General features: G+C 71.3%; 108 protein-coding genes and 1 pseudogene (1 of these 109 only partly in view). 72 read left to right on the top strand and 37 right to left on the bottom strand.

Annotation, left to right across the window (positions count from 1 at the left end; all coding sequences use genetic code 11):
* Positions 1–2,464: the 3' portion of an ATP-dependent Clp protease ATP-binding subunit gene (locus tag ASG91_RS19820; RefSeq protein WP_056924375.1), read on the top strand. Its footprint begins 59 nt before the window's first position; only the last 2,464 of its 2,523 coding nucleotides appear in the window; its start codon lies beyond the left edge, outside the window; it ends in the stop codon at positions 2,462–2,464.
* 86 nt (positions 2,465–2,550) lie between these two features.
* Here ASG91_RS19820 and ASG91_RS19815 read toward each other — a convergent pair whose 3' ends face one another.
* The gene (locus tag ASG91_RS19815; protein ID WP_056924374.1) at positions 2,551–3,237 is read right to left on the bottom strand and encodes a DUF305 domain-containing protein; all 687 of its coding nucleotides are present in this window, start codon (positions 3,235–3,237) and stop codon (positions 2,551–2,553) included.
* Between the two features lie 175 nt (positions 3,238–3,412).
* Between ASG91_RS19815 and ASG91_RS19810 the strand changes: the two genes are divergently transcribed.
* The 3 genes from ASG91_RS19810 to ASG91_RS19800 all read left to right on the top strand — a co-directional run bounded on the left by ASG91_RS19810 (position 3,413) and on the right by ASG91_RS19800 (position 6,674).
* The gene (locus ASG91_RS19810; RefSeq protein ID WP_056924373.1) at positions 3,413–4,777 is read left to right on the top strand and encodes an LVIVD repeat-containing protein; all 1,365 of its coding nucleotides are present in this window, start codon (positions 3,413–3,415) and stop codon (positions 4,775–4,777) included.
* Positions 4,778–4,945: 168 nt separating this feature from the next.
* Positions 4,946–6,130, top strand: a complete 1,185-nt coding sequence (locus tag ASG91_RS19805; protein ID WP_056924372.1) for an LCP family protein — start codon at positions 4,946–4,948, stop codon at positions 6,128–6,130.
* Positions 6,131–6,188: 58 nt separating this feature from the next.
* Positions 6,189–6,674: an amino-acid N-acetyltransferase gene (locus ASG91_RS19800; protein WP_056924413.1), complete on the top strand. Its 486-nt coding sequence runs from the start codon at positions 6,189–6,191 to the stop codon at positions 6,672–6,674.
* Between the two features lie 42 nt (positions 6,675–6,716).
* Here ASG91_RS19800 and ASG91_RS19795 read toward each other — a convergent pair whose 3' ends face one another.
* From ASG91_RS19795 to ASG91_RS19760, 8 genes are all read right to left on the bottom strand, one after another.
* A complete protein-coding gene (locus ASG91_RS19795; protein ID WP_235545804.1) occupies positions 6,717–8,261 on the bottom strand; it encodes an MFS transporter in 1,545 nt (514 codons plus the stop codon).
* 1 nt (position 8,262) lies between these two features.
* Positions 8,263–9,165, bottom strand: a complete 903-nt coding sequence (locus tag ASG91_RS19790) for an A/G-specific adenine glycosylase (RefSeq protein ID WP_056924371.1) — start codon at positions 9,163–9,165, stop codon at positions 8,263–8,265.
* Positions 9,162–10,238 carry a DNA integrity scanning diadenylate cyclase DisA gene (disA, locus tag ASG91_RS19785; protein WP_056924370.1) on the bottom strand — a complete coding sequence of 359 codons (1,077 nt, stop codon included), beginning with the start codon at positions 10,236–10,238 and terminating at the stop codon, positions 9,162–9,164. Before disA ends, ASG91_RS19790 begins: the two co-directional genes overlap by 4 nt.
* A 43-nt stretch (positions 10,239–10,281) precedes the next feature.
* Positions 10,282–11,667 (bottom strand): DNA repair protein RadA, encoded by a 1,386-nt coding sequence (radA, locus tag ASG91_RS19780; RefSeq protein WP_056924369.1) that lies wholly within the window; start codon positions 11,665–11,667, stop codon positions 10,282–10,284.
* A 110-nt stretch (positions 11,668–11,777) separates the two neighbouring features.
* On the bottom strand, positions 11,778–12,206 hold the full coding sequence (locus ASG91_RS19775; protein WP_056924368.1) for an SRPBCC domain-containing protein: 429 nt from the start codon (positions 12,204–12,206) through the stop codon (positions 11,778–11,780).
* Positions 12,207–12,284: 78 nt separating this feature from the next.
* Complete coding sequence (locus ASG91_RS19770; protein ID WP_056924367.1) at positions 12,285–12,992, bottom strand: class I SAM-dependent methyltransferase; 708 nt, start codon at positions 12,990–12,992, stop codon at positions 12,285–12,287.
* Positions 12,989–13,789 (bottom strand): hypothetical protein, encoded by an 801-nt coding sequence (locus ASG91_RS19765; protein WP_056924366.1) that lies wholly within the window; start codon positions 13,787–13,789, stop codon positions 12,989–12,991. The genes ASG91_RS19770 and ASG91_RS19765 overlap by 4 nt, the downstream gene beginning before the upstream one ends.
* A gap of 31 nt (positions 13,790–13,820) precedes the next feature.
* Complete coding sequence (locus ASG91_RS19760) at positions 13,821–14,360, bottom strand: hypothetical protein (protein WP_056924365.1); 540 nt, start codon at positions 14,358–14,360, stop codon at positions 13,821–13,823.
* An 87-nt stretch (positions 14,361–14,447) separates the two neighbouring features.
* On the opposite strand from ASG91_RS19760, the gene ASG91_RS19755 reads away from it, so the two are divergent.
* The 10 genes from ASG91_RS19755 (at position 14,448) to ASG91_RS19705 (ending at position 24,987) form a co-directional block, all read left to right on the top strand.
* Positions 14,448–15,374 carry a Ppx/GppA phosphatase family protein gene (locus ASG91_RS19755; RefSeq protein WP_056924364.1) on the top strand — a complete coding sequence of 309 codons (927 nt, stop codon included), beginning with the start codon at positions 14,448–14,450 and terminating at the stop codon, positions 15,372–15,374.
* A 24-nt stretch (positions 15,375–15,398) separates the two neighbouring features.
* On the top strand, positions 15,399–16,217 hold the full coding sequence (locus tag ASG91_RS19750) for a sugar phosphate isomerase/epimerase (protein WP_056924363.1): 819 nt from the start codon (positions 15,399–15,401) through the stop codon (positions 16,215–16,217).
* The gene (locus ASG91_RS19745; protein ID WP_056924362.1) at positions 16,214–16,807 is read left to right on the top strand and encodes a TetR family transcriptional regulator; all 594 of its coding nucleotides are present in this window, start codon (positions 16,214–16,216) and stop codon (positions 16,805–16,807) included. The genes ASG91_RS19750 and ASG91_RS19745 overlap by 4 nt, the downstream gene beginning before the upstream one ends.
* Before the next feature lie 146 nt (positions 16,808–16,953).
* Entirely contained in the window at positions 16,954–17,679 is a 726-nt protein-coding gene (locus ASG91_RS19740) for an ABC transporter ATP-binding protein (protein WP_056924361.1), read from the top strand.
* The gene (locus ASG91_RS19735; RefSeq protein ID WP_056924360.1) at positions 17,676–18,410 is read left to right on the top strand and encodes an ABC transporter permease; all 735 of its coding nucleotides are present in this window, start codon (positions 17,676–17,678) and stop codon (positions 18,408–18,410) included. Before ASG91_RS19740 ends, ASG91_RS19735 begins: the two co-directional genes overlap by 4 nt.
* A gap of 221 nt (positions 18,411–18,631) precedes the next feature.
* Positions 18,632–21,928, top strand: a complete 3,297-nt coding sequence (locus tag ASG91_RS19725; RefSeq protein WP_082594384.1) for a PKD domain-containing protein — start codon at positions 18,632–18,634, stop codon at positions 21,926–21,928.
* A 110-nt stretch (positions 21,929–22,038) separates the two neighbouring features.
* A complete protein-coding gene (locus ASG91_RS19720) occupies positions 22,039–22,989 on the top strand; it encodes a proline dehydrogenase family protein (RefSeq protein ID WP_082592851.1) in 951 nt (316 codons plus the stop codon).
* 56 nt (positions 22,990–23,045) lie between these two features.
* Complete coding sequence (gene proC / locus ASG91_RS19715; RefSeq protein ID WP_056924357.1) at positions 23,046–23,855, top strand: pyrroline-5-carboxylate reductase; 810 nt, start codon at positions 23,046–23,048, stop codon at positions 23,853–23,855.
* Positions 23,848–24,396 carry a GNAT family N-acetyltransferase gene (locus ASG91_RS19710; protein ID WP_056924356.1) on the top strand — a complete coding sequence of 183 codons (549 nt, stop codon included), beginning with the start codon at positions 23,848–23,850 and terminating at the stop codon, positions 24,394–24,396. Before proC ends, ASG91_RS19710 begins: the two co-directional genes overlap by 8 nt.
* A 54-nt stretch (positions 24,397–24,450) precedes the next feature.
* Positions 24,451–24,987, top strand: coding sequence for a GNAT family N-acetyltransferase (locus ASG91_RS19705; RefSeq protein WP_056924355.1), 537 nt, complete (start codon positions 24,451–24,453; stop codon positions 24,985–24,987).
* A 27-nt stretch (positions 24,988–25,014) separates the two neighbouring features.
* On the opposite strand, the gene ASG91_RS19700 is transcribed toward ASG91_RS19705, so the two are convergent.
* Entirely contained in the window at positions 25,015–25,698 is a 684-nt protein-coding gene (locus ASG91_RS19700) for a TrkA family potassium uptake protein (protein ID WP_056924354.1), read from the bottom strand.
* Positions 25,699–25,787: 89 nt separating this feature from the next.
* Here ASG91_RS19700 and ASG91_RS19695 point away from each other — a divergent pair, with 89 nt between their 5' ends.
* A complete protein-coding gene (locus ASG91_RS19695; RefSeq protein ID WP_056924353.1) occupies positions 25,788–26,984 on the top strand; it encodes an acetoin utilization protein AcuC in 1,197 nt (398 codons plus the stop codon).
* A gap of 290 nt (positions 26,985–27,274) precedes the next feature.
* Complete coding sequence (locus ASG91_RS19690) at positions 27,275–27,475, top strand: helix-turn-helix domain-containing protein (RefSeq protein WP_056915613.1); 201 nt, start codon at positions 27,275–27,277, stop codon at positions 27,473–27,475.
* Between the two features lie 86 nt (positions 27,476–27,561).
* Here ASG91_RS19690 and ASG91_RS19685 read toward each other — a convergent pair whose 3' ends face one another.
* Positions 27,562–30,798, bottom strand: a complete 3,237-nt coding sequence (locus tag ASG91_RS19685) for a M36 family metallopeptidase (protein WP_056924352.1) — start codon at positions 30,796–30,798, stop codon at positions 27,562–27,564.
* A 258-nt stretch (positions 30,799–31,056) separates the two neighbouring features.
* Here ASG91_RS19685 and ASG91_RS20440 point away from each other — a divergent pair, with 258 nt between their 5' ends.
* From ASG91_RS20440 to ASG91_RS20435, 3 genes are all read left to right on the top strand, one after another.
* Entirely contained in the window at positions 31,057–31,155 is a 99-nt protein-coding gene (locus ASG91_RS20440; protein ID WP_003792170.1) for a 30S ribosomal protein bS22, read from the top strand.
* Positions 31,156–31,257: 102 nt separating this feature from the next.
* Positions 31,258–32,307: an NAD-dependent epimerase/dehydratase family protein gene (locus ASG91_RS19680; protein WP_056924351.1), complete on the top strand. Its 1,050-nt coding sequence runs from the start codon at positions 31,258–31,260 to the stop codon at positions 32,305–32,307.
* Positions 32,307–33,728, top strand: coding sequence for a lysophospholipid acyltransferase family protein (locus tag ASG91_RS20435; RefSeq protein ID WP_082594382.1), 1,422 nt, complete (start codon positions 32,307–32,309; stop codon positions 33,726–33,728). Before ASG91_RS19680 ends, ASG91_RS20435 begins: the two co-directional genes overlap by 1 nt.
* Positions 33,729–33,758: 30 nt before the next feature.
* Here the strand turns inward: ASG91_RS20435 and ASG91_RS19670 are convergent, their stop codons facing one another.
* The 4 genes from ASG91_RS19670 to ASG91_RS19660 form a co-directional block, all read right to left on the bottom strand.
* Positions 33,759–34,925 carry a DUF5667 domain-containing protein gene (locus tag ASG91_RS19670; protein WP_056924350.1) on the bottom strand — a complete coding sequence of 389 codons (1,167 nt, stop codon included), beginning with the start codon at positions 34,923–34,925 and terminating at the stop codon, positions 33,759–33,761.
* Positions 34,913–35,050 carry a hypothetical protein gene (locus tag ASG91_RS20845; RefSeq protein WP_157606445.1) on the bottom strand — a complete coding sequence of 46 codons (138 nt, stop codon included), beginning with the start codon at positions 35,048–35,050 and terminating at the stop codon, positions 34,913–34,915. The genes ASG91_RS19670 and ASG91_RS20845 overlap by 13 nt, the downstream gene beginning before the upstream one ends.
* Before the next feature lie 61 nt (positions 35,051–35,111).
* A complete protein-coding gene (locus ASG91_RS19665) occupies positions 35,112–35,888 on the bottom strand; it encodes a sigma-70 family RNA polymerase sigma factor (RefSeq protein ID WP_235545801.1) in 777 nt (258 codons plus the stop codon).
* 175 nt (positions 35,889–36,063) lie between these two features.
* Entirely contained in the window at positions 36,064–36,873 is an 810-nt protein-coding gene (locus tag ASG91_RS19660; RefSeq protein ID WP_056924348.1) for an HAD family phosphatase, read from the bottom strand.
* Positions 36,874–37,002: 129 nt separating this feature from the next.
* Between ASG91_RS19660 and ASG91_RS19655 the strand changes: the two genes are divergently transcribed.
* The 6 genes from ASG91_RS19655 to hemB all read left to right on the top strand — a co-directional run bounded on the left by ASG91_RS19655 (position 37,003) and on the right by hemB (position 43,200).
* The gene (locus ASG91_RS19655) at positions 37,003–37,284 is read left to right on the top strand and encodes a glutaredoxin family protein (protein ID WP_056924410.1); all 282 of its coding nucleotides are present in this window, start codon (positions 37,003–37,005) and stop codon (positions 37,282–37,284) included.
* A gap of 133 nt (positions 37,285–37,417) precedes the next feature.
* Positions 37,418–38,137, top strand: a complete 720-nt coding sequence (locus ASG91_RS19650) for a redox-sensing transcriptional repressor Rex (RefSeq protein WP_056924347.1) — start codon at positions 37,418–37,420, stop codon at positions 38,135–38,137.
* Positions 38,134–39,444 carry a glutamyl-tRNA reductase gene (locus ASG91_RS19645; RefSeq protein WP_056924346.1) on the top strand — a complete coding sequence of 437 codons (1,311 nt, stop codon included), beginning with the start codon at positions 38,134–38,136 and terminating at the stop codon, positions 39,442–39,444. The genes ASG91_RS19650 and ASG91_RS19645 overlap by 4 nt, the downstream gene beginning before the upstream one ends.
* A complete protein-coding gene (gene hemC / locus ASG91_RS19640; RefSeq protein ID WP_371262072.1) occupies positions 39,441–40,544 on the top strand; it encodes a hydroxymethylbilane synthase in 1,104 nt (367 codons plus the stop codon). Before ASG91_RS19645 ends, hemC begins: the two co-directional genes overlap by 4 nt.
* Positions 40,541–42,199 carry a bifunctional uroporphyrinogen-III C-methyltransferase/uroporphyrinogen-III synthase gene (locus tag ASG91_RS19635; protein WP_082594378.1) on the top strand — a complete coding sequence of 553 codons (1,659 nt, stop codon included), beginning with the start codon at positions 40,541–40,543 and terminating at the stop codon, positions 42,197–42,199. The genes hemC and ASG91_RS19635 overlap by 4 nt, the downstream gene beginning before the upstream one ends.
* 5 nt (positions 42,200–42,204) lie before the next feature.
* Complete coding sequence (gene hemB / locus ASG91_RS19630; protein WP_200961377.1) at positions 42,205–43,200, top strand: porphobilinogen synthase; 996 nt, start codon at positions 42,205–42,207, stop codon at positions 43,198–43,200.
* A gap of 56 nt (positions 43,201–43,256) precedes the next feature.
* On the opposite strand, the gene ASG91_RS19625 is transcribed toward hemB, so the two are convergent.
* Positions 43,257–43,790 carry a YceI family protein gene (locus ASG91_RS19625; RefSeq protein WP_056924344.1) on the bottom strand — a complete coding sequence of 178 codons (534 nt, stop codon included), beginning with the start codon at positions 43,788–43,790 and terminating at the stop codon, positions 43,257–43,259.
* Between the two features lie 116 nt (positions 43,791–43,906).
* Between ASG91_RS19625 and ASG91_RS19620 the strand changes: the two genes are divergently transcribed.
* Genes ASG91_RS19620 through ASG91_RS19585 form a run of 8 tightly spaced genes read left to right on the top strand, consistent with a single transcriptional unit; the run spans position 43,907 to position 50,807 of the window.
* Positions 43,907–44,449 carry a MarR family winged helix-turn-helix transcriptional regulator gene (locus ASG91_RS19620; protein WP_056924343.1) on the top strand — a complete coding sequence of 181 codons (543 nt, stop codon included), beginning with the start codon at positions 43,907–43,909 and terminating at the stop codon, positions 44,447–44,449.
* Between the two features lie 55 nt (positions 44,450–44,504).
* Positions 44,505–45,860, top strand: a complete 1,356-nt coding sequence (gene hemL, locus ASG91_RS19615) for a glutamate-1-semialdehyde 2,1-aminomutase (RefSeq protein ID WP_056924342.1) — start codon at positions 44,505–44,507, stop codon at positions 45,858–45,860.
* Positions 45,857–46,507 (top strand): histidine phosphatase family protein, encoded by a 651-nt coding sequence (locus ASG91_RS19610; protein ID WP_371262071.1) that lies wholly within the window; start codon positions 45,857–45,859, stop codon positions 46,505–46,507. The genes hemL and ASG91_RS19610 overlap by 4 nt, the downstream gene beginning before the upstream one ends.
* Positions 46,504–47,109 carry a TlpA disulfide reductase family protein gene (locus ASG91_RS19605; RefSeq protein WP_056924341.1) on the top strand — a complete coding sequence of 202 codons (606 nt, stop codon included), beginning with the start codon at positions 46,504–46,506 and terminating at the stop codon, positions 47,107–47,109. Before ASG91_RS19610 ends, ASG91_RS19605 begins: the two co-directional genes overlap by 4 nt.
* A gap of 11 nt (positions 47,110–47,120) precedes the next feature.
* Entirely contained in the window at positions 47,121–47,876 is a 756-nt protein-coding gene (locus ASG91_RS19600; protein ID WP_056924340.1) for a cytochrome c biogenesis CcdA family protein, read from the top strand.
* 1 nt (position 47,877) lies between these two features.
* Positions 47,878–49,551 (top strand): cytochrome c biogenesis protein ResB, encoded by a 1,674-nt coding sequence (locus ASG91_RS19595; protein ID WP_371262070.1) that lies wholly within the window; start codon positions 47,878–47,880, stop codon positions 49,549–49,551.
* A complete protein-coding gene (ccsB, locus tag ASG91_RS19590) occupies positions 49,548–50,507 on the top strand; it encodes a c-type cytochrome biogenesis protein CcsB (protein ID WP_056924339.1) in 960 nt (319 codons plus the stop codon). The genes ASG91_RS19595 and ccsB overlap by 4 nt, the downstream gene beginning before the upstream one ends.
* Positions 50,508–50,807 (top strand): DUF4229 domain-containing protein, encoded by a 300-nt coding sequence (locus ASG91_RS19585; RefSeq protein ID WP_056924338.1) that lies wholly within the window; start codon positions 50,508–50,510, stop codon positions 50,805–50,807.
* A gap of 24 nt (positions 50,808–50,831) precedes the next feature.
* Here the strand turns inward: ASG91_RS19585 and ASG91_RS19580 are convergent, their stop codons facing one another.
* The 3 genes from ASG91_RS19580 to menE form a co-directional block, all read right to left on the bottom strand.
* Complete coding sequence (locus ASG91_RS19580; protein WP_056924337.1) at positions 50,832–51,707, bottom strand: 1,4-dihydroxy-2-naphthoate polyprenyltransferase; 876 nt, start codon at positions 51,705–51,707, stop codon at positions 50,832–50,834.
* 68 nt (positions 51,708–51,775) lie between these two features.
* Positions 51,776–52,060: a PLDc N-terminal domain-containing protein gene (locus ASG91_RS19575; protein ID WP_056924336.1), complete on the bottom strand. Its 285-nt coding sequence runs from the start codon at positions 52,058–52,060 to the stop codon at positions 51,776–51,778.
* 12 nt (positions 52,061–52,072) lie between these two features.
* Positions 52,073–53,281 (bottom strand): o-succinylbenzoate--CoA ligase, encoded by a 1,209-nt coding sequence (gene menE, locus ASG91_RS19570; protein ID WP_056924335.1) that lies wholly within the window; start codon positions 53,279–53,281, stop codon positions 52,073–52,075.
* Positions 53,282–53,535: 254 nt separating this feature from the next.
* Between menE and ASG91_RS19565 the strand changes: the two genes are divergently transcribed.
* The gene (locus tag ASG91_RS19565) at positions 53,536–53,988 is read left to right on the top strand and encodes a hemerythrin domain-containing protein (protein ID WP_056924334.1); all 453 of its coding nucleotides are present in this window, start codon (positions 53,536–53,538) and stop codon (positions 53,986–53,988) included.
* 156 nt (positions 53,989–54,144) lie between these two features.
* Here the strand turns inward: ASG91_RS19565 and ASG91_RS19560 are convergent, their stop codons facing one another.
* From ASG91_RS19560 to ASG91_RS19550, 3 genes are all read right to left on the bottom strand, one after another.
* On the bottom strand, positions 54,145–55,083 hold the full coding sequence (locus tag ASG91_RS19560; protein WP_056924407.1) for a 1,4-dihydroxy-2-naphthoyl-CoA synthase: 939 nt from the start codon (positions 55,081–55,083) through the stop codon (positions 54,145–54,147).
* A 76-nt stretch (positions 55,084–55,159) separates the two neighbouring features.
* Positions 55,160–55,444 carry a PIN domain-containing protein gene (locus tag ASG91_RS19555; protein ID WP_056924333.1) on the bottom strand — a complete coding sequence of 95 codons (285 nt, stop codon included), beginning with the start codon at positions 55,442–55,444 and terminating at the stop codon, positions 55,160–55,162.
* Between the two features lie 149 nt (positions 55,445–55,593).
* A complete protein-coding gene (locus ASG91_RS19550; protein WP_056924332.1) occupies positions 55,594–56,076 on the bottom strand; it encodes a glutathione peroxidase in 483 nt (160 codons plus the stop codon).
* Between the two features lie 254 nt (positions 56,077–56,330).
* Between ASG91_RS19550 and ASG91_RS19545 the strand changes: the two genes are divergently transcribed.
* The 17 genes from ASG91_RS19545 to mmsB all read left to right on the top strand — a co-directional run bounded on the left by ASG91_RS19545 (position 56,331) and on the right by mmsB (position 76,661).
* On the top strand, positions 56,331–57,335 hold the full coding sequence (locus tag ASG91_RS19545; RefSeq protein WP_056924331.1) for an o-succinylbenzoate synthase: 1,005 nt from the start codon (positions 56,331–56,333) through the stop codon (positions 57,333–57,335).
* Positions 57,336–57,398: 63 nt separating this feature from the next.
* On the top strand, positions 57,399–58,622 hold the full coding sequence (locus tag ASG91_RS19540) for an acetyl-CoA carboxylase biotin carboxylase subunit family protein (RefSeq protein ID WP_056924330.1): 1,224 nt from the start codon (positions 57,399–57,401) through the stop codon (positions 58,620–58,622).
* 12 nt (positions 58,623–58,634) lie between these two features.
* Positions 58,635–59,594 carry a Type 1 glutamine amidotransferase-like domain-containing protein gene (locus tag ASG91_RS19535; RefSeq protein WP_056924329.1) on the top strand — a complete coding sequence of 320 codons (960 nt, stop codon included), beginning with the start codon at positions 58,635–58,637 and terminating at the stop codon, positions 59,592–59,594.
* A complete protein-coding gene (locus tag ASG91_RS19530; protein WP_056924328.1) occupies positions 59,591–60,739 on the top strand; it encodes an alpha/beta hydrolase-fold protein in 1,149 nt (382 codons plus the stop codon). The genes ASG91_RS19535 and ASG91_RS19530 overlap by 4 nt, the downstream gene beginning before the upstream one ends.
* Positions 60,740–60,765: 26 nt before the next feature.
* On the top strand, positions 60,766–61,488 hold the full coding sequence (locus ASG91_RS19525) for an esterase family protein (RefSeq protein ID WP_056924327.1): 723 nt from the start codon (positions 60,766–60,768) through the stop codon (positions 61,486–61,488).
* Complete coding sequence (locus tag ASG91_RS19520) at positions 61,485–62,873, top strand: M20/M25/M40 family metallo-hydrolase (RefSeq protein WP_082594376.1); 1,389 nt, start codon at positions 61,485–61,487, stop codon at positions 62,871–62,873. Before ASG91_RS19525 ends, ASG91_RS19520 begins: the two co-directional genes overlap by 4 nt.
* A complete protein-coding gene (locus tag ASG91_RS19515; RefSeq protein ID WP_056924326.1) occupies positions 62,870–63,631 on the top strand; it encodes a VOC family protein in 762 nt (253 codons plus the stop codon). Before ASG91_RS19520 ends, ASG91_RS19515 begins: the two co-directional genes overlap by 4 nt.
* 91 nt (positions 63,632–63,722) lie before the next feature.
* Positions 63,723–64,049, top strand: coding sequence for a hypothetical protein (locus ASG91_RS19510; RefSeq protein WP_056924325.1), 327 nt, complete (start codon positions 63,723–63,725; stop codon positions 64,047–64,049).
* The gene (locus ASG91_RS19505; protein WP_157606444.1) at positions 64,046–65,527 is read left to right on the top strand and encodes a hypothetical protein; all 1,482 of its coding nucleotides are present in this window, start codon (positions 64,046–64,048) and stop codon (positions 65,525–65,527) included. Before ASG91_RS19510 ends, ASG91_RS19505 begins: the two co-directional genes overlap by 4 nt.
* A gap of 36 nt (positions 65,528–65,563) precedes the next feature.
* Complete coding sequence (gene menD, locus ASG91_RS19500; RefSeq protein WP_056924323.1) at positions 65,564–67,270, top strand: 2-succinyl-5-enolpyruvyl-6-hydroxy-3-cyclohexene-1-carboxylic-acid synthase; 1,707 nt, start codon at positions 65,564–65,566, stop codon at positions 67,268–67,270.
* 99 nt (positions 67,271–67,369) lie between these two features.
* Positions 67,370–68,383: a LacI family DNA-binding transcriptional regulator gene (locus tag ASG91_RS19495; protein ID WP_056924322.1), complete on the top strand. Its 1,014-nt coding sequence runs from the start codon at positions 67,370–67,372 to the stop codon at positions 68,381–68,383.
* 130 nt (positions 68,384–68,513) lie between these two features.
* Positions 68,514–70,184, top strand: a complete 1,671-nt coding sequence (gene araB, locus ASG91_RS19490) for a ribulokinase (protein ID WP_056924321.1) — start codon at positions 68,514–68,516, stop codon at positions 70,182–70,184.
* Entirely contained in the window at positions 70,181–70,876 is a 696-nt protein-coding gene (locus ASG91_RS19485; protein WP_056924320.1) for an L-ribulose-5-phosphate 4-epimerase, read from the top strand. The genes araB and ASG91_RS19485 overlap by 4 nt, the downstream gene beginning before the upstream one ends.
* Positions 70,873–72,381, top strand: a complete 1,509-nt coding sequence (gene araA, locus ASG91_RS19480) for an L-arabinose isomerase (RefSeq protein ID WP_056924319.1) — start codon at positions 70,873–70,875, stop codon at positions 72,379–72,381. The genes ASG91_RS19485 and araA overlap by 4 nt, the downstream gene beginning before the upstream one ends.
* A gap of 119 nt (positions 72,382–72,500) precedes the next feature.
* On the top strand, positions 72,501–73,586 hold the full coding sequence (chvE, locus tag ASG91_RS19475) for a multiple monosaccharide ABC transporter substrate-binding protein (RefSeq protein ID WP_235545799.1): 1,086 nt from the start codon (positions 72,501–72,503) through the stop codon (positions 73,584–73,586).
* 100 nt (positions 73,587–73,686) lie between these two features.
* Positions 73,687–75,219, top strand: coding sequence for a multiple monosaccharide ABC transporter ATP-binding protein (mmsA, locus tag ASG91_RS19470; RefSeq protein ID WP_157606443.1), 1,533 nt, complete (start codon positions 73,687–73,689; stop codon positions 75,217–75,219).
* An 83-nt stretch (positions 75,220–75,302) separates the two neighbouring features.
* Positions 75,303–76,661, top strand: a complete 1,359-nt coding sequence (gene mmsB / locus ASG91_RS19465; protein ID WP_235545797.1) for a multiple monosaccharide ABC transporter permease — start codon at positions 75,303–75,305, stop codon at positions 76,659–76,661.
* Here the strand turns inward: mmsB and ASG91_RS21340 are convergent.
* Positions 76,658–76,966 (bottom strand): HAD-IA family hydrolase, encoded by a 309-nt coding sequence (locus ASG91_RS21340; protein ID WP_235545812.1) that lies wholly within the window; start codon positions 76,964–76,966, stop codon positions 76,658–76,660. The two genes, mmsB and ASG91_RS21340, sit on opposite strands and share 4 nt — an antisense overlap.
* A 178-nt stretch (positions 76,967–77,144) precedes the next feature.
* Positions 77,145–78,437 (bottom strand): isochorismate synthase MenF, encoded by a 1,293-nt coding sequence (locus ASG91_RS19455; protein WP_056924315.1) that lies wholly within the window; start codon positions 78,435–78,437, stop codon positions 77,145–77,147.
* A 76-nt stretch (positions 78,438–78,513) separates the two neighbouring features.
* On the opposite strand from ASG91_RS19455, the gene ASG91_RS19450 reads away from it, so the two are divergent.
* From ASG91_RS19450 to ASG91_RS19370, 17 genes are all read left to right on the top strand, one after another.
* Positions 78,514–79,212 (top strand): demethylmenaquinone methyltransferase, encoded by a 699-nt coding sequence (locus ASG91_RS19450; RefSeq protein WP_056924314.1) that lies wholly within the window; start codon positions 78,514–78,516, stop codon positions 79,210–79,212.
* A gap of 142 nt (positions 79,213–79,354) precedes the next feature.
* Complete coding sequence (locus ASG91_RS19445) at positions 79,355–80,689, top strand: geranylgeranyl reductase family protein (protein ID WP_056924313.1); 1,335 nt, start codon at positions 79,355–79,357, stop codon at positions 80,687–80,689.
* A 109-nt stretch (positions 80,690–80,798) separates the two neighbouring features.
* Positions 80,799–81,161, top strand: coding sequence for an NADH-quinone oxidoreductase subunit A (locus ASG91_RS19440; protein ID WP_056924312.1), 363 nt, complete (start codon positions 80,799–80,801; stop codon positions 81,159–81,161).
* An 18-nt stretch (positions 81,162–81,179) separates the two neighbouring features.
* Positions 81,180–81,809, top strand: a complete 630-nt coding sequence (locus ASG91_RS19435) for an NADH-quinone oxidoreductase subunit B family protein (protein WP_235544006.1) — start codon at positions 81,180–81,182, stop codon at positions 81,807–81,809.
* Positions 81,806–82,714, top strand: a complete 909-nt coding sequence (locus ASG91_RS19430) for an NADH-quinone oxidoreductase subunit C (RefSeq protein ID WP_235545796.1) — start codon at positions 81,806–81,808, stop codon at positions 82,712–82,714. Before ASG91_RS19435 ends, ASG91_RS19430 begins: the two co-directional genes overlap by 4 nt.
* Positions 82,714–84,072 (top strand): NADH-quinone oxidoreductase subunit D, encoded by a 1,359-nt coding sequence (locus ASG91_RS19425; protein ID WP_082592837.1) that lies wholly within the window; start codon positions 82,714–82,716, stop codon positions 84,070–84,072. Before ASG91_RS19430 ends, ASG91_RS19425 begins: the two co-directional genes overlap by 1 nt.
* Entirely contained in the window at positions 84,072–84,956 is an 885-nt protein-coding gene (gene nuoE / locus ASG91_RS19420) for an NADH-quinone oxidoreductase subunit NuoE (RefSeq protein WP_056924311.1), read from the top strand. The genes ASG91_RS19425 and nuoE overlap by 1 nt, the downstream gene beginning before the upstream one ends.
* Positions 84,953–86,266 (top strand): NADH-quinone oxidoreductase subunit NuoF, encoded by a 1,314-nt coding sequence (gene nuoF, locus ASG91_RS19415; protein ID WP_056924310.1) that lies wholly within the window; start codon positions 84,953–84,955, stop codon positions 86,264–86,266. The genes nuoE and nuoF overlap by 4 nt, the downstream gene beginning before the upstream one ends.
* On the top strand, positions 86,263–88,740 hold the full coding sequence (locus tag ASG91_RS19410) for an NADH-quinone oxidoreductase subunit G (protein WP_056924309.1): 2,478 nt from the start codon (positions 86,263–86,265) through the stop codon (positions 88,738–88,740). Before nuoF ends, ASG91_RS19410 begins: the two co-directional genes overlap by 4 nt.
* Positions 88,737–90,113 carry an NADH-quinone oxidoreductase subunit NuoH gene (gene nuoH / locus ASG91_RS19405; protein ID WP_056924308.1) on the top strand — a complete coding sequence of 459 codons (1,377 nt, stop codon included), beginning with the start codon at positions 88,737–88,739 and terminating at the stop codon, positions 90,111–90,113. The genes ASG91_RS19410 and nuoH overlap by 4 nt, the downstream gene beginning before the upstream one ends.
* On the top strand, positions 90,106–90,798 hold the full coding sequence (gene nuoI, locus ASG91_RS19400; protein WP_082594372.1) for an NADH-quinone oxidoreductase subunit NuoI: 693 nt from the start codon (positions 90,106–90,108) through the stop codon (positions 90,796–90,798). Before nuoH ends, nuoI begins: the two co-directional genes overlap by 8 nt.
* Complete coding sequence (locus tag ASG91_RS19395; RefSeq protein WP_056924307.1) at positions 90,795–91,565, top strand: NADH-quinone oxidoreductase subunit J; 771 nt, start codon at positions 90,795–90,797, stop codon at positions 91,563–91,565. The genes nuoI and ASG91_RS19395 overlap by 4 nt, the downstream gene beginning before the upstream one ends.
* The gene (gene nuoK / locus ASG91_RS19390) at positions 91,562–91,861 is read left to right on the top strand and encodes an NADH-quinone oxidoreductase subunit NuoK (protein ID WP_056924306.1); all 300 of its coding nucleotides are present in this window, start codon (positions 91,562–91,564) and stop codon (positions 91,859–91,861) included. Before ASG91_RS19395 ends, nuoK begins: the two co-directional genes overlap by 4 nt.
* A 13-nt stretch (positions 91,862–91,874) precedes the next feature.
* Positions 91,875–93,827 (top strand): NADH-quinone oxidoreductase subunit L, encoded by a 1,953-nt coding sequence (gene nuoL / locus ASG91_RS19385; protein WP_056924305.1) that lies wholly within the window; start codon positions 91,875–91,877, stop codon positions 93,825–93,827.
* Positions 93,827–95,356 (top strand): NADH-quinone oxidoreductase subunit M, encoded by a 1,530-nt coding sequence (locus ASG91_RS19380; RefSeq protein WP_056924304.1) that lies wholly within the window; start codon positions 93,827–93,829, stop codon positions 95,354–95,356. Before nuoL ends, ASG91_RS19380 begins: the two co-directional genes overlap by 1 nt.
* Before the next feature lie 8 nt (positions 95,357–95,364).
* Positions 95,365–96,954 (top strand): NADH-quinone oxidoreductase subunit NuoN, encoded by a 1,590-nt coding sequence (gene nuoN / locus ASG91_RS19375; protein ID WP_369820395.1) that lies wholly within the window; start codon positions 95,365–95,367, stop codon positions 96,952–96,954.
* Positions 96,955–97,021: 67 nt separating this feature from the next.
* Positions 97,022–98,023: a polyprenyl synthetase family protein gene (locus ASG91_RS19370; RefSeq protein ID WP_056924302.1), complete on the top strand. Its 1,002-nt coding sequence runs from the start codon at positions 97,022–97,024 to the stop codon at positions 98,021–98,023.
* A 168-nt stretch (positions 98,024–98,191) separates the two neighbouring features.
* Here the strand turns inward: ASG91_RS19370 and ASG91_RS19365 are convergent, their stop codons facing one another.
* Complete coding sequence (locus ASG91_RS19365) at positions 98,192–100,216, bottom strand: PhoX family phosphatase (RefSeq protein WP_056924301.1); 2,025 nt, start codon at positions 100,214–100,216, stop codon at positions 98,192–98,194.
* A gap of 145 nt (positions 100,217–100,361) precedes the next feature.
* Between ASG91_RS19365 and ASG91_RS19360 the strand changes: the two genes are divergently transcribed.
* Genes ASG91_RS19360 through ASG91_RS19350 form a run of 3 tightly spaced genes read left to right on the top strand, consistent with a single transcriptional unit; the run spans position 100,362 to position 103,348 of the window.
* The gene (locus ASG91_RS19360) at positions 100,362–101,507 is read left to right on the top strand and encodes an alanine racemase (RefSeq protein WP_056924403.1); all 1,146 of its coding nucleotides are present in this window, start codon (positions 100,362–100,364) and stop codon (positions 101,505–101,507) included.
* Positions 101,504–102,805: a D-arabinono-1,4-lactone oxidase gene (locus ASG91_RS19355; RefSeq protein WP_056924300.1), complete on the top strand. Its 1,302-nt coding sequence runs from the start codon at positions 101,504–101,506 to the stop codon at positions 102,803–102,805. The genes ASG91_RS19360 and ASG91_RS19355 overlap by 4 nt, the downstream gene beginning before the upstream one ends.
* A 33-nt stretch (positions 102,806–102,838) precedes the next feature.
* Complete coding sequence (locus ASG91_RS19350) at positions 102,839–103,348, top strand: DinB family protein (RefSeq protein ID WP_056924299.1); 510 nt, start codon at positions 102,839–102,841, stop codon at positions 103,346–103,348.
* A gap of 6 nt (positions 103,349–103,354) precedes the next feature.
* On the opposite strand, the gene rarD is transcribed toward ASG91_RS19350, so the two are convergent.
* The 10 genes from rarD to ASG91_RS19300 form a co-directional block, all read right to left on the bottom strand.
* Positions 103,355–104,281 (bottom strand): EamA family transporter RarD, encoded by a 927-nt coding sequence (gene rarD, locus ASG91_RS19345; protein WP_056924298.1) that lies wholly within the window; start codon positions 104,279–104,281, stop codon positions 103,355–103,357.
* 24 nt (positions 104,282–104,305) lie between these two features.
* Positions 104,306–105,403, bottom strand: a complete 1,098-nt coding sequence (locus ASG91_RS19340; protein WP_056924297.1) for a 2-oxoacid:ferredoxin oxidoreductase subunit beta — start codon at positions 105,401–105,403, stop codon at positions 104,306–104,308.
* On the bottom strand, positions 105,400–107,343 hold the full coding sequence (locus ASG91_RS19335; protein ID WP_056924296.1) for a 2-oxoacid:acceptor oxidoreductase subunit alpha: 1,944 nt from the start codon (positions 107,341–107,343) through the stop codon (positions 105,400–105,402). Before ASG91_RS19335 ends, ASG91_RS19340 begins: the two co-directional genes overlap by 4 nt.
* A gap of 207 nt (positions 107,344–107,550) precedes the next feature.
* Complete coding sequence (locus ASG91_RS19330) at positions 107,551–107,799, bottom strand: SCO4226 family nickel-binding protein (RefSeq protein WP_056924295.1); 249 nt, start codon at positions 107,797–107,799, stop codon at positions 107,551–107,553.
* A 66-nt stretch (positions 107,800–107,865) separates the two neighbouring features.
* Positions 107,866–108,603, bottom strand: coding sequence for an urease accessory protein UreD (locus ASG91_RS19325; protein WP_162257559.1), 738 nt, complete (start codon positions 108,601–108,603; stop codon positions 107,866–107,868).
* Positions 108,587–109,336, bottom strand: coding sequence for an urease accessory protein UreG (ureG, locus tag ASG91_RS19320; RefSeq protein WP_056924293.1), 750 nt, complete (start codon positions 109,334–109,336; stop codon positions 108,587–108,589). The genes ASG91_RS19325 and ureG overlap by 17 nt, the downstream gene beginning before the upstream one ends.
* The gene (locus ASG91_RS19315) at positions 109,329–109,997 is read right to left on the bottom strand and encodes an urease accessory protein UreF (protein ID WP_235545795.1); all 669 of its coding nucleotides are present in this window, start codon (positions 109,995–109,997) and stop codon (positions 109,329–109,331) included. Before ASG91_RS19315 ends, ureG begins: the two co-directional genes overlap by 8 nt.
* A gap of 9 nt (positions 109,998–110,006) precedes the next feature.
* The gene (locus ASG91_RS19310; RefSeq protein ID WP_056924401.1) at positions 110,007–111,716 is read right to left on the bottom strand and encodes an urease subunit alpha; all 1,710 of its coding nucleotides are present in this window, start codon (positions 111,714–111,716) and stop codon (positions 110,007–110,009) included.
* Positions 111,709–112,062 (bottom strand): urease subunit beta, encoded by a 354-nt coding sequence (gene ureB, locus ASG91_RS19305; RefSeq protein WP_056924292.1) that lies wholly within the window; start codon positions 112,060–112,062, stop codon positions 111,709–111,711. The genes ASG91_RS19310 and ureB overlap by 8 nt, the downstream gene beginning before the upstream one ends.
* Positions 112,063–112,094: 32 nt before the next feature.
* Positions 112,095–112,397: an urease subunit gamma gene (locus ASG91_RS19300; RefSeq protein ID WP_056924291.1), complete on the bottom strand. Its 303-nt coding sequence runs from the start codon at positions 112,395–112,397 to the stop codon at positions 112,095–112,097.
* Positions 112,398–112,530: 133 nt separating this feature from the next.
* On the opposite strand from ASG91_RS19300, the gene ASG91_RS19295 reads away from it, so the two are divergent.
* A complete protein-coding gene (locus tag ASG91_RS19295) occupies positions 112,531–113,268 on the top strand; it encodes an alpha/beta fold hydrolase (protein ID WP_157606441.1) in 738 nt (245 codons plus the stop codon).
* Positions 113,269–113,301: 33 nt separating this feature from the next.
* On the opposite strand, the gene ASG91_RS19290 is transcribed toward ASG91_RS19295, so the two are convergent.
* Positions 113,302–113,811 carry a putative immunity protein gene (locus tag ASG91_RS19290; RefSeq protein ID WP_056924289.1) on the bottom strand — a complete coding sequence of 170 codons (510 nt, stop codon included), beginning with the start codon at positions 113,809–113,811 and terminating at the stop codon, positions 113,302–113,304.
* A gap of 72 nt (positions 113,812–113,883) precedes the next feature.
* Positions 113,884–114,078, bottom strand: a pseudogene (locus ASG91_RS20940) (HNH endonuclease); the annotation flags it as partial.

The following is a 114,078-nucleotide window of genomic DNA, read 5'->3' as shown; positions in this document are numbered from 1 at the left end:
GCGCATGCTCAACCACAACTACATCGGCACGGAGCACATCCTGCTCGGTCTCATCCACGAGGGTGAAGGCGTCGCCTCCAAGGCTCTGGAGAGCCTCGGCATTTCGCTGGAGTCGGTCCGCGAGCAGGTGCAGGAGATCATCGGCCAGGGGCAGCAGGCCCCGAGCGGCCACATTCCCTTCACGCCGCGGGCGAAGAAGGTCCTCGAGCTGAGCCTGCGCGAGGCGCTGCAGCTCGGCCACAACTACATCGGCACCGAGCACATCCTGCTCGGCCTGATCCGCGAGGGCGAGGGCGTCGCCGCCCAGGTCCTCGTGAAGCTGGGCGCCGACCTCAACCGCGTGCGGCAGCAGGTGATCCAGCTCATCTCCGGCTACCAGGGCAAGGAAGGCGGCTCGGGCGCCGGTCTGGCCGGCAACGTCCAGCAGGAGGGCACCCCCGCGGGCTCGCTCGTGCTCGACCAGTTCGGCCGCAACCTCACGATGGCTGCCCGCGAGGGCAAGCTCGACCCGGTGATCGGGCGTGAGAAGGAGATCGAGCGGGTCATGCAGGTGCTGTCCCGCCGCACCAAGAACAACCCGGTGCTGATCGGCGAGCCCGGCGTCGGCAAGACCGCCGTCGTCGAGGGCCTGGCCCAGGACATCGTCAAGGGCGAGGTGCCCGAGACCCTCAAGGACAAGCAGCTCTACACCCTCGACCTCGGCGCGCTCGTCGCCGGCAGCCGCTACCGCGGTGACTTCGAGGAGCGGCTGAAGAAGGTCCTCAAGGAGATCCGCACCCGCGGCGACATCATCCTGTTCATCGACGAGATCCACACCCTCGTCGGTGCGGGTGCCGCCGAGGGCGCGATCGACGCCGCCAGCATCCTCAAGCCGATGCTGGCCCGCGGTGAGCTCCAGACCATCGGTGCCACCACGCTCGACGAGTACCGCAAGCACATCGAGAAGGACTCGGCGCTCGAGCGCCGGTTCCAGCCGATCCAGGTCGCCGAGCCCACGCTCAGCCACGCGATCGAGATCCTCAAGGGCCTGCGCGACCGCTACGAGGCGCACCACCGGGTGTCCATCACCGACGGCGCCCTCGTCTCCGCGGCCAACCTCGCCGACCGCTACATCAACGACCGGTTCCTCCCCGACAAGGCGATCGACCTCATCGACGAGGCGGGCGCGCGGTTGCGCATCCGCCGGATGACCGCACCGCCGGACCTGCGCGAGTTCGACGAGAAGATCGCGGCCGTGCGGCTGGAGAAGGAGTCGGCCATCGACGGCCAGGACTTCGAGAAGGCCGCCAGCCTGCGGGACGACGAGAAGAAGCTGCTCACCGCCAAGGCGGAGCGCGAGACGCAGTGGAAGTCCGGCGACATGGACGTCGTGGCCGAGGTCGACGAGGAGCTCATCGCCGAGGTCCTGGCTGCCAGCACCGGCATCCCGGTCTTCAAGCTCACCGAGGAGGAGTCCAGCCGACTGCTCCACATGGAGGACGAGCTGCACAAGCGCGTGGTCGGCATGGACGACGCCATCAAGGCGATGTCCCAGGCGATCCGTCGCACCCGCGCCGGTCTGAAGGACCCGCGTCGTCCCGGTGGCTCGTTCATCTTCGCCGGTCCGACCGGTGTCGGTAAGACCGAGCTCGCCAAGACGCTCGCCGAGTTCCTCTTCGGTGACGAGGACAGCCTCATCCAGCTCGACATGTCGGAGTTCTCCGAGAAGCACACGGTCTCGCGGCTCTTCGGCTCGCCTCCTGGCTACGTCGGTTACGAAGAGGGTGGCCAGCTCACCGAGAAGGTCCGCCGCAAGCCGTTCTCCGTCGTGCTGTTCGACGAGGTCGAGAAGGCCCACCCCGACATCTTCAACACGCTGTTGCAGGTGCTCGAGGACGGCCGCCTCACCGACTCGCAGGGCCGGATGGTCGACTTCAAGAACACCGTCATCATCATGACGACCAACCTCGGCACCCGGGACATCACCAAGGGTTCGCTCGGCTTCTCGGCCGGCGCGGACACCCGCAGCGACTACGACCGCATGAAGAACAAGGTCACGGACGAGCTCAAGCAGCACTTCCGTCCCGAGTTCCTCAACCGCGTCGACGACATCATCGTCTTCCCCCAGCTCACGCAGGAGGAGATCGTCATGATCGTCGACCTCGAGATCGCCAAGCTCGACAAGCGGCTCAAGGACAAGGACATGGGCATCGAGCTCACCATCGAGGCCAAGAACGTCCTGGCCAAGAAGGGCTACGACCCCGTGCTCGGTGCGCGACCGCTGCGTCGCACCATCCAGCGCGAGATCGAGGACGTCCTGTCCGAGAAGATCCTCTACGGCGAGCTCAAGGCCGGCGAGCTGGTGCTCGTCGGGGCCGAGGGCGAGGGCAAGGCCGCGACCTTCACCTTCGTCGGCACCCCGCACCCGGGCAGCATCGAGCTCCCGGTCGTCGAGACGGTGGGCGACTCCGCCGACGCCGGCTGAGGCACGACTCCAAGCACGATCGAGGCGAGGTATGCCGCGTGGTCACCACGCGGCATACCTCGCCTCTCTGTCGTGAGACCGGCAGGTCAGGCGAGGCGGTCGAGCATCTCGCGCATGTAGCCGATCTGCACCGACTGGGTCACGTGGATCTCGTCGCCCAGCTGGGTCACGACGTCGTCGGTGCCGTCGCGGTGCTGCTGGACCACCATGCGCAGTGCGCCTTCGTGGTGCGCCGTCATCAGGGTGAGCCAGAGCCGGTCGGCCTCCGCGCCCCTGGCGGCCGTGAGCTGTCGCAGCTGGGCCTGGGTCGCCATGCCGGGCATGCCCGCGTGGTCGTGGGTGCCCGAGCCGAGCTCGGGGTTGCCGGCCTGTGGCGGCACCTGCTCGCCCTTGGCCTCGAGCCACTTGGCCATCGCGTCGATCTCGGGTCGCTGCTCGTCGGCGATGCGGGCGGCCAGCGACCTGACCTGGGTGTCGGCGAGCCGGTCCTGCACGAGCGAGACCATGACGATGGCCTGGGCGTGGTGCACGATCATGTCCTGCATGAACCGCACGTCGGCCTCCCTCGGGGAGCCGGTGCGCGACGGCAGCGCGGCGGTGCCGGTGAGCGAGGCGTTCGGCTCGCCCGGCCGGCCCGGCTGGAGCACGGGGGCGGTAGGTGAGGTGGCCGTCGTCGTGGGGGCCGGCGTGTCGCCGGAGCACCCGGCGAGACCAAGTCCGAGGAGGGCGGCTGCGACGAGGGCGGAGCCCCGGGCGGTGCAGTGGCTCGACACGCGAACAGTCCTCCCACGATGAATCGTCACAAACAGACCTTATAAGCAACGTTTTACCGTAAACGGGGCAGAAGACCCTTGAACGGTTCCGCGCAGCGACGAAAGGGTGGACAAATCGTCACGATCTCGACACTGAAGGGGTGCCGGGACCGGCGATTCACCCAGGGAGCCAGAGATGAGAACCCGCCATGCGGTGCTCGCCAGCCTCGCAGCGCTCGCCCTCACGATCCCCGCCACCGCGGCGTTCGCCGCTGACGGCGTGGGCAAGTCCGGTACCCAGCTGGGGCCGGACGAGATCGGGCGCAGCCAGAACGTCGAGCACCTGACCAACCTCCCCAGCAGCGGCCCACTGGCCGGCGCCACCGGGACCGACCTCGCCTTCCAGGACAACCTGGCGTTCGTCGGCAACTACAACGGGTTCGTGGTCTACGACGTGACCACGCCCGCGACCCCGCGGATGGTGACCCAGGTGAGCTGCCCCGGGTCCCAGAACGACGTGACCGTGTCGGGGACGCTGCTCTACCTGTCCACCGACTCCTCGCGGTCCGACGACTCCTGCCAGTCGGTCCCGCAGCCGGCCACGGAGAAGTCCTCGTGGGAGGGCATCAAGATCTTCGACATCTCGGACGTGGCCAACCCGAGGTACATCAAGTCGGTCGAGACGGCATGCGGTTCGCACACGCACTCGCTGATCCCGGGCTCGAAGGTGGACTACCTCTACGTCTCGAGCTACTCGCCCAACGCGACCTTCCCCGACTGCCAGCCGCCGCACGACTCGATCTCGATCGTCGAGGTGCCGAAGAAGCAGCCGACGAGTGCGAAGGTCGTGGCCACCCCGAACCTCTTCCCGGACGGTGGCTACACGAACACCTCGGGCTGCCACGACATCACCGTGAACCCGGCCCGCAAGATCGCCGCGGGCGCCTGCATGGGTGACGGGATCATCCTCGACATCAAGGACCCGGTGGCGCCGAAGGTGATCGATCGGGTGCGCGACACCACCAACTTCGCGTTCTGGCACTCTGCGACCTTCAACAACGCCGGCACCAAGGTCGTCTTCACCGACGAGCTCGGCGGCGGCGGCGCGGCCACGTGCAACGCGACGATCGGCCCCAACCGCGGCGCGAACGGGATCTACGACCTGAGCAAGGACCGCAAGCTCACCTTCCGGTCCTACTACAAGATCCCCCGGCACCAGTTCGACTCCGAGAACTGCGTCGCCCACAACGGCTCGCTGATCCCGGTCAAGGGACGCGACGTGATGGTGCAGTCCTGGTACATGGGCGGCACGTCGTTCTGGGACTTCACCGACTCGGACCATCCCCGCGAGATCGGCTACTTCGAGCGCGGACCGGCCGGTCCGGCCGGTGGCGGTGGCGGGACCTGGTCGTCGTACTACTACAACGGCCACGTCTACTCCTCCGACCTCGGCAAGGGGTTCGACGTCCTCAAGATCACCGACGCCGACCTGAGCAGGGCCGCCATGGTGAAGATGGACCAGCTGAACGTGCAGACCCAGCCGATCTACTCGGTGAAGTAGCCGGCTGGCCGCACCAGCGAGGGGACGAGGTGGCCCGGACCGGATGGTCCGGGCCACCTTGTCGTCCGCCCACCGCCACGGCGTCGCCGGTATGCCGTGTGCAAACCCGTCGCGGCGCACCGCGGACCGTTTCGCATCGTCCGCGGGCCGCGGCATACATTGGAGCGCGTGTCTGAGTCCTCCCTCCCCCGCCGCACCCTCCTCTTCGGGCTGGTCGCCGCCCCCCTGACCGTCGCCGCCTGCTCGAGTGACAAGCCGAAGCCGGCTTCCTCGAGCAGCACCACGACGCCGTCGTCGACGACGAGCAGCGCCACCGCCGCGCCGCCGAAGGTGACCGGAGCCGGTCTGCCCGCCGACCTGCTCTCGGCGATGTCCGCCTTGTACCTCGGGGGCCGGGTGTCCGTCACCACCGCCAGCGTGGGCGCGGCCCTGGGCAAGCGGAAGCCCCGCACCGGCTCCCTGAAGGTCGCCGGCTCCACCGGCACCTGGCAGGGGTCGCCGATCGCGACCGTCGTGCAGGGCAAGGACCTGACCCTGCTCGTCAAGGACGGCAAGACCTGGAAGGTGGCCGGCGGCTGGTGGCCGTCGCTCAAGGTCTACCGCCCGCCGTTCCCGACCATGCGGGTCCTCGCGATCGGCTCGGACGCGCGCAACCCGCAACCGGTGACCAAGTGCCGCGGCGACGCGCTCCACATCATCGGGGTCGACGCCAAGAAGGGCGTCGGCGGCATCGTCGGCATCCCGCGCGACTCGTGGGTGCCCTTGTCGACCGGTGGAAACGCCAAGGTCAACGCCTCCCTGGTCTTCGGTGGGGTCGGCGGCATGGTCACCACCATCGAGCGGGCCAGCGGCGTGCCGATCGACGGTTACGTCATCACTGGCTTCAAGGGCTTTCGGGCGATGGTCCGCAGCCTTGGGGGCATCGTCTTCGTCGCGGCGCGCTCCGTGCAGAGCGTCGACGGCTACCGGATCGTCAAGCCGGGGACCAACAAGCTCGACGCCAAGCACGCGCTGGCCCTGGCCCGGGAGCGCAAGCACCTGCCCAACGGCGACTTCGGCCGGTCCGCCAACCAGGGCGCGCTGATCAAGGCCGGCATCGTCATGGCCCGCAAGGCCGGGCCGGGCGCCCTGGCCGGACTGCTGTCGAAGATGGGTCCCCACCTGAGCACCGACCTCACCGTCGGCGAGGTCCTCAACCTGTGCGCCAGCCTCTACGTGAACACCGCGGCCGGGGTGCCCAACAAGGTCGTCCCGGGCGCGATCGGCACCCGCGAGGGCCAGTCCGTGGTGCTGCTCGGCTCGGGGGCGAGGTCGATCTTCTCGGACATGAAGAACGGCCGCCTCGGTGCCTGAGGCCAGCGCGCCCGAGCCCACCGCGCCGGACGGCCCTCAGCCGGCTGGGCCGGTCACGATCCGGGCGGCGCGCACGAGTGACATCCGGACGATCCGCGAGATCGTCCGGCCGCATGCCGACTCCCGGGTCCTGGTGTCCAAGGACGCCGTGACCTACTACGAGGCGCTCCAGCAGTTCCGGGTGGCCGAGCAGGACGGCGTCGTCGTGGGCTGTGGCGCCCTGCACGTCATGTGGGAGGACCTTGCCGAGATCCGCACGCTGGCGGTCCGGCCCGAGGCCAAGGGCCATGGCGTCGGGTCGCTGCTGATGGAGGCGCTCGTCGCCGACGCCCGGGCACTCGGGGTCGAGCGGCTGTTCTGCCTGACCTTCGAGGTGGACTTCTTCACCCGGCACGGCTTCGAGGTGATCGAGGGGCAGGCGGTCGAGCCCGAGGTCTATGCCGAGCTGGTCCGCTCCTACGACGAGGGTGTCGCCGAGTTCCTCGACCTCGAGCGGGTCAAGCCGAACACCCTCGGCAACACCCGCATGCTCCGCACCCTCTGACGTCCCGGTTCGATGTAAACCCGCCGGAGATCCCCGGCGGGTTTACATCGAACCGGGGGCGGGGGTCGGGTGCGGTCGGTGGTGCCGGGTCATCCTGATCCGCACCGAGGCGGCCAGCACCAGGAGCAGCAGCGCCGAGATGACCCCGAAGCCCAGGCGCGGGATCAGCGGAAGCGCGATCCCGATCCCTCCGCCGACCACCCAGGCGATCTGCAGGACCGTCTCGGACCACGCGAACACCCTCGTGCGGACGGTCTCGCCGATGTCGCGCTGGACGACGGCGTCGCTGCTCAGCTTGATCAGCTGGGCGCCGAGGCCGGCGACCAGGCCGAGCACCAGCAGCGTCGTGAGCGAGTAGAACAGCGCTGCGGCGAGCGCTGCCAGCACGTCGGCGATCAGGGCCACCGCGATGATCAGGTCGGGTCGCAGCCGGCGCAGGGCGTTGCCGACCACGGTGCCGAGCGCGTTGCCGGTGCCGGCCGCGCCGACGACGAGGGCGAGGACGAAGGTGCCGCTGTGCCCGGGCAGGGGGTGCTCGCGCATCAGGAAGGCCATGAAGAGGGCGAGGAACCCGGTCAGCAGCCGGGCCCCGATGGCGCTGCAGAGGGCGGTGAGCACCGTCACCGGGAGGGCCGCGACCCGGGCCCTCAGTCGCTGGACGAGCCCGAGCCGTCGACCGTCGCGGCGCGGGACGGGCAGCGGTCCGGTGTCCTCGATGTCCTGCTCGCCGGTGCTGGAGTCGACCCTGGACGGGAGCCGGATCGCCAGCACGGTGCCGACGACGTAGATGACGAAGGCCAGCCGCAGTGACCACTCGGGGCCGACCCCTGCGGCGGCGCCGGCCAGCCCGCCCCCGACCGCCATCCCCGCGACACCGGCGAGCGCGTTGCGGGAGTTGGCGTTGACCAGGCTGAAGCCGGGTGGCAGCAGCCGGGGCACGGCCGAGGCCCGGGTGACGCCGTAGGCCTTCGAGGCGACGAGGCAGCCGAGCGCTGCCGGGAACAGCCAGGGCGAGTCGTTGGCGACGGCTCCGGCCAGCACCCAGCACAGGAAGGCCCGGAGCGCGAGGGTCGTGCCGATGGCCCAGCGCCGCCCGTGCCGGAACCGGTCGAGCAGCGGCCCGATGAAGGGGGCGAGCAGCGCGAAGGGTGCCATCGTAAGGACGAGGAACTGGGCGACCTGTCCACGGGCCTCGTCGGTCGGGATGGCGAAGATGGTGCCGGCCAGCGACACGGTGAGCGCTGCGTCGCCCATCAGGTTGACGAAGTGCAGCTCCACGACCCGGGCGAGCCCGCTCTCGCCGGCTCCGGCCGAGTGCGTGTAGGCCCGGGCCCGGCGCGCCCCGGCCCGGCCGCCCCGCCCAGCCAGCCGCGCCCCGGCCAGGGTGCCGCGCCCGACGACCCGACCGGTGCGGGTGGCGCCGACGCGGAACGCGTGGGCCGCCCGGCGGCCGGTGGTCTTCGCGGCCGGGGTCGAAGTGGTGGGTGGCAGGTCGTGCGCCGCGGTCTCGGGCGCTGCTGGCCTCGGCGGTACGCCCTTGCCCGCGCCCCGGGCGGGGCGGGACGGGTCGCCGGGGGGCACACTCACCTCAGCTCGCCTCCCGCGAGGCCGGCAGCCGGAAGCGATCGCGAGGGAGCGGCTCGACGAGGCCATCGGCCACCAGGGAGTCGAGGCAGCGCTCGCGCTGGATCTCGTTGTCCGACAACGCTTCCAGTGCCGATCGGGGCACCGGGTCGGCGCTCTCTCGCAGGACGGCCAGGAGCGCGCCACGCAGCTGGCGGTCGGTGCCCTCCCATGCCTGGCCCCTGCGGGCCGGACCCTGGTGAGCCGGTCGGCCGGCGAGCTGCCAGGCGCACAGGTCGGCGACCGGGCAGTCCGAGCAGCGGGGCGCACGGGCGGTGCAGACGATCGCGCCCAGCTCCATGACCGCCACGCTCCAGGTGCGGGCCCGTGGTGGGTCAGCCGGCACCAACCCCGCGGCGACGGTGAGCTCGGCCCGGGTCGGCGACGGCGCGGCATACTCCTGACCGCCCACGACGCGGGCCAGCACCCGGCGCACGTTGGTGTCGACGACCGTGGTGCGCTCGCCGAAGGCGAAGGTCGCGACTGCGGCCGCGGTGTAGGTGCCGACGCCGGGCAGGGTGAGCAGCTCGGCCTCGGTCGCCGGGACCGCGCCGTCGTGGTGCTCGGCCATGGCGACGGCGGCGGCGTGCAGCCGCAGGGCGCGACGCGGGTAGCCGAGTCGACCCCACGCGCGCACCGCCTCGCCGGGGGAGTCAGCGGCCAGCGCGCTCGGGCTGGGCCACCGGGACAGCCACTCGCGCCAGACCGGCTCGACCCGGGCGACCGGGGTCTGCTGGAGCATGATCTCGGACACGAAGATGCCCCAGGCCGTGGCGTCGGGTCGTCGCCACGGCAGGTCGCGCGCGGACACGGCGTACCACTCCAGCACCTCGTGGTGCAGTCGGGCGGGAGCGGTGCCGGTGCTCACACGTAGCGTTCGAGGATGCTCGACTCGGCCAGGCGGGACAGGCCCTCACGCACGGCCCGGGCGCGGCCCTCGCCGACGCCGTCGACATCCATGAGCTCCTCGAGGTTGGCCGCCAGCAGCTTCTGCAGGCTCCCGAAGTGCTCGACCAGCCGGTCGACGATGGCGCCCGGCAGGCGGGGCACCTTGCTGAGCAGCCGGTAGCCGCAGGGGCTCACGGCCGAGTCGAGGGCGTCGCCCCCGACGGCGAAGCCCACGGCCTTGGCTCCCGCGGCGAGGTCGAGCAGCTCGGTCGAGGTGAGCTCTTCGAGCGCCGCCATCGCCTGCTCCAGCGTGAGGTCGGCCTTGGTGACGGGCAGGTAGTCGCGGATGACGAGCTCGCGGTCGTTGCCCAGCCCGCCGGTCAGCTCCTCGAGCTGGAGGGTGAGCAGGCGGCCGTCGACGCCGAGCTCGACGACGTAGCCGGAGATCTCGTCGCGGATGCGTCGCACCATCTCGAGGCGCTGGAGGACGCTGGCCACGTCGCGGACCGTGACGAGGTCCTCGATCTCGAGCGCCGACAGGGTGCCGGTGACCTCGTCGAGGCGGGACTTGTAGCGCTCCAGGGTCTGCAGGGCCTGGTTGGCCCGGGAGAGGATCGCGCTGGAGTCCTCCAGGACGTGGCGTCCGCCGTCGACGTAGATGGCGACGATGCGCATCGACTGGCTCACCGAGATGACGGGGTAGCCGGTCTGCTTGGCCACCCGCTCTGCGGTGCGGTGCCGGGTGCCGGACTCGCTGGTCTCGATCGACGGGTCGGGCACGAGCTGGGTGGCGGCCCGCAGGATCCGCGACGCCTCGCGGTCGAGCACGATGCCGCCGTCCATCTTCGCGAGCTCGCGAAGCCGGGTCGCCGAGAACTCCACGTCGAGCGGGAAACCGCCGGTGGAGAGCTGCTCCACGGTACGGTCGTGCCCGAGCACGATGAGCGCCCCCGTGCGCCCGCGGAGGATGCGTTCCAGGCCGTCGCGCAGCTCGGTACCCGGTGCCACGGCGGCGAGGGTGGCGCGCAGCGCATCGTCCTCGCGAAGATCCACTGGTCAAACCCCTTTGGTGCCGCCGGTCCGGTCTGGCGCGAGTCTAACCGTGCACCGGCTGCAGGGCGGCGCGCACCGCGCTGCGGATGTCGTCACACTCCACGACCTGCATGCCCTCGGGCGTCGGTCCGCTGCCCAGCACCCCCTGGGGGACGTAGGCCGTGCGGAACCCGAGCCGCGCCGCCTCGGCGAGCCGACGCGGCATCCCGGAGACGGGTCGGATCTCGCCGGCCAGTCCGAGCTCACCGAAGGCGATGGCGTGGTCGGGCAGCGGCTGGTCCTTCACGGCACTGGCCACGGCGAGGGCGATGGCGAGGTCGGAGGCGGGCTCGGTGAGGCGGACGCCCCCGACGGTGGAGAGGTAGACGTCGGCGTTGCCGATCGGTGCCTGGGCCCGCTTGGCGAGGACCGCGATGATCATCGAGACCCGGGCGGAGTCGAGCCCGCTCGTCGCGCGACGCGGGGTGGGGATCTCGCTCTTGGCGACCAGGGCCTGGACCTCGGTCATGAGGGGGCGGCGGCCCTCGAGCGTGACCGTGACGCAGGTGCCGGGGACGGTCAGGGTGCCCCGGGAGAGGAAGAGGCCACTGGGGTCGGGAAGGCCCACGATGCCCACGTCGGAGAGGTCGAAGCAGCCGACCTCGTCGGTCGGGCCGTAGCGGTTCTTCACGGCCCGGACGAGCCTGAGCCGCGAGTGCCGGTCGCCCTCGAACTGCACCACGACGTCGACCAGGTGCTCGAGGACGCGGGGCCCGGCGATCGAGCCGTCCTTGGTGACGTGCCCGACGAGGAGGGTGGCGATGCCGCGGGCCTTGGCCACCTGGATCAGCGAGGCGGCCACCTCGCGGACCTGGGTGACGTTGCCGGCGGAGCCCTCGACCTCACCGCTGGCGATGGTCTGCACCGAGTCGACGATGACCAGGTCGGGCTGCACCGCGTCGATCTGGCCGAGCACAGTGGCGAGGTCGGTCTCCGCGGCGAGGAACAGGGTCGCGGCCATCGCCTCGATCCGCTCGGCCCGCATCCGCACCTGGGCGGCCGACTCCTCGCCGGTGACGTAGAGGACCTTGCGCCCCTCGCCCGACCGGGCGGCGCGGGCCGCGACGTCGAGGAGCAGGGTGGACTTGCCGATGCCGGGCTCGCCGGCGACCAGCACGACGGCGCCCGGGACCAGCCCGCCACCGAGCACCCGGTCGAACTCGCCGACGCCGGTGCTCCGCGCCTCGGCCCGCCGGGCGTCGACCTGGCCGATCGGCACGGCGGGCCGCTCGACGCGGGTGGCCGCGGTCGTGCGGACGGTGACCGCGCCGATCTCGCTGACGCTGCCCCACGCCTGGCACTCGCCACAGCGGCCGACCCACTTGACGGCGGTCCAGCCGCACTCGGAGCAGCGGAAACCGCTCGACCTGGTCGACGTCTTCGCTGCCATGGGCGACAACCTACGTGGGGCCGCCGACAAGCCGGCTCAACCCCGCCGGTTCAAGGTATTCCGCCACCGGATCCGGGTAGTGGAATACCTCGAACCGGTGGAGGGCGGGGTCAGTGGCCCTCGGCGACCTTCTTGAGCCCGTCGAGCATGCCCTGCCAGTTCCGCGAGAACTCCTCGGCCTGCTTGGTGCTGTCGCAGCCGTCCTGGGTCAGCTTCACGGCGGTGCCGTCGCCGGACGGCGATAGCTCGTAGCGGACCGTGTGGTAGTTCTCGGGCACGTCGTCGGCGCCCGTCATCGGGCTGTAGTGGGTGACCTCGAGCAGCCTGCCGGGCTCGGCCTGCAGCACCTCGCCCTTGTCCTGGTATGGCTTGCCCTCCCACTCGCCGCTCCACGTGATCGGGCTGCCAGGCTGCCAGTCGCTGGCCACCTCGCTGCCCATCATGTACTGGGCGACCAGCTGGGGGTCGGTCATCGCCTGCCAGACCCGGTCGGGGTCGGCGTCGACGGTGGTGTTGGCGGTGGCGACGTGCTCGGTCATGGTGCCTCCTGTGGTCCGGGTGTCCGGTTCGTTCCACCCTGTCCCGCCTCGGGAGCGGTGTCCACCCCAGTCGTCACGTCAGAACCGGCGCCACCACAGGTTGACCGCGTAGTCGACGCCCGTCCCGCCGTGCTCGGCCAGGATCCCCTCGGCAGCGGTCTCGGAGAACTCGATGCGCACGACCGCCTCGAAGTCCTCGCGGGTGTCGAGCTCCCAGGAGATCGTCAAGCGCTCGCGCTCCCAGCCCTGCCGCGTCCAGAACCGCTCGACGGCTGCGGCGTCGTAGGACGGGTTGGCGCGGGAGAACCAGCGCCCGAACGTCGAGCGCGTCGCGTCGTTGTCGATGACGTATGCCGTACCGCCGGGCCGCACCACGCGTTCCAGCTCGCGCAGGCCGGGTTCGCAGCCGGCGCCGAAGAAGTAGGCCCACCGGGCCTGAGCGAGGTCGACCGACGCGTCGGCCAGCGGCAGCGCCTGCGCGACGCCCTCCAGGACCCGCACGGACGGCAGTCCGGCGACGCGACTCTCGGCGATCGAGCGCAGCGGTGGGTGGGGTTCGACGCCCACCACGCTCGCGCACCCGAGGGCGGCGAAGCGGGGGAGGTGGAACCCGGTGCCGCAGCCGACGTCGACCAGGTCGGCGCCGGCGAACGGGTGCAGGGCAGCCATGGCCGACTCGAGGACCCCGGCCCGGTCGACCCCGAGGTTCTCGACCTCGTAGACGTCGGGGGAGTCCCAGATGTTCGGGCTGCGCGTCGGCTCGGGCCGACCCGGCTCGGTGTTCATCGGCCCTTGCGCGCCTCTTGGGCAGCGAGCGTCGCCGGGTGGACCAGGAGTGGCAACATCTTGCGGGAGTAAGCGTTTCGTGCGGCCTTCACGCTGGCGAGGTGGGCCTCGCAGCGGATCTCCAGCTCGCCGTAGGCTTCCTCGCCCATCAGCTCGACGAGCTCGCCCCTGTTGCTGCGGAAGACCGGCTCACGGCCGACGTGCGCCTCGGGGTTGCTGGAGCAGTACCAGTCGAGGTCGTGGCCGCCCGGCCCCCAGCCGCGGCGGTCGTACTCGGTGATGCTGACCTCCTGCCAGCTCGAGCCGTCGGGGAGCTCGACCTTGCGGTAGGTGCGGCGGATCGGCAGCTGCCAGCAGACATCCGGCTTGACCGTGTGCGGCTCCTTGCCGGTGAGGACGGCGTGCTGGTGCAGGGCGCAGCCGGCCCCTGCAGGGAACCCGGGCCGGTTGAGGAAGATGCACGCGCCGTCGACCACCTTGGTCTTGAGGGCGTCGTCCTCCTTCTCGGTCCAGGCGCCGACCTTGGTGGAGCCCGGGTGCAGCTGCCACTCGTCCTCGCCCAGCTCCTTGACGACCTTCTTGACGCGCTTGACGTCGTCGTCGTCGGTGAAGTGGGCGCCGAGGGTGCAGCAGCCGTCGTCCGGCCGGTCGGCGTAGATGCCCTTGCAGCCGCTGCCGAAGATGCACGTCCAGCTCGACGTCAGCCAGGTCAGGTCGCAGCGGAACCGCTGCCCCGAGTCGGCGGGGTCGGTGAACTCCACCCAGATCCGGGCGGTGTCGAGCGGGGTCTCTGCCACGTGCCTCACCCTACGTCGTGCGTTGCCACTCCTAGGGATTGGCCCGGATGGCGGTCTGTCGGCGGCGTCGCCGCCACGCCAGCGCGGCGACCACCACGAGCAGCAGCGCCGTCGCGGCCCAGTTCAGCCGGGTGAGGTCCTGGAAGGCGTCGTCCCACCGGACCCCGCGGCCGTACCCCGACTTCGCCGGGTCGCCGCCCTCCCCGAGCATGCTCAGTCCCAGCGGGACCAGGAGCAGCCCGGGGGCCGCCAGCAGGGCCAGCCCCCACCTCGACCCCGCCAACAGCCCCAGCACGAGCAGCAGCGCCACCGGCGCCAGAGCCGTCAGCGCGACCATGCCGGACTCGACGTAGCGGTCGCGGGAGGCGGTCTCACCGAAGAACGGCGCCGTGTTGATGGCACCGGCGAAGACCGTCCAGGCCAGCAGGCACCACCCCAGCAGGACGACCAGCGCGGTGACCGGCCAGACCGGCCCTTGTCCGGCCCCCGACGGAGCTGCGGGCGTCGGTGCGCCCGGGTCGGCCGGAGTCGTCGCCGTGGTCTGGTGCGTGCGGTCGGTGCTGGACGGCATACGCCCAGTCTTTCAGGACTCGGCCGACCGCGGCCTGAGGGCGGTGATTCCCCGCGCACCGACCCGGCGGTGTCGTAGCGTGCAGCCATGCGCCTCGGAGTCATCGACGTCGGCTCCAACACGGTCCACCTGCTCGTCGTGGACGCGCACCGGGGCGCCCAGCCGCTTCCGGCCACCTCGCACAAGATCGAGCTGCGGCTCTCGGAGCACGTCACCGACTCCGGCGACATCGCCGAGACGGGGAAGGCAGCCCTCACCGGCTTCATCCACGAGTGCCTGAAGGTTGCGGAGGACCAGGGCGTCGAGGAGGTGATGGCCTTCGTCACCAGCGCCATCCGCGAGGCACCCAACGGCGAGGAGGTGCTCGCCCGCGTGCGGGCCGCCACGGGGGTCGCGCTCCAGGTGCTGTCCGGCGAGGACGAGGCGCGGCTGACCTTCCTGGCCGCCCGGCGGTGGTTCGGCTGGTCGAGCGGCACCCTGCTCGTCGTCGACATCGGCGGGGGCTCCCTCGAGCTCGCGGCCGGCATGGACGAGGAGCCGGACGCCGCGGTGTCGCTGCCGCTGGGGGCCGGCCGGCTCACCCGCGACCTCCTTCCGGGCGACCCGCCGGGTGCCGACGTGGTCCGCGAGGCGCGCCGGGTGATCCGCCAACGGCTTGCCGCCGCGATGCGCCCGCTGGCCAAGGCCGGCACCGCAGACCGCGCGGTCGGCACCTCCAAGACGATGCGCTCGCTGGCGCGCGTCACCGGCGCCGCCCCCAGCAGCGACGGCCCGTATGCCGCGCGCAGCCTCGAGCGCGCAGCGCTCGCCTCCCTGGTCACCGACCTCGGCGCGATGACCTCCCGGCAGCGCTCGGGGCTGTCCGGCGTCTCGTCCAGCCGGTCGCACCAGCTGCTCGCCGGCGCGCTCGTCGCCGAGGCCGCGATGGACCTGCTCGACCTCGACCGCCTGGAGATCTGCCCGTGGGCGCTGCGCGAGGGAGTCATCCTCAGCAGGCTCGACACGATGGGCTGAGGACCGCTCGCTAGGCTCGGGGGCATGGCTGGAGCGGTGTCGATCCCTGGGGCCACGGTGGCTCTGTCGACCGCCTCGGTCTACCCCGACACGTGCGCCGCCGCCTTCGCCACCGCAGCGCGGCTCGGCTACGACGCCCTCGAGGTCATGGTGTGGACCGATCCGGTCTCGCAGGAGGCCGGCGCGCTCGCGGCACTCTCCGAGCTGCACGGCATACCGGTGGTGTCGGTGCACGCACCCACCCTCCTGCTCACCCAGCGGATCTGGGGGCCCGACCCGTGGACCAAGGTGGACAAGTCGATCGCCCTGGCCCAGGAGGTCGGGGCGTCCACGGTGGTGCTCCACCCGCCGTTCCGCTGGCAGAAGGAGTACGCGGGCGAGTTCGTCGATGGGGTGGCGCTGCGCGAGCACGAGACCGGGGTGGCGCTGGCCGTCGAGAACATGTTCCCGTGGCGGGCCCGGCAGCGGGAGTTCGAGGCCTACCTGCCCCACTGGGACCCGGTGCCGCAGGCCTACGACAACGTCACGCTCGACCTGTCGCACACCTCCACCGCCGGCTCGGACGCGATGGCGATGGCGGCCGCCCTCGGTCCGCGCCTGCGGCACGTCCACCTCGCGGACGGCCTCGGCTCCCTCAAGGACGAGCACCTCGTGCCCGGCCGGGGCAGCCAGCCGTGTGCCGAGTTCCTCGAGATGCTGGCGCTGAAGCAGTTCTCGGGGTCGGTCGTCGTCGAGGTCGGCACCCGCAAGCTCACCCCCGAGCAGCGCGAGGTCGACCTGGCCGAGGCCCTCGCGTTCGCGCGCCTGCACCTCGCCACCGCCTCCACGGCCGAGGTCTCATGAGTCCCCGAGGGCGCCGGCCGGGCGGCGTCGACACCAGGCAGGCCATCGTCGAGGCGGCGCGGGTCGACTTCGCCGAGCAGGGCTACGACGGCACGTCCCTGCGCGGGATCGCCCGCCGGGCCGAGGTCGACCCGGCCCTCGTGCACCACTACTTCGGGGGCAAGCCGCAGCTGTTCGCGGCGGTGATGGACATCCCGGCCGACCCCGCGGCGCTGATCAGCGCGGTGGTCTCCGGCCCGCGCGACCAGGTCGGCGAGTCGCTCGTGCGCACCTTCCTCGCGGTCTGGGACTCCGAGGAAGGACGGCAGCGGTTCCAGGCGCTCGTGCGGGCGGCGGTCACCCACGAGGACGCCACCCGGATGCTGCGCGAGTTCCTCACCCGCGAGGTGTTCGGGCGGGTGGTCCGCGAGCTGTCCAACGACGGCGAGCCGTCCCACGAGCTGGAGGTGCGGGCCGGTCTCGCGGCCTCGCAGATGATCGGGCTGGCGATGATGCGCTACATCGTGGAGTTCCCGGCCGTCGTCGACGCGACGCACGACGAGCTGGCCGCGCTGGTCGGCCCCACCATCCAGCGCTACCTCGCCCCGTAGGGCGACCACGCGGCATACCCCCGCGCCATCTCCCGCACCATCTCCCCGTTCGAGGTATTCGGCTACCGGTATCGGGTAGCCGAATACCTCGAACGGCGGGGTGAAAGGGGCTTGTCGGCGCGCCGTCCACGGGCTATATTCATCGCATGATGAAAAACGCCATCGAGATCGCGAACCTCCGCGTCGTGCGGGGCGGTCGCGAGGTGCTGCCCGACCTGTCCGTGACGGTGCCGGCGGGCCAGGTCGTCGGGCTGCTCGGCCCGAGCGGGAGTGGCAAGTCCACCCTGATCCGCGCCGTCGTCGGCGTCCAGGTGGTCGAGTCCGGCGACGTCACGGTGCTCGGCGAGCCGGCCGGCTCGCCGTCGCTGCGCCACCGCATCGGCTACGTGACGCAGAGCCCGAGCGTCTACGACGACCTGTCCGTGCGGGCCAACGTCCGCTACTTCGCCAGCATCCTCGGCGTCCGGGCCGCGGCCGCCGACGAGGCGATCGAGGCGGTGGACCTCACCAGCCATGCCGACGCACTGGTCGGCAACCTCTCCGGCGGCCAGCGGTCGCGGGTCTCGCTGGCGGCCGCGCTGGTCGGCGACCCGGAGCTGCTCGTGCTCGACGAACCCACCGTCGGGCTCGACCCGGTCCTGCGCCGTGACCTGTGGGAGCTCTTCAACCGCCTTGCGGCACAAGGCCGTTCGCTGCTCGTGTCGAGCCACGTCATGGACGAGGCGAGCCGCTGCGACCGGCTGCTGCTCCTCCGCGAAGGCGAGATCCTCGCCGACGACACCCTGCCGGCGCTGCTCGCACGGACCGGCGCCGACGACGCCGAGCAGGCGTTCCTCGCCCTGATCGACCGCGCTGCCCAGGAGGCACGATGAACGCCCACCGCACCCTCGTCACCGCTGCACGGGTCCTCGCCCAGCTCCGGGCCGACCACCGCACCATCGGGCTCATGCTCGTCGTGCCCTGCGTCCTGGTCGGGCTGCTCGCGTGGATCTTCGAGGGCACCCCGGTCTTCGACGGGCTCGGTGCCTCGCTGCTCGGCGTCTTCCCCTTCGTCGTGATGTTCATCGTGACCAGCATCGCCACGCTCCGGGAGCGGACGTCCGGCACCCTCGAGCGACTCCTGACGACGCCGATGGGCAAGGGCGACTTCATGTTCGGCTACGCCCTCGCGTTCGGCGTGATGGCGGTGCTCCAGGCCCTCATCGCGACGGCCTTCGCCGTCTACGTGTGCGGGCTCGACGTCGCCGGGCCGCTGTGGCAGCTGGTCGCCGTGGCCGTGCTCGATGCACTGCTCGGGACGGCGCTCGGCCTGCTCGCCAGCGGGTTCGCCCGCACCGAGTTCCAGGCGGTCCAGTTCATGCCGGCGTTCGTCCTGCCGCAGTTCCTGCTGTGCGGGCTGATCGTCGCCCGGGACCGCCTGCCGGACCTCCTGCGGTGGGTGTCCGACGTGCTGCCCCTGTCGTATGCCGTGGACGCGATGAAGTCGGTCACCGCCAGTGCCAGCCCGGGCGCCGACGTGGCCGGCGATGCCGCCGTGATCGCGCTCTGGGTGCTCGTTGCCCTGGTGCTCGGCAGCCTCACCCTGCGACGCCGGACCGCCTGACCTGCTCTGTTGGCGTTTCTACGTTCTTCGGCGGACCTCGGGTGGCCAGCGCGGCGTTACGGTGAATTTGTCCGACAGAGGGGCTCCTGCAGGGGGGCACTATGTGGCCGAGGTGGTTTGCCGGACCGGTGGCGGTGCGTCGTGCCCGCGACCGTGATCAGTGACGAGACGACCACGCGCGTACCCCGCTAGTCCGTCACCTGTGGTGGTCGGGGTGCGCCATGTCGCGAAGCAACGTCCTCAGGTCCGTGACGAGCGCGGCGGGGGTGGTCGCGTTGTGCGCGGCCGCACTGGTCGGCGCGGCGATGTCGGCCTCGGCCGCGCCTGCGCCCGTGGTCCCGGTGCCGGTCTCGGCGGTCAGCGCCGACGCGCTGCCCACGGTCCAGGTCAACGGTGTGGTGTGGTCGCAGGCGGTCGTGGGCAACACCGTGTATGCCGCGGGGTCCTTCAGCACCGCCCGTCCAGCCGGCTCCGCACCGGGGACCAACACCGTGGCGCGCAGCAACCTCCTCGCCTACAACATCACCACCGGTGCGCTGGTCACGACGTTCGCCCCCAGCGTCAACGCCCAGATCCTGTCGGTCGCGGCGTCTCCGGACGGCAGCCGCATCTACGTCGCCGGTGACTTCACGTCGATCAACGGACAGGCCCGCCGGCGGGTGGCGGCCTTCGACACCGCCACCGGTGCGCTGAGCACGGCCTTCAACCCCACGGGGGTCAACTCGCAGGCGCGGGCCGTCATCGCGACGGCCGACTCCGTCTACGTCGGCGGTGGCTTCGCCGGACTCGGCAACGGGCAGCTGCGCAACAACCTCGCCGCCTTCCGGGCCTCGGACGGGGCGGTCCTGCCGTGGAACCCCAACGCGGACTACACCGTGTGGGCGGTCGCGGTGTCGGGTGACGGCCAGTGGGTCTTCGCCGGCGGTTCCTTCCAGAACGTCGGTGGGCAGTCGGCCATCGGGCTGGCCAAGATCAACGGGGCGACCGGCGCTCTCGACCCGACCTGGGACCCCGCCGTCAACAACCGTGGCCCGGACACGGGGATCAGCAGCCTGCGGGTCCAGGGCAGCTTCGTCTACGGCACGTCGTGGTCGTTCGGGAGCGGGGCCAACCTCGAGGGGGCCTTCAAGCTCCCCATCACCAACTCGACGCTCGTCTGGGTGACCGCCTGCCACGGCGACAACTACTCCGCCTTCCTGATGGGCGGCGTCGTCTACACGGCGAGCCACGAGCACTACTGCGGAGCCATGGGCGGCGGCGCCCCGCAGTACCCCCAGTGGAAGTTCCAGCACTCCCAGGCCTGGACCGACGCGGTCGGTGGACAGATCCTCAGCGACAGCCTCGGCTACCCCAACTGGCGCGGCACCAACGCGCCGTCGATCGTCAGCTGGAACCCCGACATGACGATGGGCAGCTACACCGGCCAGTACCAAGCAGGGTGGAACATCGCCGGCAACGACGACTACGTCGTCTACGGCGGGGAGTTCCCGACCGTGAACGGCGTGGGCCAGCAGGGCCTCGTGCGCTTCGCGCGCCGGGGCCTGGCACCCAACAAGGAGGGCCCGCGCTTCGCCGGTGGGACGTTCGTGCCACGGCTCGTGCCGACCTCGTCCTCGACCCTGCGGGTGAGCTGGACGGCGGGCTACGACCGGGACGACTACACGTTGACCTACCGGGTGATCCGCAACGGGGCCACCGGCTCGCCGCGCTTCACGACCACGGCCAACTCGACCTGGTGGTCCCTGCCTGCGGTCGGCTTCGTCGACACCGGACTGACTCCCGGGGCGACCTACACCTACCAGCTGATCGCCAACGACCCCAGTGGCAACACGGTGTTCGGGGCCAACGCGAGCATCACCATGCCGACCTCCTCGAGCCCGAGCAACGGCTACGCCCAGTCGGTCCGGGCCAACGGTGCCCGCATCTACTGGCCGATGAACGAGACCTCCGGGCTGACCATCAACGACCGCGCCGCCGGAACCGGCGCCTCCAGCGGGATCGGGGTGACCGACGGTCGCGGCGACACCGGCATCAACTGGAACCAGTCGGGTGCCATCGCCGGCGACAGCGCGGCGGCCCTGACGAACAACGACTTCAGCCGCGTCTATGCGCTCGGGTCGGAGACCGCCCCCGACACCTTCACCACCCAGGTCTGGGTCCGCACGTCCACCGGCAGCGGTGGCCGCATCCTCGGCTTCGGCGACCTCCAGAACGGCAACTCGGCCCACCGCGACCGGCACCTCTACATGGACAACGCGGGTCGCATCGTCTTCGGGGTCTATGGCCAGGACGGCACCCTGCGCACGGTCATCAGCCCCTCGGCCTACAACAACAACGTCTGGCACATGCTCACGGCGACGATGAGCAGCGCCGGCATGCGCCTCTACGTGGACGGCAACCTCGTCGGCTCGAACACCGGCACCACGGCGGGCGAGGCCTACCTCGGCTACTGGCGGCTCGGCGGCGACGTCCTCGGCACCGACAACGGTCGTCCCGGTTGGACCCCGCGACCGGCGTCCAACAACTTCGTCGGCAGCGTGGACGAGATAGCCGTCTACCCGACGGCGCTGTCGCAGGCGACGATCCAGGCCCAGTATGCGCTGCGCAACGGTGGGGGTGGCGGCAACCAGCCGCCGACCGCCTCGTTCACGTGGGGCACCGCGGGACTCACCGCGTCGTTCGACGGGTCCGGGTCGAGCGACCCCGACGGGTCCGTGACCGGCTACTCGTGGAACTTCGGGGACGGCACGCCCACGGGCAGCGGGGTGGCCCCGAGCCACACGTATGCCGCGCCGGGCACCTACACCGTGCAGCTCACCGTGACGGACAACCAGGGCGCGACCGGCAGCACCACGCGCCAGGTCACCGTCGCGGCTGCGGGGGTCATCGCGAACGACACCTTCAACCGCACGGTCGTCGACGGCTGGGGCCAGGCCGACACCGGTGGCACGTGGACGCTGACCACGGCGGCAAGCAACTTCGCCGTGGGCCAGCCGGTGGCTGGAGTAGGCACGATGCGACTCGCGGCGTCGTCCGGGCCGTCCGCGTACCTCTCCTCCACCTCGGCGCTGAATGTCGACCTGCGCACCGCGATCGGCTTCGACAAGCCAGCCACGGGTGGCGGCGTGTACGCCTCAGCGGTGGTCCGCCGGGTGGGTACCTCCGACTACCGGGTCAAGGTGCGGCTGACGGGCACCGACACCACGGCATACCTCGCTCGGACGGTCGGTGGGGTCGAGACGATCCTCACGTCGGTGCCGCTGCCCGGGGTCGTCGTGGCAGCCGGTGACGCGTTGTCGCTGCGCATCCAGGCTGTCGGTAGCGGCACCACGACCCTGAACGGGAAGGTCTGGAAGGTCGGGACCGCCGAGCCCTTCGCGTGGACGACCACCACCACCGACTCGACCGCCGGGCTGCAGTCCGCCGGCGCCGTCGGCACCTACGCCTTCCTGTCGGGTTCGGCGACCAACGCCCCCATCACCTTGAGCTTCCCCGACTTCAACGCCGTCGCGCCCTGACCCGTGGCAGCCGGACGCCGCGTGGGCCACCCACGCGGCGGTCCGGCTTGCTGCCGGTTAGCCTTGTCGACGGTCGTGACCCCCCACGGCCGCCGGATGGAAGGACCCCCGTGGACGCCAGTGACCTGCTGCGCAACAGCCTGCTCCAGCTCTCCAAGAGCGATGCTGTGCGACAGACGATCGAGAAGGCGCCGGTGAGCCGCAGCGTGGTGCGGCGGTTCGTCCCGGGTGACCGCACCGAGGACGCCGTCTCGGCGACGGCGGAGCTGCGGGCGACCAACCGCCTGGCGACCATCGACTACCTCGGCGAGGACACCGCCGACCTGACCCAGGCCATCCGCACCCGCGACCACTACATCGACCTGCTCAAGGCGCTCGCCGACGCCGACCTGTCGCAACACGGCATGGGCGAGGTCAGCCTCAAGCTGTCGGCGCTCGGCCAGTACCTGCCCGGCGACGGCCACAAGATCGCGCTCGAGCACGCTCGCGAGATCTGCCAGGCGGCCGCGAACGCCGGGACCACGGTCACCCTCGACATGGAGGACCACACCACGACCGACGCCACCCTGGAGTCGCTGCGCGAGCTCCGTCAGGACTTCCCGTGGGTAGGGGCCGTGATCCAGTCCTACCTGCACCGCAGCGAGGGCGACTGTCGCGACCTGGCCCACGAGGGCAGTCGGGTCCGGCTCTGCAAGGGCGCCTACAAGGAGCCCGAGTCGGTGGCCTACCAGAGCAGCGCCGACGTCGACCAGAGCTACGTGCGCTGCCTCAAGATCCTGATGGGCGGCGAGGGCTACCCGATGGTCGCCAGCCATGACCCCCGGCTCGTCGAGATCGCCGGCGCCCTGGCCGCACACCACCGGCGGGAGCCCGACAGCTACGAGTACCAGATGCTCTACGGCATCCGCCCCGAGGAGCAGAAGCGGATCGCGGACCGGGGCAACCAGATGCGGGTCTACATCCCGTACGGCGAGGAGTGGTACGGCTACCTCATGCGCCGGATGGCCGAGCGCCCTGCCAACACGATGTTCTTCCTGCGCGGCCTGGCCACCAAGAACTAGACGGCGCGGGCGGATATCGCGCGCACCGGGACCGCCGCGGCTGGAAGACTGCCGGCATGGGAACAACTGTGGCGATCCTCGGTGCCGGAGTGATGGGCGAGACGCTGCTGTCCGGGCTGATCCGGTCCGGGCGCAGCGCCGACGAGCTGATCGTGACCGCGCGCCGACCCGACCGGGCCGACGAGCTCGCCCAGCGGTACGGCGTGCGGGCGATGTCGAACGTCGCTGCCGCCGAGGCGGCCGACACCCTGGTCCTCGTCGTGAAGCCGCAGGACATGGGCGGCCTGGTCGAGGAGATCGGCGACCACGTGTCAGCCGGCAACCTCGTCGTGAGCCTGGCCGCGGGCATCCCCACGCAGTACCTCGAGAGCCGGCTCCCCGCCGGGGTGGCCGTGGTCAGGGTCATGCCCAACACCCCCGCCCTGGTCGACCAGGGGATGGCGGCGGTGAGCCCGGGTCGCAGCGCCGACGCCGCGCACCTCGACGAGGCGGCCGAGCTGCTGCGGTCCTGTGGCCGGGTGGTCCAGGTCGCCGAGAAGCACCAGGACGCCGTGACCGCGATCAGCGGCAGCGGGCCGGCCTACATCTTCTACGTGGTCGAGGCGATGATCGAGGCCGGCGTGGTGCTCGGCCTGCCCCGCCCGACCGCGACCGAGCTCGTCGTCCAGACCCTCTTCGGCGCCGCGACGATGATGCGCGAGACCGGTCAGCACCCCACCGTCCTGCGTGAGCAGGTCACCTCACCGGGCGGGACCACCGCCGCGGCGCTGCGCCAGCTCGACGACCACAAGGTCCGCGCCGCATTCATCACGGCGATGGAGGCCGCGGCCAACCGCTCGCACGAGCTGGCGTCGGGGAATGACTGACCGGGACCCAGGGCTCGACCCAGGGCTCGAGCCCGGCCTGACCATCAGGCCGGTCGAGCCGTCGATCTGGCCGGTCTACCGCGCGGTCCGGCTGGCCATGTTGCTCGACACCCCGCTCGCCTACGGCAGCACCTTCGCCCGCGAGGTGGCCTTCCCCGACGAGCTGTGGGTCGAGCGGATGGGCGACAGCAACGGGTGGCTGGCCTTCGAGGGTGAGCTGCCGGTGGGGGCCGTCACGTCCTTCCACGCGCCCGCCCAGCCCGACGACGAGACCTACCTGGTAGCGATGTGGGTGGCCTCCCACGCGAGGGGTCGCGGCGTGGCGGACCAGCTCGTCCGGGCGCTGCTCGACCACGCCGCCGGCGCCGGTCTGCGGCGGGTCACGCTCGACGTGGCCGACGACAACGAGCGGGCGATCGGCTTCTACGAACGGGTCGGGTTCACCCGCACCGGCCGCACGGGCGAGCTGCCGCACCAGCCCGGCGTGACCGAGTTCGAGATGGAGCTCCTGCTCAGCGACCTGCCAGCCGGCTCCGGGTGAACACTCGGCAAACCCCTATGACACCAGCCCCCTCCCTCGTGCGACAGTGGGGTCATGAGCGACATCACCGTGCGTGCCCTGGGTGAGGACGAGTGGGAGCAGTACCGATCGGTGCGACTGAGCGCGCTCGAGGAATCGCCGGAGGCCTTCGTGGCCACGGCCGAGGAGGAACGCGCCTTCGACGAGGACCTGTGGCGCACCCGCATGCGGCGCAGCCAGCGGCTGCTCGCCGAGCAGGACGGTGCCCCGGTCGGCGTCGCCAGTGTCGGTCAGGCCCGCCAGGAGGGCGAGAAGGAGAACACGAAGGTGGCCGAGCTGTTCGGCCTCTGGGTCACGCCCGCCGCGCGCGGCACCGGGGTCGCCAGCCAGCTGGTGCAGGCCGGCGCGGATGCCGCGAGGAAGCAGGGGCGCAGCCACCTCGCCTACTGGGTCGGCGCCGACAACGGTCGCGCCGTCGCGTTCGCGAGCGGGTTCGGGTTCCGACCGACCGACAGCCGTCGGCCGATGCGGGTCAAGGGTGCTGACGACGACGAGGACGAGGTGGCGATGGTGCTGCCGCTCGGCGAGGACCGCGGCGTCCCCACCCTCTGAGCGCCACCGGTATGCCGCGTGGGCGGCTCAGGGGCGTGACGCGAGCCGGTCGAGCAGGTCGGTCGGGCCGCTGACGATCAGGGTGTCGTGAGCGGTCACCTTGGTCTCGGGCACGGCATACGTGAAGTCGCTGTTGGGTGACTTCACGCCCACGACCGTGACGCCGTACTTGCTGCGAATTGCGCTCTGCTGCAACGTGAATCCGATGGCTTCCTGCGGGGGCTTCATCTTGACGATGGCGAACCCGTCGTCGAACTCGATGTAGTCCATCAGCTTGCCGTTGAGCAGGTGGGCGACCCGGCGCCCGCTGTCGGCCTCGGGGGAGATGACGTGGTGCACGCCGATCCGGTCGAGGATCCGCGCGTGCTCGGGCGACAGGGCCTTGGCCCAGATGGTGGGGATGCCGGCGTCGACGAGGTTCATCGCGCAGAGCACCGATGCCTCCACCGAGGAGCCGATGCCGACGACCGCGATCTGGAAGCTGCGGGCCTTGAGGTTGGCGACCGACTGTGGCTGCGAGGCGTCGGCCTGGACGATGCGGGTCACCTTGCCCAGGAACGACTCGGCGAGCTGGGGGTCGCGCTCGACGGCCACCACGTGGTGCCCGAGCTTCTGCAGCTCGATCGCGACCGCGCCGCCGAACCGGCCGAGACCGATGACGAGGACGTCGTCCTCGTAGAGCTTCTTCGCCACTGCGGTCCTCCGCGGCATCGGGGATGGTGAGACCTCCCACGCTAGCGCGTCCCTGCAGGTGGGACCGCGCTGTCGGGAATCGTCGCCCGACGGGTAGCGTCGGGCGCATGCCCTCACAGCTGCGGGTGGTCTGGGACCCCGGCTTCACCGCCTACGACTTCGGACCGGGTCATCCGATGAACCCGGTCCGGCTCGACCTGACCGCCCGGCTCTGCGAGGCGATGGGGGTGTTCGACCACGACGGGGTCGAGGTGTTCGCGCCCCCGGTGCCGGACGACGCGGTGCTGACCTCGGTGCACACGACCGAGTACGTCGCCGCGGTGCGCGCAGCGTCCGAGGACCCGGGCAGTGCCGACCCGGCCTACGGGCTGGGCACTGACGACGACCCGGGCTTCGCCGGCATGCACGACGCGAGCGCCCGGGTGGTCGAGGGCACCCGCCAGGTCTGTGCCGACGTGTGGGAGGGCCGCACCCAGCACGGCGTGAACTTCTGTGGGGGCCTGCACCACGCCATGGCCGGCAGCGCCGCCGGGTTCTGCATCTACAACGACATCGCCGTCGGCATCCAGTGGCTGCTCGACCACGGCGCCCAGCGGGTGGCGTACGTCGACGTCGACGTCCACCACGGCGACGGCGTCGAGCGCATCTTCTGGGACGACCCCCGCGTCCTCACCATCTCGCTGCACGAGTCGGGTCGGGCGCTCTTCCCGGGCACCGGCTTCGCCGGCGACATCGGCGGGGCCAGGGCGCAGGGAGAGGCCGTGAACGTCGCGCTCCCACCGGGCACCGGTGACTCGGCCTGGCTGCGGGCGCTGCACTCGACCGCTCTGCCGCTGGTGCGCGCCTTCAAGCCGGACGTGCTGGTCACCCAGCACGGCTGCGACACCCATGCCCAGGACCCGCTCGCCCACCTGGCCATGTCGGTGGATGCCCAGCGGTCGGCCGCCGACGCCCTGCACCGGCTGTCCCACGAGGTGTGCGACGGGAAGTGGGTGGCGCTCGGCGGCGGCGGCTACGAGCTGGTGCAGGTCGTGCCGCGGAGCTGGACCCACCTGACCGCGATCGCCGCGCACCAGCCGATCGCGCTCACCGAGCCCGTGCCGCAGGACTGGCTCGACCACGTCCGGCAGGCCTTCGGTCGCGAGGGGCCGCGTCGGATGGGCGACCTCGACCCCGCCGCCGGCCCGATCTGGCACCAGCCGTGGGACATGGGCTACAACCCGCACGATGAGGTCGACCGGGCCATCATGGCGACCCGGCAGGCGGTCTTCGCGCTGCACGGGCTGGACGTCTGGTTCGACTGACCCCGCTGGCGTCCCTCCGACGGCCGCAGGTATTCGTCCAATTGGACGGATACTGGCGCCCGGACGGTGCAGGGATCGTTCCGATTGGGTGGGTTGCCTGCGGTGCCGACGAAGTGACACCGCTGTGATTCGTCAGGGTCGCACGGCGTGTCGACTGGACAAGCGGGAAGAAGTTTTTCCATTGGCTTCCCCACGAGTCACATCAGCCCCTACAGTTCCTTCTGCACGCGAGTAGAGGTCCGCCGGAAGGGAAGCCGGCGATGCGCGCGTGTAGAAGATCGAGGTAACACATGTCCAACGAGCGACAGCTCGCCGAGGTGCGGTTCCTGACCGTTGCCGAGGTGGCCTCGATCATGCGCGTGTCGAAGATGACGGTGTACCGCATGGTGCACGCAGGAGAGCTTCCCGCCATTCGCGTGGGGCGGTCCTTCCGGGTCCCGGAGGACGCCGTGCACAAGTACCTGCGTACGTCTTACGTCGACACCGCCTGATTGGTGCTGACCGCACGACGACGGGGTGGGCCGGGACGACAGTCCCGGCCCACCCCGTCCGTGTAGCGGGCTCGGCAGCCCGTGCGTCAGCGGTTGTCGACCGCCGTGACCGCCACCGAGACGTTGGCACCGGTGTAGAGCTGGGTCAGCAGGTAGACCGAGCCGGGCGGGATGACCGCCGACTCGTCGGCGGCCGACGTGGCCACCGAGCCGGTGAGCTGGCAGGCGCTGTCCAGGAAGTACAGGTCCAGGTCGTGACCCACCGTGGCGTCGGCGTCGCTGGTGCCCTTGACGGAGACCGAGTGCAGCCCGTCCGAGAAGCCGAGCGGGAACTTCGTCACCCAGCCGTCGGCGCCCTGGCTGGCCGGCGGGAACGTGCACGCTGTGTTCATCTCGGTGCCGGTCACGCCGAACACGTTCTGCAGACCCGTCGGGTCACCGGCGGCGGGGTTGGGCGCGACGATCGTGCCCGAGTCGCTGTAGGCCGGGTCCGGCGTCACCGAGCCGTTGGCCACGGTCGCCCCTGACCCGAAGACCTCGATGTCCGCGACCTGCGCCGACGTCGTGGTGTTGCCCTGCACCGAGTCGATGAAGAACCGCACGTACGCGGCCTTGACCGGCTTGGCGAGCGAGAACGTCGCGAAGTTGAGGTCGGGCGCGGTCGGTCGCGGCGCGGCATACGCGAAGCCACCGGTGCGGGCTGTGGTCCAGCTGACCCCGTCGGTCGAGGTCTGGACGGTGAAGTCCTTGAGTGCCACGAACCGCGAGGCGTTGGTGGCCTTGAACGCGCTGACCCGCAGGCTGCTCACCGTCGCCGGCGCCGCCAGCTTCACCGTCACGCGCTGGTCCGGACCGGCGTTGTATGCCGTGGTGCCCGGCTTCGTGGACCACACCGAGGCTGCGGTGTCGTCGAAGGCGAACTTCGCCGGGGCGCCGTCGTCCTCACTGGAGACGTTGACGACCTGTGCGCCGGCGGCCGTGGAGGCCAGGTTGGGGGCGAGCTTGATCGTCCGGGCCGGGTTGCGGCCGGCCGTCACGGCGAACGCGTCGATGGTCTGGACGCCGAACCCGGGCGCCTGGATGGTCAGCGGGTAGGTGCCGGCCAGCGCCTTGATGCTGGCGCCGCCGGACGAGCCGGTCCGGACCAGCGGGGTGACCCGGGCCTCGAAGCGACCGAGGATGACCTTGGCGTTGCTGATCGGCTGGCCCGTCGTCGCGTTGAGGAGGGTGAGCGCGGCGGTGCCGTTCTTGGCGGCCACCGGGTGGTCGAACGCGGGCGTCGGGTCGGTGTCGTCACCGGTGTCCGAGTGGGCGCTGGCGCCGGCCCCACGCTTGGCGAAGACCGACCAGATGAGGTCGGTGTTGTCACCGTGGTAGCGGTCGAGGTCGGCGGAGAGGATGCCGTCCCGGGCGTCGAGGAAGCTCGGGTCCGGGGCGGTCAGTGGCATGCCGTCGGTGATGAGGCGTGCCGCGACCTCGGCTCCCTGGGCCGCGCCGTAGCGGGCGACCAGGGCCTTGCGCAGGTCCCAGAGGGTCGCCGTCCAGATCTCACCGTCGGCGTGGACCTCCGGACCGGTCAGGTCGTAGCCGATGTCACCGAACGTCGTCGGGTTCTGGTCGTAGTTCCAGTTGCGGATGCCTCGGGTGGGGTTGCCGGTCACGTAGTCGCCGACGATGGGCTTGGTGAGCAGCCCGGCCTTGAAGCCGTGGTTGAGGGCGTACCAGTCGGACCAGCCCTCACCCATCGAGCCGGCCTGCTGCGAGCCGAGGGCGCTGCCGCCCGCGACGTAGCGGGTGGACAGGCCGTGGGTGTACTCGTGCTGGATGACGCTCATGTCGAACGAGCCGTCCCGGTAGGGACCCTCGAAGGCGTCGTCGATGGGCTCCCACAGGAACATGCCGCTCCACGGCGGGATCCCGTCGTCGAGGGTGAGCATGTAGGCGTTGTCGCGACCGGTGTAGGTCGGGCTGCCACCGGACGCGGCGCCGGCCTGCACGAGCCCGCGGATCGGGTCTCCGCCCGAACCGCCGTTGCTGCCGTTGTCGAGCTGGAAGTTGCCGGCCGTCTCGGTGAACCCGAGGGCGTAGTACTCGTCGTGGATCCGGTTGTGCTGGAAGAACAAGTTCGTCGCGGCCGGGTCGAGGTCCTGGGCGTAGGAAGGCGGGACGGTCTGACCCTTGGTGGCGGCCCACTGGTTCGTGTAGGTGTAGCTGAAGTTCCCGGTCGGGGCCACGGGACGCGGCGCGTTGTCCACCGGCCCGATGAAGTTCGACCAGTTGGCGTAGGTGTCGGCGTTGTTGCCGTAGGTCGTGACGCCGGTGCCCGCGAGCCCGGTGGGGTCGACCCAGCCCTTGGGCGACTGCGTGGTCGGGCCGAAGGACTGCTGGCGCGGCTGGCCGCCCTTGGCCGCTCCCGGGTAGTTGTCGTAGACCGTGCCCTGCGGGTCGCCCTCGAAGTCGACGACGGAGGTCCGGTAGAGGGTGTGCCCGGTGGTGCCGTCGACGACGACCTCCCAGGCCTCCTGCGGGCTCTTGATGAAGTACACCTTGTATGCCGCGACGGGGCCGGCCTTGGTCCCGAAGGTCACCTTCTTCACGTAGGACGGTCCACCGAAGGGGCCGTTGGCGTACGTGGTGTAACCGGCCTGGGTGCCGTTCGCCTTGGGGGCGTAGGTCACGCCCGGCGCGAGGCCGCCGGCGACCTTGAGCAGTGCGGCTGCCTCGCCGAGCAGCCAGCCGCCGGTGAGGTCCGCACCCGGGGTGGGGTCACCGGCATACGAGAGCACCCGGCCGTCCTTGGTGACGGCGACGTTCAGGCGACCGCCGCGGGCCGCCGCGACACCGTCAGCGGTCTGGACGAAGTCCACGACGTGCGTCCCGGTGGTGGGGAGGGTGTGGTCGCGGACCACGGCGAGCGAGTCGACCTGCGCGGTGCTCAGCCCGAAGGCCGCCGCGTTCGTGCGCAGCCAGCCGCGGGCGACCTCGACGGCGGAGCCGCTCGTGGCGGCGGTGAGGTAGCCGTCGGTGCGGACCGACCGCAGCGTGCCGAACCGCTCGTCCCAGGTGGCGCGGGTGCCGCTGCCGGCCTTGGCGAGCAACGCCGACGCGGCGGTGCGCGCGGCCGTCGTCGGTGCGACGGCGTCCTTCACCAGCCGGGTGTCCACCGTCTTGGTCAGCGCATCGACCGTGTCGCCGAGGGCGGGCAGGACGGGCGCGGCGGGAAGGGCTGCCGAGGCGGTCGAGAGGGGGAGGGCGGTGGCGGCTGCGGTCAGCAGGCACACCCCGATTCCCAGTGGTCGGACAGCGGGGTGCTTACGGGACATGGTCGACGTCTCCTGCGCTCTGCGGGCTCTCACCGGCCCGGGTGGCCTGACAACGAGGCCCCACCACAGGGGGTTACTGGCGAGTTGTGTCGGGCTCGCGACCCGCCCGTGGCGGATCCCCGCCACGAGCCCGGTTACGGCGCACGTGCCGAAGCGGGTTTGGGTGGTGGGGGCGCGGGCCGCTAGAGTGACGTCCACAGTTCGGCGTGGTGCGTTCGTTGCCCCGTCCGGCAACACGACCACGACCAAGAGGACATCATGGGCTCTGTCATCAAGAAGCGCCGCAAGCGCATGGCGAAGAAGAAGCACCGCAAGCTGCTTCGCAAGACGCGCCACCAGCGACGCAACAAGAAGTGACCGAAGGCCCCCGCCGTGCGGGGGCCTTTGTTCTGCCCGCCTCCGGCCGCTGGGATGGACGTCACGCTCACGCCGGTGAGTCCGGTCGGTAGGGTCTGCACTGTGGCTGAAGTCGTACTCGTGACGGGCGTCTCGAGGTATCTCGGGGGGCAGTTCGCTCGCGCCCTCACGGCCGACCCCTCGGTCAAGCGGGTCATCGGCGTCGACGTGATCCCGCCGCCCGGCGACATCGGCCGGGCCGAGTTCGTGCGCGCCGACATCCGGAACCCGATGATCGGCAAGATCATCGCGCAGTCCGAGGTCGACACCGTCGTGCACATGAACGTGATCGCGACGCCGACGCACGCCGGCGGACGGACCTCCCAGAAGGAGATCAACGTCATCGGCACGATGCAGCTGCTCGCTGCGTGCCAGAAGGCGACGAGCATCAAGCGCCTGGTCGTGAAGTCGTCGGCTGCGGTCTACGGTTCCAGCCCGCGCGACCCGGCGATGTTCACCGAGGAGATGGGCCCGAAGTCGTTGCCCCGAGCGGGATTCGGCAAGGACTCGGTCGAGGTCGAGGGCTACGTGCGCGGCTTCTCACGCCGTCGCCCCGACGTCGAGATCTCCATGCTGCGCTTCGCCAACATCATCGGTCGCGGCATCCGCACCTCGCTGACCGACTACTTCGCCCTCCCGGTCGTCCCCGTCCCGTTCGGCTACGACGCCCGGCTCCAGTTCGTCCACGAGAGCGACGCGATCGCCTCGCTGCTCGTCGCCACGACGGGCGTCAGCAGCGGCATCACGAACATCGCCGGCGACGGCGTCATCACGATCGCGCAGGCCGCCGGCATGGCCAGACGCCCGATCGTGCCGGTGCCCATGCCCGCCGCAGGCATCTTCGGCAACCTCGTCAAGCGCTCGGGCCTCGCCGACTTCAGCAGCGACCAGATCCAGTTCCTGGCCTACGGGCGCGGGCTCGACACCCGGCGGATGCGCGAGGTGCTGGGCTTCGAGCCCGCCTACACGACGCGGTCCGCCTTCCAGGACTACGCCCACGGCGTCGGGTCAGCTATCCCCGGGGCGGGGATGTTCGGCGCGGCTGTCACCGGTGCCGCCGGGAGTGCCGCCAGCGCGATCAGCCACGTGTGGGCTGCAGGGAGGAACGACTGATGGCCTCGACGTCAGGCGCCAAGGCGTCGAAGAAGCCGACCGCCCGCAAGGGCGCGCTGGCGGCCGGAGCCGCCCGCGCCTCAGGGGAGCGGGCCAAGCGACGCAGCACGCCGCTCATCGCGGCGGTGGACCCGACCGCGGCCCCCTCCGAGACCAAGGCCGGCAACGCGCCCGAGACGGCAGGAGCCGAGACCTCCGCCGGCCGCGCGACGCAGGACCGCCCGGCCCCGCCGACCTCGAGTGGCAAGCACCGTCCCCGTCCGGTGGCCAAGGCGGTGCCGACCCGCAAGGCGGTGTCGCGCTCCGGCGCCCGCACCGCCAACCCCGCCAGGTCGAGCGGGTCCACCGGGCCCGCGCGCGAGGCGACCGGCGCTGGGAAGCCGGCCGCGCGGCATACCGAGGCGCCGAAGGTGCGCGCGCTCAAGGCGGTCACGGACGACGTCGTCCCCGAGGTCGTCGACCCGAGCGCCGGCGCTGGTGCTGGTGCTGGTGCTCGGAGCGTGGCCCCCGGGGTCGAGGAGCTGCTGACCGCCGGGATCGCCGCGGTGCGGGTGGCGTCGGAGGCGGCGGGCATCTCGCCGGACGACGTCGAGCGCCACATCGCCTCGCTGCTGTCGTTCGTGCGGCGACGGGTGACCGGCGACTACACCGTCGACGAGTTCGGGTTCGACGAGGACTTCACCCGGCACTTCTACCTGCCGGTGCTGCGTCCGCTCTACCGGTCGTGGTTCCGGGTCGAGGTGCGTGGCATCGAGAACATCCCCGCCGAGGGCGGCGGGCTGGTGGTGGCCAACCACTCGGGCACCATCGCGATGGACTCGCTGATGACCCAGGTGGCAGTCCACGACGAGCACCCGTCGCACCGGCACCTGCGCATGCTCGGCGCCGACCTCGTCTTCCAGACCCCCGTCATCGGGCAGGTCGCCCGCAAGTCCGGCTCGACGCTGGCCGCCAACCCCGACGCCGAGCGGCTGCTGTCCAGCGGTGAGCTCTGCGGTGTGTGGCCGGAGGGCTTCAAGGGTGTCGGCAAGCCGTTCAGCGAGCGCTACAAGCTGCAGCGGTTCGGGCGCGGGGGGTTCGTCTCGGCCGCCCTGCGCACCGGTGCGCCGATCATCCCGTGCTCGATCGTCGGCGCCGAGGAGATCTACCCGATCATCGGCAACATGAAGACGGTCGCGCGGCTGCTGGGGGCTCCCTACGCGCCGATCACCCCGACCTGGCCGTTACTCGGACCGCTCGGCCTGATCCCGTTGCCCAGCAAGTGGATCATCGAGTTCGGGTCGCCGGTGGAGACGGCCGACCTCGGCCCCAACGCCGCGGACGACCCGATGCTGGTCTTCGACCTCACCGACCAGGTGCGCGAGACCATCCAGCAGACGCTCTACTCGCTGCTGATGCAGCGGCGTTCCGTCTTCTTCTGACCGACTTCGGCCGTCAGGGGAGGGCCGCCGTCAGGGGAGGGTCAGCGTCACGCCCGGCAGGGTGACCGGGCCGAGGGTGCTGCTCGGGACGGTCGCGCTCACGCTGCCGGTGCCCAGGCTCACCGTGGGGAGCGGCACCGTGGCCGTCGCCGACGGGACGACCGGCACCGAGACGCTCAGCGTCGGCAGCCCCACGCTGGCGCCGGTGGTGCCCACGCTCGCGCTGCCACCACCTCCGCCGACGACCGGGCCAGACGGGCTCGAACCGCCGGGCACGGGCACGCCGCCCGGCACGGTCACCGCGGTGTCGGGGACGGTGACCCCACCCGAGGAGGACGCGGTGGGGGAGCCCGAGGGGGCCGTGGTCGCGGACCCGGGCAGCGACGACGGCCCGAGCGGTGAGGAGGCGAAACCGCTGCAGGCGCCCCCGCAGGCGGCGATCCGCCGGGAGGTGCTCTGCTCGGTGTCGCGCAGCAGGGCTTCGAGGGCGGCCAGCTGGGGCAGTGTCGCCGGCGGCAGCTCGGTGCGCAGGGCGTCGAGCTGCGGGAGCGTGCGGGCGGTGAAGTCGCGCATGGCGAGCAGGGCCTGCGGGTTGCCGGTGGTGGCGTAGGCGGTGTCGAGCGCCTGGCGGCCCTTGCGCACGGATTCGGTCGCGGCGGTCAGGGCGGTGTCGATGTCGCCGATGTCCCTGCTGCCCTCGGCGAGCGTGCGGGCGTCGGAGACGTGGTCCTGCGCCTGCGAGAGGTAGGTCTGGCCGCGCTCGAGGTCGCTGTCCGCGAGCCGCACTGCGACTCCGTCGAGCCAGCCCTTGACGGGGTAGAGCGCCTGGCCCGGGACGGCGCTGCGTGAGGCGACGCCGACGACCCCACCGACCAGGAGCACCGAGGCGGCGGCGCCGGCCAGCAGCCTGGGCAGCCCGCGACCGACCACGACGACGACGGGAGTGGTGCGGGACGCGGCGCGGCGCGCTGCGGCAGCCTTCGCGGCCACCGGGCTGGGCGCCGGCATCCGGCCCGCCTCGGCCATCAGCCGCTCGCGCAGGGTGGCCACGAACGCCGCGTCGGCGGCCGGGACTGCCGAGGTCATGGCCACGAGGTGGCGGCTGGTCTCGACCAGCTCGGCGAGACCCTCGTCGGTGATGCGCTCACCCTCCAGGGCGCGCTGGAAACGGTCCGCCGAGCGGTTCAGTACTGGCATGCCGGCTTCTCCCTCCCCAGCCCTGCGGCGACCCGTCCGGGGATCGTGCTGATCCGGGCGGCGGTGTCGATGACGGTCTCTCGCGCTGAGAACGAGCGGCGACCCCGGAAGTTACGCGTCGACACGTAGCGAAATGCGCGGGAACCCCGGCCCGGCCCGACGGACCCCGCGCGCACGGCGACCGCCTCAGATGTCGACATCGGCGAGCTCCCGGTGCAGGGCGCGGACGGCGCGCAGCTGGAGCTGCTTGACGGCCCCTTCGGACTTGCCGAGCACCTTGGCCGTCTCGGCGAGGGTGAGGCCCTGGAGGAACCGCAGCACCACGCACTCGGCCTGCTCGGGCTTGAGCCCCTTCACGGCCGCGAGCAGCCGCTCGTTGCGGAGCCGGTCGAGCACCTCGTGGTCGGGGGCGGCCTCCACACGCGGGTCGGCGTCGAGCATGTCGGCGGTCGAGACCTCCATCCGGAACCGCGCCGACTTGGCGTTGTCGGTGATCAGGTTGCGGGCGATGGTGATGAACCACGCCGCGATGTCGCGCCCCTGCCAGGAGAAGGAGTCCATCCGGCGCAGGGCGCGCAGGAAGGTCTCGGAGGTGATGTCCTCGGCGAGCTGCCGGCCACCCACGCGCACGTAGACGTAGCGGTAGACGACGTCCACGTAGCGCTCGTACAGCAGGCCGAACGCCTCGCTGTCGCCGCGCTGCGCGAGCTCCACCAGCGCAGAGATCCGTTCGAAGTCCTGTGGGGCCTCGCCCGGCCCGAACCCGGCCCTCGCTGCCGACCCACCCTGGCCGGACCCACCTCCGGACAGCGTGCCGGCGTCGCCGGCGATGGTGAGCAGCACCCGGAGGCTGTCGAGGAAGTCCGCGGTCGCCGGGCCCATCCCGTGGTTGCCGGCGCCGGCGTAACCGATCGCCGGGGCGCTCGTTGCCCAGACCGGAACGCTTCGGGCAGGACGGAGCACCGCGAGTCGACTCGCGGCGCTGCGACGTGCACGGATCCGGATGGGGGCCTCCTGACCGGGACAGTTTCCCCGATATCGGGCAGATTGTCAGGAGACCTGCGCCACACCCCGCAATTATCACGCCACACGGCAGGCCAGTGGCCCCGTCCGCACGCAAACAGAGGTATGCCTCGGGCTAGCGGGACCGGCGGCGAGCCGCAGCCGCGGCCAGCGCCCCCGCGAGCGCGGTGGCCCCGACGGCCTGGACCCCGACCCTGGCCGCGCGACGCCCTGTGCGGTAGTCCCGGATGGTCCAGCCGTTCGCCCGGGCGTGGTCGCGCAACGCGCCGTCGGGGTTGATGGCGCAGGGGTGCCCGACGAGGGAGAGCATCGGGATGTCGTTGGCCGAGTCCGAGTAGGCCGAGCAGCGGCTCAGGTCGAAGCCGCGCTCGGCGGCCATCGCCTCGATCGCGGTGGCCTTGGCAGCGCCGTGCAGCGGCTCTCCCGCGAGGCGGCCGGTGTAGACGCCGTCGACGGACTCGGCCACGGTGCCCAGCGCGCCGGTCAAGCCGAGCCGGTCGGCGATCACCTGGGCGACCTCCACCGGGGTCGCGGTGACGAGCCAGACCTCCTGGCCCTCGTCAAGGTGCATGCGGGTCAGGGCCTGGGTGCCGGGCCAGATCTTGTCGTGCATGGCCTCGTCGAAGATCTCCTCGCCGATGGCGCCGATCTCGGCCACCGAGTGCCCGGCGATGAAGCCGAGCGCCTGCTCGCGGATCTTCTCGACGTGGTCGAGGCTCTCCCCGAGGGCCGCGAAGCGCAGCTGCTTCCAGGCCATCGAGCTGACGTCGCGGGCCGTGAAGAAGTCGCGGCGCCAGAGCCCGAGCGCGAGGTGCCAGATGCTCGCGCCGCGCATGACGGTGTTGTCGACGTCGAAGAACGCGGCCGCGGTCGGGTCCGCCGGGACGGTGAGCGCCTGGTCCAGCTCGCTCACCCGATCCGTCATGACGACCAGCCTAGGAGAGCTGTCGGGACGCTGTGCACCGCCCCGGACGCCTGGGGCAGTGCACAGCGTCGCGAAGCACCGTGCCCCGTGCTGACCTCCATGGGTGCGCACGCGGCATACGCTCGGGGTGTGTCCGGTGCCCCCACGCCTCCCGCGCCCACGCCCACCGAGGTGCGCATCACGCTGGTGAGCAAGCCGGGCTGCCACCTCTGCGACGCGGCCCGCGCCGTCATCGACCGGGTGGCCGCCGACCTCGGGGTGGGCTGGGTGGAGCGGTCGATCGAGGACGACCCGGCGCTCAGGGAGCAGTACTGGGAGCAGATCCCGGTGACCTTCGTGGACGGGCGCCAGCACGACTACTGGCGGGTCGACGAAAGCCGCCTCCGGGCCGCGCTCACCCGCTCGACGTGACGCGGCTCACGTGCTCGATGAGACGGCTGCTTGTGACTTTGTGCATCCGTTCACAAAAGCGTAATCTGCAGAGGCTCCCATCCGCCCCAGCCAGGCGCGGACTGCCAGTGATGAGAAGGAGCCGGAAAAGACTGTGTCTGCCGACCCGAGCGCCCGTCGGGGTATTCCCGACGCCACGGTCGCACGGCTACCCGAGTACCTCCGTGCCCTGACCGGCCTGGCGGAACGCGGGATCACGTCGGTGTCCTCCGAGGAGCTGGCCTCCGCCGCAGGCGTCCGCAGCGCCAAGCTCCGCAAGGACCTGTCCCACCTCGGCTCCTACGGCGTGCGCGGGGTCGGCTACGAGGTCGACCACCTGGCCTACCAGATCTCCCGTGAGCTCGGCCTCACCCAGGACTGGCCGGTCGCCATCATCGGCATGGGCAACCTCGGGCACGCGCTCGCGGCCTACAGCGGGTTCGCCACGCGGGGGTTCCGGGTGGTGGCCCTCCTCGACCAGGACGCCGGACTGCTCGGCCAGGAGATCGCCGGCATCACCGTGCAGCCGATGACCGTGCTCGACGAGCTGGTGGCGGAGCAGGGCCTGGCCATCGGCGTCATCGCCACGCCCGCCGCCTCCGCGCAGGAGGTCTGCGACGCACTGGTGGCCGCGGGGGTCCGCTCCATCCTCAACTTCGCCCCGTGCGTGCTGGTCGTGCCCGACGACGTCGACGTGCGCAAGGTGGACCTGTCCACCGAGCTGCAGATCCTCGCCTTCCACGAGCAGCGCAAGGCGCTCGCCGCCGAGGGTGCGCTCGGTGCCGTCGCCCTCGAGCCGGTCAAGCCCGAGCTCAACCGGGTGGTGGGTCGATGAGCCTCGTGATCCTGGGCCTGTCCCACCACACCGCACCCCTGTCGCTCCTCGAGGCGATGACCCTCGACGCCGCCGGTCGGCGGACGCTGTCCGCGAGCCTGACCGGTCGCGAGAACCTCACCGAGGCGATCGTGGTGTCCACGTGCAACCGCACCGAGGTCTACGCCGAGTCAATGACCTTCCACGGTGCGGTCACCGACATCGCCGACGCGCTCACCGAGGTCACCGGGGTGCCCCGTGACGAGCTGCGCGAGCACCTCTACGTCCACTACGAGGACCGCGCCATCGCGCACGCCTTCACGGTCGCCTGCGGGCTGGACTCGATGGCGGTGGGCGAGGCCCAGATCCTCGGCCAGATGCGCACTGCGCTGCGTGAGTCGCAGAAGTCGGGACACGCCGGACCCGCCCTCAACACCTTGTTCCAGCAGGCCCTCCGGGTCGGCAAGCGGGCGCACACCGAGACCGGCATCGACGCGGTCAGCGTCTCGCTCGTCGAGGCCGGACTGGCTCGCGCCGAGCGCGAGCTGGGCCCGCTGGCGGGTCTCAAGGTGCTCGTCGTCGGCGCCGGCGGCATGAGCTCGCTGGCCGCGACCACCGTGTCGCGTCGCGGCGCGGCGGGTCTCACCATCGTCAACCGCACCTTCGCCAAGGCGGCGCGGCTGGCCGAGCGCACCGGCGCCAGCGCGCGCCCCTTCGACGACCTGTCCGCCGCCCTCGCCGGCGCGGACGTCGTGATCTCCTGCACCGGCTCGACCGGCGTGGTGGTCGACCTCGCGACCGCCGGCGACGCCCAGGTGGCCCGGGGCGGTCGCCCGCAGGCCTACATCGACCTCGCCCTGCCCCACGACGTGGCTCCGGAGGTCGCCTCGCTCAGCGGGGTGACCCTCGCCGGGCTGGCCGCGCTGGGGGAGGAGCTGTCCGGCGGGCAGACGCCGCCGCAGGTGAGCGAGGTGGCCGACCTCGTCATCGGTGAGGTCGCGGCATACCTCACCTCACGCGCCGCCGAGAGCGTCGCACCGACCGTGGCCGCGCTGCGCTCGCACGCCGCCGACGTCGTCGCGGGCGAGCTGACCCGCCTCGACCAGCGGCTGCCCGACCTCGACGAGGTGGCCCGCGCCGAAGTGCAGCTCGCGGTGCACCGCATCGTCGAGAAGCTGCTGCACACGCCGACCATCCGGGTGAAGGAGCGCGCCGTGGGCGGCCAGGGGGCCGACTACGCCGAGGCGCTGCGCGAGCTGTTCGACCTGCGCCCCGGCGAGGCCGCCACCGCGTCGGTCCCGCCGCCCGAGCGGGGAGGTATGCCGTGAGCGCACCTGCCGCCACCCCGCTGAGCCTGCGCCTGGGCACCCGCCGCAGCGCGCTCGCGACCACCCAGTCGACCTGGGTCGCTGACCTGCTGCGTGCCCAGGGGCACACCGTCGAGCTCGTCGAGATCGTCACCGAGGGTGACACCTCGACCGCGTCGCTGGCCTCGATCGGTGGCACCGGGGTCTTCGCCGCGGCGCTCCGTCGCGCGCTCCTCGCCGGCGAGGTCGACTTCGCCGTGCACTCCCTCAAGGACCTGCCCACCACGCCCGAGCCCGGGCTCGTCGTCGCAGCCGTCCCGGTCCGCGAGGACCCCCGTGACGTCCTGGTGTCCTCCGGAGGGCGGACGCTGGGTGAGCTGGGCGAGCGCGCCGTGGTCGGCACCGGTTCGCCGCGCCGCGTCGCCCAGCTCGCGGCGCTCGGCCTCGGGCTGTCCTTCAAGGACATCCGCGGCAACGTCGACACCCGCATCGCCCTCGTCCGCGACGGCGCCCTCGACGGCGTCGTGCTGGCCCGGGCCGGGCTGGCCCGGCTCGGCCGGCTGTCCGACGTGGCCGAGGCCATCGACCCGCTCCAGATGCTGCCGGCCCCCGGCCAGGGTGCGCTGGCCGTCGAGTGCCGCGCCGACGACCTCGTGACGCGGGGTGCGCTCGAGGTCCTCGACGACGCCGACACCCGCGCCTGCGTCACCGCCGAGCGGGCCGTCCTGGCCGCGCTCGAGGCGGGCTGCTCCGCACCGGTCGGGGCGCTCGCGGAAGTCGTCGAGGGCGAGGACGGACTCGAGCTGTCGCTGCGGGCCTTCGTCGGCGCCGTCGACGGGTCCTTCGACCTGCGGCGCTCGCTCGTGGGCCGGGCCGACGACGGCGAGGCCCTGGGCCGACGGCTCGCTGCCCTCCTGCTCGAGGACGGCGGCGACCTGCTGCGCGGTCCTGAAGACCGACCACCAGCCGCACCGACGCCGTCCGGCGACGGTCCGGCGAGCCGCCTCCCCGAGGCGCCGCCGCCAGACCCACCCGGGGCGACCGGACCCGATCCGCTCGCCGGCCCCGACAGCAGCACCGACCGCAAACCCGAACACGACAGCACGGAGCGTGCACTGTGAGCCCCACGCGCTCGACCACCACCACCTCTACCTCCTCGAGCAACACCAGCCCGACCGCTCGCCAGAGCCGGGTCCCGGGACGCGTCGCCTTCGTCGGCGCCGGCCCCGGCGACTCCGGGCTCATGACGGTGCGCTCGGTGGAGTTCCTCGCCGCCGCCGACGTGGTCGTCATCGACCAGGTCGCCCGTGAGGACGTCGTCAGCCGCTACTGCCGGGAGGGCGTCGAGGTCATCGACGCCGGTCACGGCGACCACGGCCAGCCACTGACCCACGCGATGCGGGCCAAGCTGGTCGTCAAGGCCGCCAAGTCCGCCTCGGGCGGGCTCGTCGTCCGGCTGATGGACGGCGACCCCGGCACCTTCAACGGCCTTGCCGAGGAAGCCCTCGCCTGCCAGAAGGCCGGCATCGGGTTCGACATCGTCCCCGGGGTCAGCGCCGTCTCGGCGGTGCCCGCGTACGCCGGCATCCCGCTGACCTCGAGCAGCTCGCCGGCCGTGCACGTCATCTCGGCGAACGACCGGCACGTCGACTGGGCCGCCTCGGTGGCCGAGTCGGTCACGGTCGTGCTCCTGGGCCAACCCGACGACCTCGGCACGGCCCTCGGCAAGCTCCTGGCCGCCGGCCGCCCCGCCGAGAGCCCGGTCGCACTCACCGAGCGTGGCACCACCATCCGCCAGGCCACCCGCGTCACCACCCTGGGCGAGGTCACCAAGGTCATGAAGACCCTGGAGTTCCCGGCCCTGGCCGTGGTTGGCTCGACCGTGGCCCTCCGCGAGAACCTCTCCTGGTTCGAGACCAAGCCGCTGTTCGGCTGGAACGTCCTGGTGCCCCGCACCAAGGAGCAGTCCGGCTCGACGATCGCCCGGCTCGAGTCGTACGGCGCGACCGCCGAGGTCGTCCCGACGATCTCGGTCGAGCCGCCGCGCACGCCCCAGCAGATGGAGCGCGCGGTCAAGGGCCTGGTCACCGGTCGCTACGAGTGGATCGGGTTCACCTCGGTCAACGCCGTGAAGGCGGTGCGGGAGAAGTTCGAGGAGTTCGGTCTCGACGCCCGCGCCTTCGCCGGCCTGAAGATCGCCGCGGTCGGGGGGGTCACCGCCGATGCCCTGCGCGAGTGGGGCATCGTGCCCGACCTCGTGCCGTCCGGTGAGATGTCGGCGCACGGTCTGCTCGAGGAGTGGCCGCCGTTCGACGAGGTGCTCGACCCCATCAACCGGGTCTTCCTGCCGCGGGCCGACATCGCCACCGACACCCTCGTCGCGGGCCTGCAGGAGATGGGCTGGGAGGTGGACGACGTCACGGCATACCGCACCGTGCGCGCCGCGCCGCCGGCCGCCCACATCCGTGAGGCCATCAAGGGCGGGCAGTTCGACGCGGCGGTGTTCACGTCGTCCTCGACGGTGCGCAACCTGGTCGGCATCGCCGGCAAGCCGCACCCGTCCACCGTGATCGCGTGCATCGGCCCGGCCACGGCCAAGACCGCCGAGGAGCACGGCCTGCGGGTCGACGTCCTCGCCCCCGAGGCGTCGTCGGACTCGTTGGTCGACGCGCTGGCCGACTACGGCCTGGGGCTTGCGGCGGCTGCGGCGGAGGCCGGCGAGCCGGTCGTGCGCCCGAGCGCCAAGAAGTCCGCGTCGCGCCGTCGGGCCAAGTAGCCCGCATGACTGACCACTCGCAGCCGGTGGGGCCGGTGATCCGGCCCCGTCGGCTGCGGCAGTCCGTGGCCATGCGGCGGCTGGTCGCCGAGACCCGGCTCGACCCCGCCGAGCTCGTACTGCCCGTCTTCGTCCGCGAGGGCATCGACGCACCCCAGGCGATCTCCGCGATGCCCGGGGTCGTCCAGCACACCCTCGAGTCGCTGGTGGCGACCGCCCGTGAAGCGGCGGACGCCGGGGTCGGCGGGATCATGCTGTTCGGCGTGCCGGTCGACAAGGACGCGGTCGGGTCCGGCGCGGATGACCCCGACGGCATCCTCAACGTCGCCCTGCGTGCCGTCCTCGACGCCGTCGGGAGTCGGATCGTCGTGATGGCCGACCTGTGCCTCGACGAGTTCACCGACCACGGCCACTGCGGGGTCCTCAGCGCAGACGGCCGCGTCGACAACGACGCCACCCTCGACCGGTATGCCGCGATGGGCCTCGCGCAGGCCCGCGCCGGTGCCCACGTGCTCGGCCTCTCCGGGATGATGGACGGCCAGGTCGCGCACGTGCGCGACGCGCTCGACGCCGAGGGGTTCACCGACACGGTGATCCTCGCGTACGCCGCGAAGTACACCTCGGGTCTCTACGGCCCCTTCCGCGAGGCGGTGCAGTCGTCGCTCGAGGGCGACCGGGCCACGTACCAGCAGGACCCCGCGAACGCGACCGAGGCCCTGCGCGAGCTCGAGCTCGACATCGCCGAGGGTGCCGACATCGTGATGGTCAAGCCGGCCATGCCCCACCTCGACATCGTCGCCGCAGCCGCTGCGGTGTCGACGGTGCCGGTCGCGGCCTACCAGATCTCGGGGGAGTACTCGATGATCGAGGCCGCCTCCGCCAACGGCTGGATCGACCGCGAGCGGGCGCTGATGGAGTCGCTGCTCAACATCCGGCGCGCCGGAGCGCAGATCATCCTCACGTACTACGCCCTCGAGGCCGCCCGCCTGCTCCGGGCATGACGAAGGGCCGGCTCCCCCGAGCCGGCCCTCCGTCAGACTGTGGTGCTGTGCGCTGGTCAGGCAGCCTTGGTGAGCTGGATGTCCAGGTTGAGCTTGACCTTCTCGGAGACGAGCACGCCGCCACCCTCGAGGGCGACGTTCCAGCCGAGGTCCCAGTCCTTGCGGTTGATGTCGGCGGTGGCCTCGAAGCCGGCCTTCTCGTTGCCCCACGGGTCGGTGGCCAGGCCGGTGAACTCCAGGTCGAACGTGACCGGCTTGGTGACGCCCTTGATGGTCAGGTCGCCGGTGAGCGAGTCCGGGGTGACCTCGGTGGAGGTGAAGCTCATGGTGGGGTTGGCCTCGGCGTCGAAGAAGTCGCCGGACTTGAGGTGGGTGTCGCGGTCCGCGGAGCCGGTGTCGACCGAGGCGATCTGCGCCACGGCGGTGACCTGCGACTCGGTGATGTCGTCGCCGACCTTGACGGTGCCCTCGAACTCCTTGAACTGTCCGCGGACCTTGGTGACCATGAGGTGACGGGCCACGAAGCCGATCTCGCTGTGCGAGGCGTCCACGGTCCAGGTGCCGGCGGGGAGGTCGTTGATGCTTGCCATGAATATCTCCTGTAGGGGGGTCTGCGTCCGGGACGGTCCCATCCGCTTCATCTCTTCGAACGTAGCAGACTTCATTAATATTTCAACTAACTGTCCACCTGTCATACTTCCTGCTCATGAGCACCCCATCGGGTGAGCCGCAGTGGCTCAGCGAGGACGAACAGCGGGCCTGGCGTGCCTATCTGCGCGGGAGTCGGCTCATCGAGGAGGCCCTCGACCGCGACCTGCAGTCGCACGGGGTCCAGCTGACCGAGTACGAGATCATCTCGATGCTCTCCGAGAGCCCGGGGCGCCGGTTGCGGATGTCCAGCCTGGCCGACCTCGTCGTGCAGTCCCGCAGCCGCCTCACCCACACGGCCACCCGACTCGAGAAGCGCGGCTGGGTCGTGCGCGAGTCCTGCCTCGACGACAAGCGCGGCGTCGAGCTGGTCCTCACCGAGCGCGGCTGGCAGGCCGTGCAGGACATGGCGAGGGTGCACGTCGCCAGCGTCCGACGGGCGGTGCTCGACCCCGTGCCCCCACCGCTGTTCTCGGCGCTGGGTGAGGCGATGGACCTGATCCGCAGCGCCCTGGCCCCCGGCGGTGCCGACGGCGAGCACCCCGCCGTGGCCCGCGAGGCCCGGGCCCACGAGGCCACCGCCCCGCACACCAGGCTCTGACCCCACCGCCCCGCCCCCTGCCGTCGCACTCAGGCTCGGCTGGGACAATGGCGCCATGACTGGCGCCCGCACGGCATACCCCTTCGACGCACCTGCCTCACAGGCCCTCCTCGAGCGAGCCCTCGCGGTGACCCCGGGCGGGGTGAACTCGCCGGTGCGCGCCTTCCGCGCCGTCGGGGGGACGCCACGGTTCATGGTGTCCGGCAACGGCCCCTACCTGACCGACGCGGACGGCCGCGAGTACGTCGACCTGGTCTGCTCGTGGGGTCCGATGATCCTCGGGCACGGCCACCCGCAGGTGCAGCGCGCGGTGCTCGACGCCTCCGCCCGCGGCTTCTCCTTCGGCACGCCCAGCGAGAACGAGGTGGCCCTCGCCGAGGAGATCGTCCGCCGCGTCGAGCCGGTCGAGCAGGTGCGGCTCGTATCCAGCGGCACCGAGGCGACGATGAGCGCGATCCGCCTGGCCCGGGGCTACACCGGTCGCTCGCTCGTCGTGAAGTTCGCCGGCTGCTACCACGGGCACGTCGACTCCCTCCTCGCGCAGGCCGGCTCGGGGGTGGCGACGTTCGCGCTGCCCGACTCCGCCGGGGTCCCGAAGGAGATGGCCGCCGAGACCATCGTGCTGCCGTTCAACGACCTCGATGCCGTGGCGGCCGCGTTCGCCGAGCGGGGCAGCGAGATCGCCGCGCTCATCACCGAGGCGTCGCCCGGCAACATGGGGGTGGTGCCGCCCGCGCCCGGCTTCACCGAGGGGCTGCGCCGCATCACCGCCGCCCACGGGGCCCTCCTCATCTCCGACGAGGTGATGACCGGGTTCCGGTGCAGCGAGGCGGGGTGGTTCGGCCTCGAGGCAGGCGAGCAGGGGTATGCCGCGGGGCCGCCGGACCTCTTCACGTTCGGCAAGGTGATGGGTGGCGGGTTCCCGGCCGCGGCCTTCGGTGGACGCGCCGACGTGATGGCCCTCCTGGCCCCGCTCGGGCCGGTCTACCAGGCGGGCACCCTGTCGGGGAACCCGGTGGCGACCGCCGCCGGCCTGGCCACCCTCGAGCTGTGCACGCCGGCTCTCTACACGCGCCTCGACGAGGTCGCCGACGCCCTCACGGCCGGGCTCGGCGAGCAGCTCGGCGCGGCCGATGTCCCGCACGTGATCCAGCGGGCGGGCAGCATGTTCAGTGTCTTCTTCCGGGACGGCGCGGTGCGCGACTACGACGAGGCGAAGGCCCAGCACGTGCCGGCCTACTCGGCGTTCTTCCACTCGATGCTGAGCCAGGGGGTCTACCTCCCGCCGAGCGCGTTCGAGTCGTGGTTCGTCAGCGGGGCGCACGACGAGGCGGCGGTCGACCGGGTGCTCGCGGCGCTGCCCGGCGCGGCGTCGGCGGCCGCCGAGGCGTTTGCGACAATCGACTCGTGACCAGCCAAGCCGACCGCACCGTGGTGCACCTCATGCGCCATGGTGAGGTGCACAACCCCGACGGGGTCCTCTACGGACGCCTCGACGGCTACCACCTGTCCGACCTCGGTCACGAGATGGCCCGGACGGTCGCCGACCACCTCGCCGACCACGACGTCACCCACGTCGTCGCGTCGTCGCTGCTGCGCGCCCAGGAGACGGCCACGCCGGTCGCGGAGGCGCACGGGGTCGCGATCACCACGGACGACCGGGTGATCGAGGCAGCCAACGACTTCGAAGGGCAGCTGGTCGGCGGCATGAGCCCGCTCGACTTCGTCCACCCGTCGCACTGGTCCAAGCTGGTCAACCCGTTCCGTCCCTCGTGGGGCGAGGCCTACGCCGAGATCGCCGAGCGGATGTCGGCGGCGATCGCCGACGCACGCAGCGCCGCGCGTGGCCACGAGGCGGTGATCGTCTCGCACCAGCTGCCGATCTGGACGACGCGCAACGCGCTGATGGGCAAGCGCCTGTGGCACGACCCGCGCAAGCGGGAGTGCCGCCTCGCCTCGCTGACGACGCTCACCTACGTGGGCGACGAGCTCGAGTCGCTCACCTACTCGGAGCCCGCTGCGTCGCTCCTCGCCCAGTCCCACGGGGGCACCGGGTGAGCCGCGGACGACCTCTGCCGGGTGCGGCTGCACTGCTCGTGGCTCCCCTCCTGCTCGTGGCCCTGTCCGGGTGTAGCGACGACCCGAACTCCATTGCAGCACAAGCGAAGTCGGGCAACCGCCAGGGCTACATCTCGGGCGACGGCAACATCGAGACCATCGCGGTCGGCGACCGCAAGAAGCCGGTTGCGCTCACCGGCACGACCCTCGACGCCAAGGAGTGGTCCTCGCAGGAGGCCGTCGGCAAGGTCGCCGTGCTCAACCTCTGGGCGTCCTGGTGCCCGCCGTGCGAGACCGAGGCGCCCGACCTCAAGAAGGCTGCCGAGACCTTGACCGCGGGCGACAAGCCCGTGGTCTTCATGGGCATCAACTACCGCGACAACCCCGACTCCGGTCGCGCGACGGCGGCCCGCTGGGGCATCCCCTTCCCGTCGCTCGACGACCCGAGCGGTCGGACCATCCTCTCCCTGCAGGGCAAGGTCACCTCGCCGCCCACGACGCTGGTGCTCGACCGCCAGGGCCGGATCGCTGCCCGCGTCAGCGGGGCGGTCACGACGTCGACGCTCACCGGGCTGGTCGACGACGTCCTGGCCGAGCAGTAGAACGCGACCTGATGACTGCTGATGCCGCGAACACGGTGAGCTCCGGCGCCCTGCCGGTGGCGATGGCCGTGGCCCTCCTCGCCGGCCTGGTGTCGTTCGCGTCGCCCTGCGTGCTGCCGCTCGTGCCTGGGTTCCTCGGCTACGTCACCGGGTTGTCCGACGAGTCGCTCGCCGACCGCAAGCGGCACCGGATGGTCCTCGGGGCGCTGCTGTTCGTCCTCGGCTTCACCGTCGTCTTCATGACCACCACCGTCCTCATCGCCGGGGTGGTGGGCTCGACCCTGATCGAGCACCGCGAGGCGCTGATGCGGGTCGGTGGGGTCGTGGTGATCCTGATGGCCCTGGTCTTCATCGGCGCCGGGACCCAGCGGGAGCTCAAGCTGCACCGGCGCCCGGCGTCCGGCCTGGCCGGCGCGCCACTGCTCGGAGCCGTCTTCGGCCTCGGCTGGGCGCCCTGCACCGGTCCCACGCTCGGCGCCGTGCAGGTGCTGGCCGCCGCCTCCGGCAGCGACTCGGCCGTCACCCGGGGGGTCGTGCTCGCGCTGCTCTACTCGCTCGGGCTCGGAGTGCCCTTCCTGCTGATCGCCGCGGGTTACGAGCGGTTCGGCCGGGTCTCGGCGTTCCTGCGGAGCCGGCAACGCGGCATCCAGCTGTTCGGTGGGGCGCTGCTCTTCGTGGTCGGCGTCCTGCTCGTCACCGGGCTCTGGGACACCCTGACCCGCCACCTGCAGACCACGCTCGTCAACGGCTTCCGGACGGTGATCTGACGTGACCGACAGCATCACCCAGCCCACCCTGGGCCCGATCGGCTGGCTGCGCTGGATGTGGCGCCAGCTGACCAGCATGCGCACCGCGCTCTTCCTCCTGCTGCTGCTCGCGGTCGGGGCGGTGCCGGGGTCGATCTGGCCGCAGCGCAGCATCGACGCGGCACGCACGGCCGACTACATCGCCAACCACCCGAAGGCCGGGCCGTGGCTCGACCGCCTCGGCTTCTTCGAGGTCTACGCCTCGCCGTGGTTCGCGGCGATCTACCTGTTGCTGTTCATCTCGCTGGTCGGTTGCGTGCTGCCGCGCAGCAAGGTGCACTGGAGGGCGATGCGCTCGGCTCCGCCGAAGGCCCCGGCGCGTCCCGCGCGGCTGCCTGCCGGTGGCACGGTCGAGGTCGCGGCGACCGAGGACGAGGTCGTGGCCGCGTCGCGGGAGCTGTTGCGCGCCAAGCGGTTCCGTCTCGTGTCGCACGACGACGCCTCCGTGAGTGCCGAGAAGGGGCACCTCAAGGAGACCGGCAACCTCGTCTTCCACCTGTCGCTGATCTTCGTCATCGTCGGCGTCGCCATCGGGCACCTGTTCGGGTGGAAGGGCGACGTGATCATCCCGGTCGGCCAGTCCTTCGCCAACACCCTCGCGCGCTACGACACGTTCAGCCCGGGGCCCTGGGTCGACCCGGACAGCCTCTCGCCGTTCGAGCTCACGGTGGACCAGCTCGACGCCACCTTCGAGGAGAACGTCACCGGGCGTGGCCAGTTCGGCTCGCCACGCGACTTCACCGCCCACGTGACGACCAAGGCGACGCCGTCCTCGCCCGACCGGCAGTCGACGATCAAGGTCAACCACCCCCTCGAGATGGACGGCGCGGGGGTATTCCTCCTCGGCAACGGCTACGCCCCGGTCATCACGGTCCGCGACGCCAAGGGCGACAAGGTCTACAGCGCGCCGACGCCGTTCCTGGCCCAGGACAACAACTACAAGTCCGTCGGGGTCGTGAAGGTGACCGGCGCCCAGCCGAAGCAGCTCGGGTTCTCCGGGCTGTTCCTGCCGACCGCCACCATCGACAAGGAGCTCGGCCCGATCTCGGTCTTCCCGGACGCGAAGAAGCCGGCGCTGGCCCTCACCGTCTACGAGGGGGAGCTCTTCCCGGGTGGGCGGCCGCAGTCGGTCTACCTGCTCGACACGGCCAGGATGACCCAGCTCAAGAGCGACAAGGGCGACCCGCTGCGGATCTGGCTCGAGCCGGGGCAGACCTACCAGCTGCCCGACGGACGGGGCAGCATCAGCTTCGACGGGGTGGAGCGGTTCGCCGGGCTGTCGATCCGCCACGACCCGGGCAAGTACGTCACCCTGGTCGCCGCGCTCCTCGCCCTCGCCGGGCTGATCTGCTCCCTGGTGGTCCGACGCAGGCGGGTCTTCGTGCGGGTTTCCCCCGCCACGGCGCCGGGTCGTACCGTGGTAGCCGTCGGCGGCCTCGCGAAGGGCGACGACGACGGGCTCCAGGAGCTGGTCGACCAGCTGGTCGCCGACCTGGAGACCCGGTTCGGCACCGAACCGGGTCGCGGGCCCGACCCTGGAACAGAGCCCGACCCTGGAACAGAGCCCGACCCTGGAACAGAGCCCGACCCGGAACGCGAGCCCGAGCTGGACAGCAGATTGGACGCACGAGGATGACCAACGAGAGCCTGGCCGGCTACGCCAACCTGAGCCTCTACTCGGCGATGGCGGTCTTCACGATCGCGATGGTCTGCCACGCCGTCTACCTGGCGGCTCTGCTCCCGGCCCGCGACCGGTTGCGCGCCGGCGCAGCCGAGCGCGACAGGCAGCTGGTCGGCGCAGGGGCTCCCCTGCCGGCCGAGGCACCGGCCCGGCCCGAGCTGTCCTCCCGTGCGGCGAAGGCGGCCGGGATCGGCTCGACCACGACCTGGCTCGGCGGCTTCCTGCTGTTGCTGTCGGTGGCCCTGCGCGGGGTGGCCGTGCACCGCTGGCCGCTGGGCAACATGTTCGAGTTCGCCGTCATGGGCTCGATGTTCACCGTGCTGGCCTACTCGATCTGGTCGACCCGGCGCGACCTGCGCTGGCTGGGGCTGTTCATCACCGGACCGGTGCTGCTCGTCCTCGGCATGGCCGTCGCGGTCTGGTACACCGAGGCTTCCGAGCTGATGCCTTCCCTGCGCAGCTACTGGCTCGTCATCCACGTCACCGTGGCCACGCTGGCCACCGCGGTGTTCACGATCGGGGCCGCCCTGAGCGTGGTCTACCTGCTCAAGGACGCGTTCGAGCGGTCGGGGCGGGCCAGCGTGCTCGACCGGTTCCCCGAGACCCCTGCGATCGAGCGGACCGCCTACAGCCTGCACATCGTCGCCTTCCCGCTCTGGACGTTCACCCTCATCGCCGGCGCCATCTGGGCGCGCCAGGCCTGGGCGTCCTACTGGAACTGGGACCCGAAGGAGGTCTGGACCTTCGTCATCTGGGTCGTCTACGCGGCATACCTGCACTCGCGGGCGACCAGTGGCATCAGCCGCCAGACCGCGACCTACATCGCTCTCGCGGGCTACGCCTGCATCATCGTCAACTTCGCCGTGGTGAACGTGTTCTTCGTCGGCCAGCACTCCTACTCGGGGCTGTAGATGCTGCGCTACTCCGTCCTGCGACTGCTGATCTTCTTCGGCGTGCTCTCGCTGCTGTGGCTGCTCGGCCTGCGTGACCAGGACCAGCAGTGGATGCTGCTCGTCCTCAGCGCGCTGATCTCGATGGTGCTGTCCTACTTCGTGCTCGCCCGGTTCCGCGAGGAGAGCACCGCCGAGCTGGCCCGGCGGATCGAACGCCGTGCGGCGGCCAAGCAGGCCGGCACCCCGGCGGTCAGTGGCGCCGACGAAGCGGCCGAGGACGCCGAGGACGAGCGCGGCGGACCGGTCGAGTACCGCTGACCGACCCGCTGGCTGCTGACCGGCTCAGCCGCTGAAGGCGATCCCGACGGCCAGCAGCACGGCATACCCGACCTCGAAGAGGCCGGTCGCGGCGAGCACCGGCACGAGGTCACGACCGGTGGCACCGGTGCGCAGCGCCTGGAAAGGCTTCCAGAGCAGCCCCAGCGACAGGACCGCGAGCCAGGCGAGCGGGTGCTGGAGCGCAACCACGACCACCATCGCGACCGCGATGAGGACCAGCAGCGCGTAGAACCAGCGGGTTCCCTTGTCGCCGAGCCGGACCGCGAGGGTCAGCTTGCCGCTCTCCCGGTCGGTGGGGATGTCGCGCAGGTTGTTGACCACGAGGATCGCCGAGGCGATGGCGCCGACCCCGACGGCCCCGGCGACGCCGACCCAGCTGAGCTCCTTGGCCTGTGTGTAGAGCGTGCCGAGGGTGGCCATCAGCCCGAAGAACAGGAAGACGTAGACCTCACCGAGCCCGCGGTATCCGTAGGGGTTGGCACCGCCGGTGTACTTCCACGCGGCGAGGACGGCCAGCGCGCCGAGCGGGATCATCACCCAGGCCTCGCTGAGGGCCACCAGGGCCAGGCCGACGAGCGCGGCGAACCCGAAGAACGCGAACGCCATCAGCTTGACGTTCGCGGGGTCGGCGAGGTGCTGGCCGACCAGCCGCACCGGGCCAACCCGTTCGCCGTCGGTGCCGCGGATGCCGTCGGAGTAGTCGTTGGCGTAGTTGACCCCGACCTGCAGCCCGACGGACACCAGGAGGGCCAGCAGGCCGAGCCCGAGGTCCGCCCGGTCCAGCGGGACGGCGGCGGCGGTCCCCACGACGACGGGGGCGATGGCGGCGGGGAGGGTGCGCGGGCGGGCGCCGGCGATCCACTGGTTCAGGGTGGCCATGGAGGGTGCTGTTCTCGCTCGAGGTGGTGCGGGCAGGTGCGGGTGGTGCGGACGACGGGTCGTCAGGCTCAGAGCCTACGGAGGAAGTCCGGGTCGTCGTCGGGGCCACGCGGGGGCGGCGGACGGTGAGATGGCCCACGCGGCCCGCCCCCGGGTCCGCGCCCGGCGGCGCCTCGCTGCGGCCGGCCGGCGATGAACCAGGCGATCGCACCGACGATCGGGAAGAGCAGGATCAGCAACAGCCACAACAACTTGGGCAGGCCCCTGACCTGCGCGTCGTCGGTCTGGATGCAGTCGACCACGGCGTAGACGGTCACCGCGATCGTCAGCAGCCAGGGCAGCAGCCGGATCATGACCCCATGGTGTCACGCGTCGGCGGCGAACCGATCAGCGACCGCCACCCGGTCCGGCTTGCCCGGCCCGCGCACCGGGATCGCGGTCAGCACCAGGAGCCGTCGGGGCAGCGCGTGCGGCGGGAGTATGCCGCGCAGCTGCTCGCGCAGGGACGTCACCGTGGGTGCCGCGGAGCCGGGTCCCGGCGCATCGGGGGCTGGCACGATCGCCGCGCTGACGACCTGTCCCCACTGGTCGTCGGGCGTCCCGACCACCACGGCCTCGGCGATCCCGGGCAGGGTGGTCAGGGCCTCCTCGACGAGCCGGGGCGCGACCTTGAGGCCGCCGGTGGTGATGAGGTCGTCGAGCCGGCCGTCGACGTGCCAGCGACCCTGCTCGTCCCGGTGCCCGACGTCGTCGGTGCGGAACCGCCGGGTCCCGTCGTCGTCGGTGACGTACGCGGCGTCCGTCAGGTCCGGGCGACCGAGGTAGCCGGTGGCCAGGGTCGGGCCGCCGAGCAGGAGCCGACCGTCGGGGTCGGCGCGGACCGTGGTGCCGGTCAGCGGCTCGCCGTCGTAGACGCAGCCACCGCAGGTCTCGCTCATGCCATAGGTCGTGACGGCCCGGACCCCTGCCTCTCTTGCGCGGGCGAGGAGCGCCGGCGGGCTGGCGGCGCCCCCCACGAGGACGGCGTCGAACCCGGCCAGCGCGGCGGTCGCGGACTCGTCGGCGAGCAGTCGCCCGAGCTGGGTCGGCACGAGGGCGGTGTAGCGGCGGGCGGCGGCGCCGGCCCCGTCCCCGGCTTCGGCCGTGGTTGTGGCGAAGGTGGTGGCCGCTCGGGTGAAGGCGTCGGGGGTGAACCCGTCGGACAGGTCGACGAACCCGGGCTCGGTGCCGGCCGCGACGCACCGCAGCAGCACCTGCACGCCGGCGATGTGGTGTGCAGGCATGGCCAGCAGCCACGCGCCGGCACCTCCCAGCCGGTCGTGGGTCGCGGTGGCGCTCGCGGACAGCGCGGTGGCCGGCAGCATCGCCAGCTTGGGGCTGCCGGTCGAGCCGGACGTGCCGACGACCAGGGCGGTGCCGTCGTCGGGGACGGCGTCGCCGGGGGTCGGCGGCGGAGGCGACGAGGCGGCATACGCGAGGACGGCGAACTCACCGTCCAGCGCCCTGCGCAGGACCGGGATCGCGGCCACCGCGTCCGGGCCGGCAGCGATGGCCAGCGGTCGCAGCGACGTCACGCGCTCAGGCTAGTGCGGGGTTCGTGGCCATACTGATCGGGTTGGCACCGAACCCTGGGGCGGGAGCGGGCATGAAGGGGGTATGAGAGGAGGACGAACGTCAGATGGAGTTGGTGCTGAAGGCGATGGAGGTGCTGACCGACTCGTTGGGCCTCGAGCGGCTCGTCCGGTGACCGTGTTGGGGGTCTCGACCGGTGCGCGGACTCCGCTGGACGGGGCTCACCCGGGGCGGGACGATGGGGTCGGGAGGTGCCATGGACGCCGACTTCGCGGCATACATCGAGCGGGTGCGTGCCCACCGCAGTGAGCTGCGCGACTCGGTGGCGGCCGTCGACGAGGCGCTCGCCTCCCCGATCGCCCGCGGTGGCGCCTGGCGCGAGCGGGTGCGGGCCGCGCTGGCCGAGCTGTCGCACGACTTCCGTGACCACATCGACCTGACCGAGCGACCCGGCGGGATCTACGACGGCGTGCGGCACGGTGCGCCACGGTTGATCGCCGCGGTCGACCGGCTGACCGGCGAGCACGAGCGGTATGCCGAGGCGATCGGTGGCTACCTCGCGGTGCTGGAGCACGGGGGGACCATCGCGGACCTACCGGCCTTCCGCGAGGAGGTCACCACCCTGATGGGCCAGCTGGTGCGGCACCGGCAGATCGGCGCCGACCTGGTCTACGAGGCCTTTGAGGTGGACCTCGGCGGCTCCGGCTGACGCTGGACTTGTTGCGCTCAGGTCCTCACCGAGCACCAAAGTCGGCGTCCGGTGACCAGCAGGTGGCAACAAGTCGGTGGTGGTTCAGGACCGGTTCCTGGGCGCCTACCGGGTGATGGCCACCTGGCGCTGAGACCCGTGGTCCGGTTCAGCGGATCAGAAGTACCAGGGGTACGGCGACCAGTCGGGGTCGCGCTTCTCGAGGAACTGGTCGCGGCCCTCCAGGGCCTCGTCGGTCATGTAGGCCAGTCGCGTCGCCTCTCCCGCGAAGACCTGCTGGCCCATCAGCCCGTCGTCGAGCAGGTTGAACGCGAACTTGAGCATCCGCTGCGCCTGCGGGCTCTTGCCCATGATCTCGCGAGCGACCTGCAGTGCGTCCGACTCGAGCTCGGCGTGCGCGCTGACCAGGTTGACCGCGCCCATGCGGTGCATGTCGTCGGCGGTGTAGGTGCGGCCGAGGAAGAAGATCTCGCGGGCGAACTTCTGGCCGACCATCTTGGCGAGGTAGGCCGAGCCGTAGCCGCCGTCGAACGAGCCGACGTCGGCATCGGTCTGCTTGAACCGCGCGTGCTCGCGGCTGGCGATCGTGAGGTCGCACACGACGTGCAGGGAATGGCCACCACCGGCAGCCCACCCGCCGACCACGGCGATGACCACCTTCGGCATCGTGCGGATGAGCCGCTGCACCTCGAGGATGTGCAGGCGGCCACCCTCGGCCTTCACCCGGCGCTGGTCGACGGTGTCCGCGGTGTCACCCTCGGCGTACTGGTAGCCCGACCTGCCTCGGATCCGCTGGTCGCCCCCCGAGCAGAACGCCCACTGGCCGGCGCTGCCCGATCCCTCCGGACCCGGGCCGTTGCCCGTTATCAGCACGACCCCGACATCGGGGGTGCGGCGCGCGTGGTCGAGGGCCTGGTACAGCTCGTCGACGGTGTGCGGGCGGAACGCGTTGAGCACCTCAGGCCGGTCGAAGGCGATCCGCACCGCCCCCACCTCGCGCGCCCGGTGGTAGGTGATGTCAGTGAACTCGAAACCCTCCACCGCGTCCCACGCGGCGCGGTCGAAGGGCTGGCTCACCACTGGCTGCTCGCTCACCTGCGCGAGCCTAGCCGCGCCGGAGGCGAGGTATGCCGCGTGGTCGCCCACGCGGCATACCCCACCGTGGTGGCTGCTAGCCGAGGACGGTGAGGTGCAGGCCGGGGAACCGTTGGAAGCCGCGGTCGAAGGTGACGAAGTGTGCGTCGAGCTCGATCGCCTGCGCCGCCAGCCAGGCATCCGTGATGTCGTTGCCGCGCAGCTCCAGAGCGGTGACCAGGGTGGCGAAATGCGACCATGCTGCAGCCCCGGGACGGGTCGACTCGGTCGTGGGTGCGGCGCGAACCTGCTCGCAGAAGGACACCGCCCGGGCGCTGGTGGCGGCGCTGGGCTGGATGCGTGGGTTGGTGCTGATGCGCACGACTGCCGTCAGTGTTGACTCGGAGTGCTGCGCTTCACCCCGAAACGTTGAGCCTCACCCCGGAACCGTTCCGGGGTGAGGCTCAACGTTGTCCCAAGACCCGATAAAGGTGGGACGGGTGGGGTCAGGCCGGGCGGGGGGCGGGCGGGTCAGGCGGCGAGGGCTTCCTCGAGGTCCTTGGCGATGTCCTCGGGCTTGGTGGTCGAGCCGTAGCGCTTGAGGACCGTGCCGTCGCGACCGACGAGGAACTTGGTGAAGTTCCACTTGATCGCGCCGCCGAGCAGGCCGCCCTTCTCCGACTTCAGCCAGTCGAAGACCGGGTGGGCGTCGTCGCCGTTCACGTCGACCTTGGCGAACATCGGGAAGCTCACCCCGTAGTTGCGCTGGCAGAACTCGCCGATCTGGGCCTCGTCACCGGGCTCCTGACCGCCGAACTGGTTGCACGGAAAGCCGAGCACGACCAGGCCCTTGTCTTCGTACTCGCCGTAGAGCTTCTCCAGGCCCTCGAACTGGGGGGTGAAGCCGCACTCACTGGCGGTGTTGACGACGAGGGCGACCTTGCCGGCGTACTCGGCCAGCGGCTGCTCCTCACCGGTGAGGGTGGTGGCGGTGAAGTCGGAGAGAGTCGGCACGGGGCACCTTTCGTGGGAACGGCCGGGGGACGGTCAGGGCGAGCGGGTCCGGATGGTGCGGGCCCGTCGGCCAGGGCAGGCCGAAGTGACCTGCTCGGGTGGGATTAGTTACTCACTGGTGCAGCGGATTCCCGTCCATGCCTATTCCATGCGGATTGTCGGCGGGTGTCCGGGGTGCCCGACCGTGGGACCCTCCCGGGTGACGCGCCCGGGCCGACAGCCACGGTCCGGGCGCATCTGCTGCAATGGGGCGCATGACGTCGCCGAGCCTGCCCGAGCTGCCTCCCGTCGAGGAGCTGCTCGCGGGGCTGCGGGTCGTGTCGATCCCCCTGCGGGTCCGCTTCCGCGGGGTCACCGAGCGCGAGGCGGCTCTGCTGCGCGGCCCGTCCGGGTGGGCGGAGTTCTCCCCGTTCGTCGAGTACGGGCCTCCTGAGTCATCGCGCTGGCTCGCGGCCGCGGTCGAGGCGGGGTGGGGCCGGTGGCCGGCGCCGCGCCGCGACGTCGTCCCGGTCAACGCGACCGTTCCGGCGGTGGCCGCCGCAGACGTGGCCGGGGTGCTGGCGCGGTTCGAGGGCGCGACGACGGCCAAGGTCAAGGTCGCCGAGCGCGGCCAGGGTCTCGAGGACGACCTCGACCGCGTCGCCGCCGTGCGCGACGTGCTGGGCCCGACCGGCCGGATCCGGGTGGACGCCAACGGCGGGTGGTCGGTCCGGGAGGCGACCGAAGCGCTCAGCCGCCTCGCGGCATACCGGCTGGAGTATGCGGAGCAGCCGTGCGCGGAGGTGCGCGAGCTGCGCGAGCTGCGCCTGGCGCTGGCCCGCCACGGCACCGACGTGTTGGTGGCCGCCGACGAGTCGATCCGCAAGGCCGAGGACCCGGTGCGGGTGGCACGCGAGGAGGCGGCCGACCTGGTCGTCGTCAAGGTCGCCCCGCTCGGCGGGGTGTCGCGCGCGCTGGAAGTGGTCGGCGAGTGCGGGCTGCCCGCCGTGGTCTCCTCGGCCCTCGACACCTCCGTGGGCATGGCCGCGGGGGTCGCGCTCGCCGCGGCCCTGCCCGAGCTGCCGTTCGCCTGCGGGCTGGGCACCGTCGCGCTGCTCGGTGGCGACGTCACGGACGCCCCGCTCCTCCCGCGCGCAGGGGTGCTCCCGGTCGGGCGGGTCGAGGCGGACGAGGCACTGCTCGCGCGGTGGGCAGCCCCCGCCGACCGCGTTGCGTGGTGGACCCAGCGGGTCCGTGACTCCTGGGCGTTCCTGGCCTGACCAGCGGCTCATGGCGACCCCGGGCGCGCGCACGGACCGCCCCGCGTGGCTAGAGTCGGGGCCGTGAACATCGTCTTCGTGGAGCCGGGGTTCCCTGCCAACCAGCGTCGGTTCGCCCTCGCGCTCGCGTCGGTCGGGGCCAACGTCATCGGCATCGGGGAGTCCGACGAGTACACCCTCGACGACGAGCTCCGCACCGCGATGAGCGGCTACTACAAGGTCGGGTCGGTCACCGACCTGCGGGCGATGACCGAGGCCGTGCAGTTCATCCAGTCCAAGGTCTGGGTGGACGGGCTCGAGGCCACGGTCGAGGCGCACACCATGGTCGCCGCGCAGGTCCGGGAGGCCACCGGCATCCCCGGCACGTCGGTGCGCACCACCTGGCTGTGCCGCGACAAGCCGTCGATGAAGCAGGCCCTGCGCGAGGTGGGTGTCCCCACTGCCGCGTCCGCCGCCATCGACCACGCCCACGAGGCCTGGGCCTTCGCCGAGGCGGTCGGCTACCCGCTCATCCTCAAGCCGCGCGACGGCGCCGGCGCCAAGGACACGATGCGGGTCGACAACGACACCGAGCTGGCCCACGCGCTCACGGAGTTCGGCTCGCACGGTGCGGCCTCGATCGCGATCGAGGAGTTCGTCGAGGGCCACGAGGGCTTCTACGACACCATCGCCAAGGACGGCCACGTCGTCCACGACTGGACCACGCACTACTACCCCAACGTCCTCGAGGCGATGCGCAGCCGCTGGATCTCCCCCCAGTTCGCGACCACCAACCGGATGGCCGACTCGTCGTTCTACACCGAGGTCGCCGCGATGGGCGCCAAGGTCATCGAGGCCCTGGGCATCGGGACCAGCGCGACCCACATGGAGTGGTTCCACGGACCCAAGGGCCTGAAGTTCTCCGAGATCGGCTGCCGCCCTCCGGGAGTTGGCTGCTGGGACCTCTACTCCGCGAGCAACGACGTGGACGTCTACCGCGAGTGGGCGCACATCATCACCCACGGCGTCCCCGAGTCGCCGATGCGTCGCCCCTACTCCGCCGGCATCATCGCCCTGCGTCCGGACGCCGACGGCCACATCACCGGCTACAGCGGCATCGAGGAGATCCAGCGCCGCCACGGTGAGTGGATCATCGACGGCCACTTCCCGCCGGTGGGCCACCACACCCAGCCGGTCGAGGCGGGCTACATGGCCAACGCCTACGTGCGGATGCGGCACCCCGACTACGACACCCTGCGCGGGATGCTCGACGACGTGGGCCGCACCATCCACGTCCACGCGGGCTAGTCCCGACCCCTGATGCGCACCGTCCTCCTCGGGCCGCAACGGTTCATGACCACGGCCGGCACCGCCCTGCGTTCCCTCGGTGTCGACGGACCCGTCGCGACGATCAACGCCGGCTGGGAGGAGCGTGAGGACGTCGTCGACGAGCTCGACACCGTCCTCGGCGGCGACACCCGCCACCTGCGGCTCTACCACCGCAGCCTCGACGTGATCACCAAGGACGAGGCGTTCGGCAGCGCCGCGCTCGCCTTCCGCGACCGCCACGACGCGCTCCTGTCCCTCTACCGGCTGCGCCTCCAGAACGCCATGGACGGTGTGTATGCCGTGCAGCGCCGCACGCGCGAAGGTGAGGGACGGGTCCGGGGCGAGGCCACGGCACACGCGGCCCTGGACGACTCGATCGAGGTCGTCCGCCACATCGACCAGTGGTACGCCGCCCAGCTCAAGGGGCTCTATGCCGACCTCGAAGGGGCGGCGCCGATCGACTCCAGCGGAGTGATCGGCTGGCACCGGGGGGAGCTGGCGGACCTGCTCGGGCAGTCGGCGGCGGTCGTGCTGACCGGTGGTCACGTCGGCACCCTCCTGCGGACCCTGCGGCTCTTCGCGATCACCATCCCCGACGACGTGCCGGTGATCGCCTGGTCGGCCGGGGCGATGGCGTTGACCGAGCGGGTCGTGCTGTTCCACGACCACGGCCCGGAGGGGAACACCGAGGCCGAGGTGTTCGACCGCGGGCTGGGCCGGGTGCAGGGCATCGTGGCCCTGCCGCACGCCCGACGCCGGCTGCGGCTGGACGACCGGGACCGCTGTGCCGTCATGGCCCGGCGGTTCACCGACCAGCACTGCGTCCTGCTCGACGACGGCACCGCCCTCGAGCTCACCGCGGACGGCGGCCTGCCCCGCGGTGCGCGGATCCTCGGCATCGACGGCGCGGTGCACGAGCTGGGGACCAATGGTCGGGGAGGTGTCTCGTGAGCGAGGGACGGCTGGCCGTCAACCGGCTCCGGGAGCGCCTGCCCGTCGACGACGCCGTCCTCGACCGGTTCGTCGCCCGCCACGGGGCGCCCATCATCGAGGGGGAGCGGGCGACCTTCCTCTTCCGCGGCGAGGCCGACGAGGTGCGGGTGCGGCACCGCGTCGTCGGGCTGCCCGACCCCCTGTCCATGAAGCGGCTGCCCGACACCGACCTCTGGGCCGTGACCACGGTGCTGCCCAACGGATCCCGGGTCGAGTACCAGCTCGAGACCCGCTACGGCGACCGCTACGAGACCTTCAACGACCCGCTCAACCCCCGGGTGGCGCACTCGCCGATGGGGTCGAGCTCGGTGTGCGCCGCCACCGGCTACGAGGTGCCGGACTGGGTGCACCACGACCCGGAGGCCCGCCCCGGCGAGCTCGTCGAGGACACCTTCCGGTCGAAGGCGCTGCGTCGCGAACAGCCTGTGAAGCTCTACCTGCCGGCGCGCTACAACCCCTCCCTGCGCTACCCGCTGCTCGTCGTGCACGACGGCGACGACTACCTCAACTACGCGGCGATGAAGACGGTGCTGGACAACCTGATCCACCGGCTCGACGTCGCTCCCCTCATCGCGGCGTTCGTCCCACCCCGGGACCGGTTGCGGGAGTACCCGAACCACGCGCCGCACGCCCGGTTCATCGCGCGCGAGCTGCTGCCCACCCTCGCCGAGCGACTGCCCCTGGTCGACGACCCCGAGGCGCGCTGCCTGATGGGGTCGAGCTTCGGCGGGATCGCGTCGCTGTCCACGGCGGTGCGCTACCCCGGGGTCTTCGGGTCGCTCTTCCTGCAGTCGGCGTCGCTGGTCTTCACCGACATCGGCACCGACCACGGCGGCGGGCCGGCCTTCGACCCGGTGGTGAAGTTCGTCAACCGCTACCGCGCCAAGCCGACGGCGCCGGTCGAGCGGCTGTTCATGAGCTGCGGGACGTACGAACCGCTGATCACCCCCAACCGGTCGATGGTGCCGGTCTTCCGCGGCGCCGGCATGACCGTGAAGTACGTCGAGGCGCGCGACGGCCACAACTGGGAGGACTGGCGCGACCGCCTGCGAGACGGGCTGTCGTGGCTGTTCCCCGGACCCCAGAAGTTCGTGTACGAGTAGATGCACCCGACCAGATGGAGGACGGCATGAAGGTCACCGAACGCTGGCACTCGGAGCGGATGGGGCGAGACATCTCGCTGGTCCGCTGGGGCCACTACGGCGTGCCCGTGCTGCTGTTCCCGACGGCCGGCGGAGACGCCGAGGAGGTCGAGCGCCACCACCTGGTCGGCACCCTCGCACCGATGATCGAGGCCGGCCGGATCAAGGTCTACTCGTGTGACAGTGCCGCGGGCCAGGCGCTGCAGCGCAACGAGGGGTCGCCCGAGCACCGGATGTGGCTGTTCAACCAGTACCACCAGGCCATCGCCGAGGAAGTGGTGCCGGCGATCCACGCCGACAGCTCTCCCCAGTCGGTGGTCCTGGCCGGTGCCTCCATCGGGGCCTTCAACTCGTTCGCCATGATCTGCCGCTACCCGCACCTGTTCAGCGCGGCGATCTGCATGAGCGGCACCTACCACGTCGAGCAGTTCATCGGCGGCGACACCACCGAGGACTGGTACTTCGCGTCCCCCCTGCAGTTCCTCCCTGGTCTCGAGGGCCCGGCACTGGAGATGCTGCGCCACCGCTACGTCGTCCTGGCCTCCGGCAGCGGCCGGTGGGAGGACGTGGGCGAGTCGTGGGCGGCTGCTGATGCGCTGGGCCGCAAGGGAATCCCGAACCGGGTCGACGACTGGGGCGACCGTTACGACCACGACTGGCCGACCTGGTGGGAGATGCTGCCCCTCTACCTCGACGACCTGGTGCCGTGACCGAGGGTTCGCTCGCCGAGCGCCTCGCCGCAGCCGTCGACGCCGGTATGCCGGCTGCTCGCGACGACCTCGCGCGTCTCGTCGCGCTGCGCTCGGTGGCGAACCCGGCGATCGAGCCGGCGAGCGAGTGCGTGGCCGCAGCCGAGCTGGTCGGTGAGCTGTTCACGCAGGCGGGTGTGGACGGCATACAGGCCCATCCCACGCCTGACGGGTCGCTCGCAGTGGTGGGACGCACGGCCGGCCCGGCCGGTGCGCCGACGGTGCTTCTGTACTCGCACTACGACGTCGTGCCGGTCGGTGACCCCGACGGGTGGCAGACGCCGCCCTGGGAGCTGACTGAGGTCGACGGGCGTTGGTACGGAAGGGGATCCGCCGACTGCAAGGGCAACCTCGTGGCCAGCCTGCTCGCCCTCCGGGCGCTGCGGGAGGTGCTCGGCTCCTGGCCCGTGGAGGTCGCGGTCGTCTGCGAGGGCTCCGAGGAGCAGTCCAGCGGTGGGATGGAGGCGTTGGCCCGCGCGCGTCCGGACCTCGTCGCGTGCGACGCGCTGCTCCTCGCCGACACGGGCAACGTCGAAGCCGGCCTGCCGACGCTGACGACGTCGCTGCGCGGCACGGGCAGCGTGCTGATGACGGTGCGCACGATGACCCACCCTGCGCACTCGGGCATGTACGGCGGCCCGGCTCCCGATGCGCTCCAGGCCCTCCTCACGGCTCTGGCCAGCTTGCGTGGCCCCGATGGTGAGACCACGATCGACGGGTTGTCGCACGACGGGGTGTGGGACGGAGCGCCCTTTGACGCCAACCGGTTTCGTGAGGATGCGGGCCTGCTCGAAGGCGTCGAGCCGCTCACCGGCACTGGCGCGATCGCTGACCTGCTGTGGGCGCGCCCCGCGGCCACCGTGCTCGCGATCGACTGTCCCCCCATCTCACAGGTGACAGCGGCGGCGCAGGGGGAGGCGCGCGCCGTCGTCAACCTGCGCGTGCCCGCCGACACCGATGCCGCGGCCGCCCAGCAGCTGCTCATCGCCCACCTTCGAGCCCACACGCCGTACGGCGCCCAGGTCGAGATCCAGCCGGTCTCGCTGGGCCGCGGCTTCCGCGCACGCACCGACGGGCCCGCCTACGCGGCGATGCGGCGGTCGATGCGGACCGCGTTCGGACGCGACGCCGTGACGACCGGCCAGGGTGGCTCGATCCCGCTGGCCACCGCTCTCGCCGAGCTGGTGCCCACCGCGGAGATCATGCTGCTCGGCGTCGAGGAGCCTGCGTCGCGCATCCACGCACCGGGCGAGAGCGTCGACCCCGAGGAGCTGCTCCGCACGGCGCTGACCCAGGCCCTCTTCATCGCCGACCTCGGCGGCCTGCTGGCCGAGGCTGGGTCATGAGGGTCCGCTGGGTCTGGGCGTTCCTGGACCTCCCCGAGGAAGGCTTCGACGAGGCCGTCGACTACTGGAGCTCGGCGACCGCGACGGTCGTCTCGCCGCGGCGTGGTGACCGGGAGGAGTTCGCCACGCTGCTGCCGGCCGACGGCTCGGCGTGGGTCAAGGTGCAGCGGGTCGGTGGCCGCGGCGGGGTGCACCTCGACCTCGACGTGCAGGCGCCCTTGGAGGTGGCCCGCGACGAGGCGCTCGGGCTGGGCGCGGAGGTTGTGGCCGAGGTGCCCGACGACGACGGGGTGCTGGGTGTGGTCGTCTGCCGCTCGCCCGGCGGCTTCGTCTTCTGCCTGACCCGGTGGCAGCCGCACGAGACCGCCGCCGGCCAGGTCCGCTCGGGTGCCCAGACCCTGCTCGACCAGGTCTGCCTGGACGTCCCCGAGCCCGCGTATGCCGCGGAGCTGGCCTTCTGGTCCGCCCTCACGGGGTGGGAGGTCCGGCCGGGAAGCGTCCCGGGCTTCACCAGCCTGCTCCGGCCGGACGGCATACCGGTGCGGCTGCTGCTGCAGCAGCTCGTGGAAGGCGAGGGGGACGTGCGGGCGCACGTGGACTTCGCGTGCCTCGACCGAGCGGCCGAGACGGCGCGGCACCTCGCCCTCGGCGCCGCCGTCGAGCGCGTGGAGGCGGTCTGGACGGTGCTCGTCGACCCGGGCGGGCGGCGCTACTGCCTGACCGACCGGGACCCCGCTACCGGCCTCGTATCGCGCTGAGCCGTCCACAACCCGAGGATGTCGGCAGGCGAACCCACAGGCCGGTACTCGATGGATGGGCCGGCGCCTGCGATGCGGCCAGGGTGGTCGCATGCTCGGGGACCCGGAACAGATCAGGCTCATCTCACGACGGCTAGCGGTCGACGCGGAGCACCTGCGGAGGCTCGCGCTCCAGGTCGCCGCGACCGGCGACGTGGCGTGGCGGTCACCCGCGGCGGACCTCTTCCGCGTCCAGGTGGTGGCACGGGCCGGTGGCCTGCGCTGCCGTGCCGACGAGCTCGAGGCGGCCGCGCGCCTCCTGGCCGTCCACGCCGAGGCCGTCGAGGGGGCCCGGGCCGCCGTGATCCGGGTGGCCGCGCTCGGCGCGTCGCTGCCCGAGGCGGTCGGTGGCGCCTTGCGAGGCGGGGGTCGCCGGTGAGGTGGGAGCTGGGCGGCGGCAGGGCGCCGGACCCGGTGGGGCTGCTGGTCCGAGGGGGGCCTGGTGGCACCGCGGTGGGGGTCGAGTCGCTGGAGCGGGCCGCGGTCGACCTGGCCCGCGTGGCGCGGGAGGGCGCGCAGCTCGGGTGGCGGGCCGGTGCGGCAGCGGTCGACGTGGACGTCGTGGCGGGTGCGCTGCTCAGTCGGGCCACCGGTGTGGCGGCGATGGCTGGTCTGTCGGACGTGGGCGTCGGGCTCACCGCCGAGCTGGCCGCCCTGCTGGAGCTGGCCGGGGCGGTGCGTGCGGCGGGCGCCGCGTACCGGGCGGGCGAGGCCGCCGTGGCTCGCGCCGTCGAGGACCTGCAGGACCGGGTCATGGCTGTGGGCGGGTTGCTCGCCCCGGAGCTGCTCGTGGGGTGCCTGGCCCTCCACTCCCTCGGGGTGGACGTCCCGGGACTGGTCGATCGGGTGGCCTTCGACCATCCGCAGGTCGCCGACCTCGCGGGTGGGGCCGAGGGCCTCGTGCTCGGCCTGCACGCCGATCCGCTGACCGCGCCCCTGCTGCGCCCCGCGCCGCCACACCTCCACGACGACGACCTCGACGCCTTCGACGACGCCTTCGACGACCTCGACTACGAGGATGCCGTCGCGGTCTTGGCGGACTCCGCCGCCCGGTGGGGCCTCCTCGACGACCGGGGGCGGGCGCAGGTGACGCCCGAGCTGGCGCCTCGACCGGGTGCGCTCGCGCTGCGCAGCCTGCGGGACCTCGTCGCCGACCAGGGCAACGTCGGCGACGGTGAGGACTACGCCGGTCACGTGCGGGTCATCGAGGTGGCCCAGCCGTCCGGGTCCGTCTGGATCGTCGAGGTCAGCGGCACGCAGGAGTGGGATCCCCGGGCCGGCGACAACCCGTTCGACCTGACCACCGACCTGCGATCGATGGCCCAGCAGTCCACGGTCCTTGCCGACGGTGTCCAGCAGGCACTGGCCCAGGCGCAGGCGGCGGCACGAGTCGGCCACCGGGAGTCTGCCGGTGTCGCCGCGCCGGTGCTGCTCGTCGGGCACAGCCTCGGCGGGATCGCCGCCGCCGGGCTTGCGTCGTCGCCCCGGTTCACCGCGCGGCACCGCGTCACCCATGTCGTGACGGTGGGGGCGCCGGTCGCGCGGATGCCGGTCCCTCCTGGGATCGAGGTGCTGTCCCTGGAGCACACCCGCGACGCGGTCCCGCGACTCGACGGCCGGCCGAACCCCGACCGGGCCAGCTGGGTCACCGTGACCCGCGACGCCTACGAGGACGGAGACGACCGGGCGAGCACGGTCCATGACCTCGGCGGCTACGTCCAGACGGCCGCCCTCGTGGACGACTCCAGCGATCCCTCGGTGGCCGCCTGGCGGTCATCCAGCGCGGCGTTCTTCGCGGGCGACACGCACGGGGTCGCGGTGATCCGCGACTACGCGATCCGCAGGGTCCGGCCGTGAGCGGGCGAGCTCGGTCGGGGTGGCACAATCCGACCCGTGAACCCGTCCACCGCGCTCGCGAGGGTCCTCGTGGACGAGCTGGTCCGACGCGGGGTCCGCCACGCGGTGCTCTGCCCGGGTTCGCGGTCGGCCCCGCTGGCGTACGCCCTGCGGGAGGCGGAGCGGGCTGGTCGACTCGAGCTGCACGTGCGCGTCGACGAACGGTCCGCCGGGTTCCTCGCGCTGGGCCTGGCCAAGCTCACCCGGGTGCCGGCGGTGGTGGTCACGACCTCGGGCACGGCGGTCGCGAACCTCCACCCGGCGGTGCTCGAGGCGCACCACGGGGTGGTGCCGCTCGTCGTGCTGTCGGCCGACCGCCCGGTGGAGCTGCGGGGGACCGGCGCCAACCAGACGACCGTGCAGCCGGGCATCTTTGCCGGCGCCGTCCGCTGGTCCGTCGATGCGGACGCGCCGCAGCGCGCGACCGGTGAGGTGGCGCGCTGGCGCGACCTCGCGGCGGCCGCCGTGCGCCATGCCACCGGGGTGGCGGGCACCGGTGAGCCGGGACCGGTGCACGTCAACGTGCAGCTGCGCGAACCGCTGGTCCCGACCGAAGACGACGAGCCCTGGCCCGAGTCGCTGGACACCTCGGCCGCGCCGCCCACGGCTGTTGCGGCGCCCGCGACGGGTTCGCCCGCGGCATACGACGTGTCGCTGCGCCCGGCCCGCACCCTCGTGGTGGTTGGAGACCTGCCCGAGCCCGACCAGTTCGACCGTGCGGTTCGCTGGGCCACGGCCCGCGGCTGGCCGGTGCTGGCCGAGCCCTTCGGCACGCACCCACGCAGCGACGCCGTGCCGCACGGCCCGTTGGTGCTCTCCGACCCGCCCTGGCTGGACGAGCACGCCCCCGACCGCGTGATCGCTGTCGGCCGCCTCACGCTGTCGCGCCCGGTGGCTGCCTTGCTGCGCCGACCGGGCGTCCGGGTGGAGGCCGTGGGCGCGCACGAGTGGATCGTCTCGCGCCCCGATGTGCAGGCGGTGCACCCGACCTCGGTCCTCGATGCGCCGGTCGACGGCGAAGGTGCCGTGGCCGGCGACGAGGTCTGGGCCGACGCCTGGCGGGCAGCCGGTGACCGGGTGGCCGTCGCCATGGCAGAGGAGCCACCCCCGTGGCCGAGCGGGGCAGCCGTGGCAGCGGCCGTCGTCTCCGGACTCCCCACGGGCGCGAGGCTGTTCCTCGGCTCCTCGAACTCGGCCCGCGACGTCGACCTCGCGGCGCCGCGGTCCACTCCGCTGCGGGTGGTCGCGAGCCGGGGACTCGCGGGCATCGACGGCTGCGTCTCCACCGCGAGCGGCCTGGCCCTGGCCGATGCCTCGCCGACCTATGCCCTGATGGGCGACCTGACCTTCCTGCACGACTCGAACGGCCTGCTCGTCGGTCCGCTGGAGCGCCGGCCGGATCTCACGGTGGTCGTCACCAACGACGACGGCGGCGGCATCTTCACCCTCCTCGAGCCGGGCGAGCCGGCCCGGGCAGCCGAGTTCGAGCGGCTCTTCGGCACGCCGACCGGCACCGACCTGGCCGCCCTGTGCGCCGCCCACCACGTCCGGCACCGGCAGGTCGCGACGCGTGACGAGCTCGTCGCCGCGCTGGCGGAGCAGCCCTCAGGGCTCACCGTCCTCGAGGTGCCGGTCGACCGAGCGAGCCATCGCCACCTGCACGCCCAGCTCCGGGCCCGCGCCGCCGCTGCCCTCGGGGCGTGACCCCCCGCGATCCTCCGCGTGCCCTCACGGCGCGCGTCCCGCGCGACCTGCGATAGTCGTGTCGCAAGGGGCCTGGCAGTCCACGAGGGAGGAGGCGCGATGAGCGCGACGGCACGATCGGCGCCACGGCTCGAGGACGTCGCGCGCGTCGCAGGGGTGTCCCACCAGACTGTCTCGAGGGTCATCAACGGGTCGACGAAGGTGGCTCCCGCCACCCGCGACCGGGTGCTCGAGGCGGTGCGCGAGCTGGGGTACCGGCGCAACAACGCCGCCCGCGCACTGGTCACGCAGAAGTCCGGCGTCATCGGCGTGGTTGCCGCGGGGTTGGGCTACTTCGGGCCCTCCAGCACCGTGGTCGGACTGGAGCTGGCTGCCCGTGCCAGGGGCTACAGCATGGTCCTCGCCTCATTGCCCGACGTCACCCCCGAGGCCACCTCCGCGGCCATCGACCACCTGGTGTCCGAAGCGGTGGAGGCGATCGTGCTGATCGCGCCCGACGACACCGGACTCGACCTGGGCATCGGGTCCACGCTGCCCATCCCGGTCCTGGTCCTCGACGCGGCACCCGGCCGGGCCAGCTTCGCCGTGGGGGTGGACCACGAGGCCGGTGCGATGCTCGCCACCCAGCATCTGGTCGACCTCGGCCACACCCGGATCGCCCACATCAGCGGACCGCGCGACTGGTACCAGGCCCAGGCCCGTGAGGCCGGTTGGCGCCGCAGCCTCAGCAGGGCCGGCCTCGAGGTGCCGGAGGTGCTGGTGGGGGACTGGAGCGCGTCGAGTGGCTTTGCACTGGGCCGCGAGCTCGCGGCAGCCGGGACGGCCACCGCGGTGTTCGTCGCGAACGACCAGATGTCGATCGGGCTGCTGCGCGCACTGGCCGAGGCCGGTCTGCGGGTGCCGCAGGACGTGAGTGTCGTCGGGTTCGACGACATCCCGGAGTCGGAGTACTTCACCCCGCCCCTGACGACGGTCCGCCAGAACTTCGTGGCCCTCGGTCGCGGCGCGATGGAGCTGCTGACCGAGGGCATCCGGGGAGAGATCACCTCCGGATCCCAGGTGGTCCCGCCCAAGCTGGTGGTCCGGGCATCCACGGCGCGGCCGCACGCCTGAGTCGTCGAGCTCACCTCGCAGAAAGTTTCCGAAGGCTCTTGACGAGGCTGGATGTTAGCGTTAACACTTCCGGTTAGCGCTAACACGCCGCGCCACGAAGCCGGACCCGAGCTCACCGAGGAGCAGTTCAATGCCGAACGACACCCGCACCGAGTCGTACGTCGTGGGCGTCGACTTCGGCACCCTCTCGGGACGGGCTCTCGTCGTCCGGGTGAGTGACGGGGCCGAGCTGGGCACCGCCACCTGCGACTACCCCCACGGCGTCGTCGACACGGCCCTGCCGGGCACCGGCGAGAAGCTGCCGCCGGAGTGGGCGCTGCAGGTCCCGACCGACTACGTGCACGTGCTGCGCACCGCCGTGCCCGAGGCGGTCCGCCGCTCAGGTGTCGACGCCGCCGACGTGATCGGCATCGCCACCGACTTCACGGCGTGCACGGTGCTCCCGACCCTCGAGGACGGGACGCCGCTGTGCGAGACGGCCGACTTCGCGTCGGACCCGCACGCGTACGTCAAGCTCTGGCGCCACCACGCCGCACAGGGCCAGGCCGACCGGATCAACGCCCTGGCGGCCGAGCGCGACGAGCCCTGGCTGGGTCGGTACGGCGGGTTCATCTCCTCGGAGTGGGAGTTCGCCAAGGCACTCCAGCTGCTGGAGGAGGCCCCCGAGGTGTATGCCGCGACGGCCCGCTGGGTGGAGCTCGCCGACTGGATCGTGTGGCGGCTGTGTGGCGAGTACGTCCGAAACGCGTGCACCGCGGGCTACAAGGGGATCTTCCAGGAAGGCGAGTACCCGTCGCGCGACTTCCTGGCCGAGCTCAACCCCGGTTTCGCGGACTTCGTGGAGGACAAGCTGGCGCACCGCATCGGTCAGCTGGGCGAGGCCGCCGGACGGCTGACGGCGGAGGCCTCGGAGTGGACCGGTCTGCCCGAGGGCATCGCCGTCGCGGTCGGCAACGTCGATGCCCATGTCTCCGCAGCTGCGGCCCAAGCCGTCGAGCCCGGCCAGATGGTCGCCATCATGGGGACCTCGACCTGTCACGTCATGAACGGTGCCGTCCTGCGCGAGGTGCCGGGGATGTGCGGGGTCGTCGACGGCGGCATCGTCCCGGGGCTGTGGGGCTACGAGGCCGGCCAGTCCGGGGTCGGGGACATCTTCGGCTGGTTCGTGGACGGCTCCGTGCCGCAGGAGTACGCCGTGCGGGCCGACGAGCGCGGGCTCAGTGTCCACGAGTACCTCACCGGGCTGGCGGCTGAGCAACCCATCGGCGGCCACGGGCTCGTCGCGCTCGACTGGCACAGCGGCAACCGTTCCGTGCTCGTCGACCACGAGCTGTCCGGTCTGATGGTCGGGCAGACCCTCGCCACCCGTCCGGAGGACACGTACCGCGCCCTCCTCGAGGCCACCGCCTTCGGCACCCGGGTCATCGTGGAGACCTTCGCCGAGGCCGGGGTCCCCGTCACCGAGTTCATCATCGCCGGTGGGCTCCTGCGCAACCCGCTGCTGATGCAGATCTATGCCGACGTGCTCGACCTGCCGCTGTCCGTCGTGACCTCGGACCAGGGACCGGCCCTGGGGTCGGCGATCCACGCGGCCGTCGCGGCCGGCGCCTACCCCGACATCCGCAAGGCGGCGGGGGCCATGGGTGGGCGCCGGGTGGCTGCCTACCGACCGGTGCCGGCCAACGTCGCCGCGTACGACGAGCTGTTCGCCGAGTACCGGACGCTGCACGACTACTTCGGCCGAGGAGCGAACCCGGTCATGCGGACGCTCAAGGCGATCCGTCGGAGGGCACACGCATGAGCGCCACGACGAGCGCCGCCGTGCGAAGGGCGGTCGAGGTGGTGAGGGAAGACGTCGCCTCCCTGCACGCCGAGCTGATCCGCAACGAGCTGGTGATCTGGACCGCAGGCAACGTCTCCGGCCGGGTCCCTGGGACGGACCTGTTCGTCATCAAGCCGTCCGGGGTCTCCTACGACGAGCTGACGGCGGAGGACATGGTCGTCTGCGACCTCGACGGCCACCTGGTCGAGGGAGTCCACCAGCCTTCGTCCGACACGGCTGCCCACGCGTATGTCTACCGCCACATGCCCGAGGTCGGTGGTGTCGTGCACACCCACTCGACCTACGCGACCGCGTGGTGCGCACGTCGTGAGCCCATCCCTTGCGTGCTGACGATGATGGCCGACGAGTTCGGTGGGGACATCCCCGTGGGGCCGTTCGCCCTGATCGGCGACGACTCGATCGGACGCGGCATCGTCGAGACGCTGCGGGGCAGCCGCTCGCGGGCGGTGCTGATGGGCGGGCACGGACCCTTCACCATCGGGCGCTCGGCCCGCGACGCCGTCAAGGCGGCCGTGATGCTCGAGGACGTGGCGCGCACCGTCCACGTCGCCCAACAGCTCGGACAGACGTGGCGCCTCGACGACACGGACATCGACAGCCTCTACGACAGGTACCAGAACGTGTACGGACAACAGGACGGAAGTCGATGAGCACCGCCCCAGCCCCCCAGATCTGGTTCCTCACCGGCAGCCAGGGACTCTACGGAGACGACGTCCTGGAGCAGGTCGCCGGCCAGTCGCGAGTCATCTCGGACACCCTCGCCGCCGCCCCCTCGGTTCTCGCCGAGGTGGTCGCGAAGCCCGTGCTCACCGACGCCGACGCGATCCGTCGGATCATGCTCGAGGCCAACAGCGCCGACGAGTGCATCGGCGTCATCGCCTGGATGCACACGTTCTCCCCGGCGAAGATGTGGATCTCCGGCTTGGAGCGGCTGCAGAAGCCGCTGCTCCACCTGCACACCCAGGTCAACCGCGACCTGCCATGGGCCACCATCGACATGGACTTCATGAACCTCAACCAGGCCGCGCACGGCGACCGTGAGTTCGGGTACGTGCAGTCCCGCCTCGGGGTCACCCGCAAGACCGTGGCCGGACACGTCAGCGACCCGGCAGTCGTCGAGGGCGTGGCGGCCTGGGCGCGGGCGGCCACGGGCCTCGCCGCCGTGCGTAGCCTCAGGCTGGTCAGGTTCGGCGACAACATGAGGAACGTCGCGGTGACCGACGGCGACAAGGTGGAGGCCGAGCGCCGCCTCGGCGTGTCCGTCAACACCCATGGGGTCAACGAGCTCGTCGCCGTCGTGGACGCGGTCGCCGACGAGGACGTCACCGCCTTGGTCAAGGTGTATGCGGAGGAGTACGACGTGGTGCCGCAGCTGCGCACCGCGGGGGAGCAGCACGACGCGCTGCGGTATGCCGCGCGGATCGAGCTCGGGATGCGCCAGTTCCTCGTCGAGGGCGGCTACGGCGCCTTCACGACCAACTTCGAGGACCTCGGTGGGCTGCGGCAGCTGCCGGGGCTGGCCGTGCAGCGGCTCATGGCCGACGGCTACGGCTTCGGTGGCGAGGGTGACTGGAAGACCTCGGTGCTCGTGCACACCCTCAAGGCCATGGCGGTCGGCCTGCCGGGCGGCACCTCGTTCATGGAGGACTACACCTACCACCTCGCTCCCGGCGCCGAGCTCATCCTCGGGGCCCACATGCTCGAGGTCTGCCCGACCATTGCCGGCGCCCGGCCGCGGGTCGAGATCCACCCGCTCGGCATCGGCGGCCGCGAGGACCCGGTCAGGCTCGTCTTCGACGCCGCGCCGGGCGAGGGCGTCACCGTCGGCATGGCGGACATGGGTGACCGGTTCCGCCTCGTGGGCAACGCGATCGACGTCGTCGACCCGCTGGCCGAGCTGCCGAACCTGCCCGTGGCCAGGGCGGTCTGGAGCCCACGCCCCGACCTGCGGACCTCGACGACGTCGTGGCTCACCGCCGGTGGACCGCACCACACCGTGCTCTCGACCGCCCTACGGCGTGAGCACCTCGATGACTTCGCCGAGATGGCGGGCGTGGAGCTCGCCTTCATCGACGAGTCCACCACCACTCGTGGGTTCGCCCAGGAGCTGCGGTGGAACAACGCCTACCACCGTCTGGCCCAGGGTCTTTCCTGAGCCTCGGTGGTGGCACCCAGCAACACACAGCAGCACACAGCAGCACACGCAGAACACCCGATCAGCCGGCAACAGCGCAGGTTGACTTGCACAGAATGGAGCACACAGTGGTGCGCAGGATGATTGCGGCTCTCGCCGTCGGTGCCCTGGCTGTCGGCCTGAGCGGCTGCGGCCGGCAGACCGAGGCCAACGCGGGAACCGGCGGCGGCGCCTCCGGCAAGGGCACGATCGGAGTCGCCATGCCGACCAAGACGTCGGAGCGGTGGATCAAGGACGGCGACTACATCAAGCAGCAGCTCGAGGCCGCCGGCTACAAGGTCAACCTCCAGTACGCCAACGACGACATCCCGACCCAGGTCACCCAGGTCAACGACATGGTGACCAAGGGCAACCAGGTCCTCGTCGTCGCCTCGATCGACGGGACGGCCCTCAAGGGTGCCCTCAAGGAGGCGAAGGACGCGGGCATCCCGGTCATCGCCTACGACCGGCTGCTCCGCGACACCGACGCGGTCGACTACTACACGACCTTCGACAACCTCAAGGTCGGCAAGCTCCAGGCCGAGTCCCTGCTGAAGGGCCTTGAGGCCAGCGGTGCTCCCAAGCCGTGGAACGTCGAGCTCTTCGCCGGGTCTCCCGACGACAACAACGCGACCTTCTTCTTCAACGGCGCGATGCAGGTCCTCCAGCCCAAGATCGATGCCGGGGACATCAAGATCGCGTCCGGTGAGACGAACTTCAAGACCGTCGCCACCCTCCGGTGGGATGCGGCCGTGGCGAAGAAGCGCATGGAGAACGTCCTGACCAAGGCCTACTCGAAGGCCGACGTCAACGGCGTGCTGTCGCCCTACGACGGACTCTCCCGTGGCATCATCGCGGCCCTGAAGGGCAGCGGCTACGGCACCGGCGGCAAGAAGCTCCCGGTCGTGACCGGGCAGGACGCCGAGCTCGAGTCGGTGAAGTCGATTCTCGCTGGTGAGCAGTACTCCACCGTCTTCAAGAACACCCGTGACCTCGCCCAGGCCACCGTGAAGATGATCCAGGAGATCGCCGACAAGAAGACCGTGACCGTCAACGACACCGAGTCCTACGACAACGGCATCAAGAAGGTCCCGACCCAGCTGCTCGAGCCGGTGGCCGCCGACAAGGAGAACGTGAAGCAGATCCTGCTCGACGCCAAGTACTACACCGAGGACCAGCTGAAGTAGCGCCCCCTGATCGCCCGGTGGTGGCGGCGACTCGCGTGCCGCCACCACTGGGTTCCACCCACGACGACCCCCATCCCGACCCATGCAACGAGGCGTGACGATGAGCGACCCCATCCTGTCGATGCGCTCCATCACCAAGGTGTTCCCCGGCGTCAAGGCGCTGTCGGACGTGAGCCTTGCGGTGGCGCGAGGCGAGATCCACGCGATCTGCGGCGAGAACGGCGCCGGCAAGTCGACCCTGATGAAGGTGCTCTCGGGCGTGTACCCGTACGGCAGCTACACCGGCGACATCCACTTCGAGGGCCGCCCCTGCGAGTTCAAGGGCATCCGCGAGAGCGAGAGCGCGGGGATCGTGATCATCCACCAGGAGCTGGCGTTGATCCCCGAGCTGTCCATCCTCGAGAACCTCTTCCTCGGCAACGAGCAGAGCCGGGGTGGGGTCATCAACTGGTACGCGGCGCGACAGCGTGCCCTCGAGCTGCTCGCGAGAGTGGGACTCCGAGAGGATCCGGACACCCCGATCCGCGCGATCGGGATCGGCAAGCAGCAGCTCGTCGAGATCGCCAAGGCGCTGGCGAAGGACGTCAAGCTGCTCATCCTCGACGAGCCGACGGCCGCCCTCAACGACACCGACTCACGGCACCTGCTCGACCTGCTGCTCGGGCTCAAGGCCAAGGGGATCACCTCGATCATGATCTCCCACAAGCTCGGCGAGATCGAGGAGATCGCCGACTCGATCACCATCATCCGTGACGGTCGCACCATCGAGACCCTTGACGTCCGCCGCGGTGAGATCAACGAGGACCGGATCATCCGCGGCATGGTGGGACGCGACCTCGACCACCGGTTCCCCCCACATGAACCCTCCATCGGCGACACCCTGCTCGAGATCCGCGACTGGTCCGTCGGGCATCCCGAGGACGCTGGGCGGCTGGTCGTCAAGGGCGCCTCCCTGACGATCCGCCGCGGCGAGATCGTCGGCCTCGCGGGCCTCATGGGAGCCGGTCGGACCGAGCTGGCCCGCAGCGTGTTTGGTCAGTCCTACGGCCACAAGGTGGGCGGCGAGCTGGTCAAGGAGGGGCGGACGGTCAAGGCGAACACCGTGCAGCAGGCGATCGACGCCGGGCTCGCCTACGTCACCGAGGACCGCAAGAGCCTCGGGCTCAACCTGCTCGACAGCGTCAAGGTGTCGATCACGGCGGCCGGGTTGAAGAAGATCCGGCGACGCGGCGTGGTCGACGAGCGAGCCGAGGTCGTCGCGGCCAACCGCTACCGCAAGAGCATGAACATCAAGACCCCGTCGGTCGAGTCGGGTGTCGGCAAGCTGTCGGGCGGCAACCAGCAGAAGGTCGTCCTCGGCAAGTGGATGTTCACCGAGCCTGATGTCCTGATCCTCGACGAGCCCACCCGCGGCATCGACGTCGGGGCCAAGTACGAGATCTACGAGATCATCAACCAGCTGGCGGACAGCGGTCGTGGGGTGCTCGTGATCTCTTCCGAGCTCCCCGAGCTGCTCGGGCTGTGCGACCGCATCTACACCCTCTCCGCCGGCGTCATCACCGCCGACGTCCCCCGCGAGCGTGCGGACCAGGAAACGCTCATGCGCTACATGACCCAGCGAAAGGCAGACTGACGATGGCCACCCAGACCGCACCCGAGCAGATGGAGGATCACGCCGCTCCGGCCGCCTCCCTACTCACGGAGATACGCCGGAGCATGAGTGGCAACATCCGCCAGTACGGGATGATGATCGCCCTGCTGCTGCTCGTGGTGATGTTCCAGATCCTGACCGACGGCCTGTTCCTCCAGCCGCGCAACGTCACCTCGCTGCTGGTCCAGAACGGCTACATCCTGATCCTGGCGATCGGCATGGTGATGGTCATCATCGCCGGGCACATCGACCTGTCGGTCGGCTCGGTGTCGGCCTTCGTCGGTGCCACCGTCGCACTGTCCATGCAGCGCTTCGACCTGCCCTGGCCCGCGGCGATCCTCCTCGGGCTCGCCCTCGGGTGCCTCGTCGGGGTGTGGCAGGGCTTCTGGGTCGCGTACGTCGGGATCCCTGCCTTCATCGTGACCCTGGCCGGCATGCTGCTCTTCCGGGGACTCGACCTCATGATCCTCAACGCGGAGAGCATCCCGGTGCCTGAGTCCTTCCAGAAGATCGCGAACGGCTACCTGCCGGAGATGGGGCCGGTGACGGGCTACCACAACCCCACACTGGTCCTCACGCTCCTCGCCGTGGCCGTGATCGTGTGGCTCGAGCTGAAGAAGCGCTCGGAGCTGCGCAGCTACGGCATCGAGGTCCCGCGGCTGGTCATCTCGGTCCTCAAGCTCGTGGTCGTCTGCGGGCTCCTGCTCGTCTTCGGCCTGTTGCTGGCCTCGTACAAGGGGGTGCCGGTCGTGGGGCTGATCCTCGGCGGGCTCGTCATCTTCTACACGTTCATCACGCAACGGACGGTCCTCGGGCGCCACATCTACTCTGTCGGTGGCAACGCCAACGCCGCACGGCTCTCGGGCGTCGACACCCGTCGCGTGGACATGTTCGTCATGGTCAACATGGGCTTCCTGGCCGCCATCGCAGGGATGGTCTTCACCGCGTACCTCAACGCGGCCAACCCCAAGGACGGGGTGAACTTCGAGCTCGACGCGATCGCGGCGGTCTTCGTCGGCGGGGCGGCCGTGGCGGGTGGCGTCGGCACCGTCACCGGCTCGATGATCGGTGGGCTGGTGATGGGCGTCCTCAACCTCGGGCTCGCCAACCTGAGCGTGGACTCGAACTTCGTCCAGATCATCAAGGGCCTGGTGCTGCTGGGTGCCGTGGCCTTCGACGTCTACAGCAAGTCGCAGGGCAAGCCGAGCTTCATCGGCATGATCCTCAAGGGGCTCCAACGAGGCAGGGATGACGGCCCCTCCGGCCCCGGTGGAGGGACGGGTCCCTCCACGCCGGTCGCCGAGGGCGAGGAAGCCGCGGGTTTCCGCAACGCCAGCCGGTCCCACACCGGCACGGTCGCGAGGAGCGTGCAACCGGACCCTGCGGCGAGCAGCCAGCCCAGTCCGCAGCCGAGCGCCGGCTAGGTCTGCTGCGTCCGGTCCGTCCCAGGGGCCGGGCGCAGGGGCATGCCGCGGGCGATGAGGTCCTCGCGCAGGTGGTCGGGACCGGTGAAGTGGACCGCGTCCAGCCCGGTCTCCGCAGCGGCCACGACGTTGGCCGGGCTGTCGTCCACGAAGATGCAGTCGTCGAGCCCGGCGCGGTGGCTGACCCGCTCCTCGAGCACCTCGAAGATCTCGGGATCGGGCTTGGCCACGCCCTCCTCGCCGGAGACGATGATGTCCTCGAAGAGCTCGAGGAAGTCGAACCGGTCGAGCGCCACCGGGAACAGGTCCGCCGACCAGTTGGTCAGCGCGAACAGCGGGACGTCGGCCGCGTGCAGCTCGCGCCCGGTCGTCGCCGACCGCGACCGCGACGGCCGCCACCGGGTCCCAGGTGATCAGGACGTTGCCGAGGTCGAAGACGACGGCGTCAGCGGGTCGCGGCCCGACCCTGTCGGTCATGGTCGGTCAGCTCACCGTCAGGGCGTCACGCATGGGGACCAGCTTCGCGTCGGACTCGGCGACCTCGGACTCCGGGTCGGATCCGGCGACGATCCCGCACCCCGCGAAGAGCCGCATCCCAGCCGGGTCCGAGGGCTCGAAGGCCCCACAGCGCAACGCGATTCCCCACTCACCGTCACCGCTGGCGTCCATCCAGCCCACCGGTCCGGCGTACCGTCCCCGGTCCATGCCCTCGAGCTCGCTGATGACCTCGTCGGCCACGGTCGACGGGGTGCCACACACGGCGGCGCTCGGGTGGAGGGAGGCCGCGAGGGCCAGCGACGTGGTGCGGTCGGCCAGCACCCCCGCGACGTCGGTGGCGAGGTGCATGACGTTGGACAGGTGCAGCACGAACGGGGCCTCGGGGACGTTCGTCGACGAACAGTGCGGTCGCAGCGCGTCCGCGACGGAACGCACGGCGTACTCGTGCTCCTCGAGGTCCTTGCTCGATCGCGCCAGCGAGGCGGCCAGCGCGAGGTCGTGCTCGTCGTCGCCGGTGCGGCGGATGGTGCCGGCGAGCACCCGCGAGGTGACCAGGCCCTTCTCGAGCCGGACCAGCATCTCGGGCGTCGCCCCCACGAGCCCGTCCACGGCGAAGACCCAGGTGGTGTCGTAGCGCTCGGCCAGCCGGGCGAGCAGCCAGCGCGCATCGATCGGCGCCTCGGCACTGACCCGCAGGTCGCGGGCGAGCACCACCTTGTCGAGGCCACCGTCGGTGATCCGCTCGACCGCGCGGCCGACCACCCCGGCCCACTCGGCGGGCGCGAGGGCGCCGTCCGCGAAGCGCACCCCCGACGGCTCGCGCGGCTCGGACTGCTGCGGCACCACGGGAGTGGGCAGCTCGGCGCCGGTCCCGATCGTGGTCACCCACCACTGGCCGTCGCGGGCCCCCACGACGACCTCCGGCACGACGAGCGTCGCGCCGGCCGGTGAGTCGGCGGCATACGAGATGGAGCCGAACGCGACCGGTCCGGTGCCGGGGAGGGAGACGTCGTTGCGCACCACGGCGCCGTCGACGACGTCGCGCCACCACGCCTCGGCCTGCTCGAACCGGTCGGGGCCGTGCGCGGTGAACTCCAGCGCGCGTCCCCAGCCGACCAGGCCCTCGCCGCGGCGCACCCAGCTGAACAGCTCGGTGGGGTCGGCCCGGTCCGGCAGCAGGCCCAGCAGCGTGCCGGGGTCGTGCAGGGCCACGGTGCGGGCGACCACGGGCGAACCCGCGGGTCGGCCCGCCTGCTGGGGCGTGGGAAGGCTGGTCATGTCGGGGGAAAGCCTACGGCGCGGGCTGGGCGCAGCCGCGGGAGGTGGCCGCCGACGCGGATGGGAGGATGACGCCATGACCCGCGCCAGCCTCGACAAGGACCCCCGTGACGTCGCCGCGATGTTCGACGACGTGGCCGGGAAGTACGACCTGACCAACGACGTCCTGTCCCTCGGGCAGGACCGGCTGTGGCGTCGCGCGGTCCTCAAGGCGGTCGACGCGCAGCGGGGCGAGACGGTGCTCGACATCGCGGCCGGCACCGGCACGAGCAGCGAGCCGTTCGCCGACCACGGCGTCAACGTGGTGCCCGCCGACTTCTCGCTCGGGATGTTGCGCGTGGGCAACCGGCGCCGTCCCGACCTGGGGTTCACGGCGGCCGACGCGATGCGGCTGCCGTTCGCGGACGACAGCTTCGACGCGGTAACGATGTCGTTCGGCCTGCGCAACGTCGCGAGCGTCGAGCAGGCGCTGGGCGAGTTCCTGCGCGTGACCAGACCGGGCGGGCGGCTCGTGGTCTGCGAGTTCAGCCAGCCCGTCAACGGCGCGTTCCGCAAGGTCTACACCGAGTACCTCATGCGCTCGCTGCCACCGATCGCCCGCAAGGTCAGCAGCAACCCGGAGTCGTACGTCTACCTCGCCGAGTCGATCCAGGCCTGGCCGGCGCAGCGCGAGCTGGGTGAGCGCATCGCCGGTGCCGGCTGGGGCGACGTGGGCTGGCGCAACCTGACCGGTGGCATCGTGGCCCTGCACCGGGCGACCAAGCCGACCCTCTGAGTCGGTGGCACGCGGCTGGATGCGTGCCGGGGCACCCCGCCGGGCCTCAGTAAGGCTCGCCTAACTGGTGACCTGACGCCGGGTCGGGAATAGACTCCCCCGAGGTAGTTCGTGAAGACGTTCACAAGCGTGTGAGGCAGGCGTGACAGACACCATCAGCGAGGCCACGGGAGCCACTCCCGCAGCCGGCGCACCCACCGAGACCGCCGACGTCATCGTCGTCGGCGCCGGCCCGGCGGGGTCGGCCACGGCGGCGTACCTCGCCATGGCGGGCCTGGACGTCCTGGTCCTGGAGAAGACCGCGTTCCCCCGCGAGAAGGTCTGTGGCGACGGACTGACCCCGCGCGCGGTGAAGGAGCTGATCACCCTCGGCATCCCCACGCCCGAGGAGGACGGCTGGATCAGGAACCACGGCCTGCGGATCATCGGTGGCGGCATGCGGCTGTCCCTCCCGTGGCCCGACCTCGCAAGCTTCCCGCCCTACGGCCTGGTCCGCACCCGGCAGGACTTCGACGACATCCTGGCCAGGCACGCGGTGAAGCACGGTGCGCGGCTGCGCGAGTCCACCAACGTGACCGGCCCGATCCTCGACTCCAAGGGCGCCATCGTCGGCGTCACCGCCAAGGCGGTGGACGAGAAGGGCCGGTCGACCGGCCCCGAGCTCCGGTATGCCGCGCCGCTGGTCGTCGCCGCGGACGGGAACTCCTCGAGGCTGTCCCTCTCGATGGGCCGGGAGAAGCGTGAGGACCGTCCGATGGGCGTCGCCGTGCGCACCTACTACACGAGCCCCCGCCACGACGACGACTACCTCGAGTCCTGGCTCGAGCTGTGGTCCACCGACGACAGCGGCAAGAAGGTGCTCCTGCCCGGCTACGGCTGGATCTTCGGCGTCGGCGACGGCACCTCGAACGTCGGCCTCGGCATCCTCAACACCTCCAGCGCCTTCGGCAAGACCGACTACAAGGACGTCATGCGTCGTTGGGTCGCGACGATGCCCGAGGACTGGACGTACAACGACGAGACCATGGTCGGCCCGATCCGCGGAGCGGCCCTGCCGATGGGCTTCAACCGGCAACCGCACTACGACAACGGCCTGCTCCTGGTCGGCGACGCCGGTGGCATGGTCAACCCGTTCAACGGCGAGGGCATCGCCTACGCCATGGAGTCCGGGCGCCTCGCCGCCGAGGTGATCGCCCAGGCGTTCGCCCGCGGCACCGACGCGCAGCGCGAGCGGGTCCTGCAGTCCTACCCCAAGGTGATGGCCGACGCTCTGGGTGGCTACTACACGCTGGGTCGCTACTTCGCGAAGATGATCGGCAACCCCGAGGTCATGCGGCTGGCGACGAAGTACGGCCTGCCTCGTACCACCTTGATGCGGTTCCTCCTGAAGGTGATGGCCAACCTCGCCGAGCCGCACGGGGGCGACGCGTCCGACCGCCTGATCACCGCCCTGTCGAAGATGGCGCCGGACGCATGACCCGGCGTGCATTCTCTGGCGGCGCCCCTAGGATTGGGCCGCACCGCAACCGTGTGACCGGCGACACACCTGACAACCGCAGCGACGACAGAAAGGGAGTGGCACCGCGATGAGCAACCCCTACGTCCCGTTGCTTTTCCTGTTGGCCATCGGTGGCGGGTTCGCCGTCTTCTCCGTCGGCGCAGCGGCGGTCTCCGGCCCCAAGCGCTACAACCGCGCCAAGCTCGACGCCTACGAGTGCGGCATCGAGCCGACCCCCCAGGCCGCGGGCGGTGGCCGCGTGCCGATCAAGTACTACCTGACCGCCATGCTCTTCATCATCTTCGACATCGAGTCGGTGTTCCTCTACCCCTTCGCGGTGGCCTTCAACCAGCTCGGCCTCTTCGCGCTCGTGGAGATGGTGCTGTTCATCCTGACCGTGTTCGTGGCCTACGCCTACGTGTGGCGCCGCGGCGGCCTCGAGTGGGACTGACGAGGGACTAGGACTCAAATGGGAATCGAAGAGAAGCTGCCCGCGGGCTTCCTGCTGACCACGGTCGAGCAGGTCGCCGGCTACATGCGCAAGAGCTCGGTCTGGCCGGCCACGTTCGGCCTCGCCTGCTGCGCCATCGAGATGATGGCCGTCGGCACGCCCGACTACGACATCGCCCGGTTCGGGATGGAGCGGTTCTCCGCGACCCCGCGCCAGGCCGACCTGATGATCGTCGCCGGCCGCGTCAGCCAGAAGATGGCGCCGGTCGTCCGCCAGGTCTACGACCAGATGCCCGAGCCCAAGTGGGTCATCTCGATGGGTGTCTGCGCCAGCTCCGGTGGCATGTTCAACAACTACGCCATCGTCCAGGGGGTCGACCACATCATCCCGGTCGACGTCTACCTGCCCGGCTGTCCGCCCCGCCCCGAGATGCTGCTCAACGCGATCATCACGCTGCACGAGCAGATCCAGAACTCCAAGCTCGGCGTCAACCGGGTCGCCGCCGCGCGGGCCGCCGAGGCCGCCGCGCTGGCCGCCACCCCGACCCACCAGATGACCGGGCTGCTGGCCCAGGGTGCCGGCAGCGGCCACACCCACGCGCACGGCCACCTGCACGGCACCGATGTGTCCCACGGTGGTGTGGCATGAGCGAAGCGACCAACGACCCAGCCGACGAGACCAAGGACGCGCCCGCGGAGGACCCCAAGAAGGCGACGGCCAACAGCAACATCGACGGCACCAAGGCCGACGACGCCGCTGCCGACCAGGGTGACGGTCCCGACCAGCCCGCCCCCGTGGCCGCCGCGTCGACCATCGGCGTCCAGCCGGGTGAGGTCGTCGACCGCGACACCGACGAGCGCCTCCCTGCTGCCCCCGGCACCGCACCCGACCCGGTCGTCGTGGGTGAGCGCCGCGGCATGTTCGGCACGACCGACACCGGCGACACGACCGGCTACGGCGGCATGGTCAGCCCGATCCTGTTCCCCGGCGCGGCCGTTCGGCCCTATGGCGGCTACTTCGACGAGATCGCCGACCAGCTCGAGCGCGGCCTCGGGGGCGGCTCCGCCTCCTACGCCGAGGCCGTCGAGCGGATCGTGGTCGACCGCGGCGAGATGACGGTGTTCGTCCGACGCGAGCACCTGCCGGCCGTCGCGCGCGCCCTGCGTGACGACCCGGCCCTCCGCTTCGAGATGTGCACGGGTGTCTCCGGCGTGCACTACCCGCACGAGGCCGGCCGCGAGCTGCACGCCGTCTACCACTTCCTGTCGATCACCCACGGCGGACGCCGGGTCCGCGTCGAGGTCACCGCACCCGACGCCGACCCGCACATCCCGTCCATCGTCGAGATCTACCCGGCGAACGACTGGCACGAGCGCGAGACGTGGGACATGTTCGGCATCGAGTTCGACGGCCACCCGTCGCTCACCCGCATCCTCATGCCCGACGACTGGCCGGGCCACCCGCAGCGGAAGGACTACCCCCTCGGCGGCATCCCCGTCGAGTACAAGGGCGCCACCGTCCCGCCGCCGGACCAGCGGAGGTCTTACAGCTGATGACGACCAACCCGACCAACACCGACATCTACGCCACCTCGGGCGCCGACACGGCGGCCGCGGAGGGCGCCCACGTCTTCAACGCCACCGGCGGTGACTGGGACCAGCTCGTCGACGAGGCGGCCGCCCTCCACGAGGAGCGGATCGTCGTCAACATGGGTCCACAGCACCCGTCGACGCACGGCGTGCTCCGCCTCATCCTCGAGCTCGACGGCGAGACGGTGACCGAGACCCGCGCGGGCATCGGCTACCTCCACACCGGCATCGAGAAGAACATGGAGTTCCGCACCTGGACGCAGGGCGTGACGTTCTGCACCCGGATGGACTACCTCACGCCGTTCTTCAACGAGGCCGTCTTCTGCCTCTCGGTCGAGAAGCTGCTCGGCATCACCGACCAGATCCCCGAGCGCGCCAGCGTGATCCGCGTGCTGATGATGGAGCTCAACCGGATCACCTCCCACCTCGTCGCCCTCGCGACCGGTGGCATGGAGATGGGCGCCACCACCGTCATGACGGTCGGCTTCCGTGAGCGCGAGCGCATCCTGTCGATCTTCGAGATGGTCACCGGCCTGCGGATGAACAACGCGTTCATCCGCCCCGGTGGTGTCGCACAGGACCTGCCGCCCGGCGCCATCGACAAGGTCCGCGACACGATCCCGTTGGTGCGCAAGGGACTTGGTGAGCTCGAGCTCCTCCTCAACGAGAACCCCATCCTCAAGGGCCGCACGGTCGACGTCGGCTACCTCGACCTGTCGGGCTGCATGGCGCTCGGCATCACCGGCCCGATGCTGCGCTCGACGGGGCTGCCGCACGACCTGCGCAAGCTCGACCCCTACTGCGGCTACGAGACCTACGACTTCGAGGTCATCACCCGCACCGAGTCCGACGCCTACGCCCGCCTGCGGATCCGCATCGACGAGATGTACGAGTCGCTCAAGATCGCGGAGCAGTGCATCGACCGGCTGCAGGCCAACCCCGGCCCGGTCATGGTCCAGGACAAGAAGATCGCGTGGCCCGCACAGCTGGCCATCGGCGGCGACGGCATGGGCAACAGCCTCGACCACATCCGCGAGATCATGGGCACCTCGATGGAGTCCCTGATCCACCACTTCAAGCTGGTCACCGAGGGCTTCCGGGTGCCTCCGGGCCAGGCGTATGCCGCGGTGGAGAGCCCCAAGGGTGAGCTCGGCTGCCACGCGGTGTCCGACGGAGGCACGCGCCCCTACCGCGCGCACTTCCGTGACCCGTCGTTCAACAACCTGCAGGCCACGGCGGTGATGTGCGAAGGCAGCCAGATCGCCGACGTCATCGTCGCGGTCGCCTCGATCGACCCCGTCATGGGAGGCGTGGACCGCTGATGGCCGAGCACTATGGGATTCAGACCGCAGCGGGTCACCTCACGGTGGCTGCGGAGTCCAAGGAGCCGTATGCCGCGGACGTCCTGGCCGCGTTGCACGAGGACGCCGCCCAGGTCGTCGCGAAGTACCCGCAGAAGCGCTCCGCGCTGCTGCCGCTGCTCCACCTCGTGCAGTCGGTCGACGGTTACGTCACGGGCCGGGGCATCGACTTCTGCGCCGACGTGCTCGACCTCACGACCGCTGAGGTCTCGGGCGTCGCGACCTTCTACACGCAGTACAAGCGCCACCCCAACGGCGAGTACACCGTCGGCATCTGCACCAACACGCTCTGCGCGATCATGGGCGGCGACCAGATCTGGGACGAGGTCTCCGAGCACCTCGGCATCGGTCACGACGAGACGACGCCGGACGGCAAGGTGACCCTCGAGCGGGTCGAGTGCAACGCCGCCTGCGACTTCGCCCCCGTGGTGATGGCCAACTGGGAGTTCTTCGACAACCAGACGCCGGAGTCGACCAAGCAGCTGGTCGACGACCTGCGCGCCGGCAAGGATGTCCGGCCCAGCCGCGGCCCCGCGAAGGTGTGCACCTTCAAGCAGGTCTCGCGCGTGCTGGCCGGCTTCCACGACGGCCTGGCCGACGAGGGCGTCGGCGCCGGACCGGCGTCGCTGGAGGGCCTGCGGCTCGCCCACGAGCGCGGCTGGACCGCCCCCGACGGCACGGCCGGCGAGACGGCCACGCACGACCAGCAGCCCGAGGCGACGTCCGACCAGACGGCGGCAGGGCGGCATACCTCCACCGACAGCGGCGCCAACGCGCCGGACGAGGCCGTCGACGACAAGCCGGCCACGCTGTTCGACGAGAAGAACGGGAAGGCTGACTCATGAGCACCACGCTGACCCCGATCCTCACGAAGTTCTGGGACGACCCCCAGTCGTGGACGCTCGAGACCTATGAGCGCAACGAGGGCTACCAGGCGCTGAAGAAGGCGCTGGCGATGAACCCCGCCGACCTCGTGCAGATGACCAAGGACTCCGGGCTGCGCGGTCGTGGCGGCGCCGGCTTCCCCACCGGCATGAAGTGGGGCTTCCTGCCCCCGCCGGACGGTGGTCCCCGCTACCTCGTCGTCAACGCCGACGAGTCCGAGCCGGGCACCTGCAAGGACATCCCGCTGATGATGGCGGCGCCGCAGTTCCTCATCGAAGGCTGCGTCATCACCTCCTTCGCGATCGGCTGCAACCACGCCTTCATCTACCTGCGTGGTGAGGTCGTGCACGTCTACCGCCGCCTCCTCCGCGCGGTGGAGGAGGCGTACGCCGCGGGCCACCTCGGCAAGAACATCCACGGCTCGGGCTTCGACCTCGACATCACCGTGCACGCGGGCGCGGGCGCCTACATCTGTGGCGAGGAGACCGCGCTGCTCGACAGCCTCGAGGGCCGTCGCGGCCAACCGCGTCTCAAGCCGCCGTTCCCCGCCGTGGCCGGGCTCTACGCCCGCCCGACCGTCGTCAACAACGTCGAGTCGATCGCGTCGGTCCCGCCGATCCTGCTGCACGGCGCCGACTGGTTCTCCGGCATGGGCACCGAGAAGTCCCAGGGCTTCGGCATCTTCAGCCTCTCGGGTCACGTCAAGCGTCCCGGCCAGTACGAAGCACCGCTCGGCATCACGCTGCGCGAGCTGCTCGAGATGGCCGGCGGCATGCGCGACCCCAACAAGAAGCTCAAGTTCTGGACGCCGGGTGGCTCGTCCACGCCGCTGTTCACCGACCAGCACCTCGACACCCCGCTCGACTTCGAGTCGGTGGCTGCGGCCGGGTCGATGCTCGGCACCCGGGCATTGCAGATCTTCGACGAGACCACCTGCGTGGTGCGCGCCGTCGACCGCTGGACCGACTTCTACAAGCACGAGTCGTGTGGCAAGTGCACGCCGTGTCGCGAGGGCACCTGGTGGCTCAAGCAGATCCTCGGCCGGCTCGAGCACGGCCAGGGGTCCGAGGAGGACCTCGAGAAGCTGCTCGACATCTGTGACAACATCCTCGGCCGCAGCTTCTGCGCGCTCGGTGACGGGGCGACCAGCCCGATCACCAGCAGCATCCAGTACTTCCGGCAGGAGTTCCTGGACCACCTGACCCACGGCGGCTGCCCATTCGACGCCCGGGAGTCGACGCTCTTCCACAAGGACCGCGTGACCGCATGACTGTGACCGAGGACAAGCAGGGTGCCGCGCCCGCGCCCGTCGACCTGGTGAACGTCACCATCGACGGCGTGCCCGTGGCCGTCCCCAAGAACACGCTGGTGATCCGCGCCGCCGAAGAGGTCGGCGTGCAGATCCCGCGGTTCTGCGACCACCCGCTGCTGGAGCCGGTCGGCGCCTGCCGGCAGTGCCTCGTCGACATCGCGACGCCGGGCCCCGACGGGCAGCTGCGGCCGATGCCGAAGCCGCAGGCCTCGTGCACCATCACGGTGTCCGAGGGCATGCAGGTCAAGACGCAGGAGACCTCGAAGGTCGCCGACAAGGCCCAGCAGGGTGTGATGGAGCTGTTGCTCATCAACCACCCGCTCGACTGCCCGGTCTGCGACAAGGGTGGCGAGTGCCCCCTGCAGAACCAGGCGATGAGCAATGGTCGCGCGAAGTCCCGGTTCGAGGACGTCAAGCGCACCTACCCCAAGCCGATCAACATCTCCTCGCAGGTGCTGCTCGACCGTGAGCGCTGCGTCCTGTGCGCCCGCTGCACCCGCTTCTCCGACCAGATCGCCGGTGACCCGTTCATCGCGCTGGTCGAGCGCGGCGCCCTCCAGCAGGTCGGCATCTACGAGCAGCAGCCGTTCGAGTCCTACTTCTCCGGCAACACCGTGCAGATCTGCCCGGTCGGCGCGCTCACCGGTGCGGCCTACCGCTTCCGCAGCCGCCCGTTCGACCTGGTGTCGACCAAGAGCGTGTGCGAGCACTGCGCCTCGGGCTGCTCGATCCGCACCGACCACCGTCGTGGCGCCGTCCTGCGACGGATGGCCGTCAACGACCCGCTGGTCAACGAGGAGTGGAACTGCGACAAGGGCCGCTGGGCCTTCCAGTACGCCTCCACCGGTGACCGCTTCGAGTACCCGATGGTGCGCGACGAGCTCGGCGAGCTCCAGGTCGCGTCGTGGCCCGAGGCCCTCGAGGTCGCGGCGCGCGGCCTCGCGGCCGCCAAGGGCGTCGGCGTCCTGACGGGTGGCCGGGTGTCCGTCGAGGATGCCTACGCCTACGGCAAGTTCGCCCGCACGGTCCTCGCGACCAACGACATCGACTTCCGCGCGCGTCCGCACTCCGCCGAGGAGGCCGACTTCCTCGCCGCCTCCGTGGTGGCGACCGGCCCTTCTGTTGATGGAGCACGGGGGGGAGCGGTCACGTACGCCGACCTCGAGCAGGCAGCGACCGTCGTCCTCGTGGGCTTCGAGCCCGAGGAGGAGAGCCCGATCGTCTTCCTGCGGCTGCGCAAGTCCGCGCGCCGCGGCAAGACCGCCGTGTATGCCGTGGCGCCCTTCGAGACGCGCGGCCTCACCAAGCTGAACGGCACGCTCATCCCGTCCGCCCCCGGCACCGAGGCCGAGGTGCTGCGTGCCCTCGTCGACGGTGTCACCGGTGACGGTGCCGCCGCCAAGGCTGCCCAGGCGCTCGAGACGCCTGGTGCGATCGTGCTCGTCGGCGAGCGTCTGGCCACCGTGCCCGGCGCCCTGTCGGCGGCCGCGGCGCTGGCCTCGTCGGCCGGTGCCCGGGTCGCCTGGGTGCCCCGTCGGGCCGGTGAGCGCGGTGCCCTCGAGGCCGGTGCGCTCGCCACGATGCTGCCCGGTGGCCGTCCGGTCGCCGACTCCGGCGCCCGCCAAGAGGTCGCCGAGCGCTGGGACGTCGTCGGTCTGCCCGACGTGCCGGGTCGTGACGGCGCCGGCATCCTCCGGGCGGCCACGACCGGCTCGATCAACGCCCTGGTCGTCGGTGGCGTGGACGCCGCCGACCTCGCCGACCCGCGCGCCGAGGAAGCCTTGGCCAAGACCTTCGTCGTGTCCCTGGACTTCCGGCCCTCGTCGGTGACGGCCGTCGCCGACGTCGTGCTGCCAGTGGCCCCGCAGGCCGAGAAGGGCGGCACGTTCGTCGACTGGGAGGGCCGCCCGCGGTCGTTCGAGCCGGCCCTCGACACCGCCGCCCTCTCCGACTACCGCGTCCTGGACATGCTGGCCAACGAGATGGGTTCCTTCCTCGGCACCCGCACGCTGGCCGAGATCCGTCGCGAGATGACCGCCCTCGGACCTTGGACCGGCGAGCGTCGTGGGGCTCCCACCGTCCCGGTGGCCGAGGTCCCGAGCGCCGGTGCCGGCCAGCTCGTGCTGGCCACCTGGCACCACCTCCTCGACCGGGGCTCGTTGCAGGACGGCGAGCCGTTCCTGGCCGGCACCGCGGCCAAGGCCCGCGCCCGGGTGTCCGCCGCCACGGCCGAGCTCTTCGGCCTGGTCGACGGCGACACCGTCACGGTCTCCAACCGCCGTGGCTCGGTGACCGCCCGCGTCGCGGTCACCGAGGGCATGGTCGACCACGTCGTCTGGCTGCCGACGAACTCCGACGGCTCCACCGTCCGCGCCTCGTTGGCGGCGGTCTCCGGTGACGTCGTGACCGTCACGAAGGGAGGCGCCCAGTGAGCACCCTGACGTATGCAACCCAAGCCCTCGCGCAGGCGCCGTTCGCCGACAACCCCAGCACCGACTTCACTGACACCCCGTGGTGGCTGCACCTGGTCAAGGCGCTCTTCGTCTTCGTCTTCCTGCTGGTCAACACGTTGATCGTGATCTGGTTCGAGCGTCGCGTCATCGGCCGGATGCAGCAGCGTCCCGGCCCCAACCGCACCGGCCCGTTCGGCCTCCTGCAGACCTTGGCCGACGGCGTCAAGCTGGCCCTCAAGGAGGACCTCACGCCGAAGAACGCCGACAAGGTGGTCTTCGCGCTGGCTCCGGCCATCGCCGGGGCGATGGCGTTCGTGTCGTTCGCGATCATCCCCCTGGGGCCGACGGTCTCGATGTTCGGCCACCGCACCCCGTTGCAGCTGACCGACATCCCCGTCGCCGTCCTGCTCGTGCTCGCGGTCGCAGGCGTCGGCGTCTACGGCATCGTCCTGGCCGGCTGGTCGTCCGGTTCGACCTACCCGCTGCTCGGTGGCCTACGCTCGACCGCCCAGGTGATCTCCTACGAGATCGCCATGGGTCTGTCGCTCGTCGCGGTCTTCCTCTACTCCGGGTCGATGTCGACGTCGCAGATCGTCGGAGCCCAGAAGGACCTCTGGTACATCCTGCCGCTGGTCCCGAGCTTCCTCGTCTACGTCGTGACGATGGTCGGCGAGACCAACCGCCTGCCCTTCGACCTCGCCGAGGGCGAGGGCGAGCTCACCGGTGGCTTCCACACCGAGTACTCCTCGCTGAAGTTCGCGATGTTCTTCCTCGGTGAGTACGTCAACATGTTCACCGTCTCCGCGCTGGCCACCACGATGTTCCTCGGGGGCTGGATGGCCCCTCCCGGCATCGCGGCGATCAACGACGGCATGTTCAACCACGGCTGGTGGGGCCTGCTCTGGTTCGTCATCAAGCTCTGGCTGTTCATGTTCTTCTTCGTCTGGCTGCGTGGTTCGCTCCCGCGGGTCCGCTACGACCAGTTCATGCGCTTCGGCTGGAAGTTCCTGATCCCGGTCACGCTGGCCTGGGTCGTCGTCGCGGCCTTCATGAAGGCCAGCCAGCTCGGCTACATCGCCGGTCCGAGCCTGACCTTCAACGGACGCGAGTTCCCCGTGGTGAGCATCGCCTTCGTCGTCGTCCTCGCCGGTGCGGTGCTCGTGATCGCCTGGCTGCGCGACAACAAGAAGATCGAGCAGGACGCCATCCGCAACACCCCGCCGCCGGAGGAGATCGACCCCTTCGCCGGTGGCTACCCGGTGCCACCGCTGCCCGGCCAGCGGCTCAAGGAGCCGTCCCTGGCCATCAGTGCCGGCGACACCGCAACGGACAAGGAGGCCACTCGTGGCTGACGACAAGAAGAAGCCGAGCTTCCTCGCCGACCTGTTCGCCCCCGTCGGTGGGTTCGGTGTCACGTTCGCGACCATGTTCCGCAAGCTGGAGACCGAGGAGTACCCCGAGGAGAAGCGGCCGACCCAGCCGCGCTACCACGGCCGCCACCAGCTCAACCGGCACGCCGACGGCCTCGAGAAGTGCGTCGGCTGCGAGCTCTGCGCCTGGGCCTGCCCGGCCGACGCGATCCTCGTCGAGGGGGCGTCGAACGACGACTCCGACGGTGGCACCGGCCGGTTCTCACCGGGCGAGCGCTACGGCCGGGTCTACCAGATCAACTACCTGCGCTGCATCTTCTGCGGCCTGTGCATCGAGGCCTGCCCGACGCGCGCCCTGACGATGACCAACTTCTACGAGCTGGCCGACAACAACCGCGCCGACCTGATCTTCACCAAGGAGCAGCTGCTCGCGCCGTTGGCCGAGGGGATGCTGCCCGCGCCGCACCCCATGGTCGAGGGCCTCGAGGAGCGCGACTACTACCAGGGCAAGGTCGTCCGCGCGACGCCCGAGCAGGAGGCCTGGGTGACGGAGCACGACGCCCAGCCCGAGGACGGTCTCGCCCCCAGCGGTGACCCCGTCGAAGGGGTGGACACCGTGACCACCCGACAGGTCGGCCGCGACACGACCGAGGCGGTGCGCCGATGACCGGCTTGGGTGAGCAGATCATGTTCTGGATCCTCGCGCCGATCAGCGTGCTCGGCGCGCTCGGCCTGATCTTCGCCAAGAAGGCGGTGCACGCCGCCCTGGGCATGGCCCTGGTGATGATCAACCTCGGGATCTTCTACATCGCGCAGGAGGCCGACTTCCTCGGCATCATCCAGATCTTCGTCTACACCGGCGCGGTCATGATGCTGTTCCTGTTCGTGCTGATGCTGGTCGGGGTCGACTCCAGCGACTCCCTCGTCGAGACGCTGAAGGGCCAGAAGTGGGCGGGCGCGCTGCTCATCCTCGGCCTGGCCGCGCTGCTGTTCACCGCGATCGGGCGCGCCCAGTTCGGCCCGATGAAGGGCCTGTCCAGCGTCAACGAGAGCACCGGCAACGTGTCCGGCGTCGCCGACCTGATCTTCGGCAAGTACGTCTGGACCTTCGAGATCACCTCGGCCCTGCTCATCACCGCAGCCCTCGGCGCGATGGTGCTGGCCCACCGCGAGCGGATCGGCGCCAAGCCGAGCCAGCGCGCCTGGTCCGAGCGGCGCATCCTCGAGAACCGCAACGTCGCCGGTCTGCCGGCTCCTGGTGTCTACGCCCGCAGCAACGCGGTCGACACCCCGGCCCTGCTCCCCGACGGCACGCCGAGCGAGCTGTCCGTCTCGCGGGTGCTCACCGCCCGTGAGCAGAACGTCGCGCCGGCCCGCCACATCGAGTCGGAACACGACATCGAGCACGAGATCGAGGAGGGGTCGCAGCGATGAACCTCGTCAACTACATCTACCTCGCGACCCTGCTGTTCGCGATCGGTGGAGCGGCTGTCCTCTTGCGCCGCAACGCGATCATCGTGTTCATGGGTGTCGAGCTGATGCTCAACGCGACCAACCTGATGTTCGTGACGTTCTCCCGGATGCGCGGCAACCTCGACGGCCAGGTCATCGCCCTGTTCGTCATGGTGGTCGCCGCTGCCGAGGTCGTCGTGGGACTGGCCATCATCATGGCCATCTTCCGTGCCCGCCGGTCGGCCTCGGTCGACGACGCCAACCTGCTGAAGCTGTAGAAGGAGCCACCAGGTGACCTCCCTCGCCCACCTCGCCACCGCCGACGGTGCTGCTACGGCGGCTACCGGCGTCACGGCATACGCCTGGCTGCTGGTAGCCCTGCCGCTGCTCGGTGCCGCCGTGCTGCTGTTCGGCGGACGCGCCACCGACAAGTGGGGGCCGCTGTTCGCCACCGCCATGTCGTGGGCGGCCTTCGTCGTCGGCTTCGTCGTCTGGCTGGCCATGCTCGGCCGCGACGGCGAGGACCGCGCCGCGCACCTGCACCTGTTCAACTGGGTGCCGGCCGGCTCGTTCAACCTCGATGCCGGCATGCTCGTCGACCAGCTGTCGGTGACCTTCGTGCTGCTGGTGACCTTCGTGGGGTCGCTCATCCACGTCTACTCCATCGGGTACATGGAGCACGACCCGGACAAGCGCCGGTTCTTCGCCTACCTCAACCTGTTCGTCGCGGCGATGCTCCTGCTGGTGCTGGCCGACTCCTACCTGCTCCTCTACGTCGGCTGGGAGGGCGTGGGTCTCGCGTCCTACCTGCTGATCGGGTTCTGGAACCACAACCCGGCCTACGCCACCGCCGCCAACAAGGCGTTCGTCGTCAACCGGGTCGGTGACTTCGGCCTGTCGGTCGGCATCATGATCATGTTCGCGGCGTTCGGCACGGTCACCTTCGCCGGGGTCCAGCAGGCCGCCGAGGGTGGCGCGGGCGAAGGCGTGCTGACGGCGATCGGCCTGATGCTCCTGCTCGGTGCCTGCGGCAAGTCGGCGCAGTTCCCGCTGCAGAGCTGGCTCGGCGACGCCATGGCCGGCCCGACGCCGGTCTCCGCGCTCATCCACGCCGCGACCATGGTCACCGCCGGCGTCTACCTCGTGGTGCGCAGCAGCTTCGTCTTCGACCACGCGCCGAACGCCCAGCTGGCCGTCGTCATCGTCGGCGCCATCACGCTGATCTTCGGGGCGATCGTCGGTTGCGCCAAGGACGACATCAAGAAGGCGCTGGCCGCCTCGACGATGTCGCAGATCGGCTACATGATGCTCGCGGCGGGCCTCGGCCCGGTCGGCTACGCCTTCGCGATCTTCCACCTGCTGACCCACGGCTTCTTCAAGGCCGGGATGTTCCTCGGTGCCGGGTCGGTCATGCACGGGATGAACGACCAGGTCGACATGCGCCGCTTCGGTGGGCTGTCGGGCGCCATGAAGATCACCTGGATCACCTTCGGCCTGGGCTGGCTCGCCATCCTCGGTGTGCCGCCGTTCTCCGGCTTCTGGTCCAAGGACAAGATCATCGAGGCCGCCTTCATCGGCGAGGGCTGGCGCCCGTGGGTGTTCGGCGGCGCCGCGCTGATCGGCGCCGGCATCACGGCGTTCTACATGTCGCGGCTGTTCTTCATGACCTTCCACGGCACAAAGAGGTGGCAGACCGACGGTGACGATGCTGTGCACCCGCACGAGTCACCCCGCACCATGACCATCCCGATGATGGTGCTCGCGGTCGGCTCCGGCCTGCTGGGCCTGGTCCTGTCCCTCGGTGGCACCTTCACGCACTGGCTCGAGCCGGTCGTCGGTGGCCACGAGGAGGGCGAGCACCCGGTCCTGCCGGTGTGGCTGCTGATGACGCTGACGCTGCTGCTGGTCGCCGGCGGTGTCCTGCTCGCGTGGATGCGCTACTGGCGCGACGAGGTGCCCCAGGTGCAGCCCACCGGTTCGCTGGCCACCCGCGCCGCCCGCCGTGACCTCTACCAGGACGACGTCAACGAGGGAGTCTTCATGCGGCCAGGTCTCCACCTGACCCGAGCACTGGTGTTCGCGGACACCCGAGGTGTCGACGGTGGGGTCGGCGGGCTCGCCGCCCTCGTCGGTGGCACGTCGAGTCGACTGCGTCGCCTCCAGAACGGCTTCGCCCGGTCCTACGCCCTGACGATGCTCGCCGGCGTCGTCGTGATCCTCGGTGCCATGTGGGTGATCCAGTGATGACGAACTTCCCCTGGCTGACCGTGATCGGGGTGATCCCGCTGATCGGCGCTGCCGTCGTGGCCGGGCTGCCCGCCGGACTGACCGACCGGGCCAAGCACGTCGCCCTCGGCTTCTCGCTGGTGACGCTGGTCTTCGGCATCGCCGCCGCCCTGCAGTTCGAGAACACCTCGGACCAGCAGTTCCAGCTCACCGAGCAGCACGAGTGGATCCCGCAGTTCGGGGTGTCCTACGCCCTGGGGGTCGACGGCATCGCGCTGGTCATGATCCTCATGGCGCTGTTGCTCACGCCGGTCTGCATCCTCGCCGCGTGGCGTGACGTGCCCGAGGGCGGCAAGCGCGAGAAGAACTACTTCGCGCTGATGCTGGTGCTCGTCACCTTCATGGTCGGGGTCTTCGCGGCCACCGACGTGTTCCTGTTCTACGTCTTCTTCGAGGCGATGCTCATCCCGGTCTACTTCCTGATCGGCTCCTACGGTGGGCCGCGTCGGCAGTATGCCGCGGTGAAGTTCCTGCTCTTCTCGCTCGCGGGCGGCCTGGTCATGCTCGTCGGCGTGATCGCGCTCTACCGCTACGGCCCCGGCGGGGCCGACGGGTTCCTGGTCGCCAAGCTGACCGGGCTCGACCTCGGCGCGACGCCCGAGCGGCTGATGTTCGTCGCCTTCTTCTTCGCGTTCGCGGTGAAGGCGCCGATGTGGCCGGTGCACACCTGGCTGCCCGACGCGGCCACCGAGGCCCGCCCGGCCACCGCGGTGCTGCTCGTCGGTGTCCTCGACAAGGTCGGCACCTACGGGATGATCCGGTTCTGCCTGCAGCTCTTCCCGGAGGCCTCCAAGTGGGCCACGCCGGTCGTGCTGGTGCTGGCGGTCATCTCGATCCTCTACGGCGCGCTGCTCGCCATCGGCCAGACCGACATCATGCGGCTGATCGCCTACACGTCGGTGAGCCACTTCGGCTTCATCGTGCTGGGCATCTTCGCCCTCACGACGACCGGTGGTGCCGGCTCGGCCCTCTACATGCTCAACCACGGCTTCTCGACCGCGGCGCTGTTCCTCATCGGCGCGATGCTGGTCGCGCGCCGGGGCAGCAAACGGATCCCCGACTTCGGTGGCTGGCAGCGGGTGACGCCCGGGCTCGCCGGCGTGTTCCTCGTGGCGGGTCTGTCGGGTCTGGCGCTGCCCGGCCTCAGCTCGTTCATCTCCGAGATCATGGTGCTGGTCGGCACGTTCCAGCGGTACCCGGCCGCGGCGGTCATCGCCACTGCCGGCATCGTCCTGGCCGCCCTCTACATCCTGCTGATGTACAAGCGGATGATGACTGGGCCCAAGCCCGAGCTCACGACGCCGGTGCGCGACATCACGCGCCGCGAGAAGCTCGTCGTGGCCCCGCTCATCGCGGCCTTCCTCGTGCTCGGGTTCTACCCCAAGCCGGCCCTGGACATGCTCAACCCGGCGGTGTCCAAGACGCTGCACTACGTCGGGGTCACCGACCCGGCCCCCACCTCCGCTGCTGACGGGAGCACGAAGTAATGCCCGCCATGACGGTTCTGTCCGCCCCTGCGCTGGCCACGGCCTTCAAGCCGGCCGACGTCGACTACAGCGCGATCGCGCCGATGCTGATCGTGATCGCCGGCGCGCTCATCGGCGTGCTGGTCGAGGCCTTCGCGCCGCGTCGCCACCGCCATGTCATCCAGGTCTCGCTGGCGCTGGTGTCGCTGGTCGCCGCGTTCGTGGTCCTCGTGACGGTGTCGGCCGATGAGGCGCACCGCGGTGGCACGCTCGCCCAGGCGGTCATCATCGACGGTCCCGCCCTGTTCCTGCAGGGCGCGATCCTGCTGATGGCGGCGCTCGGCGTGCTGACCATGGCCGAGAAGTTCGGCGGCCAGGGTGCCGACGCCTTCACCCCGATGGGTGCGGCCGTCCCCGGTTCGCCCCACGAGGCCGCAGCGCTGCGGGCCGGACTGGCGACCAGCGAGGTCTTCCCGCTGACGCTGTTCTCGGTCGTCGGCATGCTGCTGTTCCCGGCCGCGGGAGACCTGCTGACCATGTTCGTCGCACTCGAGGTGCTGTCGCTGCCCCTCTACCTGCTCTGTGGGCTCGCGCGCCGCCGCCGGCTCCTCTCGCAGGAGGCGTCGCTCAAGTACTTCCTGCTCGGTGCGTTCAGCTCGGCGTTCTTCCTCTTCGGCGCCGCCCTGCTCTACGGCTACGCGGGCTCGCTCTACCTCGCCGACATCGCCACGGCGGTGAGGGCGGCCAACGGAGCCCTCGAGGGCCTGCTCCTGCCCGGTGTCGTGTTGGTCCTGGTCGGCCTGCTGTTCAAGGTCGGCGCCGTGCCGTTCCACTCGTGGACCCCCGACGTCTACCAGGGCGCGCCCACCCCGGTCACCGGCTTCATGGCCGCCTGCACCAAGGTCGCCGCCTTCGGCGCGATCCTGCGCGTCGTCTACGTCGGCGTCGAGGCCAACCGCTGGGACTGGCGTGGTGGCGTGATCGCCGTCGCCGCCCTGACCATGGTCGTCGGTGCCGTGCTGTCGGTGACCCAGACCGACGTGAAGCGGCTGCTCGCCTACTCCTCGATCGCCCACGCGGGGTTCATCCTCGTCGCGGTGCTGGCCTTCGACCGCACCGGTGTCTCGGGCACGATGTTCTACCTGGTCGCCTACGGCTTCACCACGATCGCCGGCTTCGCCGTCGTGTCGCTGGTGCGCCAGGGTGGCTCCGAGGCCTCGCACCTGTCCCAGTGGGCCGGGTTGGGCCGCAACCACCCGGTCGTGGCCGGCGTCTTCGCGTTCCTGCTGCTCGCCTTCGCGGGCATCCCGCTGACGTCCGGCTTCGCCGCGAAGTATGCCGCGTTCGCGCCGGCCATCTCGTTCGGCGGCCGGTCCGGGGTGGCCCTGGTCATCATCGGCGTGCTCTGCAGCGTCATCACCGCGTTCGTCTACGTCCGGCTGATCGTGCTGATGTACTTCACCGAGCCGCCGGCCGGCGAGGTCGTCGTGGCGGAGACGGCATCGCCGTTCACCACGGTCGCCATCACCATCGGCACCCTCGTGACGCTGGTCCTCGGCATCCTGCCGGCCCAGGTCCTCGACCTGGCCGAGCGGTCGTCGCAGTTCTTGGTGAAGTGACGCGGGCTGTTGAAATGACGCAGGCTGGTGAAATGACGGTCTCTGTTTCGGCGACGCGGGCTGCCAGGTGAGCACGACCCCACCGGTCCTCGTCCTGCCTGACGTCTCGGACGACCTGTCCGACCGGCTGCGAGCGGGACTCGCCGCGGTCGACGCCTTGCTGCGTCGTGAGGTCGACCACGACGACGCGTTCATCGCGGAGGCCAACAGCCACCTCATCCAAGCGGGGGGCAAGCGCTTCCGTCCCTTGCTGACCCTGCTCGCCGCAGAGCTGGGCACCGGGGCCAACGAGGACGTGGTCGCGGCCGCCGCAGGCGTCGAGCTGACCCACGTCGCGTCGCTGTGCCACGACGACGTGATGGACGAGGCCGACCTGCGCCGCGGGGCGCCCAGCGCGAACGCGAAGTACGGCAACTCGACCGCGATCCTGGTGGGCGACCTGCTCTTCGGCACGGCGTCGTCGATCATTGCCGACCTCGGGCCCGAGGCGGTCAAGATCCAGGCGGAGACCTTCGTGCGGCTGTGCGTCGGGCAGATCCGCGACGACCGGCCGAGCCCAAGCGACGAGGACCCGGTCGGCTACTACCTCCAGGTGCTGGCCGACAAGACCGGCGTGCTGATCGCCACGGCGGCGCGCTACGGCGCGATGTTCGCGGGCTGCGACGCCGCGACGGTGGCGATCATGCGCGAGTACGGCGAGCAGCTCGGCATGGCCTTCCAGCTCGCCGACGACCTCATCGACGTCTCGTCGGACGCCGACGACCTCGGCAAGACTCCCGGCACCGACCTGCGCGAGGGCAAGCGCACGCTGCCCGTCCTCTATGCGCTGGCCTCCACCGACCCCGCCGACGCCCGCCTGCGCGAGCTGCTGCAGTCCGACCTGCGTGACCAGGCCCGGCTGGACGAGACCCTCGGGCTCCTGCGCGGGCACCCGGCCATGGAGCGCGCCCGAGAGCACACCTCCGCGGTCGCGACGGCTGCGCAGGACGTCCTCGACCCGCTGCCGGACGGCGAGGCCAAGGCGGCACTGCGCGCCCTCGCGACCAGCGTCGTCACCCGCGTCGGCTGACCGACCCCCCCGCCCCACCCCTCCCGCACTTCTGGCCACCCATGCCTGGTGACGGGCGCTCTCAGCGCCCAACACGCGGCATACGTGGCCAGAAGTGGTGTGGGTGAGCGGTGGTGCGGGTCGGCAGTGGTGCGGGTCGGCAGTGGTGCGGGTCGGCAGTGGCGCGCGTCAGGCTCGGTGGATCTGGATGACTGCCGGGCGGGGCTGGCCGCCACCGAGGTAGGGGAACTGGCTCTGTGGGGCGGCCGGCGAGGCGCCGGTCGTCTCACCCGGGTGCTGGACGGCGGCCAGCACGGTCTTCTGGTCCCAGGTGACCAGGGGCCCGCAGCACTCGGCGTAGGCGGGCACCGACAGGAACTGCTGGAGGTGACCCTTGTGCGGCCCCGACAGCGGGTAGAGGTACATGCCGTCGCAGGCGCCGAGGGCGTTGCCGTCGGTGGCGATCCACATGTTGCCGTCGTGGTCGAAGGCGATGTTGTCGGGACACGAGATCGGCGAGACCTCGGAGCGGTCGTAGCCGTTGAAGTAGGTCGTCGGGTCGGTCGGGTCCTCGGCGATCAGGACGATCTTCCAGGTGAAGCTGGTCGTCGTGTCGTCGCCCGCGGTCGGCGTGATTTCGATGATGTGCCCGTGCTTGTTGTTGGCGCGGGGGTTGGCCTCGTCGATCTGGCTGGGCTGACGGCTCGTGTTGTTGGTGCACACGACGTAGGTGCGGCCGTTGACCAGGTTGGGCTCGACGTCCTCGGGCCGGTCCATCTTGGTGGGGCCCACCTTGTCGGCGGCCAGGCGCGTCCAGATGAGGACCTCCTCGTGGGTGAAGCCGGCGACCTTGCTCTCGTTGTCGACCACGAGTGGCAGCCACTGGCCGGAGCCGTCGCTGACGCCGTCCTCGAACCCGTCCCCGGTGAACTTCGCGACGTAGAGGTCGCCCGAGGACAGCAGTGTCAGGTTGTGCGCGCGGGCCCTGGCCGAGCTGCCGGGGCGGAAGCGGCCGTGCGACACGAACTTGTAGAGGTAGTCGAACCGCTCGTCGTCGCCCAGGTAGGCGACCACGCGGCCGTCGGGCGCCACCGTGACGTTGGCGCCCTCGTGCTTGAGCCGGCCGAGTGCCGTGTGCTTGACCGGAGTCGAGGACGGGTCCGAGGGGTCGAGCTCGACGATCCAGCCAAACCTGTTGACCTCATTGGGTTCCAGTGTCGCGTCGAAGCGGCCGTCGACCCGCTCCCAGCCACGGCCCTTGGAGCCCGTGAGGCCGTAGCGCTTGTAGGCGTCGGTCTGGTCGGCCGGAGCGGTCGCGGCCGAGAAGTAGCCGTTGAAGTTCTCCTCACCCGACAGCACGGTGCCCCACGGGGTGAGGCCACCCGAGCAGTTGCCGAAGGTGCCGAGGACGCGCGTGCCCGAGGGGTCGGCGGTGGTCTTCAGCAGGCGGTGACCGGCAGCCGGTCCGTCGAAGGCGAACGGCGTCGTGGCCGTGACCCGGCGGTTCGTGGCGGCGCCCTTGACATAGGTCCACGGCGCGGTCGCGTTCGCGCGCCGCAGCTCGACGACGGACATGCCGTGCGCGGCCATCGTGATCCGGATCTGCTCGGGCGTGAGCGACGCCGATCCCGTGTAGCCCCGGAACATCAGCTCGTCGTTGGTGTACTCGTTGTTGCAGACCAGGGTCCCGTGCCTCTCGTCGCGGCCCCGGACCAGCGTCGTGTAGTCGTTGTTGTAGCCGAACTGCCCCTCCTGGGCTGCCGCGCTCTGGTGCTCGAAGTCGAAGGCGGGAGCGTTGGCCAGGATCGGGTCGCCCCACGCGACGATCGTCGACCACTCGAAGCCCTCGGGGATGACGACCCGGTCCGTGCCGGCTGGCTGGGGCGCGATGGCGGTGAACCCGAACGGTGACTTCGTGCCCCCAGCGGCGGCCGGGTCTGCTGCGGGGGTGGAGCCGGGCGCGGCGGCGGCGGACTGCACCCCGGTCACGGTGCCGAGACCGACGACGGCCGCGACCAGCCCGCTGCCCTTGAGGATCGCGCGTCGCGACGCACCGGCCGCGACGAGGTCACCGAAGTAGCCGTGGTCGGTCTGGTTCGGGACGGGCTTGCTGCAGGCGTCGTCACACTTGAAGTGGCAGGTCATCGCACTCCGGCCGCCCTGGTGGACGGTGAGCAGGGGGAGGGCGGTGCGCTCGGGTGAAGCTGTGGACATCGAAGTTCCTCCAGGTCTCGGGTCGCGCTGCGCGGCGCGGGCAGCCTCCAACCTAGGAACCACACGTCCTGCTGACGACGGCTCTGAGGTGAACGTCGGGTGACTAGCGGTGAACACGGCGCACGGCATCGGTAGGGTCGGGCGGGTGACCCTCCACTGGGATCGTGCGACCGCCTCCGTTCAGCCCCCGCTCGCCGTCGTCGACCTCGACGCCTTCGACGCGAACGCCGCCGATCTCGTGCGGAGGGCGTCCGGCAAACCGATCAGGGTGGCCTCCAAGTCGGTGCGGTGCCGCACGCTCCTGGCGCGGGCCCTGTCCCGGCCGGGTTTCGCGGGCGTGATGGCGTATGCAGTGCCGGAGGCCCGCTGGCTCGTCGCCTCCGGTTTCGAGGACGTCTACGTGGCCTACCCCAGCGTCGACCGGGCCGCGCTCGCCGCCCTCGCCGCGGACGCGCACCAGGCGGCGCAGGTGACCCTGACCGTCGACTCGCTCGAGCACGTGGACTTCCTTGCCGCGCTGGACCGGCCGCACGGCCTGCGGGTCGCCCTCGACGTCGACGCCTCGCTGCGGCTGGGCCGGCTGCACCTGGGGGTCCGGCGCTCACCCCTGCGCGAGCCCGCTGACGCGGTCGCCCTCGCACGCGCCGCCTCGGCGGCGGGTCTGTCGGTGGTCGGCCTGATGTTCTACGACGCCCAGATCGCCGGCCTGCCCGACTCCTCGCCGGCCGTGCGGATGATGAAGAAGCGCTCCGCCGACTCCCTCGCCCGGCGCCGGGGCGAGGTGGTCGCGGCGGTCCGTGCGGTCGCCGACCTGGAGTTCGTCAACGGTGGGGGGACCGGCTCGCTGCACGTGACCGGTCCGGACCCGGCCGTGACCGAGCTCGCGGCCGGGTCCGGTCTCTACGGGCCGACACTCTTCGACGGCTATGACGACTTCACGCCGCAACCGGCGGCAGCCTTCGCGCTGCCGGTCGTGCGGCACCCCGGACCGGGCTTCGTCACGGCCTTCGGCGGTGGTTACGTCGCGTCGGGACCGCCCGGCTGGTCGCGGGTGCCTGCGCCGTTCGGCCGAGCCGAGGTGAAGCTGGTCAAGTCCGAGGGCGTGGGCGAGGTGCAGACCCCGTTGCAGGGCAACGGGGTCCGTGACCTGGGCCTGGGCGACAACGTGTGGTTCCGCTACGCCAAGGCGGGGGAGATGTGCGAGCGGTTCGACGTGCTTCACCTGGTGAGCGGGGACCACCTGGTCGAGACGGTGCCGACCTACCGGGGTGAGGGGAAGAACTTCGGATGACCGCGTGGACCAACTGGGCCGGCAACCAGACCAGCCATCCCGTGGAGGTGGCCAGCGCGCGCCGCCCCGACGAGGTCTCAGCGGCCATCCTGCGGGCGGGGGCCCGCGGCATCCCGGTCAAGGCGGTCGGGGCGGGGCACTCGTTCACGTCGATCGCGGCGACGGATGGGCTCCACCTGCGCCTCGACGAGCTGACCGGCATCACCCACGTCGACCGCCAACGCAGCCGGGTCCGGGTCCTGGCGGGCACCCCGCTGCACGTGCTGAACCCTGCCCTCCACGCCCTCGGCCTCGCCCTGCCCAACCTCGGCGACATCGACCGGCAGTCCCTGGCGGGGGCGATCTCGACCGGCACGCACGGCACCGGCATCCGGTTGCAGGGCATCGCTGCCGCGGTCTCTGGGCTGGTGCTCGCGCTCGCCGACGGCACCCTGCTGGAGTGCTCTGCCGACGTCGAGCCACGCGTCTTCCAGGCCGCCCGGGTGGGGCTCGGCGCCCTCGGCGTCATCACCGAGGTCGAGCTGCAGTGCGTGCCGGCCTTCCGGTTGCACGCCAAGGAGTTCAGCGCCGACCTGCACGAGGTGCTCGAGCGGGTCGAGGACGACGTCGAGGCGCACGACCACGTCGACATGCACTGGTTCCCACTCACCGACCGCGTCCTGGTGAAGCACAACGACCGCGTCGGCGACGACGACGGCGGTGCGCCCCTGCCGCGCTGGCGTGCGCTGCTCGACGACGAGCTGCTGTCGAACCGCCTCTTCGAGGTGACCAACCGGGCGGCGGCTGCCGCCCCGGCGATCGTGCCGCGGCTCAACACCATCAGCGCGCGGCTCCTGGGGGCCCGCGAGTACACCGACGACTCGTGGCGCGTCTTCGTCGCCGAGCGCAAGGTGCGCTTCCGCGAGAGCGAGTATGCCGTGCCCCGGGCCGCCGTGGCCGACGTCGTGTTGGAGGTGCGGAGCTGGCTGGAGCGGCACCGTGCGCCGCTGACCTTCCCACTCGAGCTGCGGTTCACGGGCGCTGATGACGTCTGGCTGTCCACGGCCTACGAGCGACAGAACGCCTACCTGGCGATCCACCAGTACCACCGGATGGACGACTACGGCGCGTTCGCGGCGTTCGAGTCGATCATGGCCGAGCACGCCGGGCGGCCGCACTGGGGCAAGCTGCACACCCTGGGTGCCGAGGAGCTGCACGAGCTCTACCCGCGGTTCGACGACTTCCTCGAGGTGCGCCACCAGCTCGACCCGGGACGCCGGTTCGCCAACGCCTACCTCGACCACGTCCTGGGGTCCTGACCCGGTGTCGTCGGCCGTCGCTAGCCTCGCGGCATGAGCGCTCCCACCCAGCCCACCCCCTACCTGGCCGACGAGAAGACGACCCTGCTCGCAGCCCTGCAGAGCCACCGCGACGTCATGGTCTGGAAGCTGGACGGGCTCTCCGACGAGGAGGTCCGCCGTCCGATGGTGCCCAGCGGCACCAACCTGGTCGGGCTGGTCAAGCACCTCGCGAACGCCGAGTACGGTTGGTTCTGCGAGTCGTTCGGCCGGCCCACCGAGCCGCTGACGGACATCTCGCAGGACCCCGAGGCCGACATGCGCGCGGCCGACGACGAGACGACCGACGACATCGTGGCGTTCTACCGCCGGGCCTGGGCAGCCGCGGACGCGGCGATCCTCGAGCTGCCGCTGGACGCGACCGGCACGGCATACACGGGGCGCACGGTCAGCCTGCGCTGGGTGCTGGTGCACATGATCGAGGACACCGTCCGGCACGCCGGCCACGCCGACATCCTGCGTGAGCTCATCGACGGCGGCACCGGCCACCACGTGCCCGGCTGACCGGCGTCAGGGCAGGACCGGATCCGGTTGCGGGTCCGGTCGGCCGCGACGCGGCAGGTTCCGGATCGAGTCGACGCTCAGCACCACCAGCGCGACCCAGACGATGCCGAAGCCGACCCACCGGCTGCGCGTCATGTGCTCGTCGAGCAGGAGCACTCCACACAGGAGCTGGAGCACCGGGGTGATGAACTGCAACAGGCCGACCGTGACCAGCGGCACCCGTCGGGCCGCGGCCGCGAAGAGCAGCAGCGGGGTGGCGGTCGCCACCCCGGCGGCCACGAGCAGCGTCGTGTGCCACCCGCCCTCGGTCGTGAAGGTGGTGTCGCCCCGGCTGGTCAGCACCACGAGCATGACGACCGCGATGGGCGCCAGCACGGCGGTCTCGGCGGACAGCGAGTGCATCGCCTCGAGCGAGGCGCCGACCTTCTTCTTCACCAGGCCATAGAGCCCGAACGACATCGCCAGGCTCAGGGCCACGACAGGGACGGACCCGGCGGCGAGGCCGAGGTAGATCCCGGCGAAGGCGCCGATGGCCACCGCGACCCACTGCAGGGGACGCAGCCGCTCGCGCAGCACGACGACCCCGAGGGCGACCGTGACGATGGGGTTGAGGAAGTAGCCGAGCGCCGCCTCGGTGGTGCGGCCTCCGAGCACCGCCGCGACGTAGATCACCCAGTTGGCGGCGATGAGCAGCGCAGCCGCCGTGACGCCGAGGCCGAGCCTCGGGCGCTGCCAGAGCTGGCGGGCCCAGGCGAGGTCGCGGCGCACGACCAGCACCAGGGCGCAGAGCAGCATGGTCCACAGGATCCGGTGCGCCAGGATCTCCCAGGCGCCGGCCGGCTTCAGCGCCGCGAAGTAGAGCGGGAAGGCCCCCCAGATCGCATAGGCGATGAACCCGTATGCCGCGCCGCGCCGTGCGTCGTCCGCCGGCACCTCAGGTGGTGGTGGGGTCGTGGGTCACGCCACGGTCCAGGTGTCGCGACCGTGGATCAGCGCGTCCAGGTCGGCGTCGGTGGGGCGACCGCCGGCGGTGTCGATGGCGGCGTCCACCTGAGCCCGCACCATGTCGTCATAGGTCGGCCGGGAGACGCTGCGGAAGATGCCCATCGGCACGTGCGTCATCTGCGGCGAGTCCAGCCGCGACAGCGCGAACGCCTGGGTCGGGTCGGCGGCACCGGCGTCGTGGACCACCACGTCGCGTCCCTCCGACTCGGCGTGCGGCACGAACTCCATGACGCCGCCCGCGCCGCGCACCAGCACCTGCCGGTCGCCCTCGGGCCCGACGGCCACCGGCTCGCCGTCGGCGAGGTGGACGATCCGCGCCTCCTGCTGGGTACGGTCCTTGATGAGGTCGAAGGCGCCGTCGTTGAAGATCGGGCAGTTCTGGTAGATCTCGACCAGCGACGTGCCGCGGTGCTCGGCGGCGGCGCGGAGGATCTCGGTGAGGTGCTTGCGGTCGGTGTCGGTCGTCCGGGCCACGAAGGTGGCCTCGGCCCCCAGCGCCAGGGACACCGGGTTGAACGGGTGGTCGACCGAGCCCATCGGGGTCGACTTGGTGACCTTGCCGACCTCCGACGTGGGCGAGTACTGGCCCTTGGTCAGCCCGTAGATCTGGTTGTTGAACAACAGGATCGTGAGGTTGACGTTGCGGCGCAGCGCGTGGATCAGGTGGTTGCCGCCGATCGACAGCGCGTCACCGTCACCGGTCACGACCCAGACCGACAGGTCGGGGCGGCTGGTGGCCAACCCGGTGGCGATTGCCGGCGCGCGCCCGTGGATCGAGTGCATGCCGTAGGTGTCGAGGTAGTAGGGGAACCGCGACGAGCAGCCGATCCCGGAGACGAACACGGTGTTCTCGCGCTTGAGGCCGAGCTCGGGCAGGAAGCCCTGCACGGCGGCGAGGATGGCGTAGTCGCCGCAGCCGGGGCACCAGCGCACCTCCTGGTCGGAGGTGAACTCCTTCTTGGTCTGGCGCGGGTCGTCCTCGGCGAGGTGCGGGACGCCGGCGGTGCCGCTGCGGACGCCGATGGACGGCATGCCTAGTTCGGTGGTCATGCGTGTCCTCCCTTGGCGGCCACGGTGTCGGTGGCCTTGCTGTCCGGAGCCAGGGTGTCGGCGCCGGAGGCGAGCGACACGATGGCGTCGGCGAGCTCGACCGTGGTGAAGGGCAGCCCGCGCACCTGGGTGAAGGAGTGCACGTCGACGAGGAACTTGGCGCGCAGCAGCATCGCGAGCTGGCCCATGTTCATCTCGGGGACGAGCACCTTGTCGTAGCGCCGCAGGACCTCGCCGGTGTTGGCGGGGAACGGGTTGAGGTGGCGCAGGTGAGCCCGGGCCACCTGCGCGCCGGTGTTGCGGACGCTGCGCGCGGCGGCGGCGATCGGTCCGTAGGTCGACCCCCAGCCGAGCACCAGCACGGTGGCCTCGCCGCTCGGGTCGTCGACCTCGAGGTCACCGATGGTGTCGGCGATCCGCTCGACCTTGGCCGCCCGGAGGCGGGTCATCAGGTCGTGGTTGTCGGGGTCGTAGGAGATGTTGCCGGTGACGTTGGCCTTCTCGATGCCACCGATGCGGTGCTCCAGCCCGGGCGTCCCCGGGATGGCCCACGGTCGGGCCAGGGTGGCCTCGTCGCGCAGGTACGGGTGGAAGACCGGCTCGCCCTTGTCGTCGGTGTCGTTGGGCTCGGTCGCGAACTCGACGGTGAGGTCGGGCAGCTCTGACACGGACGGGATCGACCACGGCTCCGAGCCGTTGGCGAGGTAGCCGTCGGAGAGCAGGAACACGGGGGTCCGGTAGGTCGTGGCGATCCGCACCGCCTCCAGCGCGGCGTCGAAGCAGTCGGCCGGCGATTGGGGCGCGATGATCGGCACCGGCGACTCGCCGTTGCGCCCGAACATCGCCTGCAGCAGGTCGGACTGCTCCGTCTTGGTCGGCAGGCCCGTCGAGGGGCCGCCGCGCTGCACGTCGACGATGACCAGCGGGAGCTCGAGCGAGACCCCGAGGCCGATCGTCTCGGACTTGAGCGCGACTCCGGGGCCGGAGGTCGTGGTCACCCCGATGGCGCCGCCGAACGACGCCCCCAGGGCCGCGCCGATGCCGGCGATCTCGTCCTCGGCCTGCAGGGTCGTCACGCCGTAGCGCTTGAGGCCCGAGAGGGTGTGGAGGATGTCGGAGGCGGGGGTGATCGGGTAGGAGCCGAGCACCAGCGGGATGCCCGCCCGGTGCGACGCCGTGACCAGGCCGAGGGCGAGCGCGGCGTTGCCGGTGATGTTGCGGTAGGTGCCGGGGGCCATCTTCGCGGGCGCGATCTCGTAGGAGACCGCGAAGTCCTCGGTCGTCTCGCCGTAGTTGAGGCCGGCCTTCAGCGCGGTGAGGTTCGCGGCGAGGATGTCGGGCTTGGAGCCGAACTTCTTCTCCAGGAACGACTCGGTGCCAGTGGTCGGGCGGTGGTACATCCACGACAGCAGCCCGAGCGCGAACATGTTCTTGGCGCGCTCCTTGTCCTTACGGGACAAGGTGTCGAAGGCGGCCAGGGCCTCGACGGTGATCGAGGTGAGCGCCACCGGGTGGACGTGCCAGGACTCGAGGCTGCCGTCGTCCAGGGGGTTGGCGTCGTAGCCCACCTTGGCGAGGTTGCGCTTCGAGAACTCGTCGGTGTTGGCGATGATCGTGGCGCCGCGCGGCAGGTCACGCAGGTTGGCCTTGAGGGCCGCGGGGTTCATCGCGACCAGCACGTCCGGCGCGTCACCGGGCGTCAGGACGTCGTGGTCCGCGAAGTGCAGCTGGAAGCTCGAGACACCGGGCAGGGTGCCCTGGGGCGCCCGGATCTCGGCCGGGAAGTTGGGCAGCGTCGAGAGGTCGTTGCCGAGGGCTGCGGTCTCCGACGTGAACCGGTCTCCGGTCAGCTGCATGCCGTCGCCCGAGTCGCCGGCGAACCGGATCACGACCCGATCGAGGCGTTGGACGCTCTTGCCGCTCGACTGTGTCTGCGTCACTGCGTGTTCCGCCACCTGTTCATCTGCTGTTTGTTGCGCGCCGCGCGCTTCCTGCGGGCGTTCTTCCATGGTAGGACGGCCGCCGCCGGGGCATGCGGGCAACCCGCATTTCGGACAGTCGGGCATGTCGTTAATGGGCGCGGCAGATCGAGCTCCGACAGGTCGAGCGGGCGGTGGGCGGCCGTCGGGCGGGGCAGCGCGGCCGGGTCAGGCCGTGACGGTGATCTCGTGGATCTCGTCGTAGGGGTGGCCGGCGCGCTCGTGGATGCGCTGGATGGCGTCCTTGTCCGGTCCCTCGGAGAGGCAGAAGACGTGTCCGCTCACCGGGTCGGCCCAAGCCTGCTTGAAGTCCACCGACTCCTCGTCCTGGATGGCGAGGTCGGCCCGGTGCGCCTCGAGCAGCGCCTCGGCGGTGACTCCCGGCATGTTGGTGTGGACATCCATGAACTGGCCCATGGTGGTTTCCCTTTCTCAGATGGTTGTCCTGCCAAACTACGCCTGGGCGGCCCAGCCGACACTCCGTCAAATTGGTGGTTGCCCCGGCTGGCCCGGGAGCTCGGCGTGCCAGGCGGCCCAGACCGTGGGCAGGCCGGAGGTGTGGGCCTCGTCGAGCAGCTCGCGGACGACGCTGCCCGGTTCATGCAGCCGGTATGCCGCGTGGCCGGCCACGGTGTCCGGCCGCCAGCCGAGCGCGGTGAGGGTGTCGACGACCCGCGCCGTCCCGAGGGCGCCCGGTCCCAGCCCCGCCCGCACCTCGAGGTGCTCCACGAGGGCCGGCCGACCGGCATGCCTCAGGGCGGTGTGGCAGTCGAGGCGACCGCCGTCCTGGCCGCTGCGGCCCAGGGCGACCCGGTCGCGAAGGAGCAGGCGGCCACCCTCGTCGACGTCGGCGCGCAGGTGTCGCGTGACGGCGGAGCCGTCGGCGACGACGAGGGGCTCGCCGGCCCAGGCGAGGGTGGCCCCCTCGTGCACCCGCAACGAGGCGTCGACCACGCAGCCGAGTCCGCGACCGTGGTAGGCCACGGTGCCCGCGACGTCGCGCAGGTCGAGGCGCATCCCGGGACCCACCTCGACCGCCAGCCGGAGGGTGTCGCCGCCGAGGAGGGTGGCGGTCGTGGCGAGGAGGGCGACCTCGGCGCCTGAGGCGTCGTGCCGGACCACCCGCGGGGTGACCAGGCCGGCGGCCAGCACGAGTCGGCTGCTTCTGCCCCCGGGCCAGAGCTCGACCCGGGCGGTGCGGACCTCAGTGTGCGTGGACACCGTCACCGCCGACGTGGCTGTGCGCGCCGCCATCGGCATGGCTGTGCGGGGCCATCGGGCCCGGGTCGACCGGCACGTGGTGGCCGCTGCGGTGGGCACCGAGCATCGCCAGCACCCACGCGCGCAGCTGGGCGACCGACGCTGGGTCGGTGCGCGACAGGCCGATGACGGGTCGTCCGTCGCGGGCCTCCCGACCCTGCACCTGCATGAGGTCCGCATCGACGCCCACGTGCGGCGCCAGGTCGGTCTTGTTGACGACCAGCAGGTCGGCGCGCGAGATGCCGGGACCGCCCTTGCGCACCACGTCACCGCCACCGGCCACGTCGAGGACGAAGACCTGGGCGTCGACCAACGCGGGGGAGAAGGTCGCGGTGAGGTTGTCGCCGCCCGACTCGACCAGCACCAGGTCGAGCGGTGCGAAGTCGGCCTCCAGGTCCTCCACGGCGAGGAGGTTGGCGGTCACGTCGTCGCGGATCGCGGTGTGCGGGCACGCGCCGGTCTCCACGGCACGGATCCGCTCGGGGTCGAGGACGCCGGCGGCGCGCAGCATCCGGGCGTCCTCGTCGGTGTAGATGTCGTTGGTTACGACCCCGAGCCGCAGCTCGTCGCCGAGCTCGCGACAGACCATGGCGATGAGCGAGGACTTGCCGGTGCCGACCGGCCCGGCGACGCCGAGCCGGAAGGCGCGCGTGGTGACGGGCGTGGTGCTGTCGGGCGTGGTGGTGTCAGGCACTGAACAACCTCCGTGGGTGGGTGGGGTGGGCGTGCTGCCACTGCTCCAGCAGCGGTGCGGACGGCGCCGGGATGCCGTCCGGCTCGGTCAGGTGCGCGACCGCCGCCACGACCTCCTCGATCCCCGGACCGGCGTGCAGCAGCCACTCGGTGGTCTCGACCGGATCGAGGGGGCACAGCTTGAGGGCGGCAGCGCAGAGGGACTGGACGTCGTCGTAGGCGACGAGGCGGGCGGTGCGGGCGCCGTCGAGACCGGCCGCGGCGGCCATCGCGCCGACCGCCACAGGCCGGGCCGGAGCCGGCATCGGCGCCAGGGCGGAGGCGGCCGCGCTGCCCGGCCACAGCCGTTGCGCCAACCGCCGCTGCCCGCGCCCCACGGCGATGGATGCCGCCCGCACCACCTCGCTGGGGGTGCGGGCGGCCCAGGCCAGCTGGAGGTCGTCGAGGGGGAGGCCGGCGAGGGTGCGGTGCCGGGCGACGACCGCGGTCGCCGCGTCGACCAGCACGACCGTCCGCAGCCGGGTGGCCACGAGGGCGGGCACGTCGCGCGGCTCGAGGCCACCGAGGAGGGCAGGCTCGAGCCCGGAGGACTGGGTGTGGCCGCCGACGGGCAGCCGGCCGTCCGCCAGCAGCATGGCGGCGAACTCGGGGTGGGGGAGCACGGGACCTCGTCAGAACAGCGAATAGCGTTGCGCGAGTGGGAGTTCCATGGCCGGGGACGGCTCGACGCGCTCGCCGTCGATGCTGATCGCGAACGACTCGGGGTCGACCTCGATCGTCGGCAGGGCGTCGTTGTTGACCATGTCGGCCTTGCTCACGTCCCGGGTCGGACGGACGCCGACGAGCGTGCGCCGCAGGCCGAGCCGGTCGGCGAGTCCGTCGTCGAGGGCGACCGGCGCCACGAAGGTCAGCGCGTGGTCGGCCCCCGCCCCGCCGTCGCCGACCAGCGCCGGGCGCATGAGCACCGGCTGCGGCGTGGGGATCGACGCGTTCGGGTCGCCGAGCGCGGCATACACGATCGCGCCCGCCTTGATCACGACGTCGGGGCGCCACCCGAAGAACTTGGGATGCCACAGCACGAGGTCGGCGAGCTTGCCCGCCTCGATCGAGCCGACCTCGTGGTCGATGCCGTGCGCGATGGCGGGGTTGATCGTGTACTTGGCGAGGTAGCGCCGAGCCCGCTCGTTGTCCGCGGGGAGACCGCCGCCCAGGGCGCCGAGCCGCGCCTTCATGACGTGGGCGACCTGCCAGGTGCGGGTGATCACCTCCCCGATGCGACCCATCGCCTGCGCGTCGCTGCTCGTCATCGAGAGGGCGCCGAGGTCGTGGAGGATGTCCTCGGCCGCGATGGTGGTGGCCCGGATCCGGCTCTCGGCGAAGGCCAGGTCCTCGGGGACCGCCGGGTTGAGGTGGTGGCAGACCATCAGCATGTCGAGGTGCTCGGCGACCGTGTTGACGGTGTGGGGGAGGGTCGGGTTCGTCGAGCCGGGCAGCACGTTGGGGTGTCCGGCGATGGTGATGATGTCGGGAGCGTGCCCGCCGCCGGCGCCCTCGGTGTGGAAGGCGTGGATGCTGCGCCCGCCGATCGCCCGCAAGGTCGAGTCGACGAACCCCGCCTCGTTGAGGCTGTCGCTGTGCAGCGCCACCTGCAGGCCGAACTCGTCGGCGGCGCGCAGGGCTGCGTCGATCGCGGCCGGGGTGCTGCCCCAGTCCTCGTGCACCTTGTATGCCGCCGCGCCGGCGAGCGCCTGCTCGCGCAGCCCCGCGGCGCTGACGGTGTTGCCCTTGCCCATGAGCAGGAGGTTGACCGGGAGGTGGTCGAGGCCTCGGAGCACCGACTGGAGGTGCCAGGGGCCAGGCGTGACGGTGGTCGCCTTGGACCCCTCGGAGGGGCCGGTGCCGCCGCCGCCCAGGGTGGTCAGCCCGGCCGCCAGGGCCTCGTGCACCTGGCTGGTGGAGAGGAAGTGCACGTGCAGGTCGACCCCGCCGGCGGTGAGGATGCGGCCCTCGCCGGAGATGACGTCGGTGCCGGGACCGATCTCGAGGTCGGGGTGCACGCCGTCCGCGATGTCGGGGTTGCCGCTGCGGCCGAGGGCCACGATCCGGCCCCCGCGGATGCCGACGTCGGCGCGCACGATGCCCCAGTGGTCGAGCACGATCGCGTTGGTGATGACCGTGTCGAGGGCGCCGTCGGCGCTGCTCCGGGTGCCCTGGGCCATCGACTCGCGGATCGACTTGCCACCGCCGAAGACGGGCTCCTCACCCCCGAAGGTCAGGTCGTCCTCGACCTCGATCCACAGGTCGGTGTCGCCGAGCCGGACCTGGTCGCCGGTCGTGGGGCCGTAGATCGCGGCGTAGCGCTCGCGGTCGAGGTCAGCCATCGAGGTCACCCTCGGTCGTCCGGCCGGTCGTGGCCGGCAGCTGGAGGCCGGGGATCCTCCGCCGCCCGCGGAACGCGACGGCGTCCACCTCGCGGCTCACCCCGGGCTCGAACCGCACCGACGTCCCGCTGGGGATGTCGAGCCGGAAGCCGTGCGCGGCGGTGCGGTCGAAGTCGAGGGCGGTGTTGCTGTCGGGCAGGTGCAGGTGGGAGCCGATCTGCACCGGGCGGTCGCCGGTGTTCACGATGACGAGGGTGAGCCGCTCGGCGTCGGTGCGGTCGGCGTTGATCGTGACGGTGCCGGGCCTCACCCGGATCGCCCCGGGGCCGGAGGTGGTGCTGCTCAACGGTTTTCCTCCTCTGTCGACGTCGTCTGCGCCTAGGCGATGGGGTGGTGGAGGGTGACGAGCTTGCGGCCGTCCGGGAAGGTCGCCTCGACCTGGACGTCGGCGATCATCTCGGGCACGCCGTCCATGACCTGGTCGCGGGTGAGAACGCTCCGGCCCTGCTCCATCAGGTCGGCCACGAGGGCGCCGTCTCGGGCTCGCTCGATGACCCAGGTCGAGAGGAGGGCGACCGACTCGGGGTGGTTGAGCCGGACGCCGCGCGACAGGCGGTCCCGGGCGACCATGCCGGCCACCGACAGCAGGAGCTTCTCGGTGTCCGCGGGGGACAGGTGCATCGCGGCCTCCTTGGCGTGACGTCGCCCGGCGGTCGGTTCGGTTGGACCGGCCACGTGGTCCGGTCGGGCAGGGTCAGTAGACCAAGGCAGTGTTTCGTGCGGGTTTCCTCCCCGCCAGCGCTAGCGTCGGGCCGTGCCGTCACACAGCATCCCCACTCCGGAGGCCGGCCCCGCGCCGGGCACTGTGGGCTCGTCGCGCGTCGTGATCCTCCCCAGCCCGTTGCTCGGGCCGGCCAGCTACCTGCCCCTGGCCGGGATCCTCAGGGAGCGCGGGCTCGCCACGGTGGTCGCGTCCCTGCCGGCCGGCGAGGTGATGCCCGGCGGGGTGCTCCACACCTTTGGTGCGGTCATCGACCACCACGCGGCGACGGTGCTCGTCGCGCACAGCAACGCCGGCTACTACGCGCCGGCCCTCGCCACCGCCCGTGACCTGCCGGTGGTCTTCATGGACGCCGCCCTGCCCGCTCCCGGTGTGGCCGAGACCCGACTGGCGCCCGCAGCCTTCGCGGAGTTCATCGAGACGCTGCCGCTGACCGACGGCCTGCTCCCGCCGTGGCCGTCGTGGTGGGACCGCGCGGACGTCGCGCCCCTCTTCCCGGACGACGACTGGCTCGACCGGGTGACCCGTGAGGCCCCCCGCCTTCCCCCGGAGTACTTCACGACGCCCCTCCCGGTGCCGCCCGGCTGGGAGGCGCGGCCGGCGGCATACCTCGGCTTCGGCGACACGTATGCCGCGGAGCTCACTCTCGCCGAAGGTCTCGGTTGGGTGGTGCGCCGCGACGCGGGCCACCACCTCGCGCACCTCGCCGAGCCTGACCGCGTCGCCGACCTCCTCCTGGCTCTCCTCGACGCCCTCGCGACGCCACGCTGAGGCGTGACCTGGTCCCAGCGGATCAATCGCTCGTCAGTCGTCGAAGACCGACCAGCAGATGGCGTTGCGGCGCACCTCGTCCTCCAGCACGAGCGCTCGAACCTCCTGGGGGAGCTGGTCGCGCTGCCAGTCGCGCTCCCGTCGTCCGGCGTCGGGATCCTGCGGGCTCGCTGCCTGCGCGGCCTTGATGGCGTAGGCCGCCGCCCCGAGGTCGTGCTCCGCCACGTGGCCGACGCAGGCGGCCTGGCCCGCGGCGTAGGCGGCGAACCGGGCCGGCCCGAGCAGGGGTCGCGCCGCACCCATCGCGTGCCCGCCCCGCGCTCTTGCGTCCATCATCGCCAGGTCGCCGCGGGCCCACGCGCGGGCCGCGTCGATCGCCGCTCGCGGACGGCCGTCCGTCGGCTCCTCCCGCTCGAACAGGTCCAGGACGTGCTCGGCACACGCGGCGGCCCACAGCGCGAGGAGGTGGTGGTCTGCATCCGTGAGCGTCCCGCCGCGACGCACCGTGACCAGGCGCGGGTCGCGGACTTCGGGAAGGATCATGCAACCAGCCTGCCAGCCCTCGATCCGGCAAGGTGCGATCTGGCTTCGAGTTCAGTCGGAGGACGCGCGGGGTCAGGCGGCTTGGTGGCCGTGGCGGTCCATCGGGTGGGTCGTGTGGGTGCGGCCGTCGGGGGCGGTCCAGGTGCAGATCCCGCGCTCGTCCATCTCGACCTGCCAGCCGGCGTGGTGTTTGAACCCGTGGTGGGTCGCGCACAGGGTCTGCAGGTTGGTGACGGTGGTCGGCCCGTCGGGATGTCGGACCACGTG

The sequence above is a fragment of the Phycicoccus sp. Soil802 genome (assembly GCF_001429605.1).
Classification (GTDB): Bacteria; Actinomycetota; Actinomycetes; order Actinomycetales; family Dermatophilaceae; genus Pedococcus.
The sequence above is the reverse complement of the archived record's forward strand: the minus strand, read 5'-3'. Positions and strand labels throughout refer to the sequence as shown.

Coding starts and splice junctions, on each gene's coding strand:
- ASG91_RS19810 (WP_056924373.1), top strand. CDS start 3,413: ATGAGAACCCGCCATGCGGTGCTCGCCAGCCTCGCAGCGCTCGCCCTC.
- radA (WP_056924369.1), bottom strand. CDS start 11,667: ATGGCAGCGAAGACGTCGACCAGGTCGAGCGGTTTCCGCTGCTCCGAG.
- ASG91_RS19775 (WP_056924368.1), bottom strand. CDS start 12,206: ATGACCGAGCACGTCGCCACCGCCAACACCACCGTCGACGCCGACCCC.
- ASG91_RS19770 (WP_056924367.1), bottom strand. CDS start 12,992: ATGAACACCGAGCCGGGTCGGCCCGAGCCGACGCGCAGCCCGAACATC.
- ASG91_RS19760 (WP_056924365.1), bottom strand. CDS start 14,360: ATGCCGTCCAGCACCGACCGCACGCACCAGACCACGGCGACGACTCCG.
- ASG91_RS19755 (WP_056924364.1), top strand. CDS start 14,448: ATGCGCCTCGGAGTCATCGACGTCGGCTCCAACACGGTCCACCTGCTC.
- ASG91_RS19750 (WP_056924363.1), top strand. CDS start 15,399: ATGGCTGGAGCGGTGTCGATCCCTGGGGCCACGGTGGCTCTGTCGACC.
- ASG91_RS19745 (WP_056924362.1), top strand. CDS start 16,214: ATGAGTCCCCGAGGGCGCCGGCCGGGCGGCGTCGACACCAGGCAGGCC.
- ASG91_RS19740 (WP_056924361.1), top strand. CDS start 16,954: ATGATGAAAAACGCCATCGAGATCGCGAACCTCCGCGTCGTGCGGGGC.
- ASG91_RS19735 (WP_056924360.1), top strand. CDS start 17,676: ATGAACGCCCACCGCACCCTCGTCACCGCTGCACGGGTCCTCGCCCAG.
- ASG91_RS19725 (WP_082594384.1), top strand. CDS start 18,632: ATGTCGCGAAGCAACGTCCTCAGGTCCGTGACGAGCGCGGCGGGGGTG.
- proC (WP_056924357.1), top strand. CDS start 23,046: ATGGGAACAACTGTGGCGATCCTCGGTGCCGGAGTGATGGGCGAGACG.
- ASG91_RS19710 (WP_056924356.1), top strand. CDS start 23,848: ATGACTGACCGGGACCCAGGGCTCGACCCAGGGCTCGAGCCCGGCCTG.
- ASG91_RS19705 (WP_056924355.1), top strand. CDS start 24,451: ATGAGCGACATCACCGTGCGTGCCCTGGGTGAGGACGAGTGGGAGCAG.
- ASG91_RS19700 (WP_056924354.1), bottom strand. CDS start 25,698: ATGCCGCGGAGGACCGCAGTGGCGAAGAAGCTCTACGAGGACGACGTC.
- ASG91_RS19695 (WP_056924353.1), top strand. CDS start 25,788: ATGCCCTCACAGCTGCGGGTGGTCTGGGACCCCGGCTTCACCGCCTAC.
- ASG91_RS19690 (WP_056915613.1), top strand. CDS start 27,275: ATGTCCAACGAGCGACAGCTCGCCGAGGTGCGGTTCCTGACCGTTGCC.
- ASG91_RS19685 (WP_056924352.1), bottom strand. CDS start 30,798: ATGTCCCGTAAGCACCCCGCTGTCCGACCACTGGGAATCGGGGTGTGC.
- ASG91_RS20440 (WP_003792170.1), top strand. CDS start 31,057: ATGGGCTCTGTCATCAAGAAGCGCCGCAAGCGCATGGCGAAGAAGAAG.
- ASG91_RS20435 (WP_082594382.1), top strand. CDS start 32,307: ATGGCCTCGACGTCAGGCGCCAAGGCGTCGAAGAAGCCGACCGCCCGC.
- ASG91_RS19670 (WP_056924350.1), bottom strand. CDS start 34,925: ATGCCAGTACTGAACCGCTCGGCGGACCGTTTCCAGCGCGCCCTGGAG.
- ASG91_RS19660 (WP_056924348.1), bottom strand. CDS start 36,873: ATGACGGATCGGGTGAGCGAGCTGGACCAGGCGCTCACCGTCCCGGCG.
- ASG91_RS19645 (WP_056924346.1), top strand. CDS start 38,134: ATGAGCCTCGTGATCCTGGGCCTGTCCCACCACACCGCACCCCTGTCG.
- hemB (WP_200961377.1), top strand. CDS start 42,205: ATGACTGACCACTCGCAGCCGGTGGGGCCGGTGATCCGGCCCCGTCGG.
- ASG91_RS19625 (WP_056924344.1), bottom strand. CDS start 43,790: ATGGCAAGCATCAACGACCTCCCCGCCGGCACCTGGACCGTGGACGCC.
- ASG91_RS19620 (WP_056924343.1), top strand. CDS start 43,907: ATGAGCACCCCATCGGGTGAGCCGCAGTGGCTCAGCGAGGACGAACAG.
- hemL (WP_056924342.1), top strand. CDS start 44,505: ATGACTGGCGCCCGCACGGCATACCCCTTCGACGCACCTGCCTCACAG.
- ASG91_RS19600 (WP_056924340.1), top strand. CDS start 47,121: ATGACTGCTGATGCCGCGAACACGGTGAGCTCCGGCGCCCTGCCGGTG.
- ccsB (WP_056924339.1), top strand. CDS start 49,548: ATGACCAACGAGAGCCTGGCCGGCTACGCCAACCTGAGCCTCTACTCG.
- ASG91_RS19585 (WP_056924338.1), top strand. CDS start 50,508: ATGCTGCGCTACTCCGTCCTGCGACTGCTGATCTTCTTCGGCGTGCTC.
- ASG91_RS19580 (WP_056924337.1), bottom strand. CDS start 51,707: ATGGCCACCCTGAACCAGTGGATCGCCGGCGCCCGCCCGCGCACCCTC.
- ASG91_RS19575 (WP_056924336.1), bottom strand. CDS start 52,060: ATGATCCGGCTGCTGCCCTGGCTGCTGACGATCGCGGTGACCGTCTAC.
- ASG91_RS19565 (WP_056924334.1), top strand. CDS start 53,536: ATGGACGCCGACTTCGCGGCATACATCGAGCGGGTGCGTGCCCACCGC.
- ASG91_RS19545 (WP_056924331.1), top strand. CDS start 56,331: ATGACGTCGCCGAGCCTGCCCGAGCTGCCTCCCGTCGAGGAGCTGCTC.
- ASG91_RS19535 (WP_056924329.1), top strand. CDS start 58,635: ATGCGCACCGTCCTCCTCGGGCCGCAACGGTTCATGACCACGGCCGGC.
- ASG91_RS19525 (WP_056924327.1), top strand. CDS start 60,766: ATGAAGGTCACCGAACGCTGGCACTCGGAGCGGATGGGGCGAGACATC.
- ASG91_RS19515 (WP_056924326.1), top strand. CDS start 62,870: ATGAGGGTCCGCTGGGTCTGGGCGTTCCTGGACCTCCCCGAGGAAGGC.
- ASG91_RS19510 (WP_056924325.1), top strand. CDS start 63,723: ATGCTCGGGGACCCGGAACAGATCAGGCTCATCTCACGACGGCTAGCG.
- ASG91_RS19495 (WP_056924322.1), top strand. CDS start 67,370: ATGAGCGCGACGGCACGATCGGCGCCACGGCTCGAGGACGTCGCGCGC.
- araB (WP_056924321.1), top strand. CDS start 68,514: ATGCCGAACGACACCCGCACCGAGTCGTACGTCGTGGGCGTCGACTTC.
- ASG91_RS19485 (WP_056924320.1), top strand. CDS start 70,181: ATGAGCGCCACGACGAGCGCCGCCGTGCGAAGGGCGGTCGAGGTGGTG.
- araA (WP_056924319.1), top strand. CDS start 70,873: ATGAGCACCGCCCCAGCCCCCCAGATCTGGTTCCTCACCGGCAGCCAG.
- chvE (WP_235545799.1), top strand. CDS start 72,501: ATGATTGCGGCTCTCGCCGTCGGTGCCCTGGCTGTCGGCCTGAGCGGC.
- mmsA (WP_157606443.1), top strand. CDS start 73,687: ATGAGCGACCCCATCCTGTCGATGCGCTCCATCACCAAGGTGTTCCCC.
- mmsB (WP_235545797.1), top strand. CDS start 75,303: ATGAGTGGCAACATCCGCCAGTACGGGATGATGATCGCCCTGCTGCTG.
- ASG91_RS19455 (WP_056924315.1), bottom strand. CDS start 78,437: ATGACCAGCCTTCCCACGCCCCAGCAGGCGGGCCGACCCGCGGGTTCG.
- ASG91_RS19450 (WP_056924314.1), top strand. CDS start 78,514: ATGACCCGCGCCAGCCTCGACAAGGACCCCCGTGACGTCGCCGCGATG.
- ASG91_RS19440 (WP_056924312.1), top strand. CDS start 80,799: ATGAGCAACCCCTACGTCCCGTTGCTTTTCCTGTTGGCCATCGGTGGC.
- ASG91_RS19435 (WP_235544006.1), top strand. CDS start 81,180: ATGGGAATCGAAGAGAAGCTGCCCGCGGGCTTCCTGCTGACCACGGTC.
- ASG91_RS19430 (WP_235545796.1), top strand. CDS start 81,806: ATGAGCGAAGCGACCAACGACCCAGCCGACGAGACCAAGGACGCGCCC.
- ASG91_RS19425 (WP_082592837.1), top strand. CDS start 82,714: ATGACGACCAACCCGACCAACACCGACATCTACGCCACCTCGGGCGCC.
- nuoE (WP_056924311.1), top strand. CDS start 84,072: ATGGCCGAGCACTATGGGATTCAGACCGCAGCGGGTCACCTCACGGTG.
- nuoF (WP_056924310.1), top strand. CDS start 84,953: ATGAGCACCACGCTGACCCCGATCCTCACGAAGTTCTGGGACGACCCC.
- ASG91_RS19410 (WP_056924309.1), top strand. CDS start 86,263: ATGACTGTGACCGAGGACAAGCAGGGTGCCGCGCCCGCGCCCGTCGAC.
- ASG91_RS19395 (WP_056924307.1), top strand. CDS start 90,795: ATGACCGGCTTGGGTGAGCAGATCATGTTCTGGATCCTCGCGCCGATC.
- nuoK (WP_056924306.1), top strand. CDS start 91,562: ATGAACCTCGTCAACTACATCTACCTCGCGACCCTGCTGTTCGCGATC.
- ASG91_RS19380 (WP_056924304.1), top strand. CDS start 93,827: ATGACGAACTTCCCCTGGCTGACCGTGATCGGGGTGATCCCGCTGATC.
- nuoN (WP_369820395.1), top strand. CDS start 95,365: ATGACGGTTCTGTCCGCCCCTGCGCTGGCCACGGCCTTCAAGCCGGCC.
- ASG91_RS19365 (WP_056924301.1), bottom strand. CDS start 100,216: ATGTCCACAGCTTCACCCGAGCGCACCGCCCTCCCCCTGCTCACCGTC.
- ASG91_RS19355 (WP_056924300.1), top strand. CDS start 101,504: ATGACCGCGTGGACCAACTGGGCCGGCAACCAGACCAGCCATCCCGTG.
- ASG91_RS19350 (WP_056924299.1), top strand. CDS start 102,839: ATGAGCGCTCCCACCCAGCCCACCCCCTACCTGGCCGACGAGAAGACG.
- ASG91_RS19340 (WP_056924297.1), bottom strand. CDS start 105,403: ATGACCACCGAACTAGGCATGCCGTCCATCGGCGTCCGCAGCGGCACC.
- ASG91_RS19330 (WP_056924295.1), bottom strand. CDS start 107,799: ATGGGCCAGTTCATGGATGTCCACACCAACATGCCGGGAGTCACCGCC.
- ASG91_RS19310 (WP_056924401.1), bottom strand. CDS start 111,716: ATGGCTGACCTCGACCGCGAGCGCTACGCCGCGATCTACGGCCCCACG.
- ASG91_RS19300 (WP_056924291.1), bottom strand. CDS start 112,397: ATGCACCTGTCCCCCGCGGACACCGAGAAGCTCCTGCTGTCGGTGGCC.
- ASG91_RS19290 (WP_056924289.1), bottom strand. CDS start 113,811: ATGATCCTTCCCGAAGTCCGCGACCCGCGCCTGGTCACGGTGCGTCGC.